This is a genomic window from Capnocytophaga sp. H2931, from assembly GCF_002302535.1.
Lineage (GTDB): Bacteria > Bacteroidota > Bacteroidia > Flavobacteriales > Flavobacteriaceae > Capnocytophaga > Capnocytophaga canis.
The window spans coordinates 1,158,872-1,274,214 of the sequence record NZ_CP022381.1 but is presented as its reverse complement, the minus strand read 5'-3'; the positions used below and the strand labels follow the sequence as shown (position 1 = coordinate 1,274,214).

94 protein-coding genes, 3 tRNA genes and 2 pseudogenes (2 of these 99 running past the window's edge) are annotated in these 115,343 nt (G+C 36.8%); 35 read left to right on the top strand and 64 right to left on the bottom strand.

From position 1 onward, the window contains the following. Positions 1–186 carry the 5' portion of a vancomycin high temperature exclusion protein gene (locus CGC52_RS05405; RefSeq protein WP_255395918.1) on the bottom strand. It extends 351 nt beyond the left edge of the window, so the window shows 186 of its 537 coding nt (coding positions 1–186); the start codon lies at positions 184–186; its stop codon lies beyond the left edge, outside the window. A 289-nt stretch (positions 187–475) separates the two neighbouring features. Continuing rightward, on the bottom strand, positions 476–1,639 hold the full coding sequence (locus CGC52_RS05400) for a sigma-54 dependent transcriptional regulator (RefSeq protein WP_042005387.1): 1,164 nt from the start codon (positions 1,637–1,639) through the stop codon (positions 476–478). 209 nt (positions 1,640–1,848) lie between these two features. Here CGC52_RS05400 and CGC52_RS05395 point away from each other — a divergent pair, with 209 nt between their 5' ends. From CGC52_RS05395 to ddpX, 10 genes are all read left to right on the top strand, one after another. Then, a complete protein-coding gene (locus CGC52_RS05395; RefSeq protein ID WP_042005388.1) occupies positions 1,849–2,310 on the top strand; it encodes a septal ring lytic transglycosylase RlpA family protein in 462 nt (153 codons plus the stop codon). Positions 2,311–2,402: 92 nt separating this feature from the next. Next, positions 2,403–4,256, top strand: coding sequence for a hypothetical protein (locus tag CGC52_RS05390; RefSeq protein WP_095893663.1), 1,854 nt, complete (start codon positions 2,403–2,405; stop codon positions 4,254–4,256). Further along, entirely contained in the window at positions 4,253–4,921 is a 669-nt protein-coding gene (gene rsmI / locus CGC52_RS05385) for a 16S rRNA (cytidine(1402)-2'-O)-methyltransferase (protein WP_095893662.1), read from the top strand. Before CGC52_RS05390 ends, rsmI begins: the two co-directional genes overlap by 4 nt. Before the next feature lie 452 nt (positions 4,922–5,373). Continuing rightward, the gene (gene nrfH / locus CGC52_RS05380; protein ID WP_042005392.1) at positions 5,374–5,997 is read left to right on the top strand and encodes a cytochrome c nitrite reductase small subunit; all 624 of its coding nucleotides are present in this window, start codon (positions 5,374–5,376) and stop codon (positions 5,995–5,997) included. A 20-nt stretch (positions 5,998–6,017) separates the two neighbouring features. Further along, positions 6,018–7,490, top strand: a complete 1,473-nt coding sequence (gene nrfA / locus CGC52_RS05375; protein ID WP_095893661.1) for an ammonia-forming cytochrome c nitrite reductase — start codon at positions 6,018–6,020, stop codon at positions 7,488–7,490. A 93-nt stretch (positions 7,491–7,583) separates the two neighbouring features. Then, positions 7,584–8,543: a YheT family hydrolase gene (locus CGC52_RS05370; protein WP_095893660.1), complete on the top strand. Its 960-nt coding sequence runs from the start codon at positions 7,584–7,586 to the stop codon at positions 8,541–8,543. Positions 8,544–8,981: 438 nt separating this feature from the next. Further along, a tRNA-Asp gene (locus CGC52_RS05365) sits at positions 8,982–9,055 on the top strand. A 452-nt stretch (positions 9,056–9,507) separates the two neighbouring features. Then, the gene (locus CGC52_RS05360) at positions 9,508–10,857 is read left to right on the top strand and encodes a lytic transglycosylase domain-containing protein (RefSeq protein WP_095893659.1); all 1,350 of its coding nucleotides are present in this window, start codon (positions 9,508–9,510) and stop codon (positions 10,855–10,857) included. Between the two features lie 61 nt (positions 10,858–10,918). Then, complete coding sequence (locus CGC52_RS05355; protein ID WP_095893658.1) at positions 10,919–12,031, top strand: TlpA disulfide reductase family protein; 1,113 nt, start codon at positions 10,919–10,921, stop codon at positions 12,029–12,031. A gap of 280 nt (positions 12,032–12,311) precedes the next feature. Then, a complete protein-coding gene (ddpX, locus tag CGC52_RS05350) occupies positions 12,312–12,875 on the top strand; it encodes a D-alanyl-D-alanine dipeptidase (protein ID WP_042005417.1) in 564 nt (187 codons plus the stop codon). A gap of 324 nt (positions 12,876–13,199) precedes the next feature. On the opposite strand, the gene gldC is transcribed toward ddpX, so the two are convergent. The 3 genes from gldC to CGC52_RS05335 form a co-directional block, all read right to left on the bottom strand. Next, positions 13,200–13,526 (bottom strand): gliding motility protein GldC, encoded by a 327-nt coding sequence (gldC, locus tag CGC52_RS05345; protein ID WP_095893657.1) that lies wholly within the window; start codon positions 13,524–13,526, stop codon positions 13,200–13,202. Continuing rightward, positions 13,526–14,479, bottom strand: a complete 954-nt coding sequence (gldB, locus tag CGC52_RS05340; protein WP_095893656.1) for a gliding motility lipoprotein GldB — start codon at positions 14,477–14,479, stop codon at positions 13,526–13,528. Before gldB ends, gldC begins: the two co-directional genes overlap by 1 nt. Positions 14,480–14,612: 133 nt before the next feature. After that, positions 14,613–15,104: a hypothetical protein gene (locus CGC52_RS05335; protein WP_157909109.1), complete on the bottom strand. Its 492-nt coding sequence runs from the start codon at positions 15,102–15,104 to the stop codon at positions 14,613–14,615. 285 nt (positions 15,105–15,389) lie between these two features. Between CGC52_RS05335 and CGC52_RS11325 the strand changes: the two genes are divergently transcribed. Continuing rightward, the gene (locus CGC52_RS11325; RefSeq protein ID WP_232751848.1) at positions 15,390–15,695 is read left to right on the top strand and encodes a hypothetical protein; all 306 of its coding nucleotides are present in this window, start codon (positions 15,390–15,392) and stop codon (positions 15,693–15,695) included. Positions 15,696–15,962: 267 nt separating this feature from the next. Here CGC52_RS11325 and CGC52_RS11320 read toward each other — a convergent pair. From CGC52_RS11320 to CGC52_RS05255, 16 genes and pseudogenes are all read right to left on the bottom strand, one after another. Further along, a pseudogene (locus CGC52_RS11320) lies at positions 15,963–16,155 on the bottom strand (IS256 family transposase); the annotation flags it as partial. Next, positions 16,151–16,372, bottom strand: coding sequence for a transposase (locus CGC52_RS05320; protein ID WP_232745205.1), 222 nt, complete (start codon positions 16,370–16,372; stop codon positions 16,151–16,153). The gene CGC52_RS05320 and the pseudogene CGC52_RS11320, both read right to left, overlap by 5 nt. Positions 16,373–16,441: 69 nt before the next feature. Next, positions 16,442–16,585: a hypothetical protein gene (locus CGC52_RS11215; RefSeq protein WP_157909006.1), complete on the bottom strand. Its 144-nt coding sequence runs from the start codon at positions 16,583–16,585 to the stop codon at positions 16,442–16,444. A gap of 201 nt (positions 16,586–16,786) precedes the next feature. Further along, positions 16,787–20,020, bottom strand: a complete 3,234-nt coding sequence (locus CGC52_RS05315; RefSeq protein ID WP_095893653.1) for a hypothetical protein — start codon at positions 20,018–20,020, stop codon at positions 16,787–16,789. A gap of 44 nt (positions 20,021–20,064) precedes the next feature. Then, positions 20,065–20,985: a hypothetical protein gene (locus tag CGC52_RS05310; RefSeq protein ID WP_232751847.1), complete on the bottom strand. Its 921-nt coding sequence runs from the start codon at positions 20,983–20,985 to the stop codon at positions 20,065–20,067. Between the two features lie 20 nt (positions 20,986–21,005). Beyond that, complete coding sequence (locus CGC52_RS05305; RefSeq protein ID WP_095893652.1) at positions 21,006–22,088, bottom strand: fibronectin type III domain-containing protein; 1,083 nt, start codon at positions 22,086–22,088, stop codon at positions 21,006–21,008. Positions 22,089–22,439: 351 nt separating this feature from the next. Continuing rightward, positions 22,440–22,725, bottom strand: a pseudogene (locus tag CGC52_RS05300) (GIY-YIG nuclease family protein). A 449-nt stretch (positions 22,726–23,174) separates the two neighbouring features. Beyond that, entirely contained in the window at positions 23,175–24,350 is a 1,176-nt protein-coding gene (locus tag CGC52_RS05295) for a DUF4856 domain-containing protein (RefSeq protein ID WP_095894465.1), read from the bottom strand. A 49-nt stretch (positions 24,351–24,399) separates the two neighbouring features. Continuing rightward, a complete protein-coding gene (locus tag CGC52_RS05290) occupies positions 24,400–24,993 on the bottom strand; it encodes a hypothetical protein (RefSeq protein WP_095893651.1) in 594 nt (197 codons plus the stop codon). A gap of 409 nt (positions 24,994–25,402) precedes the next feature. Then, positions 25,403–25,693, bottom strand: coding sequence for a GIY-YIG nuclease family protein (locus CGC52_RS05285; RefSeq protein WP_095893650.1), 291 nt, complete (start codon positions 25,691–25,693; stop codon positions 25,403–25,405). Between the two features lie 915 nt (positions 25,694–26,608). Then, positions 26,609–27,652, bottom strand: a complete 1,044-nt coding sequence (locus CGC52_RS05280) for a DUF4302 domain-containing protein (protein WP_095893649.1) — start codon at positions 27,650–27,652, stop codon at positions 26,609–26,611. A gap of 404 nt (positions 27,653–28,056) precedes the next feature. Beyond that, a complete protein-coding gene (locus tag CGC52_RS05275) occupies positions 28,057–29,160 on the bottom strand; it encodes a putative zinc-binding metallopeptidase (protein WP_157909108.1) in 1,104 nt (367 codons plus the stop codon). A 57-nt stretch (positions 29,161–29,217) separates the two neighbouring features. Then, positions 29,218–30,729, bottom strand: a complete 1,512-nt coding sequence (locus CGC52_RS05270; protein WP_095893647.1) for a RagB/SusD family nutrient uptake outer membrane protein — start codon at positions 30,727–30,729, stop codon at positions 29,218–29,220. Between the two features lie 168 nt (positions 30,730–30,897). Further along, a complete protein-coding gene (locus CGC52_RS05265) occupies positions 30,898–34,260 on the bottom strand; it encodes a SusC/RagA family TonB-linked outer membrane protein (protein WP_095893646.1) in 3,363 nt (1,120 codons plus the stop codon). A gap of 646 nt (positions 34,261–34,906) precedes the next feature. Next, entirely contained in the window at positions 34,907–35,233 is a 327-nt protein-coding gene (locus CGC52_RS05260) for a GIY-YIG nuclease family protein (protein ID WP_095893645.1), read from the bottom strand. Positions 35,234–35,387: 154 nt separating this feature from the next. Next, the gene (locus tag CGC52_RS05255) at positions 35,388–37,619 is read right to left on the bottom strand and encodes a TonB-dependent receptor domain-containing protein (RefSeq protein ID WP_095894464.1); all 2,232 of its coding nucleotides are present in this window, start codon (positions 37,617–37,619) and stop codon (positions 35,388–35,390) included. Between the two features lie 679 nt (positions 37,620–38,298). Here CGC52_RS05255 and CGC52_RS05250 point away from each other — a divergent pair. Continuing rightward, the gene (locus tag CGC52_RS05250; protein WP_232751846.1) at positions 38,299–38,853 is read left to right on the top strand and encodes a hypothetical protein; all 555 of its coding nucleotides are present in this window, start codon (positions 38,299–38,301) and stop codon (positions 38,851–38,853) included. A 291-nt stretch (positions 38,854–39,144) separates the two neighbouring features. Here the strand turns inward: CGC52_RS05250 and CGC52_RS05245 are convergent, their stop codons facing one another. Continuing rightward, complete coding sequence (locus tag CGC52_RS05245) at positions 39,145–41,454, bottom strand: TonB-dependent receptor (protein ID WP_095893644.1); 2,310 nt, start codon at positions 41,452–41,454, stop codon at positions 39,145–39,147. A gap of 197 nt (positions 41,455–41,651) precedes the next feature. Then, positions 41,652–42,350, bottom strand: coding sequence for a DUF4198 domain-containing protein (locus tag CGC52_RS05240; RefSeq protein WP_095893643.1), 699 nt, complete (start codon positions 42,348–42,350; stop codon positions 41,652–41,654). A gap of 408 nt (positions 42,351–42,758) precedes the next feature. Here CGC52_RS05240 and CGC52_RS05235 point away from each other — a divergent pair, with 408 nt between their 5' ends. Then, positions 42,759–44,150, top strand: a complete 1,392-nt coding sequence (locus CGC52_RS05235; protein ID WP_042005404.1) for an exonuclease domain-containing protein — start codon at positions 42,759–42,761, stop codon at positions 44,148–44,150. After that, positions 44,143–44,667: a hydrolase gene (locus CGC52_RS05230; RefSeq protein WP_095893642.1), complete on the top strand. Its 525-nt coding sequence runs from the start codon at positions 44,143–44,145 to the stop codon at positions 44,665–44,667. The genes CGC52_RS05235 and CGC52_RS05230 overlap by 8 nt, the downstream gene beginning before the upstream one ends. A gap of 10 nt (positions 44,668–44,677) precedes the next feature. Here the strand turns inward: CGC52_RS05230 and CGC52_RS05225 are convergent, their stop codons facing one another. From CGC52_RS05225 to CGC52_RS05210, 4 genes are all read right to left on the bottom strand, one after another. After that, positions 44,678–45,709, bottom strand: coding sequence for an RluA family pseudouridine synthase (locus CGC52_RS05225; RefSeq protein WP_095893641.1), 1,032 nt, complete (start codon positions 45,707–45,709; stop codon positions 44,678–44,680). Beyond that, entirely contained in the window at positions 45,709–46,308 is a 600-nt protein-coding gene (locus CGC52_RS05220) for a PASTA domain-containing protein (RefSeq protein WP_095893640.1), read from the bottom strand. Before CGC52_RS05220 ends, CGC52_RS05225 begins: the two co-directional genes overlap by 1 nt. 76 nt (positions 46,309–46,384) lie before the next feature. Next, the gene (locus tag CGC52_RS05215; protein WP_095893639.1) at positions 46,385–46,738 is read right to left on the bottom strand and encodes a phage holin family protein; all 354 of its coding nucleotides are present in this window, start codon (positions 46,736–46,738) and stop codon (positions 46,385–46,387) included. Positions 46,739–46,798: 60 nt separating this feature from the next. After that, the gene (locus CGC52_RS05210) at positions 46,799–48,049 is read right to left on the bottom strand and encodes a hemolysin family protein (RefSeq protein ID WP_095893638.1); all 1,251 of its coding nucleotides are present in this window, start codon (positions 48,047–48,049) and stop codon (positions 46,799–46,801) included. A gap of 670 nt (positions 48,050–48,719) precedes the next feature. Here CGC52_RS05210 and CGC52_RS05205 point away from each other — a divergent pair. Continuing rightward, positions 48,720–49,454, top strand: coding sequence for a TlpA disulfide reductase family protein (locus tag CGC52_RS05205; RefSeq protein ID WP_095893637.1), 735 nt, complete (start codon positions 48,720–48,722; stop codon positions 49,452–49,454). Between the two features lie 213 nt (positions 49,455–49,667). Here the strand turns inward: CGC52_RS05205 and CGC52_RS05200 are convergent, their stop codons facing one another. From CGC52_RS05200 to CGC52_RS05180, 5 genes are all read right to left on the bottom strand, one after another. Beyond that, complete coding sequence (locus CGC52_RS05200) at positions 49,668–53,678, bottom strand: glycoside hydrolase family 2 TIM barrel-domain containing protein (RefSeq protein ID WP_095894463.1); 4,011 nt, start codon at positions 53,676–53,678, stop codon at positions 49,668–49,670. Positions 53,679–53,779: 101 nt separating this feature from the next. Continuing rightward, entirely contained in the window at positions 53,780–55,066 is a 1,287-nt protein-coding gene (locus tag CGC52_RS05195) for a M56 family metallopeptidase (RefSeq protein WP_095893636.1), read from the bottom strand. After that, positions 55,066–55,437, bottom strand: a complete 372-nt coding sequence (locus tag CGC52_RS05190) for a BlaI/MecI/CopY family transcriptional regulator (RefSeq protein WP_018278204.1) — start codon at positions 55,435–55,437, stop codon at positions 55,066–55,068. Before CGC52_RS05190 ends, CGC52_RS05195 begins: the two co-directional genes overlap by 1 nt. A gap of 165 nt (positions 55,438–55,602) precedes the next feature. Further along, positions 55,603–56,466, bottom strand: a complete 864-nt coding sequence (locus CGC52_RS05185; protein WP_095893635.1) for a pirin family protein — start codon at positions 56,464–56,466, stop codon at positions 55,603–55,605. Positions 56,467–56,532: 66 nt separating this feature from the next. After that, positions 56,533–56,928 (bottom strand): hypothetical protein, encoded by a 396-nt coding sequence (locus CGC52_RS05180; protein ID WP_095893634.1) that lies wholly within the window; start codon positions 56,926–56,928, stop codon positions 56,533–56,535. A gap of 193 nt (positions 56,929–57,121) precedes the next feature. Here CGC52_RS05180 and CGC52_RS05175 point away from each other — a divergent pair, with 193 nt between their 5' ends. From CGC52_RS05175 to CGC52_RS05160, 4 genes are all read left to right on the top strand, one after another. After that, on the top strand, positions 57,122–57,478 hold the full coding sequence (locus CGC52_RS05175; protein ID WP_042347632.1) for a helix-turn-helix domain-containing protein: 357 nt from the start codon (positions 57,122–57,124) through the stop codon (positions 57,476–57,478). Positions 57,479–57,818: 340 nt separating this feature from the next. Continuing rightward, positions 57,819–59,513, top strand: a complete 1,695-nt coding sequence (gene recJ, locus CGC52_RS05170; protein ID WP_095893633.1) for a single-stranded-DNA-specific exonuclease RecJ — start codon at positions 57,819–57,821, stop codon at positions 59,511–59,513. Positions 59,514–59,815: 302 nt separating this feature from the next. Next, positions 59,816–64,066, top strand: a complete 4,251-nt coding sequence (gene glgP, locus CGC52_RS05165; RefSeq protein ID WP_095893632.1) for an alpha-glucan family phosphorylase — start codon at positions 59,816–59,818, stop codon at positions 64,064–64,066. A 244-nt stretch (positions 64,067–64,310) separates the two neighbouring features. Continuing rightward, positions 64,311–66,695, top strand: coding sequence for an outer membrane beta-barrel family protein (locus CGC52_RS05160; RefSeq protein ID WP_198540576.1), 2,385 nt, complete (start codon positions 64,311–64,313; stop codon positions 66,693–66,695). Positions 66,696–67,153: 458 nt separating this feature from the next. Here the strand turns inward: CGC52_RS05160 and CGC52_RS05155 are convergent, their stop codons facing one another. The 11 genes from CGC52_RS05155 to CGC52_RS05105 all read right to left on the bottom strand — a co-directional run bounded on the left by CGC52_RS05155 (position 67,154) and on the right by CGC52_RS05105 (position 79,929). Next, positions 67,154–67,510 (bottom strand): arsenate reductase family protein, encoded by a 357-nt coding sequence (locus CGC52_RS05155; RefSeq protein WP_042006898.1) that lies wholly within the window; start codon positions 67,508–67,510, stop codon positions 67,154–67,156. 4 nt (positions 67,511–67,514) lie between these two features. Continuing rightward, positions 67,515–68,525 (bottom strand): 3-oxoacyl-ACP synthase III family protein, encoded by a 1,011-nt coding sequence (locus CGC52_RS05150; RefSeq protein WP_095893630.1) that lies wholly within the window; start codon positions 68,523–68,525, stop codon positions 67,515–67,517. A gap of 120 nt (positions 68,526–68,645) precedes the next feature. Further along, a complete protein-coding gene (locus tag CGC52_RS05145) occupies positions 68,646–69,383 on the bottom strand; it encodes a DUF6048 family protein (RefSeq protein WP_042006872.1) in 738 nt (245 codons plus the stop codon). Continuing rightward, positions 69,349–69,861 (bottom strand): DUF6452 family protein, encoded by a 513-nt coding sequence (locus tag CGC52_RS05140; RefSeq protein ID WP_095893629.1) that lies wholly within the window; start codon positions 69,859–69,861, stop codon positions 69,349–69,351. Before CGC52_RS05140 ends, CGC52_RS05145 begins: the two co-directional genes overlap by 35 nt. A gap of 304 nt (positions 69,862–70,165) precedes the next feature. Further along, a complete protein-coding gene (gene mutS, locus CGC52_RS05135; protein ID WP_095894462.1) occupies positions 70,166–72,730 on the bottom strand; it encodes a DNA mismatch repair protein MutS in 2,565 nt (854 codons plus the stop codon). Between the two features lie 37 nt (positions 72,731–72,767). Next, entirely contained in the window at positions 72,768–73,916 is a 1,149-nt protein-coding gene (locus CGC52_RS05130) for a glycosyltransferase family 4 protein (protein WP_198540575.1), read from the bottom strand. A gap of 299 nt (positions 73,917–74,215) precedes the next feature. Beyond that, positions 74,216–76,213 carry a family 20 glycosylhydrolase gene (locus CGC52_RS05125; RefSeq protein WP_095893628.1) on the bottom strand — a complete coding sequence of 666 codons (1,998 nt, stop codon included), beginning with the start codon at positions 76,211–76,213 and terminating at the stop codon, positions 74,216–74,218. A 37-nt stretch (positions 76,214–76,250) separates the two neighbouring features. Then, positions 76,251–77,444 carry a metallophosphoesterase gene (locus CGC52_RS05120; protein ID WP_095893627.1) on the bottom strand — a complete coding sequence of 398 codons (1,194 nt, stop codon included), beginning with the start codon at positions 77,442–77,444 and terminating at the stop codon, positions 76,251–76,253. 41 nt (positions 77,445–77,485) lie between these two features. Further along, positions 77,486–78,364 carry a M23 family metallopeptidase gene (locus CGC52_RS05115; protein WP_042006867.1) on the bottom strand — a complete coding sequence of 293 codons (879 nt, stop codon included), beginning with the start codon at positions 78,362–78,364 and terminating at the stop codon, positions 77,486–77,488. Positions 78,365–78,451: 87 nt separating this feature from the next. After that, complete coding sequence (locus tag CGC52_RS05110; protein ID WP_042006893.1) at positions 78,452–78,691, bottom strand: NifU family protein; 240 nt, start codon at positions 78,689–78,691, stop codon at positions 78,452–78,454. A gap of 116 nt (positions 78,692–78,807) precedes the next feature. Further along, the gene (locus CGC52_RS05105) at positions 78,808–79,929 is read right to left on the bottom strand and encodes an Mrp/NBP35 family ATP-binding protein (protein ID WP_188111525.1); all 1,122 of its coding nucleotides are present in this window, start codon (positions 79,927–79,929) and stop codon (positions 78,808–78,810) included. A 336-nt stretch (positions 79,930–80,265) separates the two neighbouring features. On the opposite strand from CGC52_RS05105, the gene CGC52_RS05100 reads away from it, so the two are divergent. After that, positions 80,266–81,171: a geranylgeranylglycerol-phosphate geranylgeranyltransferase gene (locus CGC52_RS05100; RefSeq protein ID WP_172914260.1), complete on the top strand. Its 906-nt coding sequence runs from the start codon at positions 80,266–80,268 to the stop codon at positions 81,169–81,171. A 6-nt stretch (positions 81,172–81,177) separates the two neighbouring features. Here CGC52_RS05100 and CGC52_RS05095 read toward each other — a convergent pair whose 3' ends face one another. From CGC52_RS05095 to CGC52_RS05085, 3 genes are all read right to left on the bottom strand, one after another. Then, positions 81,178–81,696, bottom strand: coding sequence for a GNAT family N-acetyltransferase (locus tag CGC52_RS05095; protein WP_042006865.1), 519 nt, complete (start codon positions 81,694–81,696; stop codon positions 81,178–81,180). 11 nt (positions 81,697–81,707) lie between these two features. Continuing rightward, positions 81,708–82,676: a peptide-methionine (R)-S-oxide reductase MsrB gene (gene msrB, locus CGC52_RS05090; RefSeq protein WP_095893626.1), complete on the bottom strand. Its 969-nt coding sequence runs from the start codon at positions 82,674–82,676 to the stop codon at positions 81,708–81,710. A 149-nt stretch (positions 82,677–82,825) separates the two neighbouring features. Beyond that, positions 82,826–84,418, bottom strand: a complete 1,593-nt coding sequence (locus CGC52_RS05085) for a DNA mismatch repair protein (RefSeq protein ID WP_369800749.1) — start codon at positions 84,416–84,418, stop codon at positions 82,826–82,828. 488 nt (positions 84,419–84,906) lie between these two features. Between CGC52_RS05085 and CGC52_RS05080 the strand changes: the two genes are divergently transcribed. The 3 genes from CGC52_RS05080 to CGC52_RS05070 all read left to right on the top strand — a co-directional run bounded on the left by CGC52_RS05080 (position 84,907) and on the right by CGC52_RS05070 (position 88,488). Further along, positions 84,907–85,848, top strand: coding sequence for an NAD-dependent epimerase/dehydratase family protein (locus CGC52_RS05080; RefSeq protein ID WP_042347646.1), 942 nt, complete (start codon positions 84,907–84,909; stop codon positions 85,846–85,848). 197 nt (positions 85,849–86,045) lie between these two features. Further along, positions 86,046–87,125, top strand: coding sequence for a DNA replication/repair protein RecF (locus CGC52_RS05075; protein ID WP_095894458.1), 1,080 nt, complete (start codon positions 86,046–86,048; stop codon positions 87,123–87,125). A gap of 160 nt (positions 87,126–87,285) precedes the next feature. Then, complete coding sequence (locus CGC52_RS05070; protein WP_095893624.1) at positions 87,286–88,488, top strand: IS256 family transposase; 1,203 nt, start codon at positions 87,286–87,288, stop codon at positions 88,486–88,488. Positions 88,489–88,683: 195 nt separating this feature from the next. On the opposite strand, the gene CGC52_RS05065 is transcribed toward CGC52_RS05070, so the two are convergent. From CGC52_RS05065 to CGC52_RS05040, 6 genes are all read right to left on the bottom strand, one after another. Further along, complete coding sequence (locus CGC52_RS05065) at positions 88,684–89,007, bottom strand: HIRAN domain-containing protein (RefSeq protein ID WP_042006857.1); 324 nt, start codon at positions 89,005–89,007, stop codon at positions 88,684–88,686. A 97-nt stretch (positions 89,008–89,104) separates the two neighbouring features. Further along, on the bottom strand, positions 89,105–90,118 hold the full coding sequence (locus CGC52_RS05060; RefSeq protein ID WP_095893623.1) for a YafY family protein: 1,014 nt from the start codon (positions 90,116–90,118) through the stop codon (positions 89,105–89,107). Between the two features lie 4 nt (positions 90,119–90,122). Beyond that, positions 90,123–90,356, bottom strand: a complete 234-nt coding sequence (locus CGC52_RS05055; protein WP_095893622.1) for a hypothetical protein — start codon at positions 90,354–90,356, stop codon at positions 90,123–90,125. Between the two features lie 155 nt (positions 90,357–90,511). Further along, entirely contained in the window at positions 90,512–90,784 is a 273-nt protein-coding gene (locus CGC52_RS05050) for a twin-arginine translocase TatA/TatE family subunit (RefSeq protein WP_042006851.1), read from the bottom strand. A 105-nt stretch (positions 90,785–90,889) separates the two neighbouring features. Beyond that, positions 90,890–91,837, bottom strand: a complete 948-nt coding sequence (locus CGC52_RS05045; RefSeq protein WP_095893621.1) for a nitronate monooxygenase family protein — start codon at positions 91,835–91,837, stop codon at positions 90,890–90,892. A gap of 107 nt (positions 91,838–91,944) precedes the next feature. Beyond that, positions 91,945–92,910: a phosphoribosylaminoimidazolesuccinocarboxamide synthase gene (locus CGC52_RS05040; RefSeq protein WP_042347654.1), complete on the bottom strand. Its 966-nt coding sequence runs from the start codon at positions 92,908–92,910 to the stop codon at positions 91,945–91,947. Between the two features lie 421 nt (positions 92,911–93,331). On the opposite strand from CGC52_RS05040, the gene CGC52_RS05035 reads away from it, so the two are divergent. From CGC52_RS05035 to CGC52_RS05015, 5 genes are all read left to right on the top strand, one after another. Next, the gene (locus tag CGC52_RS05035) at positions 93,332–94,813 is read left to right on the top strand and encodes a right-handed parallel beta-helix repeat-containing protein (RefSeq protein WP_232751845.1); all 1,482 of its coding nucleotides are present in this window, start codon (positions 93,332–93,334) and stop codon (positions 94,811–94,813) included. 109 nt (positions 94,814–94,922) lie between these two features. Then, positions 94,923–95,825: a hypothetical protein gene (locus CGC52_RS05030; RefSeq protein ID WP_095893620.1), complete on the top strand. Its 903-nt coding sequence runs from the start codon at positions 94,923–94,925 to the stop codon at positions 95,823–95,825. A gap of 18 nt (positions 95,826–95,843) precedes the next feature. After that, a complete protein-coding gene (locus tag CGC52_RS05025) occupies positions 95,844–96,524 on the top strand; it encodes a hypothetical protein (protein ID WP_095893619.1) in 681 nt (226 codons plus the stop codon). Between the two features lie 29 nt (positions 96,525–96,553). Continuing rightward, positions 96,554–97,129 (top strand): hypothetical protein, encoded by a 576-nt coding sequence (locus CGC52_RS05020; RefSeq protein WP_042006835.1) that lies wholly within the window; start codon positions 96,554–96,556, stop codon positions 97,127–97,129. Between the two features lie 57 nt (positions 97,130–97,186). Continuing rightward, positions 97,187–98,053 (top strand): right-handed parallel beta-helix repeat-containing protein, encoded by an 867-nt coding sequence (locus CGC52_RS05015; protein ID WP_095893618.1) that lies wholly within the window; start codon positions 97,187–97,189, stop codon positions 98,051–98,053. A 195-nt stretch (positions 98,054–98,248) separates the two neighbouring features. On the opposite strand, the gene CGC52_RS05010 is transcribed toward CGC52_RS05015, so the two are convergent. From CGC52_RS05010 to CGC52_RS11210, 12 genes are all read right to left on the bottom strand, one after another. After that, a complete protein-coding gene (locus tag CGC52_RS05010; RefSeq protein WP_231549982.1) occupies positions 98,249–98,848 on the bottom strand; it encodes an SCO family protein in 600 nt (199 codons plus the stop codon). Positions 98,849–99,174: 326 nt separating this feature from the next. After that, positions 99,175–99,552: a methylglyoxal synthase gene (locus CGC52_RS05005; RefSeq protein WP_042006831.1), complete on the bottom strand. Its 378-nt coding sequence runs from the start codon at positions 99,550–99,552 to the stop codon at positions 99,175–99,177. 118 nt (positions 99,553–99,670) lie between these two features. Further along, the gene (hflX, locus tag CGC52_RS05000; protein ID WP_042347659.1) at positions 99,671–100,891 is read right to left on the bottom strand and encodes a GTPase HflX; all 1,221 of its coding nucleotides are present in this window, start codon (positions 100,889–100,891) and stop codon (positions 99,671–99,673) included. 112 nt (positions 100,892–101,003) lie between these two features. Beyond that, a complete protein-coding gene (locus tag CGC52_RS04995; RefSeq protein WP_255395920.1) occupies positions 101,004–101,882 on the bottom strand; it encodes a TIGR01777 family oxidoreductase in 879 nt (292 codons plus the stop codon). A 285-nt stretch (positions 101,883–102,167) separates the two neighbouring features. Next, positions 102,168–102,240 (bottom strand) — tRNA-Phe (locus tag CGC52_RS04990). A 135-nt stretch (positions 102,241–102,375) separates the two neighbouring features. Further along, positions 102,376–103,005, bottom strand: coding sequence for a TatD family hydrolase (locus CGC52_RS04985; protein ID WP_095894456.1), 630 nt, complete (start codon positions 103,003–103,005; stop codon positions 102,376–102,378). A gap of 36 nt (positions 103,006–103,041) precedes the next feature. Next, complete coding sequence (gene dtd, locus CGC52_RS04980) at positions 103,042–103,494, bottom strand: D-aminoacyl-tRNA deacylase (RefSeq protein WP_042006824.1); 453 nt, start codon at positions 103,492–103,494, stop codon at positions 103,042–103,044. Positions 103,495–103,621: 127 nt separating this feature from the next. Continuing rightward, positions 103,622–104,182 (bottom strand): hypothetical protein, encoded by a 561-nt coding sequence (locus CGC52_RS04975; RefSeq protein ID WP_095893616.1) that lies wholly within the window; start codon positions 104,180–104,182, stop codon positions 103,622–103,624. A 60-nt stretch (positions 104,183–104,242) separates the two neighbouring features. Then, positions 104,243–105,496 carry a TlpA disulfide reductase family protein gene (locus CGC52_RS04970; protein ID WP_198540574.1) on the bottom strand — a complete coding sequence of 418 codons (1,254 nt, stop codon included), beginning with the start codon at positions 105,494–105,496 and terminating at the stop codon, positions 104,243–104,245. A gap of 99 nt (positions 105,497–105,595) precedes the next feature. Then, the gene (aspS, locus tag CGC52_RS04965) at positions 105,596–107,344 is read right to left on the bottom strand and encodes an aspartate--tRNA ligase (protein ID WP_095893614.1); all 1,749 of its coding nucleotides are present in this window, start codon (positions 107,342–107,344) and stop codon (positions 105,596–105,598) included. Positions 107,345–107,507: 163 nt separating this feature from the next. After that, positions 107,508–108,035, bottom strand: coding sequence for a hypothetical protein (locus CGC52_RS04960; protein ID WP_232751843.1), 528 nt, complete (start codon positions 108,033–108,035; stop codon positions 107,508–107,510). A gap of 483 nt (positions 108,036–108,518) precedes the next feature. Next, complete coding sequence (locus CGC52_RS11210) at positions 108,519–108,752, bottom strand: hypothetical protein (RefSeq protein ID WP_157909001.1); 234 nt, start codon at positions 108,750–108,752, stop codon at positions 108,519–108,521. A 908-nt stretch (positions 108,753–109,660) separates the two neighbouring features. Between CGC52_RS11210 and CGC52_RS04950 the strand changes: the two genes are divergently transcribed. The 7 genes from CGC52_RS04950 to CGC52_RS04920 all read left to right on the top strand — a co-directional run. After that, on the top strand, positions 109,661–110,509 hold the full coding sequence (locus CGC52_RS04950; protein ID WP_095893612.1) for a mechanosensitive ion channel family protein: 849 nt from the start codon (positions 109,661–109,663) through the stop codon (positions 110,507–110,509). Between the two features lie 177 nt (positions 110,510–110,686). After that, entirely contained in the window at positions 110,687–111,709 is a 1,023-nt protein-coding gene (gene galE, locus CGC52_RS04945) for a UDP-glucose 4-epimerase GalE (RefSeq protein ID WP_042006809.1), read from the top strand. Positions 111,710–112,000: 291 nt separating this feature from the next. Then, positions 112,001–112,957 (top strand): type IX secretion system membrane protein PorP/SprF, encoded by a 957-nt coding sequence (locus CGC52_RS04940; protein ID WP_042343096.1) that lies wholly within the window; start codon positions 112,001–112,003, stop codon positions 112,955–112,957. Between the two features lie 4 nt (positions 112,958–112,961). Next, positions 112,962–113,324, top strand: a complete 363-nt coding sequence (gene folB / locus CGC52_RS04935; protein ID WP_042343064.1) for a dihydroneopterin aldolase — start codon at positions 112,962–112,964, stop codon at positions 113,322–113,324. Positions 113,325–113,364: 40 nt separating this feature from the next. Next, positions 113,365–113,435, top strand: a tRNA-Cys gene (locus CGC52_RS04930). Between the two features lie 47 nt (positions 113,436–113,482). Next, a complete protein-coding gene (locus CGC52_RS04925) occupies positions 113,483–113,863 on the top strand; it encodes a hypothetical protein (protein WP_042006804.1) in 381 nt (126 codons plus the stop codon). Positions 113,864–114,163: 300 nt separating this feature from the next. Then, a protein-coding gene (locus tag CGC52_RS04920) for a hypothetical protein (RefSeq protein ID WP_095893611.1) crosses the window boundary here: on the top strand, positions 114,164–115,343 show its 5' portion. The gene runs 83 nt beyond the window's last position; the window shows 1,180 of its 1,263 coding nt (coding positions 1–1,180); it begins with the start codon at positions 114,164–114,166; the stop codon falls past the right edge of the window.

Sequence of the window (115,343 nt, the reverse complement as noted above, 5' to 3'; positions counted from 1 at the left end):
ATTACTGTTGTTGTTATCGCCACTCACCAAGATATAATCAATTTTTTTAGCTTCAAATAAGGCTAGTGTAGCGTCAATCCGATATGTAAAATAAGGGTTCTCGGCTCCGTTAGAAAGTTTTGGGATTGTTCCTAAAACTAACCCTACTTTATTGTGTGGAATCTCATCTAAGTTATTGTATGTCATGTTTTTGGTTCTTTTTACAATAGTTGTATTACACATGAGAATACCTAAAAAAAGTAGTAAAGCTGAAAAAACAACCCATTCGAGTACTTTTTTTATTTTGAAAGAAGAAAAGTATGTAGAAAATGTTTTTTTCATGATTGATAGACGTTTTATCATAGGCGTTCCTACACTAATGATTCGAAAAATACAATTCACCTACAGCCAGATATAACTCAACTGTTAACTTCTATGAAGATTAGAGATAATGGATCACATCATCAACTTAGATTCTCTTATATTGGGTTTGTTGCTACTTTCCTGCAAAAATTTTGACATCTGTTTCTGAGATTTCTTTGCCTCCTAAAATAATAAGTCGTTCTACCACATTTCTCAATTCACGTATGTTTCCTGTCCAATCTTGTTCTTTGAGTAAATTGATGGCTTTTGTACTGAATTTTTTAGGTGAAATTCCCTGTTCTTCGGCAATTTTTTGAGAAAAATGCTCTACCAGCAGAGGGATGTCATCACGACGTTCGTTCAATGACGGTACTCTGATCAGGATTACTGCCAATCGATGGTACAAATCCTCGCGGAAGCGACCTTCGGCAATTTCTTTTTTCAAATCTTTGTTTGTGGCAGCAATGATACGAACATCCACATTGATATCCTTGTCGCTCCCCACGCGTGAAATTTTGTTTTCTTGCAATGCACGTAGCACTTTTGCTTGAGCTGAAAGACTCATATCACCAATTTCATCTAAAAAAATAGTTCCATTATGGGCAGCCTCAAATTTTCCAGCACGGTCCTTCACCGCAGATGTGAAAGCTCCCTTTATATGTCCAAAAAGTTCACTTTCAATAAGTTCTGAAGGTATGGCAGCGCAGTTTACTTCCACCATTGGCGCTTCGCTTCTTTCGCTTTTTTCATGTAGAGCATGAGCTACAAGTTCTTTTCCTGTTCCGTTGGATCCAGTGATCAGAACTCGAGCTTCAGTGGGTGCTACCTTGTCGATAATCTGGCGGATTTGTTCTAAGGCATCACTCTTGCCAATCATCTCGTAGTTTTTATTAATTTTTTTCTTAAGGCGTTTGTTTTCAATTACTAACTCCTTTTTGTCTAAAGCATTTCGAACAGTATTAAGTAGGCGATTTAAATCGGGAGGCTTGGAAATATAGTCATAAGCCCCCAACTTCATTGCATTTACGGCGGTTTCCAAATCTCCATGGCCTGAAATCATTACAAAAGGGATTTCAGGTTTTATTTTTTTAGCTTCGGTCAGCACCTCCATACCATCGAATTTTGGCATCTTAATGTCGCATAAGACCAAATCAAAATCGTCTTTTTTTATTTTTTCAAGTCCTTCCAATCCGTCGGGAGCTTCTTCAATTTCATAGTCTTTACTTTCCTCCATGAGTATTTTTCCAAGCACTCGACGGATGGCAGCTTCATCTTCAATGATTAATATTTTAGACATAGGGTCAATATTTTTTGCGAAAGATACGTTTTTATTCGTAAAAAGCAACGGTTTTTAGAATTTTTAATATTCGTAAAAAGGAAAATTGGAAAATAATATAAGTTTGTTTTTCAGTGAAATATGTATAATAAACAGATGTTTTATTGATTTTTATTTATGATAAATTTAGTATTTTCTTATCTTTGCGATAATAATCAAAATAATCAATAATGAAAAATAAACGTATTTTAGTTATTTTAGGCAGTTTACTTCTAGTGGCCTTTTTGTTTCAATCTTGTGGAGGAACCAAGAGAGCTAAGCACTCGTCTCATGCATCACAACGTAAAACAATTTCGCACACTCCAAAGTCAAAAACTTCTGTGGAGACAGGAATTTACAAACGAAATGTGGTGGCTGCATACTATCACGACAAGTTCAATGGTCGAAAAACAGCAAGTGGAGCTATTTTTGACAATAATAAACAAACTACAGCACATCGAAATTTGCCTTTCGGGACGCAATTGAAAGTTACCAATCGAGTGAATGGAAAATGGGTGTATGTAGTAGTTAATGACCGAGGTCCTTTTACAAAAGGAAGAGAACTTGATATGTCAAAAAAGGCGTGGATGAGTATTACACATGACACAAAAATAGGATTATTAGATGTTGATATAGAGATAGTTAAAAATTGATTAACGGACATTTAAGAATATATTATTTGATAATGACACATATTATTTGTACCTTTGAAGCAAGTTTTTTAAATTGATCAAAAATATACGCCATGAAGGAGCAATTAGAAAGAGAGATACGCATACTCGCTCAAAATATCGTTAATTCCGTGGGAAGTTGGGATTTAGTTTTTTTAAAGAAAGAAGCTGAGAAGTTGCATGAAAAGATAACGATATTGAGTTTTGTTGAAAAATATTACGTTACCTTAGGTGTTACAGAAGGTAGAATGGATTATACGATGCGAAAAGTCGCTAATTTCATTGAGGAACACCAAGATGACGAAGATATTTTCGCTGTTCCTCCTCAATATTCTGAGCCTATAGCTACTCCTGCTTCATCGAAAGTGGAGAGAACTCAACCCACCGAAGACCCCGTTCAAGTTCAGTCTGATTCTACTGTCGCAGAACATGCCATACAACCTCAAGAAAATAAATTTGCAGAACCTGTTTGGAGTAAGAATCTTGAGTGGGCGAAACCTGAACCAAATGAACAACCCGCAGAGAATCAATCGTACGCTACCGAAATAGTACAATCATCTGAAAAACAAGAGGTTATTCCAGAGGAATCTGTTAAAGATCATTATGCAGATTGGACAAAACGCTTTCAAGAAGACGAACCTACGAATGTTCAATCACATGAGACTGAGACAGTGCAACCTGTTCAAGCACAAGAGATTCTTCCCGAGGAGCCTGTACGTGATCATTATGCAGATTGGGGAAAACGCTTTCAAGAGGACGAATCTACGGACGCTCACCCTCATGAAACAGAGGTAGTAGAGTCTGTTGAATCACAAGAAGTTCTTCCCGAGGAGCCTGTACGTGATCATTATGCGGATTGGGGAAAACGCTTTCAAGAGGACGAACCTACACATGTTCAATCGCACGTGACAGAGGCACCACAGCCTGTTGAGAAACAAGAATTTACTCCTGAAGAGCCTGTACGTGATCATTATGCAGATTGGGGAAAACGCTTTCAAGAAGATGAATCTACGGATGTTCAGTCATATATGACAGAGGCACCACATCCTGTTGAAAAACAGGAGTTTACTCCTGAAGAACCTGTGCGAGACCATCATATCGAATGGGCACCCCCCCCACAATTGCAACAATCCGTTGAGGAAGAAGAGCAGTATACAGGATTTCAATCGCAGTTTCCTGAAACAGAATCCGTTGCCGAAACAAAAGAAGTTTCTTCGGAAGAGCCCGTACGAGATCACTATTCTGATTGGGCAAAACCCGTAGAAACAGCACAACAATCAGATGTTCAGCCGAATCCTACAACGATGGAGCAATCAACAGAAGTTCCGTTTGAAGAATCTCCACAGGATTACCATATCGAATGGGCAACACCAGCGCAGGAAGAACAACAGGTTGATTTTCAGTCCTATTTTGTGCAACAAGAGCAACAGGAGCGACAAGAGGAAATTCAGCAAATTTTAGAAACTCCTGTGGTGCAAGAGCCTGTATTACCAACAGTAAATGAAACGAACGAGAGTAAAAACGAGTCTGTCATAGATTCCATATTCTCTCAAACTCAACAATTAGAATTTGAGAAAAAGGAAGAAAAACCGCGAGAATTGATATTCGAAACACCACCTACGCAATCATTTGTTGTTGAAAAACGAGAGGATACAGAGGCAAAAACTCCACCATCGTTGAATGACCATCTCGGAAAAAATATGCCAATTGGTTTGAACGACCGCCTAGCATTTATCCGCTATTTGTTTTTAGGCAGTGAAAGTGAGTACAATGCTGTTTTGCAACGATTGAATGAAATGAATAGTATGTCAGAGATCGTACTCTATTTAGAGCAAAATGTCAAACCAATTTACAATCATTGGAAGGGTAAGGATGAGTATGAAGAGCGATTCTTGAAATTGATTCTTAAACGGTTTGAAATCCAATGAGTAAACTATATCTGATTCCTACGCCTATCGGAAATTTGGAGGACATTACTTTACGCGCATTGCGATTACTCAAAGGGGTTGACATGATTTTAGCAGAGGATACTCGTACGAGTTCTAAACTGTTAAAGCACTATGATATAGCAACTCCGATGCAGAGCTATCACATGCATAATGAACACAAAGTGGTAGACTATTGGGTACAGCGGATTAAAAACGGCGAAATAGTAGGCCTCATCACTGACGCTGGAACGCCAGGGATTTCTGATCCGGGTTTTCTCCTGACAAGGGCTTGTTTGGAGCAATGTATTGAAGTTGAATGTTTACCGGGAGCTACAGCTTTTGTCCCTGCTTTGGTTAATAGTGGATTGCCTAACGATCGTTTTATTTTTGAAGGGTTTCTGCCCGATAAAAAAGGAAGACAAACTCGATTACAAGCACTTATAGAAGAGAAAAGAACTATGATCTTCTACGTATCTCCGCATAAGTTATTGAAAACCATTGATGACTTTATTTCTGTTTTTGGAGAAAGTCGAAAGGCAAGTATTTCGAGGGAACTAACTAAATTACATGAGGAGACTCAACGAGGCACTTTGTCAGAATTGAAATCGTACTACGAGAAGAAATCTCCAAAAGGTGAAATCGTGATGATTGTTCAAGGGAAATAGAATTTTATAGACAACGAAAGTTCACAACCACATCTATTTGATAATGGATGTGGTTTTTTGTTTTTCATAGGATTTGGAACATGATTTATTCCCTTTTTTAAAATATATCTTATACCAATGAGTTAAATAAATGTAAAAATATTGTTAAATGGATATTTTTCATGTTTTGAAAATATTAAACAGGATTTTTTTTGTTTTAAAATGATTTTATTAGTGAAATAATCATGCTGTTTTGCTTTAAAGTGTATGAAATTCTATGAAGTAAAAAATCATGGAAAACTATTCTTACTGATAAAAGTCAGTTTTTTGTCATATACGCAAAACTACAACGTTTTCGTTTAACATATGTATATTTAGATTGGGTATAAATTGATTATTTAATACAAAAAGCTCTTTTTTATTACGCGTTAAAGTTGTAATTTAGTCCTCGAAAAACAAGATAATGTACTGATATGGCAACTGGAAGTAAAGAAAAAAAGAAGTTTTCGCTAATCCCACCACCCCAGTGGCGATTGCCAGCATTGATTGTTATAGGAGCGATGTTTGGTTTAGGGTTCTATGCATTGTATCTCAGTAGGGCTACATCCTATATGTCAGATGATCCCAAAGCCTGTATCAACTGCCATGTGATGACACCTCATTATATGACTTGGAATAAAAGTTCTCACCGAGAAGTAGCTAGTTGCAACGATTGTCATGTTCCGCAAGACAATATGTTTAGCAAATACTACTTTAAAGCAAAAGATGGGCTTTGGCACTCTTATGTCTTTACAACGAGAAACGAACCAGAGGTCATTCGAGCTAAAGATGCTTCAGTAGAGGTTATTCATCAGAATTGTGTGCGTTGTCACATTGATCAAGTAACCGATGCTAAGCTGGAAAGCGATGTAGCTAATCATATTCACAGTCGCACTGACCGACTCTGTTGGGAGTGCCATCGTGAAGTGCCTCACGGAGCAGTCAAAAGTCTGTCGTCCATTGGATTTCAGATTGAACCCACTCAGTTTGATAACGGAAGAGATAGTGTTCGCGTGATGGAGTGGATTAAAAAGAGTAACGAAAGTAAAAGCAAATAAACATTTTAAAACTGACAACAATGAAAAATTGGGTATTTTTTATCGTAACAATAATTGTAGTGTTTGGACTGGGATGGTTAATCTCAAACATCACTGACAGAAAGGCAGAGGCAAAGTTTGCCTATAAGCCAAAAGTAGAAATTAGAACGGACAAAATTGAGCCACGAGACTCTATTTGGGGATTGAATTATCCACGCCAGTATCAATCATATATGAAAACAGCAGATACTACCTATAGAAGTCCATTCCGTTCAAGTGGTCATTTAGATGCACTTGAACACGAACCAGATTTGGTGATTCTTTGGGCAGGATATGCGTTTAGTAAAGACTATAATCAACCTCGTGGACATGCTTATGCAATTCAAGATTTAAGAAAAACCTTGCGTACGGCTTCTCCTAAATTTGATGGAGATGGTCCGATGCCTTCAGCTTGTTGGGATTGTAAAGGGCCAGATGTGCCTCGTATGATGCAAGAGCTTGGTCTACCAGAATATTACAGCAAAAAATGGTCTGATTTGGGTAGTGAAATGGTTAACTCTATAGGTTGTGCAGATTGTCACGATCCTAAAACAATGAATTTGACGATTACCCGTCCAGCGTTGGTGGAAGCGTTCAAAGTGCAGGGATTTGACATCAACAAACAATCTCATCAAGAGATGCGTAATTTAGTGTGTGCTCAATGCCACGTAGAGTATTATTTCGATAAGAATAAGGTGGAAGGCTCTATGTTTGTGGTGTTCCCTTGGCACAATGGTATGACAATGGAAGGAGCTGAAGAGTATTATGACAAAATCGGTTTCTATGATTGGGTTCACCCGCTGAGCAAAGCTAAAATGTTAAAAGCTCAACATCCTGATTATGAAATATATAAGACAAGTGTTCACGCAAAACGTGGGGTTTCTTGTGCCGACTGTCATATGCCTTACAAATCAGAAGGAGGACAAAAATTTACAGATCACCATATAGGTTCACCGTTGGCTAATGTTGAAAATTCTTGTTTTGTTTGTCACAGAGAGAATGCCAATGATTTGATAGGAGATGTTTATGAGCGTCAAGCAAAAGTACAAGAAGGAACGTCACAATTAGCTCGTCAAGTGGCAATCGCTCATATTGAAGCTAAAAAAGCATGGGATTTGGGTGCAACAGAGGCACAAATGGCTCCAATTTTAGCCAATATCCGTAAAGCACAATGGCGTTGGGATTATTCAGTAGCTTCGCATGGAGGTTCTTTCCACGCTCCTGTGGAAACACAGCGTATTGTAAATAGTGGTTTAGGATATGCCCGTGATGCCCGTTTAGGACTTTCTAAAGTGCTTTCTAAGCTTGGATTTGAAGGCGAGGTGCCTCTACCTGAATTCAAAAAAGAAGTACTACAGGCTTACATCGGGTTGGATATGGAAAAAGAACGTGCTAATAAAAAAGAATTCTTGAATACTTTAGTTCCTGAGTGGATCAAAAAAGCTAAAGAAAGAGAAGCCAAAATGAGTAATTAATTTTGTTAGGACTCCATAGCTGGACTATCCGTAGGATTGCGTATCTTTGCTCCTTGTCAGCGAAATAGGTAATTTTACGGATAGTTTTTTAGTATGCCACTCATCACATCAGTTTATAATCCTCCTTTGTTATTCCGTCAAGCGGATATTTCAACGATTTATTCGGGCAAAATACGCCAAGTAAAAGGCATTTCTCAGTCGAGAGAGCGTATGGAACTTCCCGATGGAGATTTTTTAGATTTGGATTGGAGCTATGCCATTCAAAAAACCAATCGATGCATTGTTATCCTTCACGGATTGGAGGGTTCAGCAAAGCGTCCTTACGTTTTAGCAACAGCTAAGTTATTCAATCAAAATGGATATGATGCCTGTGCGATGAATTTTCGCGGATGTGGAGGTGAACCCAATCGTCTGTTTTCAACGTATCATTCAGGAAAAACAGATGATTTAGAAGCAGTCATACTAAAAGTACTTCAACTCGGATACTCCCAAGTTTTCATAAAGGGATTCAGTATGGGAGGAAATATTGCATTGAAATATGCAGGAACGCATTCACTCCCCACTGAGGTAAAAGCCATTGTAGGGGTGTCCGTGCCTTGTGACTTGAAAGGGGCTTCGCTTAGGTTGTTAAGTAGTCGTAATTGGCTTTATGCCAAGCGGTTTCTTAGAACACTTATTGTAAAAATTAAAGAAAAACAACAGCGATTCCCTACAAGAATAACCCTTGATGAAATACAATCTATCAGAAATTTACGAGATTTTGACAATGTTTATACTTCTAAGGCCCATGGTTTTAAGGATGCGGATGATTATTACGAACAATGTAGTTCTTTACCTAATTTAGGAAACATTCAAGTACCTACGTTGTTGCTTAACGCTAAAAATGATTCGTTTCTTTCGCTAAGTTGTTTTCCATACGATATTGCTAAAAATCATCAATTTTTGTGTTTAGAGACTCCAAATTACGGAGGGCATGTGGCTTTTTATGACGTTCAGAACATCTATTATAATGAGAAAAAAGCGTTACAATTTTGTGAAAGTCATTGTTCCTAAAACGACAAAACGTGTATTCATTCCAAATTCGACTTGATAACATTTGTTACAAATCGGAGATTCGCTATAGAGATAATTTTTTATGTTTAGTTCTGATCATCATAGTTCAAGTAAGGCGTTTTGCAATATAATACCCATATTTAGGGGGAGTATTGACACTTACAATATCATGTCCTTTGAATGGTTAATACATTCAAAATAGGATGCACTAAACGTGGTGTTTCTCAATTCAGTACCACATCGAAATGACATGACTAATAACAATTGCTGCTAGTTTTTTTATCGAAATATCTTTACAGTAATAGCTATTTAATTTCCTTGATTATCAGTAATTTAACTTTGTATCTAAATAAAATAAATGGTATGTTTACTTGTTTTTTTATAGAAAACTTGCATGATAAAAAAAATATACATACATTTGCAACGCATTCACATCAAGGTTTGGTAGTTCAGTTGGTTAGAATACCTGCCTGTCACGCAGGGGGTCGCGGGTTCGAGTCCCGTCCAGACCGCAATTAAAATTTAGTTGTGTTGTTTTGTGTAAAAACTTTTTACACAGGTTTATGGTAATAAACCAATGGAGGCTTTCCTAGTTTAGGAAGGCTTTTTTTTGTGATATGAAACACCTTTTGCATTAAAAATCAAAGATCTAAAAGTAAATCACATAAAGCTACATAGTTTTTCTACACATCTATCGTGATTTTTTGTTTAACTCTTCACAGATCAGTAATTGCGGATAATGAATGTAAATTCTGATTAAAAACGAAAAATTGACGTTTTTAAGTTTTATGTACTTCTTACTCATAATGGATTTTGATATACATGAATCTTCTCAACATACGACTGTTTAGGAATGCTACGTTTTTTGTTTTTATACTTCTTTTAACATCAGAAATTTGTTTCTTTTCATGTAAATATAGATTTTTGTAACTTGAAATAGTATGCGTATTAAAAATATAAATTTATGAAGAGATATAGCTTAAGTGTTTTATTTGGTCTGTTAGTAGGAAATCTGGTGGCTCAAACACCTCAAAACGTGCCGAATGACACTATCAACAAAATAGAACAAAAATCTGATGAGATTTTTGACAATTCGCAAGAAACCCCCATCTACATACGTGAAGAAACAACAACTCTTAAAGATCATCCGAAGGCCGAAAGTTATGACAAAAAATGGTTGAAAGAGCTATCTAATTCCGATCTCTTTTTTCAGATGAGCGAGGTTATTCACAATGAACCTATTGAAGATGTGATGTTCGAGGAACTTTCTACCGAAGTATTGAAACAACGCTTAGAAAAACTTAATCAGAAAACGCCTTTTAACGTGGAATACAATCCTATTTTGGAACGAGTTATTAAATCATTCCTAAAAAATAGACGCAGTTCGTTGGAGCGATTAATGAGTTTGAGTGACTACTACTTTCCTATGTTTGAACAGGAAATGAGTAACCACAAAATCCCTTTGGAAATGAAATACTTGGCAATTGTAGAGTCGGCGTTAAATCCTAAAGCACGTTCCCGAATGGGAGCGACTGGTTTGTGGCAATTCATGTTTACAACGGGAAAAGTATATGGTTTGGAAGTGAGCAACTATGTGGATGAGCGTAGTGACCCGGTACGTTCCACCAAAGCGGCAGCTCGTTTCTTGAGCGAACTCTACAAGATTTTTGGTGATTGGGATTTGGTGTTGGCGGCATACAATTCGGGGCCAGGCAACGTAACCAAAGCAATGCGACGCTCAGGAGGCAAGAAAAATTATTGGAATTTACGTCCTTATCTGCCACAGGAAACCGCTGGTTATGTACCCGCATTTTTGGCGACACTATATATTTTCGAGTACGCCAAAGAACACGGATTCAGACCACAAAAACGGGCAAACCATCATTTTGTGACAGATACTGTGCGAGTGAAACAGGCTGTTCCGTTCAAAAATATCGCTGAATTGACAGGAATGGACATCCAAGAGATTCAATTTTTCAACCCTTCTTATCAATTAGATGTGGTGCCGTATGTAGAAGGTCGAAATTATGCGTTGCGTTTGCCAATTGAAGAAATAGGTAAATTCGTAGCAAATGAGGATATGATCTATTCCTACATCAGTGAGGAAATTTCCAAACGTGAAAAACCGCTTCCCGCATTGTTGAAAGGGGATTACGTACGTGGAGGTAAAAAAACGACCTATATAGTCAAAAAAGGAGATGTGTTAGGGAAAATTGCATCCCGACACGGTGTTACAGTTTCAAACCTTAAAAATTGGAATAAAATTAAGGGAAATAACATCAGAGTAGGGCAAAAATTAGTGATTTACAAGTAGTTTAGGAAATCGTTTGTTTTGGTAAGCTTTTTGATAAGCTATTTGAATTAAAATATTTTTTATGAAACGATTGTTTTTCACTTGTGCGTTTTTTATATATTTGTTAGGCTCTGCTCAGATGACTTTCTCGGAACGAGTTGAGTATTCTGAATTAGCTACTTCGAAGGACAAACAACTTTTTTTTGTTGATTTTTGGGCGACATGGTGTGTGCCATGCATTCATGTGTCTACCTATTTGAATACTGTACAAGAACAATTTCGCGAAGAGCTTTACATTGTTTCTGTTACTCAGGAAAATTCAGATGTTGTACGTCCGTTTTTGATAAAGCATCCGACAAAATTGGCGGTAAGTATTGATTATGATGGTCAGAATTTTAAAAAACACAATGTTCGTGCGTTGCCTTACGGGGTGTTGTTCAATGCTGAAGGAAAAATCTTATGGAAGGGAAATCCCGCTGATTTCACTCCCAAAATAATCCGTGAACAATTGGCAAAAAACAAGAAAACTACTCCGATTTATGATTTCCTAAAGTACGCTTCTTATCAAAATGAAGTAGAAACAACGCTTGATTTTAACGGAGATTACAAGATCCAACGAGCAAATAACCCGTGGGGGTCGTCGCCCGTAGTGGAACGTAATGGAGATATTACAATAATCAAAGGCTCTATCACTCAAATCATAGGATATTTGCTTAAAGTTAGTAGTCGCCAAGTGACGATGAAAGGTGAAAATGCCCAATATGAGCTATTGATAAAGAAAACAGTAAACAAAGCAAGGCAAGAAAGGCAGATAGCCGAGTCTATCGTCAAAGAATTGGGGTATAAACTTCGAAAGGAAGAGCGGTCGGGACAAATTTTAGAAGTGCGTTTGCCCGAATCTACCGCCAACTATTGGAAGACTGACCAGATTGATTGGGGAACAAAAAATTCTAAATTTTTAGTGGATGATAATCAGTTTTCTGCTGATAATATCTCAGTACATGATTTTCTGTATAAATTGTCGGAAGTGGTGGGTAAACCCATCTCAGTCAAAAATTCACATTACGCAAATGACCAGTTGTTTGACTGGCAAATGCATTATTGGTTTCGAGATTTAATGGTTGACAATCTATCTCAATTGGGAATCCAAGCTCAAGAGACATCTGGAAATTTCACGAGATATTTTTTGGAGTAAATTACGGTTTTATAATTCACCAATTTTAAGGCGTATAATCAATATGAAGCATTCAAAACAAAAAATCACGGTTCTTTTGCAATTGTTTTTTATAGGATTCGGACTTGTTTCATGTAAAAACAATCAACATCCCGAAAAAAATACAATCGTCTTCGAACAGAAAGTGCTTTCTGCTCCTGAGGAGGTTGCAAAAACAGAGGGTATTGAAGACAATAGATTTGATATTGTCGAAGTAAAAACCACTCCAGAGGGTGTTACCGCTGAAAAAGACTCTTTAGAAATAGAAAAACAAGCTATTTACGATGATTTTATAAACATCAAAAGCCTCTCTGGAGATTTTGTTTTAGATATAAAATATGCCACTGAGGATAATTTTTTAGGACAAGCCGTATACGATTGCCCTGAGTGTTTTCTACGTAGAGCAACAGCTCAGGCGTTACACAATGCTAATGAAGAGTTTAAAACTTTGGGCTATCGTATTAAAATCTTCGATTGTTACCGACCTCTTTCTGTTCAAAAAAAAATGTGGAACATACTTCCTGGAACGAACTATGTTGCTAATCCAGCAAAGGGTTCAAAACACAATCGAGGAGCAGCAGTGGATCTGACATTGGTTGACAGTGAGGGCAATGAACTGGATATGGGTACACCTTTTGACTTCTTTGGAAAAGAAGCACATCACACCTATACTAAGCTCCCGAAAGAAGTTTTACAAAATCGTAACTTACTAAAAACCACGCTTAATAAACACAACTTCAAGTCTATTTACTCCGAATGGTGGCACTATGAATATCGTCCTGAAATGGAATCAAAAGTAGAAGATTTCGTGTGGGAATGCAATTAGCCCCATTCGTAAAGCATTCAGTTTTTCCAAAGATTAAATTTTGCTTTCCTAAAACCTAAATGAGCCAATGGGTTTTATCCAATAAAGAGTCCGATGAATACTTTTTAAATAGCTTTAGAAAAATTCCTCTTGAAAATTTCAAATTTTCCTCAGGAAAGGCTAAAAAATAGTTTGTCAGGTCGAGACTTTTGTGTTTATAGCAATTAATACTTTTAATATAAACTCTTTATTTTGATATTTTCACCAAATATTGAGGCTTGTTTATAGTCAGCGTACGAACTACTTATTTGAAATAAAAATAGTTTAGAAGTTTTATTAAAGTACTTATTTGAGTTCCATTTTTTCGGCAAAATACTCACAAAAATCGCGCATCGTATCCCGCATTTTTTCATCTTCCGTAGCACGGTAAAACGTTTCGGCCATCGATGAAAGCGTTTGATAAAAGAAAAGTTTCATTTCATCAACAGGCATTTCTTTCGTCCATAAATCAATGCGTAGTGCTTCTTTATTTTTAGAATCCCAAACCGACAAGAAGATGGCTTTTGCCTCCTCATTGTAAATTCCTCCATCTTGAGCATTCCAAAAAAGTTTTTCGGGAATTTTATTTTCGTCCAACGCTACGGTTAATTCAATTTTTGATGTGTTTACCATTATTTTTTAGGTTTATAAAATGATTGTTTAAAAATTTCATCTGCATCCATTGCTAATAGCTCAATGAGCGATTTACCGTTATTTTTTTGAGCATAACTTTTTACGATTTGCAACCCGATGTATCGTCCGATTTGACCCGGGGATTCATTGTCAAGCTCTAAATAGAATTTGGAGAATGGAGCTGGATAAATGAATCGGTTGAGTAGCTGTTTGTTAGTTTGGTAAAGCAATTCGTTTTCAATGAAGTAACGCCATATTTGACTTTCATTTTCTGTAGCCCATTGTGTTTTTTCCGAATCGTACTTCAACAAATCACCATCCGATTTCTTTGGGAGTAATTGTGATAGTAAGTAGAGCTTCTTACCTTCGTAAATCATATGATCTAAAAAAGAAAGGTGTTGATTCCGAGGGACTAATTTTTCAGCGAAAGTTTCGGCTATATCTGTAACAATATGTTCTTTTTTGAGCTCCGAACGTATGTATTTCTGAATATTTTCGTAAAAATAGTGTTCTTCGCCTAAATAGTTATCCAACTGAATAAATAAAAGAGAATCGGCATAAATGACTCTGGAGTGATAGTCCACCTCCGATGTCACTGTAATTACCTTAGGAGCTACAAACTTCGGGAAATAGTATTTTACGTGTTGGAACAGGTGTTTTATTGCTGTTTTTTCATTGGAAAAATCACCAAAAACCTTGTTGATTTCTCTTACAATCTCCTGATTGAGAGTGTCTTTTTGGTATTCTTCCCATTTTTCGTCCTCTGTATAGGCAGAAAACAAATAAGGGTATTCTTTTTTTAATTCGGATAATTTCCCAACGGGTGATAAAAAGAACAAAGAATCGAAGCGGATGGTTTCAAATTCCATAGGAATCTGAGCGATTTCTCGTTCTTTTTTATCACCACAGGAAATAAAAAATAAAATAACGACAGCGAATAAGATTTTTTTCATGGAGGATACCTTTTGTTCGTGCAAAGATATATTTTTTAGGAAATAAACGCAAAAGAAATGCACTCACTAATAGAATTTAAGGATCTATAACTAAGGTAGCTCAAGAAAAAGTTCCTGTCATGATAATAAAATCCTAAATTGCATCATTTTTTGGGAAAGCTACGATATAATTCCCTTTCTCTCTGAAAGCTAACTCTACGTCATTAAAGTAAATTTCTTTCAGTTTTCCCACAAAACCACAATGATTTTCAATATAACCTTTAATTCTCAAAGTGTCTGTCTTTTCAGCTTGTCTGATTAAAAAACGCACTTCTTTTCCTGTGTATATATATTCCACTACATTTTTTTCCAAAGCAAATACCACTATATTACCTTTATAAAGAGCTACCTCTGCAATATCTTTGATAAGAAGACTGTCTTTTTGAAGAAAAATCGAAATATCCTTCTCAAAATTACGATGGGCAAGGTCATAAAAGCTGGAAGGAAGGTTTTCATTTTCTTGGATGATTAGTCTCAAGTCAGCAGGAGGGGGGGAACATCTTTTCTTTTTCTCTTCGAGAGAAGAATCTTTCTTACAGGCAACAAAGCCAATTAAAGCTAAAAAAATATATAATTTTGATTTCATATGTTTGTATTTAAATGTTAAATAGTTCATTGAGAATCAACGATTATAAAGAAATATTCTTTACCATACGTTTTAATAGAAGTAATTATTACTCTTTTTATTTTTGTTCTTATTGTATCCCTTTGATAATAGCCAGATCAGTATCAAATTTCATACTATACATACTGGAAGGTTCTTTCTCACTGCCTGGCTATTGTATGCGATGGAAGGAAGGGGCTTATTCAATCATTTAACGGAATTCCAGTTCAGATGTGCCAATTTAGCTCATTAGATTTTTATTTTTTTATGGAATTCGCTGATTTAAAAATTCATCAGTCAGCTATTATAAGAAGATATTTGACCAAAAAGCCAAAATTAGAAGCAGCAAAGGAATTAATGAAAATAGTTGATTTGATGGTTATTACTGATAAAGAATCTTTTGAAGGGGCTTTGAGTTTATGGTTTGAAAAGTGGGAAGATTTTCTAAATGAAAGAACTGTTAATATTTTGACAAACAAGAGTTTCTATACACATAAAAAACTTAGAAGTGCTTACAGAAGTTTAAAAACAATCTGCCTTGGTTGTTTACTTGGTATGATAATTATGAATTAGGTATTCCCAATACAACTAATGCTATTGACGGTCATTTTGCTGATTTAAAGAATAAATTACGCAATCATAATGGATTGTCCTTAAAGCGTAAAATGAGGTTTATAGATGAGTTTTTAAAGGCATAGAAGCTCTCTAAAAATATCAATCAGACAAAGAAAATGCTATTTAAATTCAAATCAAAATTTAGTAAAAAATTAGAGCCTAAAAAATGTCCATTAGAAACAATCGTCTAAAAAACAGCCTAATTTTTGTCCATTATACCAGTTTTTATAACTTGAGCCTTTCTGCAAATATAAGCATAAATTGGTTTAAAACAATACCCCAATTTTGGATAGGCATACTCCATTTTTTTGGTAGCTTCCCTCAGTGCTAAGAAAACCGACTTTTGAACGGCTTCATCTGTTGGGAAAGACGGCTTGTTTTTGGTGTATTTTCTAATCTAACCATTCAGATTCTCAATAGCCTTGATGAATGATGATCCTATGTTTTTCCAACTGATGATTGATTTCAGAAAGCAAAGAATCAAAGGCATTCTTTTCGGTAAGCTCGGTGCGAAATTGACTTAAAACACTGTAGCTCGGTACAGAATCTTCCAACTGCATACCGCAGAATTTCATCGCCGATAGGCTATCATTTACATGCTCTTCTACCTTGACATCCGAGAGGTTGTTCCACATCCCGATGAGTAGCATTTTGAACAGCAAGAGTCCATCGTAAGGTTTTTCACCCGAGGCGGAAAGTCCTTTTTAATAGTGTTCGTCGATGATAGCGGAAATAGGTTTCCAATCGATAATGGTATCGACTTGTGCATAAAAAGAGCCTTTTCGGGTGCGTCTTTCTACATCGTAAGCAGCAAAGGACATAGCGGATAGGGTTTTGGTGCGTTTCATGAAGCAAATATATAAAATAATCAACTAATAATCAATTGGTTAAATGATTTCTTCTCATTTTTTACCGTGCAAAGGGCTCGATTTTTTATAGTATCATACTTTTTGCTGAACGATCAAAAACTTTAGGAAAACCACCAAATAAAAAGGGAAGCTGTCCGAAAAGGCAGCTTCCTCTTTTCAGTATTTTTACGATTAAAATTCCTAATCAAAATCTTCTATGATTTTAACGGTCAGAACGTCAGATTTGCCACTATGTTTATCTTTTATGGTAACCTGGGTTTCTCCAAGATCAAGAGCTGTAATATAAAGATATATAACTCCATTTACATCCAATTCTTCAGTTCTTGTAAAATTAATTTTTCCTGGTTCTGAAACAGTAATCTCAAAATCACCACTTCCTTGTATTTCCACGGAAGAGTTTTCGCCTTTAAACATTATTAATCTTGTCAAATCCAAATTGAAATCAGGTAGCTTTTTTACTTCTACGTCAACCTGATGAGAAGTAATACCATCAGAAATGGTAACATTCGTTCTACCAACATTTACAGCTTTTATATATATTGTTTCGGATTCTTCTACTCTGTCGAATACAGCAATATTTGGATCTTCCGAAACACAGTGTTCCTTAATAGGCATCCCCTTAAGGAGAGCCGTAGTTCCGTATTTACCAACAAATACGCTTATTTTTGTACGACCTATTTCTAATACTTCTGCTTTCTTAACTTTTACACTAATTGTCTTATTTTTATTAGATTGCGTGTCAGTTACAGTGATAACTGCATCTCCTTCTGAAACTCCGTTGATGGTTAATGTTGTGCCCGAAACATTTACAGTTGCCACACTTTCTGCATTAGAAGTGACTGTAAATTCTCCAGAGCCTCCGGTGATAGTAACTTGCTGATTTTGATTTTCATTAAGTGTAACATTACTTGTAGACAACTGGAAGTCAGTATATTTCTCTCTTACAGTAACCTGTATCACTCCTGAACTTTTTGTTACATTATCTGTTATTGTAACTTGAGTTGTCCCTGCTTTTTTACCCTCAATGTCAAAAAAGTAAGTATCGCCTCCTCCATAATTATTAGGTTCTGAAACTGTTACAAGATCAGAATTTTGAATACTTACGGAAAAATTACCACTTCCTTGTACTCCTGCACCAATGGAGGATTCTCCCTCTTTTATGTCTATTATATTTTTAAGTAATTTGAATTCAGGTACCTTAGTTACTATCGCCGTAACCTGAAACGAGGTTACACCATCAGAAATCGTTACTTTTGTAGTCCCTTTACCTACTCCTCTTATGTAGGCATAAGTCTCCCCAAACGTATTGGTTTCTACTCGGTCAAACACCGCTATACTCGGATTTTCTGACGTACAATGTTCCTTCACAGGCATTCCACTAATAACCTGCGTATCTCCAAAACCTCCTACAATCAACTCAACTCTTTTTCGAACTATGTCCAATTTTCCAGTTGCTGCCTTAACTTTCACATTGATGGTTTTGGTTTTGTTAGATTGTGTGTCAGTTACGGTAATAACAGCATCTCCTCCTGAAGCTCCATTAATAGTCAATGTCGTTCCCGAAACATTTACAGTTGCCACACTTTCTGCATTAGAAGTGGCTGAAAATTTCCCAGAACCTCCAGTGATTGCAACTTGTTGATTTTGATTTACACTAAGCGTAGCTTCATTTGTAGATAGTTTAAAATCAGCGTACTGTGAAATTACTGAGATTTTTACCGATTTTCCTGTCTGTGGATTGCTAATCGTAATTTCAGATTTTCCTCCTTTTTTAGCCTCAATTCTTATATTTTGATTTTCTAAAGTAGCTGTAATAAAGTCATTATTTACAGATAATTGGAAAGGACCCTCGCCAGAAGTAATTACAACATTTGTAACTTCTCCTATATTCAAAGAAATCGCTTCTTTGCTTACCTCAATATTTTCTAAAGCTGTTACTTCCACCTCAAGATTCGTTGACTTTTTAGAAACCGCATCCGTTACAGTAATTGTTGATTTTCCTGCTTTTACACCTGTGATTTTTATGGTTTTTCCTTCCAACATAACTGTAATATTTTGATTATCAGAAGATATATCAAATTTATTTCCTTCAGAAGTTATATTCACAGAAGTGGTCGCTTTTTCTTTCAAAACTACTTTATTTTGGGATAAATTTACGAATGTAAATACTAATACATTGATAACTGATTTTTCTTGTGTTTTTACATCAGTAACCGTAATTTGAGTTCTACCTGTTTTTTTTGCAGAAATTTTAATCCCTTTTCCATTAGATGTAGCAGTTGCTATTTCAGTATTTTCCGAACTTGCCATAAAAGGTCCTACACCCGAAATAGCAAGAATAGTGTGTTCCGCATTAGGATGTAACTCTATATCCGTTTTTTCCAATTGCAGAGACTCATTAACAACGACCTCAACAGCAAAAGTGCGATTTGTTTTAGTATCTAAAACTGTAATGATGGATTTACCACCTTTCAACGCACTTATTTTTACATTGGTTTCCTTTACAGTAGCGCGTACCACATCGTTGCTTGATGTTACCTCATAAGGACCTTCTCCTTGTGAAATAGCGATGTTTTTTTCTTCTCCCTTTTTCATCTGTACCTTATCTGTTTCCACTTCAATTGACTTGAAAACAGTAATTTCAACAGTTGCTGTCTGATTGGTTTTTGTGTCAATAACGCTAACAACAGACTTGCCAGGTTTCAATGCGGTTATTTTCAGCTCTTTATCTTCTTCAAATGCTTTTACCCCATCATTATCTGTCTCAATATTGAAAGGACCTTCTCCTGTCAAAAGTTTTATAACCTCTTCTTCGTTTACGCGAAGTTCTACTTCATTTTTTTCCAAAGAGACTGTTTTGTAAACGGTTACGTCAACTTTTGTTGAGCGGTTGATCTTGGTATTAGTTACCGAAACAACTGTTTTCCCTGCCTTTTTTCCTGTTATTTTGATGGTTTTTCCCTCCAAAGTGGCGGTTGCTATCTCTTCATTTTCAACATCTACGGAAAAAGTGCCTTCGTCAGCTATGGTTACCATTGTTTCAGAATTCTCTCCTAAACCGACCTCGTTTTCTGACAGGTTTACTGCCTGAGAAACCGTTAGCTCCACAGTCGTTTTTTTATGTTGAGCATCGGTCAAAGTTATCACAGTTTTCCCTGATTTTAAAACATTTATGGTGATTAAATTTTCATTAACAGAAACTTTAGCAACCCCCACATCAGAGGATTGTACTTTATATTTTCCGTTTCCTGTAAGAATTTTTAAGGTTTTATTATCTCCCTCAAATAAGGAAAGCATTTTCTCCTCCAGGGTAAGCTCTACTGGAATATTGGACATTTTATCGTCTTTCTCACAAGACCACAAAAATGCTAATCCAAAGACGATTAGCCCTAAAATAAAAGGTATTTTTTTCATTTCGATATTATTTTAATATTATAAAGTGATTGTTTTATATTTTATTACTCTTTAGGAATCACCAACTTAAACCCTTTCCCGCGAAGTAAGATACTTTCTCCGCGAACTTTCTCAACATATAGTCGGTTTGTTCCGTTGGTTATTCCAAAATAACTGCTCTCCACAGGATATATTTCCATCTGAACATCAATATGTCGCCCTTGTTTCGGATTCAGAATAGATGAAATTTTCAAAGCTCGTTGAGTGGATTGTGGCTGTACCTCTCCGTACGGATTAACTCCTGTTGCCATCCACACCCCTACTCCTTTGCGTTTGACTATCATTTTGGGAGTAATTTGGCGAGAAAGCGTTCGCCTTGTATTGTCATAATACCCATAAACTCGTGAATCTCCACCAGATTCAGCAATTACCTTTAACTGCTTAGTTTCAACCCCTTGTGCGGAAATACGAACAACGGCTTCCCCTTCATAACGGGCAAACAACTCCAAAATTTTGGTATTTCCGTTCCATTTGTAAAGCAAAATTCCGTCGGGGTCATCAACTTCCAACGTAGGTTCATCACCCCCACCGTCTATACTCACAAACTTGCTTTCTTCATTGGGGTAAATTCGAACCACCTCCTGACTAATACTCACCTGAGGGGGAACTACATTGATTTTCAAATGTGCTTTCTTGTCGTGCGAAATTACCGTTGCAAAGGTTTCTCCCTCAAACAACCCTTTGATTTTGAGCGTATCCTGATGTACGGAGGCTTGTGCCACTTTGGAATTTTCGATGTTCACGGCAAACTTCTCATTTCCGCCCGAAAGCAAAATATATCGCGTGGTTTGTTTATTGACCGAAACCTCACGGAGCGACTGCTCGTCCTGCCCTATTTTTATTTCAGGAATTGCATTGTGATTTTCCTTCTCGCACGAAGCAAAAAGACTTAAAATGGCAATACTTATGATAATCGTATATTTCATAACTCTCTTATTTTCATTTATTACTGAACTTCCAAATCATATTCTATTTCCCATTGACGGTCAACGGCTTCAATTATAATGATTTTCAACTTCTGTTTTCCTTTTTGGGGGAAGGTAAGCTGGTCGCCGTTGGGTTGTACTTCTTTTCCGTTTACAAAATAGGTAATTCTGGCAGAAGCATCAGCCAAATCATTGTAAAACAAATCAATCGTTTGCCTACAAATACCATCATCGTTAAGCGTACGCAAGTGCGGAACACGCCTAATGTCATTGATACCGTACTGCATTGATTGTGTTCCTTTGGTAATGTGGTTGGTATATTCGGACGCATTGGCTCCCTTCACAGCTCTTACTTTGAACGTGTAGTTGGTTTCTGGTTCCAAACCTCTTACTAAAAACGAATTGGCAACGACACGTTGCGGAGCTTGTGCATCTACCACAACTTCCCATTGCAATTGGGGGTCGGCTTCCTTATCCCACGACAGAAGAGCTTCCCGCTGGAAGGTCTGAACCTGAAAACGAGTTGGAGCGGATAATTGCGTATTTCCTCCTCCTGTGTCGCCCTTATACACTAATGAAACATCATCTATCATAATATGGCCACTCCCACTGGAACGACTCATTACAAAAGCCACTCCCATTTTGGTAATCCCGATAGGTACAGTAAACTCCACCTCACGTTTTGTCCATTCTGAGGCGTTGGGGGTTACCTTTCCCTTGTAATCTCTTTTTATAGGAGAAGTGCTGGAACTGTTATACCAACTTACCACAAGCTCCATATTTTCGCGATTTATTGTACCTTTGTACCAATACGTTAGCAAATAAGTTGCTCCCTCTTGAACGTCAATCGCTGCCGAACTGTAATTGTCATCAATCACATAAAATTGACCTGCATTGGCATACAATTTAGGGCAATACTGCCCCGAACGAGCCTGTTCATAACCAAATTCATCATTCCTAAAAAATATATTGTTTGAAAAACTCCAATTTTTGGGTTTTTTCCCCGGAGTATATTCCTCAAATCCTCCGTTAGGGATTAAATTTTCCTGTGCTTGGGCAATCCACGAAAGCCCCAAAAGCAATGTTATAAGTATTCGTTTCATATTTATCGTATTTCTGTAATTTCTGTTACACGTCACTTCGAGTGAATTTTATCGCAGTGCCAACGAAGATAAAGTTTGTATCGAGAAGTGATTTTATTCCCTGAAAGTTCTCGATACATTTTTCTTTCGCTAACGCTACAGAAAAACACTCGAACTGACGAGCCTAATTCTATTTTTCATCTTTTATCATTCATAAACCTCGTTACACGTCACTTCGAGTGAATTTTATCGTAGTGCTAACGAAGATAAGATTTGTATCGAGAAGTGATTTTATTCCCTGAAAGTTCTCGATACATTTTTCTTTCGCTAACGCTACAGAAAAACACTCGAACCGATGAACACTCAATTTGGTTAAAATTTTTTCTTTGCTAAATTAGGCAATTTCTCATACTCTCCGTCTATTAACGCTTGTTTTTTCTTTTGTGACCATTTTTTTATTTTCTTTTTCAAATTCAATCGCTTGATTTATATCCGTAAAAGTTGCATAGTAAACCAATTCTACCGGTAATCTACTCGCTGTGTAGGAATTAGGATATTTCCCCGATTGATGTTCTTTTAGCCTTTCCCCTAAATTGGAAGTAACTCCTGTATAAAAAGTTTTGTCAGAACACAGTAAAATGTACATAAATGATTCCATACTTACCTTATCATTCAAATTTTCTTTGGTATGATTTATTTCTTTAATCAATCGACCCTCCTCGTCACTTCGAGTGAATTTTATCGTAGTGCAACGAAGATAAAATTTGTATCGAGAAGTGATTTTATTCCCTGAAAGTTCTCGATACATTTTTCTTTCGCTAACGCTACAGAAAAACACTCGAACTGACGACCCTAATTCTATTTTTCATCTTTTATCATTCATAAACCTCGTTACACGTCACTTCGAGTGAATTTTATCGCAGTGCCAACGAAGATAAAGTTTGTATCGAGAAGTGATTTTATTCCCTGAAAGTTCTCGATACATTTTTCTTTCGCTAACGCTACAGAAAAACACTCGAACTGACGAGTCACGTCCTAACTGATTGTCAATCACTTATAATACCTATACTAATTTACCTTACAAATCATTTGAATTTACACTATCTTTTACCTCTTAATCTGCTCAATTGAAATGCCAAAAGGTTTGCCCACTTCCGTAGCGATGTGCTTTAACGAGCCTTGTGTTTGAGCGTTAGAAAGTAAACGCTGTTTGTCCCACAATCCGTTTCCGAGTAGAAACTGTTGCAAAAGACGTTGTACTTCCTCCCGAGAATAGTAAAGTTCTCCCTGTGGATTTCGGGCAAATTGTAACGCATAAATAAGCCCATAAGCCCTTGAAATAAAAGGGAATGCGTATCCCCCGCTTTCGTCTAAATTGGCAATTGTGTTTTCTCCAATCAAAATGTTCATCGTGCGAATGGCAATGGCTCGTGAGAGTTCCTCCCGAATGATATGAAGATGTTGTTTCATATCCTCATAACGGTATCGCTCCAATTCGATACGTCCTTGCACAAATGCGTTAAAAATACGTACTTCGCTGTTTTTGAGCAAGGGAATCCCTTCGGCTCGCACCAACGGACGCAAAAAGGTGTAATATCCGTACGCCAAATCCCAATGATGCTCCAACTCAGTGTAATTTCGCCCAGGAGGAAGCACAACATCTTCGTGTTTCTTGCGAAGCGTCTCATCGCTGAGAAAACTTTCATTAAGATGATAATTTAGCACCTTATCCAAATAAATTGCCCCAAAAACGGCATAACGAAACGCTTCCGCCACCACAATTCCTTTTTCATCGGCAAAAGCTAAGTTTACATCGCCGATATTGTTGCCAATGTAGCCCGTTCGCCCTTGTCGCAATGCTTGTCGCCGAATATCAGAAGGATTTTCTGTGCCGTAGCCCCCGATTCGGGCAGAAGTTTCGATAAAATCGGTCAAATCTTTTTGAATCGCTTCCCGATTGGCTCGATGCAATTCCGATTTGGCAACTTCCTCTTTGGGTTTTAAATGGCTGTAAATCCCGTCGTTATAGTATCTGAAAACTACTTGATAATCTGCCTGATTCATTATTCTTGCTTCTTTCAAATAACTGTTGTACAACACGTCCAACGGTTCTTTAAGCAAACTGCATTCAAGCAAATCTACACTGCTACTTCCGTTACGGGAAAAGCTGTATTTATATTCAGGCGGAAGCGGTTCCAAATATGCCGATTCCACCGTTTCGCCTTCGCCCTTATTACAAGCGACGAGCATCAAAAGCATTGTAAATAATGTATATTTTCGCATTTCGTTTTGTTTTTCCTCCGTTACACAAATCAAACTAAAAATCAATCAACTACGGCAGAATAATATACTCGCAATAAGGTTGCGGAATTCTGTTAGGTCCTTCGCTATTTTGGTTCTGTTCAACGCTTAACACAGGAACGACCACCAATCCGTCATCAGAAACCGCCGTAATACTGGCGTTTACCCCCGACCCTCTGTCGCCAATCCCATTCACCGAAAGATACATCGGAAAACCAGACTTCACTTTGTAAGTAAATGCAAATTCTTTGTCTTTTTCCATAGTGAAATTCAACGAGTTATCAGAAGCATCACTCCCAACGGTTTGTATGCTTTTATCCGCTGCAACAAACCGCACCACGTAACGCGATTTTGTAGCAGCCCGTTCTTCACGATACCTGCATTTGAGGGTAATTTCATATTCCCGCTGATTTTCAAGCGTTACCCCTGGATAGCGGTAATTTTGCAATGCCTCATCAGGATTGCAAATGCGTATCCTCATATCTTCATAGGCGTTTTCGGGCTTTTCAATGGGTTTGAGGGGAAACAACTTTTCGTAATCCTCCTCCACAGGGTCGCTGTCTTTTACGTTACAGGAAAAAAATCCGAGTAAACCTGCCAACAATACATATTTTATATTCTTCATTTATCTAAAAATTTCTTTTTTTTGGTGTAATATTCATTTTAAGTTGATTCCGTCACTTCGAGTGAATTTTATCGTAATGCAATGGAGATAAAATTTGTATCGAGAAGTGGTTTTACCCTTCTAAAAGTTCTCGATACGATTTGCTCCGCTCCGCAAATCACTCGAACTGACAAACTCAATACTACTTCATTTTTTACATAAATATACTTTTAAATCCGTCATTTATACTTGCTCTCCGTCACTTCAAGTGAATTTTATCGCAATGTAATGGAGATAAAATTTGTATCGAGAAGTGATTTCCTAATATCCTAAAGTTCTCAATACGATTTGCTACGCTACGCTTCGCAAATCACTCGAACTGACAAACTCTATTATCTCTTTGTGCTAAACAGTTTAATTAAAGACTAATTTATCTATTAAATTTTTTCTTAGCTAAATTAGGTAAATCTTCATAATTTCCTTCTATCAATGCTTGTTTTTTCTTTTGCGACCATTTCTTAATTTTCTTTTCAAATTCAATAGCTTGATTTATATCCGTAAAAGTTGCATAGTAAACCAATTCTACGGGTAATCTGCTTGCCGTGTACGAATTAGGATACTTACCCGATTGATGCTCTTTTAACCTTTCACCCAAATTGGAAGTAACTCCCGTATAAAAAGTTTTATCCGAACATAATAAAATGTACACAAACGACTCCATATTTTACCAATTTTAAAAGTTCTTAAACCAACATCATTTATATCTACTCTCCGTCACTTCGAGTGAATTTTATCGCAATGCAATGGAGATAAAATTTGTATCGAGAAACGATTTCCTATATCCTAAAAAGTTCTCGATACGATTTGCTACGCTACGCTTCGCAAATCACTCGAACTGACGAGTTACATTCTGCTTTACTTTTTTTATACATTCTCCATAAATGTATTTCTTTATTTGAATCAACAATGTATTTAACTAATTATTCTATACTCTTACTTCCGTCACTTCGAGTGAATTTTATCGCAATGCAATGGAGATAAAATTTGTGTCGAGAAACGATTTCCTATATCCTAAAAAGTTCTCGATACGATTTGCTACGCTACGCTTCGCAAATCACTCGAACTGACGAGTTACATTCTGCTTTACTTTTTTTATACATTCTCCATAAATGTATTTCTTTATTTGAATCAACAATGTATTTAACTAATTATTCTATACTCTTACTTCCGTCACTTCGAGTGAATTTTATCGCAATGCAATGGAGATAAAATTTGTGTCGAGAAACGATTTCCTATATCCTAAAAAGTTCTCGATACGATTTGCTACGCTACGCTTCGCAAATCACTCGAACTGACGAGTTACATTCTGCTTTACTTTTTTTATACATTCTCCATAAATGTATTTCTTTATTTGAATCAACAATGTATTTAACTAATTATTCTATACTCTTACTTCCGTCACTTCGAGTGAATTTTATCGCAATGCAATGGAGATAAAATTTGTGTCGAGAAACGATTTCCTATATCCTAAAAAGTTCTCGATACGATTTGCTACGTTCCACTCCGCAAATCACTCGAACTGACGAGCAGTATTCTACTTTTCCTTTACAGTACCTCTTTATTTTTCCAAACACCCTTACATTTGCTCATCGGTAATTTCCGCCACAAAATAGGTGGGTTCGCCATCGGGATAAAGATGTTTGCTCACATACATTTCCCGTTTAAGAATCGCGTCATACACTTTCACCAATTCGCATACAAATTTATCACCCCGACGTTCAAAATCGCGAAAAATATACTTCTCCGTATAACGAAGCCCCGTGCGGAAGGTCAGCCCCTGCTCCGTTCCCACGTATCCCGACCCTAATCCGGTACTTTCTTTGGCTATTCGCGGATTTACAAGGTCTGGTTTTTTATTGAAGCGAAACAAATAGTACCGCTTTTCGATGATTTCTCTCAGAAATTGGTTATACTGAGGCGTTCCACGTGTACTACGAACAATCATATCGCTTTGAAAGAAAATACGACTTCCTTTGCGGATTACCACCTGCGGATTTTTCATCTGTTCGAAAATCTTTCGGTTTTTGTAAGATTCCGTAAGTGCATTATCGGTTGTATTGCGAGTATCTTCCCAATCAATTGGCGACTTCAATTTTTCAAAAACGACATACTCCCGAGCTGGTTCAATGTACGAAGCTGTTTTGAAAACCAAATTATTTTCAAAATCTCTTCCTGCGTACATAAAATCAGAGTTTCCTGAAAATCGGTCGTTTACCAAGTGATGAATGTAATTAAAGGTGGTAAAACTAAGCTGTGTAAAGGTGTTTTGCTTGATTTCAAACTCACTTTCTTTGGTTTCCACCATTGATTTACTGTCATAATCGGCACGCATTTGCACGGTTCCTTTATCATCAAATTTCATCAGGAAATAAAATCCGCCATAGCCGTAACGCTCACGAAACAAAGGGTCTTTTTCCAAAATTTCATCTTTGTTAGCAAACAACAGCGAATCGGTTTTCGGAAAATAAAGCACCTTCCAACCATACGGAGCTTCGGTCAGTTCTTTACGTAACGCCTTGATGTTCTGCAAATTTCTGTCAGAAGGCGATACTTCCGAAGGCTCCTCTTTCTTACAGGAAATCATTCCCACCAAAACTATCAAAAATAAATATCTTTTCATTAAAACTTAACTTTAAAATTCAATAAACATTTTCAGGTTGTGTTATAAAAAGTATGATGCTGGTTTTGATTGTCAGGCTGAGCAAAGTCAGCGAAGACTTGGAGCTGAGTATGTGCATTGAAGCCCTGTAATGATAAGGCTTCGTCACATACTCCGTTTTCACGGACTTTGCTCAGCCTGACAAAAACACTTCTTTTTTTAAGGGCATCATACTTTTTACATCACCTTCCATTTTCAAATCCTCAAAAAACGTCATACTATTTATTTTTTATTCCATACGGTCGCCTTTTTACTCCGTACCGACTTCTTTTTGCTTCGTACCGACATCTTTTTGCTTCGTACCGACATCTTTTTACTTCATACGGTCGCTTTTTTACTTCCTTTCTTTCAAAAATATCAAAAAATTATCTGTTTACGAATGATTTGATACGTTGTACACTCAAAAGCTGCATCCGTTTGAGGTTGATTTTTACTTCTTTTTTAAAATATTCCTCTACAAACGCCTGTTTTTTAAGTAATTGTTCCTTGGCTACACGAACCTCTTGCTCTTCGTCTGCCGTACCACTAATGGAAGTACCTCCGAGGGTAATGGCATCGGTAATTTCCTTAGAACTATGTGTGAGATAAGCACTTACAATTTCAGCAAAATCATCTTCGGGGGAAAGCATTGAGTGAATGGTAAAAAATCCGCGGCGATTGGCTATTGCTCCTTCGGTTAGGATAACATCGGAAGTACGTGCCACCTCACAATCAGAGCTATACAACTTTTCGTTGGTTCGGATGGATTTCCCTACGCTGAAAAACCCCAAACGTGCTTGTTGGTAATCCTGCTCGGACGAAATCACGTAAGTGAACCCTGTATTGTCTTTATCACGACTACAATCGGATATTTTTTTGATATATCTTCCGATAGGCTCTTTGCTTGGAAGATCCTTGGAATCAGATACATATCCACTGCTAATCAATGCGAACTTATCCCGCTCATACGGAAGCAATTCCATCAATCGTTTGGCAAACTGATGATGTACGCTACGCATCAGCACATATACTTTTTCGTAATCCTTCGGGTCGAAATCATTGACGTTGTACAGAAACATCTCGGCGGTAGTACCCGTGTGATTCGCAAGTAGTTCCACACCGTGAGCGTCCAAATTTTTTCCGCCGTACATATAAATCTTAATCGGGTTTTTCTCCTTCATAAAATGGCTTCCTCCCACATTGTTGAGCGTGTAGGTTTCGAGCCACAAAAACTTAATGGCTTCCAACATCTTTTGAACATTTTCAGCCTCAGGCGGATAGGTATAACTTCCTTTCTGAGCAGTGTTTCCGTTCCATCGATAATCCACCTCAATGCCATACGGTAGCGTGAGTTCATTGCGTATCCACGTATCCAATTCGGTGTAGTTGCGTTGCACAATATTGGCTTCCACCACACTTTGGTCGGAAAGTTTTTCTTGGGAACACCCCAACAACGCCATTGATATTACGATATATATTTTTTTCATCATATGTTTGTTATTCATTTATGTTTTCAAACGGAAAAGATATATCTTTTCCCTACAATATTATCTTGGATTGGGCTCTAACCCTCGATTGATGGCTTCGGCAGGGATTTGCAACAATTTACGCGGGTCTTCCTTTTCAAGCGGACGATATATTGCGTTTTTACTACTTCGGCTCACGGGAATGTAAAACCTGCGAATATCGAACCAACGCAACCCCTCGTGCAGAAACTCCTTCTGACGGAAATCCACAATGATTTTGATCAGTGCCAATTGTTTTAGCGTCATACCATAAAAAGGCGTGTAAGTCTCGTAATATTTACTATCTACGGTAGTGTAAGCATCTCTGGGACAGGACAAAGACGCTCCCCCGTATTTCCCTCTCCAATAGTCGAGCAGGTCATCTATGGATTTGTCGTACTCGCGTTTCATTGCGTAGGCCTCCATTCGGTTTAGTAACACTTCATCGGTGGAAAACAGCACGTTAGTTACGTACAATCCTTTCGGACGCGTTCCCGTGCTTCCGAACAATGACAATTCATCAAACTTAGCGATGTACAATCCGTTAGTAATGGCATCTTCCGACGATGAAAATAAATACGTAGTTATAAGATTCAGGTTTTTACCCGCCTCACCACAACCGTCAATTCCTTTGGAATAGAAAATATTACGTACCGTAGCTCCTGTTACTCCGTATTTTTCGTTTAATATATTGCGTTGTATTCTTGATTCGGTAGCGGTAAGCAACAGATTGGCAGGGTCTTCCGTGTGCGTGTATTCTTTGTAGAGTGCCTTGCGATTGAATCGTATTTTTCGCTCATAAGCTGCCCAATTACGAAGCACCTGCTTGGAGTCGGCACCCAGCACATAGTTAGCGTATTCGATGACCAAATCCCATTCTCCCTTTATCAGATAAAACCTTGAAGCAAAGGCATATGCTGCTTTTTTATTAAAGTGAAATTTCGGATTTTTGTAATAATCGTCATTGACCAACGATACGCCCAATTTCAAATCTTTCTCGATTTTTTCATATACCTCAGCCACCGTGCCTCGTTTGTAATCCACCAAAGCGTGTTTTTCGGGTTTGGTCAAATACGGAATACCAGCGCTTTGCTGTGCTTTCTGCGTTCCGTAGGGTTCTGCCCAGATATTGACCAACATAAAATGCAAGTACGCCCGAAGCAAAAAAGCCTCACCATACAAAGCCTTTACCCTTTCCGTTTTGGGGTACGAAGCCAACAATTCCAGAGCCTTGTTCGCCTGTGCAATCCCTGCGTAACAAGCATTCCAGTAGTTCAGAGGCGTGTCCAAATCTTCTTGGTCATAATCTTCCCAAAAATACATCGCTTCATTCAGTCGAGAATGTACACCATTGACGCGTTCTGCCACATTGTCGGTTCGGGCTTCGAGGAAAGCAAAATAACTTGCCTCAGGATAAGCCCCCGCCAACAATTCGGCAATTTTCTCCTCCGAATCAATAGCCACATTGAGCGACGAATCGGGGTCTTTGTCCAAAAAACCCTGACACGATGCCAAAAGCATACTTACTAATGTTATTTTTATGATTGATTTCATAGTATTGTTTTTATTTTTATCGAAATAATTATTTCACTTCATTAATATGCCCCGATTGTCAGGCTGAGCGAAGTCGAAGCCCTGTTGGGAGGCTTCGACTTCGCTCAGCCTGACAGAAATGTTCTCCTTTTTAAAGCATCATACTTTCTTCTTTTTATATCAATCCTCCTAAAACCCAACATTCACCGTTAGGGTAAATTGTTTGGGAGTGGGGAGCGACACCCCGCCTGAACGATAATACTCGGGGTCTTGTCCTTTGAGGCGACTATCCGAATATATCAAAAACGGATTGGTTATCTGTCCGCGAACGTTCAGCGACTTCATTTTGTAACGCTTGACAGCACTTTCAGGCACGTTATACCCCAGCGAAATGTTTTTCATACGTACAAAACTTCCGTCGGCTACTCGGTTTTGCGAATAATTATACGTATTATACGCCTTTTCGATATTTTCCTGACCAATAAGTCGGATTAAATCCTGCGAAGGCAAAGCAGGAACTTCGGTTCGCCATTCGTCGCCAGGGGCTATCCATCGGTCGTAATATTCGGTTGAAAATACGTTCAAATCCGCAAAAGCAGGGTCGAAAGACGGATTCAAACGGATTTTATTCCCCGCCTGTGCCGTTACGAAAAACGAAAACTCCCAATTCTTGTAACTGAATGTATTGGACAATCCTCCATTGACATTCGGCTCAATCGACCCGTGATAAATCAGATACGATTTGGAATATTGAGCGTCTAAAAAGTCTGCCCCTGCAATGTTTCCGTAAGCTCTGTCATTGAGCGGATACAAACCGAAATCAAACGTTGGCAATCCGTAATTGTTCAAGCCTTGATAGTTGAACGAAAAGAGCGACCCTTTGGGAAAACCCACAATGTTTCCGCGTCCTGCTCCTGCCACCATATCGAACGTATTGGGCGTGTTCAAAAGCCTTGTAATCTTCTGATTCATATAACTTATGGTGAAGTTGGTCGTCCATTTGAAATCATCGGTCAAGATGTTTTTAGAGTTGAGAGCCAATTCCACGCCTCGCGTACGCATATCGCCAAAGTTGGCATATTTGTAATACTGCCCACCCACGCCCGAAGTTCGGATAAGGTCTATCAAATCAAACGAATTTCGTTGATAAATATCAATGGTAGCATTGAGACGATTATTGAAAAATCCGGCATCAATACCCAAATTCAGTTCGTACATTTTCTCCCAAGTAAGGTCGCGGTTCTCCAAGTGCAAAATACGCAACGCATTCTCGCGGTCTTTGAAATGAAAACGATTCAGAATCACGTTTTTATATACCGCATTGGAGTTAATTGCCTGTTCGTTCATCTTGGCGGTAAGCCCGTAACTAAGTCGGAAAGCAAGGGTTGAAAAGTACTTTTGGTCTTTCATAAAATCCTCTTGGTCAATGTTCCATTTTCCGCCGACATTCCACGTAGGTAGCCAACGCGAACGGCTGTTTTTTCCTGCCGTATTCGACCCCTCGTAGTTAAGCACCGTATTGAAAATATACTTGCCCTTATATCCGTAAGTACCACTGAGTGAAAACGTAAGCCCTCGGTCGTAACGCTCCAACCACGCAAAATAATCATTGCCTTCATCAATCAATTTTTGAAAAATCAACGGATTGGTAAATATCTGATTTCCTTTGTCGTACTGAATCCCATATCCTTGAAAAGGATTCACGGTGCGGTCGGCGTAACGCATTTCGGCAAATCCGAAGGCTTTAATGTCGTGTTCGCCCAACGATTTGTTATAATCCAACGCCATACGAGCCTGATAGCTTTTCAGCGTGGTTTCGGTTTTGTTGAAAATCCCTCCGTGCGTAAGTCCTATTTTAGGTTGCGACAGCGGATTGTCTTTATCTTTTATCAAATAGATGTTTTGCTGAGCCACCCAAGGAGTTTCGTTGGCACGGAATGCCTGTACCACGTTGGAAGGTTCTTTGATGAAATGTGCCGAACTTGTCGAAGCCTGACGCGTGGAAAGCAACGCCGTAGCTTCCAAATCTTTGTTGATTTTGTAAGAAGCCTCTGCCTGTATTTTGAAGTCCAACAGATTGATGTCAAGATAATTGTTTTCGTATTCGTTTAAAATATTAAACGCAGCCCAGTTATTGCGATAATATTCCAACTTGCCATCGTTTGTGCGTGGTCGTAAGGTTCTCGAAGTTCCCAAAGCGTACGAAAACGGATTGATGTCGAAATCTCGCTCGAACGAACCTATGGTCGTGTTTTTGCGTTGGGTAAAAGTCCCAGGAGCTTTTTGGTTTCGCATATTTCCTTGTACGGAAAGCGTAGTTTTGAAATCGTCCGTGATGAAAAACGTACTTTTGAGATTGGCGGTGATACGCTGTACGCGGTCGGTAATCGTCCAACCTTTGTCGTTAAACAATCCTAATGAAGCGTAAGTAGTCGTATTTTTTCCTCCGCCTGAAAAAGTCAAAGTGTGTTGCTGAATGGGGTTAATTGTGAATAGATGATTGAACCAATTCGTATTGACGTATTCGCGTTCTTTGAAGAAAGCCCGTTTGGCGTCTTCGGTATTTTCATAATAATAGGTTCCTGTATTAGGGTTAATTGTGCTGATGCCTTTGTACCATTGATAATAAATGCCACTGCGTCTGCCATAAAGGGCATCTCGCAAACTGAAATAGCCTTTGTTTGCCAATTCCTGATATACCGACATTGTTTCCTGTGAGTTGAGCAAATCGTAATCCTTGTAAGAAGGTATCTGACGGAAACTCTGTTCGTACGAATAGGTTATTCGGTTGGGCGTATCGCGTTTGGCGGTTTTGGTGGTAACGACAATCACGCCGTTCAAGGCTCTTGCCCCATACACCGAAGTCGCCGAAGCATCTTTCAGCACCTGAATATCTTCAATATCAGCCGCATTAAGCCCTGCAATGGCGGAACTGATAAGCGTAACGGCATCACCCGACACCAATTGGTCGAGCGTTAATGAAACCAAATCTTCATATACCGCTCCGTCAATGACCCACAGCGGTTGCACATTTCCGATGATGGAAGCCCCCCCACGAATGTTAATACGCGGAGCGGAACCAAAGGTTCCCGTTACGTTCTGAATGGAAAGTCCTGCTACACGACCTTCGAGCATACGCGACACGTCCGCCACGCCGTCCATTTTCACTTGTTCCATCTTTACCGATGCCGATGCCCCTGTAAAGACACGGCTTTTTATCTTCTGATAGCCCGTAACCACTACGGCATCAAGCTCCTGCACATCCTCTTTTAGTACGATATGCATTGTGGAAGCGGTAATTTTTACGCGTTGGGTCTGAAACCCGATGTAACTTACCACTAAGGTTTGTCCGTTTTCGGCTTTTGTGGTGAATTTCCCGTCGATATCGGTGGTTACCCCTACGTTTCTTTCCTTTACGATGACGGTCGCCCCCAATAGTGGCATTCCCTGATTGTCCACCACAGTTCCTTTTATTTCTTGTTGTGCCATCGCCCATTGCGAGCAAAGTAAAAATATAGTGTATAATAGTTTCTTTATCATTGATTGATTCATAAATGATAATTTTTGTTGTTTATTATTTGATATTATCGAATTTATATTTAAGTCGTGTTATAAAAAGTATGATGGTAGTTCCGATGGTCAACCTGACAGAACCAACCTTGTCTATCTTAAAATCTCTCGCCTGTCATTTCGAGCGAAGTCGAGAAATTATCGTTACAAAACTTAATACGTTATATAGGCTTCGACTTCGCTCAGCCTGACACTACTTCGCCCAGTCTGACAGAACCAACCTTGTCTATCTTAAAATCTCCCGCCTGTCATTTCGAGCGGAGTCGAGAAATTATCGTTACAAAACTTATACGTTATATAGGCTTCGACTACGCTCAGCCTGACACTCAATCCTTTATTCATCTTGAAAACACTCTGTCTTATTCCTATCTGTCATTTCGAGCGAAGTTGAGAAACCTTTGTTGTAAGCAGGGTTCCGTTACATACTTAACTCTAAGGCTTCGACTTCGCTCAGCCTGACACTCAATACTTTTTCATCTTGAAAACACTCTGTCTTATTCCTATCTGTCATTTCGAGCGAAGTCGAGAAACCTTTGTTGTAAGTAGGGTTTCGTTACATACTTAACTCTAAGGCTTCGACTTCGCTCAGCCTGACAAAAATCTCTCCTTTTTTAAGACGTTATACTTTTTAAATCATTTCCCTATTTTCTTTATTACTAAAATGAGTTTCATTTCTGCATATAGCTAACTCCTTTAATCGCTCCCAATTGTTACTAATGAGAGCTTCTTTCTTCTTTCTGCTCCAACCTTTAGTTTGCTTTTCAAATGAAATCGCTTGTTTTACATCATTAAAGGAGGTGTAATACACTAACTCCACAGGACGACGAGAAAATGTATAAGCATTTATATCGTACCCATTTTGATGTTGAACAAAACGTTCCTCCACATTGCTAGTTATTCCCGTGTAATAGGAATTGTCAGCACATTTTAATATGTAAACAAAATATAAATTCATTTGTGTTACTTCATATTTGATAGCTTCTCTATCATTTCGAGCGGAGTCGAGAAACTATCGTTACAAAACTTATACGTTATATAGGCTTCGACTTCGCTCAGCCTGACACTATTTCGCCCAGCCTGACAGACTCAACATCAATCAGCCTTACAAACTAAAATTTCACATTCACTCCCGAATACACTCCAAAGGGATGACCAGGACGCAAGCCTGCGGGATGTCGCGATACCAAATAGGTTTTATTGGTGATATTCACAGCATTTACCGTCAATGTCAAATACTTATTGATACGAGCCTTTGCCGAAGCATCGATAATGGTATGTGCAGGGACTGTGTTTCGCTCTGCAAGTACCCCCTGACCTGGTGTGGTTCTCATATCGCCGTTGTAACGCACCCCTACGTGCAATTCGAAGCCCTTGTATTCAGCCCCCAAGCCGGCGTTAAAGCTGTGTTTGTTGATGTATGGGATTTCATCGCCCACAAATACACGTCCCCAAGTGTTTTCCTCAAACGAGTTCAACATTTCCGTATCCGTATAAGTGTATGAAAGCTGCAACGGAAGCCTCAATTTGTATTCTTTTGGAATGGGTTGGAAGTGCAACATTGCTTCCGCACCTTTCACAAGTGCTTCTCCCACATCAAATTGCTCCAACGTACCACTACCACCCGCCGCCGCAAGGTCGCTTCCCAACATATTGCTATATTTATTGCGGAAAAAGATGGCTTCGGCAGTTAATTGACCTACGGAAAGGCGTGTTCCCACCTCCACATTGATACTATTTTCAGGTTTTTGGTTCATTCCTGCACTTGGAGGCGAAAAACCTTTGTGAATTCCCGAGAAAACTGACCAAGCGGGGACAATTCGGTAATGTAATCCCAAACTCGGAATAAAAACACGAGCCGGATTACTCACTTCACGACGAATTTTACCCGAACGGCGTACGTCGTTTTTGGTAAAGTCTTTCTTATGCAAATGTATATCCTCGTAACGCAAACCCGCCGACAGGGTCAGTCCGCGATACGTCAATTTGGACAAAAAATAGGTAGCCAAAGCCGTTGCCGAAGTGATTCGGTTTGCTTGCGAGCCGTGAATGGCAGGCAGGAAGAGTTTCATTTTTCCGTTTTCGATGGCATAGCTATCGTCCCACTGAAATCGGTCTTCGGCATCGCCGTGATAACGCAATCCCGCCTCTACGTCCATAAAAATATCGTTAATATAGAAATGATAATCGAATTTGGTTTGCAAACCACGCGAGTAATAGCCTCGGTTGTTGGCCCTTACAATCAGTCCTTCGCCGTTGTAGTCGGTTTTTCCTGTCAGAATATCGAAATACAGATGATTTGTTTCGGGGTCATCCAAAACGGCATTGATAGAACGCTTTTCGGCAGACGTTATCCCTGCTTTTATGTCATTGAGCTTGTACCAATTACGATGGAAAGTGTTGTAATAAGCGTTCGTGGTGATTTTCATTCGCGGAGAAATACTAATCAAGTAGGTAGCAACCCATTGGGTATGCTTGGTGGTGATATTGTCCATTTGAGAGCCAGCGTATCGGAGGAAAGGCGTCTTTTTGAAATCGGCTTCGGATAATCCGACGTACGTTTCATCAGAATCTTCATCGGCATAACCGAATTTTACTTCAAAGGAATGGTTTACGCCTTCTTCTTTATCGGTTTTTGCTATTATTTTGGCAATAAAATCATTACGTTTGATAGCTGCTTTTTGATTGTCGGGCAATTTTTTAAATCCATCGGACTGAAAACGCAGATACTCTACCAAATATCCGAAATTTTTATGACTATTCCCGAAGTTGAAATGCGTTTTAAAGGTTTGATTTGTTCCGTAAGAGGCGTTTAATTTTCCTGCCAACTTTGAAGGAATGGGCGTGGACACCATATTAATAGCCCCACCTGTGGTAAAAGGTCCGTACTGCACCTGGCTACTTCCTTTGAGGACTTCCACGGCACTCATTCGGGCTGCGTTTGGGAAATAATATGCCGCAGGAGCCGAATAGGGGGCGGGAGCTGCTAAAATTCCGTCTTCCATCAGGGTAATTTTTTCGCTGCGTTCGGCTTTTGTCCCGCGAAGACTGATGTTGGGGCGGAGCCCGTAACCGTCTTCCTCATAGACGTTTACCCCAGGTACGGCTTTGAGCATTCGGTTAATGTCAGTATATCCCATTTTTTGGATTTCCGCCGGTGCGATGTAATAAGCTGACCCAGTGCGGTTTCGAGCTTGGAATTTGCTTCCTAAGATTTGATTAGCAGTAACTATGACTTCTTGTAATTCCTGAATGGAATCTTTCTTTTGCTGCTGAGCCTCTTGTGCAAAAATGCTACCAAACACAGACAAAAACAGAAAGAAACTTATCTTATAACGGTACATATAGTGCATACGTTTAACTTAGATTAAATTTTCAGGCGCAAAAGTAAAATTAATTTAGGATAAATCCAAATAAAAAGTTAAAAAGATTAACACCTCAAAATAAGTACCCTTAGGGATATGTTGTCGTACAAGTTTGTTGGTATTTTCATTGAATCCTCGCTCTCAAGAACAATACGGATTGGCAAAATAAAAAACAGGCTTAATGGACATTTTTTAGGCTGCAAACTCTGGAATCCCTTATTGTTACTACCTTTGTAGGCTATCAAAGGTTATGAATAAAAAAAGTGCTTTTACTGTGGTAAGAATTTTACCAAGAAAAATGGACTAGTTAAAGGAGTCCAATTGTATAAATGCCAACATTGTGGCAAATAATTTTTAGGCGGAAATAGAATAAATAATAAGCTATTATGGGAAGAATATACCGTTGGAAAACAAACCTATTCTCAACTCGCCAAGAAATATAATTGTTCAATAAAAACCATTCAGAGACGAATTGATAAGGTCAAAATCAGTGTAGAAAAACCTATTGCAAGAAAGGTTATCGTTTTGATGGATACTACCTATTGGGGGCAGAAACTTTGGTGTAACTCTTTTCAAAGATGCTATTACCAAAGAGAACTTACTGAAATACTATGTTCGAAATGAAACCAATGCTATTTATACACAAGGAATTGAAAAATTGAAGGCGTTAGGTTTTCAAATCCAAGCTATTGTATGCGATGGAAGGAAGGGGCTTATTCAATCATTTAACGGAATTCCAGTTCAGATGTGCCAATTTAGCTCATTAGATTTTTATTTTTTTATGGAATTCGCTGATTTAAAAATTCATCAGTCAGCTATTATAAGAAGATATTTGACCAAAAAGCCAAAATTAGAAGCAGCAAAGGAATTAATGAAAATAGTTGATTTGATGGTTATTACTGATAAAGAATCTTTTGAAGGGGCTTTGAGTTTATGGTTTGAAAAGTGGGAAGATTTTCTAAATGAAAGAACTGTTAATATTTTGACAAACAAGAGTTTCTATACACATAAAAAACTTAGAAGTGCTTACAGAAGTTTAAAAAACAATCTGCCTTGGTTGTTTACTTGGTATGATAATTATGAATTAGGCATTCCCAATACAACTAATGCTATTGACGGTCATTTTGCTGATTTAAAGAATAAATTACGCAGTCATAATGGATTGTCCTTAAAGCGTAAAATGAGGTTTATAGATGAGTTTTTAAAGGCATAGAAGCTCTCTAAAAATATCAATCAGACAAAGAAAATGCTATTTAAATTCAAATCAAAATTTAGTAAAAAATTAGAGCCTAAAAAATGTCCATTAGAAACAATCGTCTAAAAAACAGCCTAATTTTTGTCCATTATACCAAAAAACAAGAAACCGAAAAATTTTAACATATATCCTTACTTCACTGTAAAGGGTTAGTATATAGGTTACTACACGGTTTATGGCTGATTTTCGTAATAAAAAAGAGGCTGCCCTAAATTTTTAAGACAGCCTGATTATGGTATGTTATTTTTACTACATTTTGATTTTTACACCCGCAAAAATAGTTCTTGGCAATGCTGGGCCATAAATGTACGTTGGGTCACGTTCCACGCCTTTGTCGAAATCTTTTTGATATTCATTAAAGATGTTTTTTACTCCTGCACTTAGCTCCATATCAAAAAAGTCATTGAAAGAAAGATTGTAAACGGTGTTAAGACCAAAATCGAACATTCCTTTAGAAGTTTTTAATGCGTTTTCACCTTCGTGGAATAGTTCCATAGCTCCTGTGTAAACGCTTGTTAAATTCAGAGTCCATTTTTCTGTAGGTCTGTACGAAGCGGTTAAGTTTCCATAGATGGATGGCGAACGCAATATTTTATCGGTTTCCGCTATAACGGTTCCATCTTCTTCTTCAGCAACAACTTGAGATTTGCTAAATCTTGAACTTTGGAAAGTACTTCCCAATTGGAAAGCAAATTTGGAGTTAGGAGCATATTTGAATTCCACATTAATTCCTTTTACAGTAGCTCTATTACCATTTTGTTTCTGTTTTACTAAAAGTTCATCCTCATCCTCTCCTTCTATCGCAACATAATGGAATGGATTATCCAAATTGGTGTAGAAAGCTTCAAGCATCGCTACTATTTGGTGTCCATCATGCGAATGGTTATATTCTAACGAAGCCGAGAAGCTATCAGAAGTTTCTTTTTTCAGATCCGAAGCAAGTTCCACACGGCGTACATCTCCTGTAATCAATTCAGAGTGAACGTCTTCCGAATAGAATAACGGAGCTCTAAACCCTCGTGAGTATGTTCCTCGTGCAATTACCTCTTTGGTGATATTGTAAAGTAAACTTGCTCTTGGATTCAAAGCCGATACTGATTTTGCTAATAAATTAGAATTGATATTATCCAAACGCAATCCTGCTAAAACCTTAAATTTCGGTGTGATTTTCCAATCCACTTGTGAATACACGCCTAAAATATGCTGATCTTGATTTACCCCTAAGATTTCAGGATTACGACGATTTTCTGCGATTTCATCATATTTATACTCTGCACCTGAAGTCCATTGTAAACTATTTTCATTTACATAGAATTGAGCGGTATGTTGTCCACCTAACACCCAAATGTTTTCACGGGTAATTCCGTAGTTAAGCCCTTCTAAATCATACTCATCATTTTCAACGTCGTATGCTCCGTAGTAATTGTTTGCTCTTGTGCGTTGTCCACTAATGAATGCCGACCATTTGTTGTTGTACGTTGGTGAATAATAGTCATAAGTAGCATTTCCTCCGATGTTGTTAGTTCTGATGGATTCAGCGATGTCCGCCATATGTTCGGGCATGTCGAATTTATTTCCTCCACGACGATCTTCATTCCCGATGTTTAACTCTCCAACTAATTTTTTTCTTTCAGAAATATTATTAAAAAATTTGGCTCCTACGTTCAGATTTCTCAAGCGTGTTAATTCCGAAAAACCATCGTCATTAGCATCGTAAGGTTGTCTCCAACGATTTACCCCATAGAAAGAAATTCCTCTTTGCAAATCATCGCTCACTAAGGAAGCATTGAATGATGCTACTAAATCTTCTGACTTTCCTGCAATCAATGAAGAGGTAATTCCTGCTTGCATCGAATTTTCAGTTGGATTTTTAGTAATAATATTGATTGTTCCTGCAACTGCACTTGCCCCGAACAAAGCCGACCCTCCTCCACGAATTACTTCAATGCGTTCAATCATACTTGTTGGAATTTGCTCCAAACCATAAACCCCGTTCAACGAACCAAAAATTGGGCGACTGTCAATCAAAATTTGTGAATAAGCCCCTTCCATTCCGTTGATTCTTACCTGTGAAAATCCACAATTTTGACAATTAACCTCAGTTCGCAATCCAGGCTGAAATACCAAACCTTCCATCAGTGTGGTAGCACGTACTTTTACTAAATCCTTTTGGCTGGTAACACTCACTAAAACAGGAGCTTCTTTACGGTTAAGGTGAGTTCTTGTTGCTGAAACAACTACCTCTTCAATCCCTAAAACATCTTCCTGTAATTGGATGTTTTTTTCAACAACTTTGTTTGAGGCAATATGAATTTTTTCAGAAAAAGGCACAAATCCTAATGAGTTGATTTTGAGTGTGTAATCGCCATTAGGAACTGAGAGTTTAAAAGCACCATTTTTGTCAGAAATCGCCCATTTTTTGTGATTTGCACTTTCCAATACCACCGTTACGGATTCTAACCGAGCTTTGTTGGAGGAAACGACTCCTTTTAAAACACCTTCTTGGGCATATATTATTAAGGAAAAAAGAAATAAAATAAGCGTAGAAAATACTTTCATAAATCTATTTTTTATTTGTTAAACTAAAATTTTCGGCAAAGCTAAAAAATATATTTGATATGCACAAAATAAAATTAGAATTATTTTAGATAAGATTTTTTATGTGCGATTTTTACTTTTGAAACAACCAAGAAAGGCTGTTCGAAAAAGTTTCCAACAGCCTTCTAATCATGGTATTTCTAAAATCATAATGGATACTACTTAGCGTAGATTACATACGTAATTGTTTGATAATCCGATTTGTAATCAGCTCCGTTATGCGTTCCTGTCTCCTTTTTAGAGTATGAATATTCTACAATGTACTTTCCTTTCCAAGGTAATGTGAATGAAATTTCACCTTTGTGATTGGAACGAAATGATTGTCCCCAACCATTTTCATACGAAATGTTCACACGCTCTTTTTCTGCCACATTTCCTTCTTTCAAGATTTTGATTTTATTTTTTTGCCCAACTTTAAAATCCGTATTTTCAGCCGATAGCTGTACAGGCAGATTTCCAAATTGTAACTCCTTTTTTTCCTTAGAATTTACATTCACAAAAGCTACCGATTGATAAGTGATTTTCATCTCGCGAAATACATCTTTCACCAAATGAGCCACACTCACAGTATATGTCCCTTTTTCAGTAGGAGTAAAAAACGCAACATAATGACTTTCACGTTTCGTTTTTTGTAAACTTTCAACTTTGCCTGACGGATAAGTAACTTTCACATCAATATCTCTGATATCAGAGAACCACTTTTCACTAAATGTTGGACTCTCTAATTCTCCAAAAAAGATTTTTACTTCGTGTTGTTTGTTGAGTTTTCCTGAAGTGTTGGTTTCTAACCAAACGGTATGTGCTTTAGCAGTGATTGCCAAGCAGAATAAAACGATAAAACTGATTGTTTTCTTCATCATAATATGTATTAAAGTTAATAAGTTACTTATATAAAAAACGTTTGCTTTTCTGAGGAATCTATCACTACAGCATCTTTCAGAGATATAAAGATTTAGATAACATGTAGCCAGCCAATCCTCTCGAGTTAAACTGAGAAAATAATACCTAAGATAGATGTTTTTTCTATGTGTATCTTCTCAATGAACTGATTTTAAACAAATGAAATTCATAAATAGGAGGCAAATATAACAAATTATTTTTATTTAGAACAAATGTAGATAAAATTAATGTTATTTTCAGGCATTCTTTTTACTCATCTGAAATCGGTTAAGATTAGTTGTATGCCATATTTTTTGGAAAAATTCATATATTTGCACTCAGATATAAACTTAATTTATCTATTCTAACATAAATAAAACATTCTCTTGTACGCAATTCTTGACATTGAGACCACGGGCGGGAAATTTAATGAAGAAGGCATCACTGAAATTGCCATCTATCGTTTTGATGGACACGAAGTTGTTGATCAATTCATAACCCTTATTAATCCTGAACGCGAAATACAAGATTTTGTAGTGAAGCTCACAGGTATTAACAACAAAATGTTGCGAAATGCGCCAAAATTTTATGAAGTGGCTAAACGAATTATCGAAATCACGCAGGATTGTGTGATTGTTGCCCATAATGCAAGTTTTGATTATCGCATTTTGCAGACGGAATACCGACGCTTGGGGTACGATTTTTCTCGTACCACACTCTGTACAGTTGAATTAGCACAACGATTAATTCCGGGTAAAGAATCTTATAGTTTAGGTAAGTTAGCACGTTCTTTGGGAATTCCAGTTAGTGAGCGACATAGAGCTTGTGGTGATGCACTTGCCACAGTCAAACTCTTTAAATATCTCTTAGAAAAAGACAGTAAAAAAGAGATTATCACTACGTATTTGAAAAGCAATGCTCCTACAATAAATGTCCGCCATATTCGTATGCTGGATGAGTTACCCGAACGTTTGGGAGTGTACTATATGTACAATGAAGCGGGAGAAATCATCTACATCGGAAAGAATAAGAATATCAAAAAACGAGTGACGCAACATTTTTCCTCACCCTTGAAGCGAGATGTTTTATTGCAAAAACAAACATATAAAATTACATACGAAGAAACAGGAAATGAACTCATTACACGATTGAAGGAGCTACACGAGTTGGAGCATAACAACCCCAAATACAACAAAAATAATAAGTCAAATACAACAAAAATCAACTATGTTTTGACTTCGCACTTTAATCGCAGTGGATATCTTTGTTTTTCAACCGAGATGTTTCAAACACAAAAAACATCGTTCATAACTACTTTTGAAACAATTCACCAGGCTCAAAATTTTCTGTATCAGATTACAGAAGAATTTGGATTATGCCCCAAACTGCAGCGGCTGTCGGAGGCTAAAAAAAATTGTCATAACTACACTATCAAAAAATGTAATGGAGCGTGTATTGATGAAGAAGCTGTGGAAATTTACAACCAACGTGCCGAGCAGGTAATAAAAAAGTATGGCTTTGTAAATCAAACCATTGCTATCATTGACAAAGGACGTACATTTGATGAGAAGAGTGTGATTTTGGTCGTGAACGGAATCGTCAAAGGTTACGGATTTTTTAATTTGAATTATCAACTATCACAGGTAGAAATCTTGGAGAATTTGATCACGCCTTTGCCTAATTCATTAAAAAACAGACATATCATACAATCGTACGTTCGAAATCATAAAGTAAAAATAATACCAATAAACACACAAAATTCAATATCTTATGAATAAGCAAACCTTACTTGTAATTTTACTACTTATCTCATTGGGGATAAATGTTTTCTTTCTATTCCGTGCGGAAAGAAACGAAATCGAATTTGCTGAGGTTCCCAAAGTGGACTCTGAACAGGTTGCTACAGCCGATGGTGACCGACAATCATTGTTGGACTCAATCCGTTCATTAGTTATTAAAAATAGTGATTTGCAATATTTTGATTTACAATACAATAACACTGCAAAGGATTATTTTATTGAACAAAGAATTGATAATCCTGAGGAGTTAGTGATGAATCAAATTTTGAAAACCAATACTGTGAAAGGAAAACACCCTTTGATTCGTTTTGCACCTAAAAATGAGAGTTTCCAAACTAATAAAATCAAAATCTTAAACCACAAATGGGCAATTTGTGATTTTTCTGATGGCAGACTTTGGGGGGAATTGCTTATAAAATATTACATCAACGAAGACAAAACAGTAGAATTGACTGTGATGGATGATTTGCTTTATCCCGAAGAAGGCAGAGATTAGCGTCTGATAATCATTCTCCCACAAACTGACGATATGTTCTCCACTTTTCGATACAATCAACCATATCCTGAGGCAGTTCCGAATCAAAACGTAAAATATCGCCTGTCACGGGATGCTCAAAGCCTAAGGTCTTTGCGTGTAATGCCTGACGGGGCAACACTTGGAAGCAATTCTCAACAAATTGTTTGTATTTAGCAAAAGTAGTACCTTTCAAAATTTTATCACCTCCATAGCGTTCGTCATTGAAAAGAGTGTGACCTAAATGCTTGAGGTGTACGCGAATTTGGTGTGTACGTCCAGTTTCTAACCTGCAAGAAATCAGGGTTACATATCCAAAGCGTTCCAAAACTTTGTAATGTGTGATAGCCTCTTTACCGTGGCTTCCATCTGGGAAAACAGCCATTTGCAATCGGTCTTTTAGGTGTCGTCCGATGTGTCCTTCTATCGTTCCTTCATCGTCTTTAACGTCACCCCATACCAAAGCAACATACTCACGTTCAGTTGTTTTGTGGAAAAATTGTTGAGCCAGATGTACCATCGCTGTTTCTGTTTTAGCGATGACTAAAAGTCCGCTGGTGTCTTTGTCAATACGATGCACCAGCCCTGGTCTATTGCTGCTGTTATTTGGCAGATTATCAAAATGATATACGAGAGCATTGATGAGTGTTCCACTATAATTTCCATGCCCTGGATGCACGACCATTCCCGCGGGTTTGTTAACGACTAATAGCTGATCGTCTTCAAACAGAATGTCGATTGGGATATTTTCTGGGGTAAGTAGCTCCTCATGTGGAGGGTGTGCAAACATGACTTTAACCTCGTCGTTAGCTTTAACCCGATAATTCGATTTGACAGCGATTCCATTAACGAATATATTTCCTTGTTTTGCAGCCTGTTGTACCTTGTTTCGGGTAGCATTTTCTACAAAATTCATCAAGAACTTATCCACTCGTAAAGGTTCCTGCCCTTTACCAGCCTTGAAACTGTAATGTTCGTAAAGCTCATCGCCTTTTTCAATATCTTCTTCCTCAAATGTAACCATTATTCCAATTCTTCCAAAGGTATAACAATCTCTTCAACCGCTGTAGAGTCAATAGGTTGTCCTGTAAATCCATTGCCACATGTCAAATCTATCTTTGAAGTTTTAATGAGTTGTTCCCCAGGCTCTACTTTTTGTCCGTTATGCGAAAGTTCTAACACCATGTCCTTACCGATGTCATCGACATAGGTGACTTTTCCAATTTCTAACCCAACCGATTTTAGTATGGCTTCAGCACTTCGTCTCGTAATTTGAATTACTTTTGGTATGGTTACTTTACGGTAGCCAGATGGATTAATCGTCAGGTAGATTTTACGCCCCTCTTTCACATGCTCCGTAGCTTCAGGATTTTGGCTGATTACCGAATATTTTGGAAATTTAGGATCATATGTAGCCGAGTCAAGTACCTCGTAACGTAGATCAATTTCTTTAAGCATAAAATCAACTTCGGTCAGTGTTTTCTTAGATAGGTCAGGTACAACTACATACTCACCATGGTTTGTCCATACTTTCAGTATTGATAGGGATATAAATCCTAAAAGGATTAACAAAATACAGGCTAAAACAACGTGTATGGCTAATTTTTTGACGTGCTTGTTCATTTGATTATTTTTTTTATTCTTAAATTTTTAAGGATTCGGAATTTGTTGTTACACTCTCCTAAGTTCTACATTTGGCTTATCTCCTTTGCTCTTGCTTGTCTAACAAATTTTGAGCTACGGATTGCACTAATGAAAGACATAAACTGAATAACAAAGCTCCTAAAAATCCGTTTACTTTGAATCCTTCAACCAATTGAGCTGCTAATAGGATAATGACCGCATTAATTACGAACATAAATAGACCTAAAGTAAGAATGGTTATAGGAATGGAAATAATTGCCAACACTGGTTTTACTAAAACATTCAGAATTGACAAGACAAAAGCTACTAAAATAGCTGAAAAATAATCAGTTATATGCGCTCCTGGCAATACATTTCCCAAAAGAAATATGATAACTGATGTGATTAATAAACTTACGATATATTTCATTTTAGCTATGAATTTACAATTACAGATAATAGAAAAGCCCTTTCTCGAGATTTTTATTTCCTATCGCTCTTGAATTAAAACACGCACACGCTCAATTTTGTTTGCTGAGCATTCTTCAATAACAAAATCAAATGGAGCAAGTTCCACAATTTCGCCTTGTGAGGGAATGCCTTCGTTAGAGGAAACTATCAACCCGCCAAGAGTTTCATATTCCTCACTTTCAGGCAGATTAAGTTTATAAGTTTCGTTGATATACTCCACCTCCAGACGTGCAGAGAACACAAATTCATTGTCGGATATTCTTTCCTCCACAAAGTCATCTTTATCGTGTTCATCTTCAATCTCCCCAAAAAGTTCCTCGACTATATCCTCCAGAGTGAGCATCCCTGAAGTACCCCCATATTCATCTAAAACCACGACCATACTTTTCCGTTTTCGTGTGAGCATATTGAGGATTTCGTTAATGAGCATAGTTTCAGGAATGTACGGAATTGGAATCAAAATACTTTTAATATCTTTAGGTTTTTTGAACATATCAAACGTATGTACATATCCCACAATATCATCAATATTTTCGTTGTAAACCAATATCTTAGAAAATCCTGAAGACACGAATGTATCAATGAGAACCTCTGGTTTTTCATTGATTTCGACTGCCACAATCTCAGTACGAGGAACCATAATTTCACGTGCTTTTACCCCCGAAAACTCCAATGCATTTTGAAAAATCTGTACCTCAGCATCAACTTCTTGTTTCTCTGGAACGTTTTCCATCTGTTCGGAAATATAGTCCACAAGTTCTAATTTTGTGAACGATAACGGCACATAATCGCCCTTAGTTTTAAAGAATGTTTTCAGTATAAAATCTGAAATCCAAATGACAAAATTCGATATTGGAGAAAACAACCAATAGAAAAAATATGCGGGAATAGCCAATATTTTTAATAATTGATTAGCGTAAATTTGAAAAAAAACTTTCGGCATGAACTCTGCCGTGATAAGAATAATCAAGGTCGAGATTACGGTATGCCACAACACATTTTGAAAAAAAGGAGGTAACGTAGCTGTCATCACCCGCCCCATCTCAAATCCGTATAGTACCAATGTAATGTTATTGCCCACCAACATAGTTGTAATCAACTTCGAAGGTTTACGCGTTATTTTGGTCAACACATCGGCCAGTAATCCTCCTTGCTTCTTTTGGATTTCGATATGCACTTTATTGGAAGATACGTATGCAATCTCGAAACCTGAAAAAAAGGCAGATAAGATTAAGCATATGATTATTATGATGATAGAAACTGGTTCCATTGTTTCAAAATGATAGTGTTACCCAAATTAGTTGCAAAACTAAAAAAAACTTTGCTAAAATCTTAGTTTTTAGTAAAGTTTTTAGGCAAAACGCATAATATTTTTATTTCTGTAAGCTGTATAAGGGTTGCATAATCAGCTTTTTAGTTATTAAAATAAACTCTCAAATGAAGCATTTAAAAAAATCATTGTGAGGTGACTTAAAAAATGAACTTTTAGCACTATCAAAAAAAAGTATCTTTCGTAGCACAAGGGGTAAGCGAAAAGAAAATAAACACTACTCAACAGACGAGTTTAATTTTTTTGATATGTAAAATCAACTCTTTCAGGCACTTTGATAATTTGTTATTAAGAAAGTGTACATTTTTTGTAACTTTTTCTTCTTTCATTCGTCTCAAGAGTAGAAATCAATATTATATGAAAACCATATTACCGTTTTTATACCTAATTTTTGATACGACTCTTTACTCTCAAGATGCCCCTTCTTTCAGGAGAAGTAAAAAATCAGTAACGAAAACTCGATGAATTTGTAAATGTTACCTAAAGAAACATGATAAACCAGTGCTATGTACACTTACCAATTCCTGAATTACCTATATTTGACTGCTAATGCTGAAAATACGCATATTTCACATATTTATAAACACTAATAAAATTATCACAAAAAACCATGAAAAAATTAACATTGCTATTAATTCTTCTTTTTGTTTCAGTAGTTTCCTATTCTCAAACTAAATACTATAGTACGGACGGAAAAAATAGGCTGACCGAAACCGAATTAAAAGAAGTTATTTCCATTTTGGAAGATAAGATGACAAAAGCATTTAGCAGAAAAATGAACGCTAGCTTAGTAGTAAAGGAAACACTGATAAAAGAAGATTCAACCATCGTCATGGTCTCATTTGATATGTGTGGTAAAGAACAGAACGAACTTTTTAAATCAGGACCTCTTTCCGAACATAAAAATAAAGAACTTCCTAAATTCAGTTTGAACACCTTGAATGGCGTAAAATTCAATTCGGAGCAACTAAAAGGAAAGCCTACAATGATAAATTTTTGGTTTACCAAATGTGCTCCTTGTATCGACGAAATGCCTGTTTTAAATAAAATCAAGGAGAAATACAAAAATGATTTTAACTTTATAGCAGTTACCTATGAGAAGAAAGAAACCGTCGAAAATTTCCTAAAATCACACTCTTTTGATTTTGAACATTTAATTGATGCTAAAGATTTAATAAACCAATTAGGAATAAAGTCGTTTCCTCTAAATTTATTTTTGGACAAAAATGGTGTTTTACAATATGTAGAAGGAGGAATTCCATATAATTTTATTGACGAAAAAGAAAAGAAAATTGGAGAAGGAGATGAATTTATAAAAATTATCGAAAAACTAAAATCACTTTGATTAACAAAGCTTTACTTAACAAGTTAATTTATATTAATATGTTAGGGTAATTTTAATACTCCCGACAACTTTTTAGTAAGTAAAATATGAAAACACCTCTATCCCTTTGCTTATAGTTGTTTTTATTCCTCTTCAAACTGAAAAATTGATATAAAAAAGCCAAAAACCTCAGAAATTTTCTGAGGTTTTTTATTTAGTATTTTTGAAAAATTTTTACTCTTCTAAGACTGAAAATTCTGCTCCTGAAGCAAAATCTTGATTGTAAAGCTGTGTTAGTGCCGTAAATCGGATATAACGAGCTTTAACAGGTTTTTCCAAAAGTACTCGTTTGAGTTCCGCACTGGAATCAAATGTTCCCTTCTGAATTTCAGTCCAATTTTTGCCATCTGTGCTTACCGAAAAGCTGTATTCTTTCACTTTGCTGCTCCAACTATCGTAAGGCAAATACGTAAATCCTTTAATGGTACGTATTTCGCTCATATCAAAGTCCACCCAATGCGGATATTTTGCTACTGTAACTGAGTACATCGTGTGCCATATTGTATTGGGATTACCATCAACTAAGTTCTGAGCATCACCTTCGCCCGATTCCTCACTACTTGCAGAAATTACTCGGATAGGAATATTTTCTATACGATTGAAATTCATTTCTACTTTTGAGTCTGGTTTTCCTTCAAACCAAGCGGTTACTTTTCCTCCTTTTCGTAGTGGAATGGGTAGATTATATTTTGAAGGTTTTCCTTTTCCGTCAATGGTATAAACTATTTTAGCAAAACTGTCTGCTGAATTAATACTCACATTTCCAAAATAATCACGTGAAATAGAAATAGGAATTTCCCCTGACGCCTTTACGCCTACCATTGCTTCGATATTTCCACTAAGAACAGGACGAATCATAAAACTTGTAATATGCGAACCTCCGGATAAAACACGATCTTTTGAAAGAGGTGCTCCTTGTCCGCAACTGTTTCCGCCTAAGCCTGTTACAGCAATATCTAAATTAAGATATGTGTCCTTAGCCTTAGGCAATTCGTGTGGATGTCCTGCTAAAATCATATCTTTTGCTGTGTATTGCAATGCAGAAGCCGACATTGGCTCATTCGGAATGAAAATCGCTCCATTCCCCTGATTATCAGTAAGTGAAATCCACCTGACTTCTTCGTGATTGCCCATATCCTGCGGTTTGGGGAAGTGTACAAATTCATCTTTTACCTTACCCGAAAATTTTTCAATAAAAGCCCCCGTTTTGCGGTCGTTGTAATTGTCGTGTTTTCCGCGTCCGTAATAGGTCAGGTTTTCATATTGCTGCGGAATGGTCATCACGTATCCCAATCGCGGAAGTGTCAGCCACAAATCGTTGGAAGTGATGGCGGCTTGTAGTTCTACGCTTCCGTCTGGATAAACGGTATATATCTGATTAGTAATGAATTTAAAATCGTTTTTACCAAATTTTTGGTCGGTAAGCTCTTCGATTTTGTTTTTGCCCGAACTGGTGCCTCCGTGAATTTTAGCCGCATTCGGAGCTTGTGAGACGACCGTGAAATACACTGAAACCGAACCATTTTTGTTATGTATCATCTGGTAAGAAATAACCTCGTCCTTTAAGTTATGAAGTCCTTTCTCAAACCATTTTTGGTAAAACCAATTATCGTTATTTACGAAAGCCCGTAACGCATTGATTTTAGGTCCGTTCCCGTTTTCGATAATTACTTCGTTCCCATATTGCAGACTGAAAATAGTTCCTGTTTTTGTGTCAAATTTTGCCGTAAAATCGTTGTTTTTCAATACTTTTAGGTTTCCTTCCTCAGAAAGTTGAATTTTCCCGCCTTTGGCTATTTCCAAAACGGAAGGTTTTTGCGAAGGCGATTTCAACAAAAATTGTTCTTCTGCCTGAACATAACCTCTTGAAGCCCAAGGTTTATCTTCTTTCAGTTTGAACTGAATTTTCAAAAAATATTCCGAAGTAGGTTTTAAAAGCGATTGATTATAAGGCACTTTCACCGTTTTTTTGCTTCGTGCCGGAATGTTGCCAATAGTTAAATTTCCTTTTTCAATTGATTTTCCGTCTTCAAATAAGAACCATTCTACATCATAATCCGATAAGTCCTTGAAATAGTTCTTGTTAAAGATTTCAATCTCATTGCCTAAGTTTTTCATTCCAACGTACTGATACACTTTTTTCACCTCGTAATATTGCGGTTTGGGGGTCATATCGGCAAAGATAATCCCGTTCATAACAAACTGACCGTCATTAGGAAAGTCGCCAAAATCACCTCCGTAAGCAAAGTAGCGTTTACCTTCTTTGGTGTAATTGTACATCGCTTGGTCAATCCAATCCCAAATCGCACCTCCACAAATAAAGTTGCTCGACTCGATGGCTTCCCAATAATCTATCAAATTCCCCACCGCATTTCCCATAGAATGAGCATATTCCGAAATGTGGAACGGATATTTGATATTGTGCGTTCCTGCCGCAGCCCCTTTCATCCAAGCGATGGACGGATATTGGTTTGAACCCATATCCACAATGTCGTTATTTCGCTCATACTGAACAGGGCGCGATGGGTCGAACTTTTTAAGAGCGTTGTAAGCCGTTACGAAGTTTTCGCCCGGTCCTGCCTCATTTCCGAGCGACCAAATCACAATCGAAGGGCTATTTACCGTAGCGTGAGCCATTTCCATTACCCGTGCCACGTGGGCTTTTTCCCATTCTTTGGGGTGCGAAAGCGATTCTTTTCCGTAGTAATACTGATGCGATTCGATGTTGGCTTCATCTTCCAAATAAATACCGTATTTATCGCACAAATAGTACCAATACGGGTCGTCAGGGTAATGTGAATTTCGCACGTGGTTGATGTTGGCTCGTTGCATCAATTTTATTTCGTCTTCCATCTGTTGGCGAGTGATGGCGTGTCCGCGTTCGGGATTGGTTTCGTGCCGATTTACTCCTTTGAATTTGACGGTTTTGCCGTTTACGTAAAAATATCGTCCCGCTTTGCCAAATTCGTCGTCTTCGGCTTTGGTGTCTTTAATTTCCACTTTACGGAAGCCCGTGTAGGTGGAAACAGTTTCTATCACGTTGTTTTTCTTGTCTTTAAGCTGAGCCACCAATACATAACGGTGCGGAAATTCGCTCGACCATTTTTTAGGATTTTCCAACGGAAATTGGGTTTTAATGATTGATGATTTTTGTGAAGAAACATCAAAGGAAGTCGAAAAAATAGGCTTTCCAACTTCTTTATTTTCATCGGAATAGAGTTTCGTTTCGTAAAGTGAATATTCTATTTTGTAGCCTTTGACTTGTTTTTTATCCAGATTTCGGATTTCTGCCGAAATAGTGAGTTCTCCGTTTTGGTAATTTTTGTCCAAATCAGGAATTACCTGCAAATCACGTATTTGCACTTTCGGTGTAGCAGTTAATGCCACCGAACGGAAAATTCCCGCCAAGCGAAACATATCCTGAGCTTCCAAAAACGAGCCGTCCGAGTTTCGGTACACTTCCACCGCCACCGTATTTTTTCCTTTTTGCAGATATTTGGTGATGTTGAACGCCGCCAAATTGCGGGAATTTTTTGAAAAACCGACATATTTTCCGTTTATCCACAGATAGAAAAAGGAATCCACACCATCGAAATTGATAAACACTTCACGATTTTTCCAATCCTGCGGAATGGTGAAATCTCTGCGGTACGACCCGACTTCGTTTCTGTAAACATAAGTTGTCCAAGTAGTTGGTGGCGTACGCATTACACCTTTTCGCCAATCGTCCACCTTGCGTTCGTGGTAAAAAATCACAGGCTGATTGACGTAAATCGGCACACCGTATTTGAGCGTTCCGTCTTTCTGTACGCCGTAAATGTTCCAATTCGATGGTACGGGAATTTCCTCCCACGAAGCCACGTCGTAGCTTGGTTTGTAAAACTCTTTCGGACGCTCCTCAGGGGTTTTTACCCAATGGAATTTCCAATTTCCGTCAAGCGATTGCCTATATTTGGAATTTTCGGGCAACACCTTGCGTGCCGACTGCTTATCGGCAAACGAGAAAAAATAGGCTTTGGGCTGCTCTTTGTTCAGGGCGAGTTCCTCCACCGATTCCCATTCCTTGCCTGTGGGAGCTTGTTGGTCGCCATAAGCATAGCCAAGGAGAGGCTGCTGTTGAGCGAAAATAAAATTGGAAAATACCAATCCTACAATCAAACTTACTTTGTTAATGTGTTGTATCATAATTTTAGTTGAAAAAACAATTTGCACAAAGGTAATGAAAAAATTGACGGTTTCCAATGAAAAAAAGACAAAGCCCAAAAAAAATGGGCTTTGTCAAAATCCTATTTACCTAATTTAAAACTTATTGGATAAACGAAATTTACTGCAATATTTTTACCTTTGTGTTTTGCTGGAATAAATTCAGGTAGCATTTCTATGAGACGTTTTGCTTCTTCTTGAAGTAGCTTATCGCCTCCTTTTAACGATTTTACAACAACCTTTCCTTCAGCGCCTATGACAAAAACCACGGTTACCTTACCTTGTAGATTATTTTTTAAAGCAGCCTCTGGATATTTGAAATTACGTGCTATGTGTGCATCCATTTTTTTTCTGAAGCAATCTAAATTTTCACTTTCAGAAACATTCTCACACTCCTTAAAGCGAGGTGTTTTATCTACTTTCGTAAAGGGAAGTGTGTCATTCACAACTTGATTGTTTGTAAGTTGAGCTTCAGCTACTGAATTTTTTGGAAGGTTTTCCGATAGATTGTTTTGCGGAGCATTACCTGCCGAAAGCATCAGCACTGAAACTGCCAATGCGGGGATTGCCAATAAGTATTTTGACATCCCTTTTGTCGATTTTTGTTTTTGTTGTAACATACTTAGTCTTCGTTTGATAAGTTTGGGAGCAGACCAATAACTGGTAAGTAAATCAATCTTCGTTCCCAAAGCTTGGTTAATAAGTGTTTGATAATAATAGTTTTGAAACTTAGGGTAGGTTTGCCTATCGGCTTCAAATTCGTGTGCTTCTACCAATCGTTTCTGATAGAAATACAACAACGGATTAAACCAAAAAACAATCTTCATCAGTTCCAAAAACAACAAATCAAGCGAGTGCCACTGGTTTTGATGTACTTTTTCGTGTTCAATAACACAGGTTTCTTCCGCTTGTTCTTTGCCTACATAAATGTTATTCATAAATGTAAAGGCTTGGGTCAAATCCTCTAATAGGAAAATACGAGTTCCGTTCAGAACCACCCGTTGTGAACGGTTCAATAGGCGGTTCAACCGTATTATTTTTATGATGAAAAGCAATCCGAAGCATACTGCCCCGATACCATAAATCATTTCATACCAATTGATAGCATTCGTGTTGGAGGCTATAACCATATTTTCTGAAGTTGTATTGGCATAGGCGACAAATTCTTCCAAACGGATAGCCGCTGTAATATTATCGTTTGCCAAAGAAATCGGGAAAAAAGGCAATGTTAATGAAAGTGCAATTCCCGATAGCAGGAAAAAGCGATTTATCCTAAAATAAGGCTCGTTTTTGAAAAACGCTTCGTAAAGCAATAAAAACAAAAGCTGTACGAACATCGTTTTAACTGAATATATTAAAAAGTTTTCCATCACTTTTCCTTTTTAAGTTTTTGCAATAGGTCTTCTACATCTTTTAAGTCGATGTCTTTTTTTTCAACAAAGAAGGAAAGCATCGATTTAAAAGAACCTTTAAAATAATTTTCAGCCAAGTCTTTGAGTGATTTGTGACTGTAAATTTCCTTCGATACTATTGGAAAATAGATAAATCCTCTACCTTGTGGCTCGTGACTGACAAATCCTTTATTTTCCAATATCCGAACCACTGTTGATACCGTGTTATACGCAGGTTTGGGGTCATTCAGTTGTGCAATGATATCATTGACTGTGCCTTTACCCAATTGCCACAATACTTGCATAATTTCTTCTTCGGCTTTAGTAAGCGTTTTTATAGATTGAGACATTAACTTATTATTTTTATACGGCAAATATACAAACTATTTTTTTAGTTACAACTATTTTTTTAGTTTTATTTTATAAAAAACTTGAATTAAGCACAAAAAAAACACATAATAAAAAGAAAATCAATTTATTAAGTGTTTATTATTTTGTTAGGTTTCACATTTTCGTTACTTCAACTCTCCAAACTTGCCTTGTTCAAAATCTTGGAAGGCTTGTATGAGTTCTTGGCGGGTATTCATCACAAACGGACCATAAGCGGCAATGGGTTCGGCAATAGGTTCTCCACTAAGCACCAATATCAAGGCATCAGAAGTGGCTTCCACAGTGAAATTTTCACCATCGTTTTTGAACAAAACAAAGTGGTCAGCAGCAACTTCCTCCTGTTCGTTTACGCGGATACTTCCCTCCACCGTTACCAAAGTCGTGGTGTAATGTTTTGGGAAAGAAAGCGTAGTTTTTGCTCCTTTTTGCAAACGTACATTATACATATGGATAGGGCTAAAAGTAGAAGCCGCACCTTTCACGCCGGTGTATTCCCCTGCAATAACTGCCACTTCGCCATCGGCTATCGGAACTTTAGGGATATCCACATTTTTTATTGCCTGATACTTAGGCCGAGTGGTTTTGTACTTTGCCGGAAGATTCACCCACAGCTGCATCATATGAAAAAGTCCGCCTGATTTACTCCACTCGGTTTCGTGAAATTCTTTGTGTAAAATACCATTTCCAGCGGTCATCCATTGTACATCGCCCTCTCCGATTACTCCGCCTCCACCTGCACTATCTGCGTGTTCTACCTTGCCTTTGTAAGCGATGGTTACGGTTTCAAAACCTTTGTGCGGATGCACATCTACACCTTTCGGAATTTCACTCGGTGGGAAAACATACGGGGCATTGTAATCCATCATTATAAAGGGGTCCATACGTTCCATAGAAGAAGTTCCAGGAATGAAATTATGTACGCGAAATCCGTCTCCCACAAAATGCGGTGTGCCAGGACGAACGATTTTTTCTATATGTTTGGTGTTCATAGTCTCTTTTTTAAATTTGTTATTTATTGGTTTACTGCATATTAACTGCAAGAAAAATTATTCTAACTAATCGTTTTTCTTAAAAATATTGGTTTTATCCAAGTTCAGAAAAGGATTATTCAAATTGGGATTATCTTCAAAAGTATAATTCGACATTCTTCTTCTAAATAATTCATTACGAAGATTGACGACTACTTTTTCCAAATCTGCCATATTTTTGAAATCTGCTTTTTCAAATATAATCTCCGAATCTAAAATTCCTGCAATTTTCTTTATTTTGAGGATTTCCTGTTCTTCAATGGTTGCATCTGCCAATATTGCTCCCACAGCAAAGAGATTGAATTTTTCAATGCCTTGTTCGGCATTATCCGCAAATTCAAACACAACTGAAGTATATACTTTTGCCAATTTTCTGATAAAAATTTCCTCTTTGGAAACTATTAAAACAACATTTTTTTTCATTGTTTAATCTCCTTTTATTTTTCTGATACAAAGATACGACTATATGCAATACATTTTTCAGTAATAGAACATTATCAAGCTAATATACTTTTATATAGTAATTGATTTTTAGATGTTTATTTTGAAAAATGTAGATATTCAATGTTTTTCTATTTGCCAATATTGTCTATTTTTGCAATCTAAAAAACTTTTGATGAAAGAAAACAACGAAAATAAATACACGGAAATACAATCGGTTTTAGATGCGATTGAAGTCATTGGCGGAAAGTGGAAATTTCCTATTATTTACAGCCTCTGCGACCATACCAAGCGGTTTAAAGAATTGGAAAACGAACTAAAAGGTATTTCACCCAAAGCCCTTTCCAACGCTTTGAAAGATTTGGAAATGAATGGACTAATACATCGCGAAGTGTTTCCCACCGTTCCCGTTACGGTAGAATACAGCCTTACGCCCTACGGCAAAGACCTCAAACCTGTACTTTCTGCCCTGCAAGAATGGGGTAAAAAGCACCGCGAGAAAATCGTGGAATCTTGTAAGAAGGAGGAGTAAGAATTATTTTGTATTTCTAAATCACTCATTGACGGAATGTTAGCAAAAAACTATCTATCAGGTAAATGTTCCCCGAAATGAGAGCGATTATATCTGTAACAAATCGATCAAAATAGGGTCACAGATAGAAGTGTTTTAAAATCTGTTTTTTTATATTTGCCTAAAGTTACTGAAATATAATGCTTTATATTTGTGTAAAGTACTGTTTTTCACGCAAAACATTATTTTGAAATAATTTGAACAGGACATTATTTAAAGAGTAGCTCCTACAAATAATTGTTTTAGGAAAATATCAAAAACTAAAAAAGGAAAGCAATAATCCATTAGCAAGAACTTAAACATGAATTACAATTGGGTTTTCAAACAATCACCTCAAAAAGAAATAGTAGCTTCACTCCAAAAAGAACTCAATGTCAGTGAAACAATAGCTACGTTATTGGCTCAGCGAGGAATCACTGATTTTGATAAATCAAAACGCTTTTTCCGTCCGTCATTGGATGATTTACATTCTCCTTATCTGATGAAAGATATGGAAAAGGCAGTATCGCGCATTCATAAAGCTATTGAAAATCAAGAAAATATACTCATATATGGTGATTACGACGTAGATGGAACTACTGCCGTGGCACTAATGTATTTATTTCTACAACAATTCACCCATAATATTGATTTTTATATCCCCGACCGATATAGCGAAGGCTACGGCATTTCTTTTCAAGGAATTGACTACGCTTCCGATAATGACTTTTCGTTAATTATTGCTTTGGATTGTGGTATTAAGGCAGTTGATAAAGTAGCATATGCCAATGAAAAAGGAATTGACTTCATTATTTGCGATCACCACCGTCCGTCTGATATTGTACCCGATGCATTGGCCATTCTGAACCCCAAACAAGTCGATTGTTTGTATCCTTACAAAGAGTTATGTGGCTGTGGGGTAGGGTTTAAACTCATTCAAGCACTCAACAAACATTGGGGATATCCTTTTGAGGAAATCCTACCATTTTTGGATTTAGTAGCTACTGCCATTGCTGCTGACATTGTTCCTATTACGGACGAAAATCGGGTGTTAATGTATTTTGGTCTGCAAGTGTTGAACCAAAATCCGAGAGTAGGACTGAAGGCTTTGTTGGAAGTGGACAAACCTGTGAAGACTTCCAATGTAGTGTTCCGATTAGCGCCCCGTATCAATGCCGCGGGGCGTATTGAACACGGCAAATTTGCAGTAAAATTGCTTACGGAAAACGATGAAAATAGAGCCATTGAAAAGGCTAAAATCATTGAAGAATTCAATACGGAACGCAGAGATTTAGACCAAAATATTGCCAATGAAGCCTTAGCACAAATTCAAGAGAATAAGGAACAACATCGTTTTTCGACTGTGGTTTACGCACCATCATGGCACAAAGGCGTGATAGGGATTGTAGCTTCTCGTCTTATTGAGACGTACCACCGTCCTACGCTTGTATTTACTAAAAGTGGAGAAAAGTATGCAGCTTCCGCACGTTCCGTTTCTGGTTTTGATGTATACGAAGCCTTGGAACAATGTTCCGAGTATATTGAGCAATTCGGAGGACATAAATATGCTGCAGGACTCACTCTTTTGCCTGAGAAATACAGCCTTTTCAAAGAAAAATTTGAAGAAATTGTTTCTAAAACCATCACAAAGGAATTGTTACAGCCCAAAATAACGATAGACACCATGCTTCCATTGGAACAGATTACGGATAATATGTTTCGCATTATAAGTCAGTTTGAACCCTTTGGGCCACACAATATGACACCTATTTTTTACGCTGAAAATGTGATAGATACAGGCGTAGCAAAAGCTATCGGCAAGAATGGAGAGCATTTACGATTAACTTTGAAGGAATGCGGAGGAAATCGATTTTTTACCGCCACAGCTTTCAATATGGCTCATATGTTACCAACTATCAAACAAGGTAATGTTTTCAAAATTGCCTATTCACTTGAGGAAAATTTTTGGAACGGGAAAAGATACCTACAATTGATGATTAGAGATATAAAGTTTTGATTTTTATTAAATTAGCATCTTTTTTTGAATTAGTATCTACTTTTTTCTTAATTAAATTTATCATCTAATAAAATATTGAAAATCAATCAATTGTATAGCAGAATTAATAACTTACCGAACGAAAAAAACTATGGATAATGAAAACTATTGTTCCAAAATAAAAAAAAGCAGTTAGCACGAGTTGAGTGTGGCTCAAAACAAAACATCTTTCTCTCTTGCAAAAAATAATATTTATTTGTACCTTTACCTCTTGAAAATTTAACTTAAAAATAACAACATACGATAAATATTTAGATTACATCATTATGCCAACAAAGAAAATGACATTAAATCCTGACTACATCTTCGAGACAAGTTGGGAAGTGTGCAACAAGGTAGGTGGTATTCACACCGTTATCTCAACCAAAGGGTTGAGCATTACTAAAAAATTCAAAAATAAATACATCCTCATTGGGCCAGACATCTGGCAACACGCTGAAAACAAGGAATTTATTGAAAATAAAGAACTTTTCAAATCGTGGAAAACCAAAGCAGGAAGCGAAGGGCTTCGAGTGCGTGTAGGAAATTGGAATGTGGCAGGAAATCCGATTGTGATTTTAGTTGATTTTTCGAGCTACATCAGCAACAAAAATGAGATTCTACGCTACTATTGGGATACATACAAACTTGACTCATTAAACAGCTCATGGGATTACATCGAATCAGTACTTTTTGGATACGCTGCAGCCAAGGTTATTGAGAGCTTTGTGAAATTCAACACTGCTTCACGCGAAAATGTACTGTGTCATTTCCACGAATGGATGACAGGTAGTGGTTTGCTCTACATCGAAGACAAAATGCCAAAAGTAGGTTCTGTTTTCACTACACACGCCACCGTTGTAGGTCGTTCAATTGCAGGAAATGGTTATCCGCTCTATGACAATATGAAAGGTTACAATCCTGAGGAAATGGCATATCGATTTGGAGTGCAACACAAGCATTTCTTGGAAAAAACCGCAGCGAAAGTGACAGATTGTTTTACTACTGTGAGTGAGCTAACAGCACAGGAATCGCTTCATTTCTTAGGTCGTAAAACTGATATGATTACTCCAAACGGATTTGAAGACAGCATTGTTCCTCCATCCAAAACCTTTGATAAAAAACGTAAGGAAGCTAAAAAACAACTCCATAAAGTAGCTCAAGCTCTAGTTGGGCATACGCTTAGTGAGGATACTAAGATGTTGGCTATCAGCGGAAGATATGAATTCAGAAATAAGGGTATTGACGCTTTCATTGATGCTTTAGGCACGTTGAACCGCAATCCGAAAAATAAAAAAGAGGTAATTGCTTTCTTGCTAGTTCCTACGGCTCATGAGGGCGTAAACCATGGGTTACAACATAATTTGGACTATCCGCAACAAGCGGGAAATAATGACCAAAAACATTTAACGCACTATTTATCAGACCCTAATAATGACCAAATTCTACGCAGAATCTATGAACAACAACTTTTCAACCGCAAGGAAGATAAAGTGAAAGTAGTGTTTTGCCCTAGCTATCTGAACGGCAATGACGGTATATTCAATTTGTCGTACTACGATATACTTATTGGAATTGACGGCACTGTATTCCCTTCATATTATGAGCCTTGGGGGTATACGCCATTGGAAAGTTTAGCTTTCAATGTGCCGACAATCACGACTTCTTTGGCTGGATTTGGAAAATGGGTAGAAAATTATTATCCTGAAAAACAGAAATCTATTGAGGTTATCAAGCGTACTGACAGCAATTATGGTGATGTAGTTAGTGAAATCACTAAAAACATATCATCACTACTTCTGATGAAAGATTCTGACTTTGAATTAATTAGAGAAGAAGCAGGTAAAGTGGCCGAAATTGCCCTATGGAAGAACTTAAGTAAAAATTACTTTAAAGCCTACGAACTGACTTTAGAAAATATTGAAGAACGAATAATTAGTCTGCCTAACATTGACACAGACGCAGCTTCTGTATTAGAAAAAAGTAAAATAGTGAATACTCCTATTTGGCGTAATATTATCATTCACAGAGCGATACCAGAAGCACTACAACCTTTGGAAGAATTGGCAAAAAACCTTTGGTGGTGTTGGAATGACGATGCTTCGGATTTATTTCACAGCATTGACCCTCAAAAATGGCTTGATTCTCGCAAAAATCCAATAGAATTGTTGGATATGATTTCGCTTTCAAGGTATAAAGAGCTTGAGAAAGATAGTGCTTTTATGAAACAACTGTCAAACGTATATAACAAATTCCAAAATTACATGGCTAAAAAAGTAGACATGGTAAGCCCATCGGTTGCTTATTTTAGCATGGAATATGGGTTACATTCTTCTCTAAAAATATATTCGGGAGGATTGGGAATTTTGGCAGGAGACTACTTGAAAGAAGCTAGTGATAAGGCTACAAAAATTACTGGTGTAGGACTACTTTATCGTTATGGATATTTTACTCAAAAATTATCTTCCGCAGGAAATCAAGAGGCTGATTATGAAGCTCAAGATTTCTCAAAAATTCCAGTCACCCCAGTGATTGACACCAATGGAAAATGGATGGTCGTGGCAGTGGATTTACCTGGAAGAACATTGTACGCGCGTGTTTGGCGAGTGGATGTAGGACGCATTGAGTTATATCTATTAGATACTGATTTTGAAGATAATAGAGAGGATGACCGCTTTGTAACCCACCATCTTTATGGGGGAGATTGGGAAAACCGTCTGAAACAAGAAATGCTTTTAGGATTAGGAGGCATCAAAATGTTGCGTAAGTTAGGAATTGATGCTGAGGTATATCACTGCAATGAAGGACACGCGGCATTTATTGGACTGGAACGACTTAGTGAATACATCCAAAATGACAATTTGTCTTTCTCCGAGGCTATGGAGGTAGTACGAGCTTCATCTTTGTTTACTACGCACACACCAGTACCAGCAGGACACGATTTCTTTGAAGAAGGTATGCTAAGAGCTCATATTGAGAATTATACCGATAAACTACACGTAAGTTGGGAACAAATTCTATCCTTAGGAAAAATTAACTTGAACAATCCAAGAGAGAAATTCTCAATGAGTAATTTGGCGGCTAATCTATCACAGGAAGTAAATGGAGTGAGTTGGCTACATGGAGAAGTTAGTAAGGATATCTTCAAAAATCTATGGCCAGGTTATATGCCAGAAGAGTCACACATCAGCTACGTTACCAATGGGGTACATAAACCAACATGGACAGCTACCTTATGGAAAGAAATTGAAGATGAGGTGTTTGGTGAAGATTTCAAAAAGAATCAATTTGACCCTAAAGGTTTTGAAGGGATTTATAAAGTGTCCGACAAACGTATTTGGGAAGTCAAAACAGAATTACGAGCAAAATTATTACGTCGTGTGGAGCAAAAGTTACGTTTGGAAAAAAATACACCGTATTTCTCACCTAAACAGTTAATTGAAATCAAAGAGAATTTAAGAAAAGATATTCTTACTATTGGTTTTGCACGTCGTTTTGCGACTTACAAACGAGCCCACTTATTATTCACTAATATTGAGCGTTTGGATAAAATAGTAAACAATCCAGAGCGACCAGTACAGTTCATTTTTGCAGGAAAAGCACACCCTGCCGATAAAGCAGGTCAGGATTTGATTAAACACATCGTTGAAATCTCGAAAATGCCACAGTTTTTAGGTAAAATTCTTTTCATTCCTAACTACGACATGGAGTTAGCTCGTCATATGGTACAAGGAGTGGATGTTTGGATGAACACTCCAACGCGTCCGCAAGAGGCTTCTGGAACCAGTGGAGAAAAGGCTGCAATGAACGGAGTGATGCACTTTAGCGTACTCGATGGTTGGTGGGTAGAGGGCTATCGCGAAGATGCTGGTTGGGCTTTACCAATGGAACGAGCTTACGAAAATCAAGAGTATCAAAATGAAATGGATGCCGAGATGATTTACAACATCATTGAGGATGAAATTGCTCCTACATTCTACGAAAAAGATAAAGACGGCATTTCACAATCTTGGTGTGCGTTAATCAAAAATACGATTGCTAAAGTGGCGGTAAACTTTACCACAACGCGTATGCTTACGGATTACGAAAATCAATATTACTTCCCTATGAGCGAACGTGCAGCGAGTTTGAAACAGGATAATTTTGCCACAGCAATTCAAATTTCGGATTGGAAACGCAAGGTAAATCAAGAGTGGGACAATGTCAAAATAGTAAGTACTGAAATTCCGAACAAGAACAAACAATTGATTTCCATAGGAAATAACTACCAAGCAAAAATAACTTTGGACATTGGAGGGCTGAACATGAATGACATTGGTTTGGAATTGGTCATCGCGCGTGAGGACAAGGAAGGAAAAACAAAAGTAATGGACAAAAAAGAATTTACACCAGCTTCACAAGAAGGTAGTAAAGCTCTTTATACCTTAGAGGTGGTTACCGAGTATCCAGGTTCATTACAACTTGGACTTCGAGTGTTCCCGAAAAATGATTTGTTACCACACCGCCAAGATTTTGCATTAGTGAAGTGGTTCTAATAGGTAGGTACTGATAAGTATTTGGAATTTTACCATAATAAGTTCAACACCTAATAGTTTTCTCATTCAAAACTTTGTCAGAGTTTAAACTTTGGCAAAGTTTTTTTATAATGTATTAAATTCATTGGGCAATCATCGTAACGATTAATCGAAAAAGATACTCTTTTCAAGGAAAAGAGTATCTTTTTTGTAACTTTTTCTGTTTTTATGCATCTTTAAGATGGAAATCAAAAACAGAGTTGCCATGAAAACCATATTTTCTTTTTTGTTTTTACTATGGGCAATAAGTCTTTCCGCCCAAGAAGTCACTCTTTCAGGAGACGTGAAAAATCAACAACAAAAACCCGCTGAATTTGTAAATGTTATCTTAAAAAAGGACGAAAAACCCGTACATGGAACAATTACCGATGCTTTGGGGAAATTTTCTGTAAAAATCCCGAAAGGCGATTACATTCTCATTTTGGAACAATTCGGCACCGAATTTCTTTCCAAAAACATTTCCGTTTCCCAAAATACCGATTTGGGCGTTATGCAAATCAATCAAGCCATTGAAATAGAAGCCGTAACCGTTGAAGGCAGGAAAAAACTCGTGGAACAAAAAGTGGACAGACTTGTATTCAACGTGGAAAACTCCGTGCAGGCAAGCGGTGGCGATGCCCTCGATGTGCTAAAATCCACACCAGGAGTGCAGGTTCATAATGAGGATATTTCCATCGTTGGGAAAAATGGCGTACGTGTGATGGTCAATGATAAAATAATGCAACTTTCAGGGGAAGAACTTACCAACTTCCTGAAATCCATAGCGTCCGACAATATCCAAAAGATTGAAGTCATCACCACGCCTCCTTCTAAATACGACGCCGAAGGCAATGCGGGGCTAATCAACATCGTACTTAAAAAAGCCAAGGAAGACCATTGGAGCACTACACTTCGAACTTCCTACCAACAAGGAATTGAAGGGAATTTACGCAATGGTGCGAATTTTTCCTACCGAAAAAATAAGTTTTCCGCTTTGGCTGATTTGGGATATACGAACGGCAAACAGCACTACGAAAATGATATTCATTTTTGGTATCCGAAAGAATATTGGGTGAATCGTTTAGAGTCTAAGAGTAAGGTGAAAATTTGGTCGCCTCTTTTAAATTTAAACTACGACCTAACCGATAAAAGTACTCTTGGGGTGCAATTTATGGGAAACTTTTTTAACAAGGAAATCAATGGTTCTACTGCGAATCGTGCGTATCTGTACAATAGCCCGAAACTGATAAAAGAATACATCACACATCAAAACAAACCTGAAAACACTCAAAATCTGTCTGTTAATGTGAATTTCTTGCAGAAAATCGGAGATAAAGGAGCCAAACTTACCATCGATACCGATTATTTCCATTATAAGAAAGACAGAAAGGATGATTTAAACACTATTTTCTATAATTATCAACTAAATACGCAACCAAAATTATTTGGAAATTCTCTCTCAATGCAACAGATAGATAATTATTCTTTTAAGGCAGATATGGAAACACCTGTTTCGTGGGGAAATCTTTCTTTCGGAGCGAAAATTGCCCGAACACAGACGGATAATATAGCCGAATCCGATTTTCGTGATGAAAATCAAATAGAAACTCTTGCTCACAAAGATCACTTTCTTTATACAGAAGATACCCAAGCCTTGTACGCCGATTGGGCAAAATCTTTCGGAAAGAAATGGAGCGTAAAAGCCGGCGTTCGAGGCGAAAATACACAAACCAAAGGAGTTTCCGTTTTAGTAAATAATGAAACACACAAACGAAATCTCTTTAAACTTTTCCCGACATTATATATTCAATATCAAATTAATGAGAATCACAACATTTCGGCAAATGTAAATCGTCGTATTTTTCGTCCGCAATTCTTTTCACTTAATCCGGGGAGAAACTATCAGAATCCGAAATCATATGTGGTAGGAAATCCGTTCTTGCAACCTTCCTATTCATTAGGAGCAACGCTGAACTATTCCTATAAACATTGGCTAACATTCGGGTTATCATATTCTAATATAGAAGATAACCGAACTCAAATTACGTATCACAATCCTGATTTGGAAGAAACTCAAATCCGATGGGAGAATTTTGCCCACTCTAATCGATGGAGTGTTTCGATGAATATCAATAAAAGTTTGTTTTGGTGGTGGGAAATTTCTGCGTATATGGGAGCTACTTATGAAGATACAAGACCTTATGTTGCTTTATTCCCCGATAAAATGATAAGCCGAGGAGGTTATCAAAACTTGCAGAATACTTTTATACTGAATGAAAACAAAACTTTACAGGTAAATGTATCTTATTTCTATCAATCTCCGTGGGATAGTGGCACGAGAAGAGTTTCAGAGGCTTCAAGTTTGGATTTAGGTATCAAATATTTAGCTTTCGACAAAAGATTAACTCTTGCCCTTTATGTGAATGATATTTTCAAAACCAACATAACAACTTATACCGTTAATATTGAAAAACAAGGTATTAAGGAAAGCTATCGTCAGTATTATGACAATCGTTACGTACGTCTTTCTCTTACCTATAAGTTTGGAAATAGCAAAATTTCGGTACGAAAAAGAGAGGGAGGAAATGCAGAAGAACGTAATAGAAGTTAATACCATTCATTTACTCAATTTTCCATATCTTACAGATTTCTAATTCCTTATAATATCTTTATCTTTACCCTTTGGGAGTGTTTATAAAACACTCCTTTTTTGTTTTATTAATTCGAGTATTTAGGCGAAGACTGAAAACAAACAATTAACGCTTCAACTAATTAGGCGAAAGTAGAAAACGAGCGGTTTGACACTTCAACTAATTAGGCGAAAGCAGAAAACGAGCGGTTGACACTTCAACTAATTAGGCGAAAGCAGAAAACGAGCGGTTGACACTTCAACTAATTAGGCGAAAGCAGAAAACAAGTGGTTGACACTTCGGGCAAATACCCAAATATAAAAAACGAGTGTTTTCTATATATCTACGTAGGATTTTTTGTTAGTTGCTAAATTAGTAATTACAGATAATCAATAATATTTTGAAAGTCTTACAGTTTTTAATGTCTTACCATTAGGAATTATACATTCCCTAAGTACTGCTTTACTGCTTGAATCGTTTTTGTTGCATTTCCGACAAAAACTTGTTCATCAACCACGATTACGGGACGAGCCAAAAAGGTGTAATGTTCTAAAATAAGTTGTTTGTACTCATTTTCTGTCAGATTTTGAGCTTTAAGGTTACGACTTTTGTAAAGTTGTGAACGTTTGTTACATAAAACTTCGTAATTCCCAACCTTACTTTTCAAAAAGTCCAAATCAGTTTCCGAAATCGGTATTTTTTTGATGTCTTGCAACTCGAAATCTGTTGGGAGTTGCAAATCATTTAAAATGCGTTTACAGGTGTCACAAGAACTTAAATAATATACTTTTCTCATTGCTTTACCATCGAATAATTGCACTTGCCCATGTGAATCCACTACCAAAGGCAGCCAAAACCACCAAATCACCATCTTTAATTCTTCCTTGCTCAAAAGCCTCCGTTAGAGCAATTGGTATGGAAGCCGCTGTGGTATTTCCGTATTTCATGATGTTATTAAATACTTGATCATCACTTAGTTTAAATTTTTGTTGTATAAACTGAGAAATACGCAAATTGGCTTGATGTGGAATCAGCATGTTAATATCTTCCTTTGACAGTCCGTTATGTTGCAAACCTTCCTGAATAACTTCTGCAAAACGGATTACAGCATTTTTGAAAACATGTTGTCCGTTCATGTATGGAAAATAACTTACGTCCGTTGAATCATTTTCAGCAATAATATCTGTAACCCAACGATTTGCAATTCCAGGTGCGATGAGAGCTAACTCCTCGGCATGAATTCCCTCGCTATGCAAATGAGTTGACAATATACCCTTTTGTGGGTCCTCTTCTCTTGAAATGATAGCCGCTCCCGCTCCATCGCCAAAAATAACGGACACGTTGCGTCCTCGTGTGGTAAAATCTAATCCAGGTGATTGTGTTTCAGCCCCAATAATCAAAATATTTTTGTACATACCTGTCTTTATGTACTGATCAGCAATCGAAAGTGCATAAATAAAACCAGAACATTGATTCCGTACGTCCAAAGCTCCTACGGTTTTTAGTCCTAATTCCTTTTGAACTAACACACCTGATCCAGGGAAATAGTAATCAGGGCTTAGAGTTGCGAAAATAATGAAATCAATATCGTTTTTGTCGATTCCTGCATTTTCAATGGCTTTTAAACTTGCCTTAACCCCCATTGAAGTGGTAGTATCTTCGCCTTTTATTACGTGCCTACGCTCTTCGATTCCAGTGCGTTCACGAATCCAAGCGTCATTAGTATCCATCCGTTTGGACAGATCATCATTGGTTACTATATTCGCAGGAACATAGAAACCTAAACCTTTTATTTTTGAACGATATAACATATGAATTATTGTTATCTCAATTTGATTTTCTCAGAATTTTTAGGATAATTATGAAATTATGAATCTTTTTACTTTTCTAAAAGCTTTATCTAAAACTTTCTGACGATATTTTGAAAATCATTATTGAGTGGTTGATTTATCTGTTTTTTTCTTTTCTTTTTCTTTTTTATACAGAGGAATCAAGTAGGTGATAGTATAATTGAAATTCGCTCCGAATCGGCTTCCTTCACGGACTCTGTTGAATCCAGGAATCCAATAATTAGGAAAGCTATCCGTAGGATTTGCTATCATAACCCCTAATCGCAAACTTGCTCCGGCAAATAAATTGGTGAATAATTCTACTTTCATCCCTAAGATTACTTCCAGCCAATGAGCAGTTCGACCCTCATAGCTTCGTAACCAATTGGGATTGTTTCCTGTTGTATTTTCCTCCCAGTACGGATTGGTGGTATAAATCATGTAGGAAGTCAATTCCTGGGCAAATCGCGAAAATGCATATCTTCCTCCCATATAAATCATATTTTCCATTCCATACCAATTATTGTAGGCATTATAATCTATTCCCAATCGGATAAATTGTCCAGTAGTTTTGTATGAAAAAAAATCTTCGTTTTTGGATCTATTTTCAAAACCTACTTCGGCAGCCAAATAATAGTTATAGTTCCACCGATAGTCCCCCACAAATTCCAAACCACTGTACCCCTTTTGGAAAAAGGAACGTATAGGTTTGCTAACGTCCATTCCTACGCGCAATCCATAGCGTTGTTTGTAGGTTGTTTCTTTTGTATCTTCTTGAGCTATAGTAGTTTGATAGAATAAAAAACTAATGATAAAGCTGTATGTGAGCGTTTTTTTCATTTTCTACTTCCGTTTTTGTAACGTTAATTGATTGTATCCAAGTATCATCAGGATTTTCGATGGTAGCACTCACAGTATTGTATGTAGCTTTAAAACCACATGCTCGGCTAACAAACTCTTCCTGTACCTGATATGTAAATGTGATGGTCGTCATATCTCCACCAGTAATTTCTCCCGTTGTGTTATTATAGTTTGCATTGCTTACCATAACATATGAAGTTTTGGGCTCGGTAACTTTCAATGGCAGAGCTATCGAATCGGTTGAAGCGTTGATTAACAAGGTGTTCTTTCCTTCTCCATAGACAATTAAATTTGAGACTTTCTTTTCCTTTTGGGTAGACATATCTCGGAAGCGAATCACTAATTGGGGTGTATTTACCTTTTGATCACATAAATCATCTGACTCACAAGATGTTATCCATAAAAAAGACAGTGCTAATAAAGGGATAACTATATAAAGTTTAGAATATGATTTCATTTAAACGGATTTTAGGTTGTAAAGATAGGAATTTATCATTTAACAAAACAATTCTTACCTGCTTTTTAGAAAATTATCAACCTTTGAGCTGTTTATCACCCTTAAAATTTTAGGCATTGCTAATTTAATGATGTATTGCTCGGGTCGCCCCTACAAGAACTAAATTATAACCCATAGTTCATTTACTTCACAAAATTTTAGGAGAGCCAAATTTTATAAGAAAGATTTCCGTAAATTAAAATTCAAACCACACAGAGATATAGATTTCATTACGTGTGGTTTGATTATGATAACTCTCAAGATATTATTTTCCAATCATCCTCTTCAACTCATTGAGTTTCATCAATGCTTCTACAGGAGTAATTGTATTGATGTCGATTTGCGTAATTTCGTTTTTGAGTTCTTCCAACAGCGGGTCGTCAATGTTAAAAAAGCTGAGTTGCATCTCTTTTTGAGCCGACTTCAAAGTTTCGGAAGTTGTTGAGGAAGTATGAGAATCTTCCAATTTTTTAAGTATTTTATTTGCTTTTTGGATAACAAATTGAGGCATTCCCGCCATTTTCGCTACGTGAATCCCAAAACTATGTGCCGAACCACCCGAAACTAATTTACGTAAGAAAAGAACGCTGTCCTTGGTTTCTTTAACCGACACATTAAAATTTTTGATACGCTCGAAACTTTCGGTCATCTCGTTGAGTTCGTGGTAGTGCGTTGCGAATAGTGTTTTGGCTTTCGAAGGGTGTTCATGCAGATATTCGGCAATTGCCCATGCAATAGAAATCCCGTCGTACGTACTTGTACCACGACCGATTTCGTCCAAAAGCACCAAACTTCGCTCGGATATGTTATTCAAAATCAAGGCAGCTTCATTCATTTCTACCATAAAGGTCGATTCACCCATCGAAATATTATCACTCGCTCCCACGCGTGTAAAAATCTTATCTACAATCCCGATTTGAGCAGATTCCGCAGGAACGAAACATCCAATTTGAGCCAACAGAACAATTAACGCACTTTGTCGCAAAATGGCAGATTTACCTGACATGTTAGGCCCTGTAATCATTATAATTTGCTGAGAATCACGGTCAAGGTATACGTCATTAGCTATGTAGGGAACCCCCACAGGCAACTGTTTTTCAATCACAGGATGACGTCCATTCTTGATATTTAGAACAAATGATGCATCCATTTCAGGGCGACTATAATTATTTTCAATAGCAAGCTGAGCAAATCCACAAAGGCAATCGAGCTGACCTATAAGCGATGCATTTGTTTGAATTTGAGCAATATATTCATTTGTGAAAGATACCAATTCCGAAAAAATACGCTGTTCCAATTGGGATATTTTTTCTTCAGCTCCTAATATTTTAGCTTCGTATTCTTTTAGCTCATCTGTGATATATCGCTCAGCATTGACCAAGGTTTGTTTGCGAATCCACTCAGCAGGAACTTTGTCTCTATGCGTATTTCGAACTTCAATATAATACCCAAAAACGTTATTGCTATCAATTTTCAGTGAAGGAATTCCTGTACGTTCTGTTTCACGTTTGAGCATGTCGTCTAAATAGGATTTCCCTGATTGTGAGAGATTTCTTAGCTCATCCAAATCTGCAGAAAATCCTTTGGCAACAACATTTCCTTTAAGGATGTTCACAGGAGCATCATCAAAGAGCGTATTTTTTATTCGTAAACAAAGTTGTTCGCAAGCGTGCATTCTATCTCCCAATGCTTTCAGATGTTCATTGTCTGAAAGTACGCAAAGTTGCTTAATGGGAGGTATCGCCTCCAAAGACATACGTAGTTGTACGACCTCACGAGGGGATATCTTTTCTGTAGCTACTTTTGAAATAAGTCGCTCAATATCACTAATTTTAGCAACTTGCTCTTTAACTTTATGTAGGGTATCAATGTGCTGCATGAAATGTGCTACTACTTCATGTCGTTGCTCTATCTGATTGATTTTTTTCAGTGGGAGCGCCAACCAACGTTTGAGAGTTCTGCTTCCCATTGCCGACGTGGTTTTGTCAATGATATCCAACAGTGTTACGGATTGGCTCGAAGTCCCTGTGTAGAGTTCCAAGTTTCGGATAGTGAATTTATCAAGCCAAACATAGGCATCTTCAACTATACGCTGAATAGAAGTGATGTGCTGTAATTTATTATGCTGTGTTTCAGAAAGATAAAAAAGAATTGATCCAGCTGCTAAAATTGCTTCAGAAAGTTCGTCTACACCAAAACCTTTAAGAGAATTAGTTTGAAAATGCTGTGTAAGTACCTGATTGGCATAATCTTGCTTATATACCCAATCTTCCAAAAAGAAAAGGTGGAAATCCTCTCCAAAGCTGTCAATAAAATCTTTTTTTTGTTTTTTAGCAATAAGAATTTCACTAGGTTTAAAATTTTGTAATAGTTTGTCGATATAAAATCTATCACCTTGTGCTACTAAAAATTCACCTGTGGAAATATCCAGAAAAGCGACCCCATTGGTTGTTTTTCCAAACCAGAGTGATGCTAAGAAATTATTGGACTTAGAGTGAAGTATATCATCATTCAGCGCTACTCCTGGAGTAACCAGTTCGGTAACGCCTCGTTTAACAATTCCTTTGACCGTTTTTGGGTCTTCCAATTGGTCACAAATAGCAACTCGATAACCTGCTTTGACCAATTTGGGTAAGTACGTATTTATAGAATGATGCGGAAAACCAGCTAATTCGGTACGTTCGCTACCGTTATTTCTGTTTGTAAGCACAATATCAAGCACTTGAGCAGTTTTGACAGCATCTTCTCCAAAAGTTTCGTAAAAATCTCCCACTCTAAAAAGCAATAGAGCATCAGGATATTTTGACTTTATCTGATTGTATTGCTTCATTAAAGGAGTTTCTTTCGTAGCTTTTTTTGACACGGGGTTATTTTTTGTGTTTGCTTAATCCAGTTTTATTTAGTATTCTTCGTATTTTTTGTTTACTTTTTCGTGTGTTGTAACTTCTATTGAAATAAAACAGAAGTAATGCTAACCCAACGAAAATAGCTGAAAGAAACAAAAACACGTAGGTGGAAGAAAAAATCGTATTTAAATATAGAATTACCACAAGAACAACTAAGTTAATGAAAGCCAAAAACAAACTTGCCTTTCCGTGAGTAAGTCCTGTGTAGTCAATCAGTACATGGTGGATGTGGCTTCTATCGGCTAAGAAAGGTTTCCCATGTCGTACAATACGCGTAACAAAAACACGTGTAGTATCAAAAAAAGGAATAAATATAATAGCCAACACAACCCAAATTTTATTGATTGGTTTTATATGAGCTTTTACTAACTCCTCGGGTGATAACGAAAAGAATTTCAATACCAAAAATCCGATAATGAAACCAACAATCATTGAGCCTGTGTCACCCATAAATATTTTTTTCTTTTCCGATAGGTTATAGCGTAAAAAAGCTAACAAAAAACCGATACAAAGAGCTGATAGCAAACAATAGTAATAATTTCCAGACAAATAAAATATATATCCGAAACCTCCAAAAATCACAATGCCAACCATTGCCGCCGAGCCATTGATACCATCAATCAAATTGAATGAATTTACAATAGCCATCATGACCATGCAAGAAAGCAACACTGAAATCCAAAAGTCAATTTCATTGATAAAAAAGAATCCGTCTAATGAACGTACCCAAAGTTGTGTTCCATAAAACAAAATAAGGGTGGAGAGTACCTGACCAATGATTTTAGTTTTAGGCTGTACGCCTACTAAATCATCCTTTAATCCAATGAAAAAAAGTATACTTACGCTCGAGATGATGTTAGTTCCTATGTGATCAACGTCATAATCACGAATGAAAAATATGGTGAAAATGATGCTGATAAAAAAAGCAATCCCTCCCATTGTAGGCGTTCTCTGCGTATGTGAGCTCCTTTCGTTCGGATTGTCCATCAAGTTTTTATTTACAACAATGTAAATAATTTTTGGCAAAACAAGATAACTCACCACGAAGGAGAGCGTGAAAACCCATATTATCGTTGCCATTAATCCTTGTGAAAGTAGAAGTTCTTTCATAAAAAAATCTCTATTCCGCAAATGTACGCAAATTAAAACGAATATTCAAATTTTTTGCGTGTACTTATAAATTCTTATAAAATAGAGTCGTTATGTCTTTTTATAAATAATTGACATATAGATTTTTATGTGTTTAAAACGTATTTTTACACGAAAATTATTTATTTCAAAATATTCATAATCTTGAATTTTTCGTTTACTAAACGTTTTTATAAATATCGCTTGGAGCATAAAAATCTTTCGTAATATTTCGAAAATTTTGCTCCAAGCGGTTATTTTCAAAAATTGAATAATCCTATTTATATCTTCTGTTCAGGACTGAAAATCAATCCTTCAACGTCTTTTTTGCCATCTAACGTAACAAAAGCAAAATTAAAATGCCATTTCACAAGGCGAACTTCGGGAGTGGAAAATTTTCCAATGGGTAACTTTAACAATATTTTGTTCCAACCTTTTTGTAAAGTTACCGCAATGGGATTTCGTACTTCAAAATTTTCGTTCGTTAGCGGAATTTCATTCGATTTTTCTTTATGAGAAGAAGCCCACACAGGCGGTAAAATTTCCGTTCCGTTAATCCAAATTTTACTTTCTTTGTAATCCCATTTTCCTTGTGGAGGCGGTAAATCTTTTTCAGAACGGCTGTAATTCTGTGTGGTAGCCCACAACCCAACAGATTGTTTTTTAAGCGAATAGACATACGTATAAGCATACGCCGTGTGGTTGGGCTGTGGATTTTCGTAAAAACTTTTCACAATTTTTCCCCAAACGTGTCGCAAATAAACGCCCGCCCCGATGGCTGTTTTCGTACCATATTTTTTCCCATTGTAAAAATAACTTTCTGCAAAATTTTCTTGCTCGGGAGGGAAAGTTTTTGTTAGATTTCCTTCATTAGGAAAAGCATCGGTAATTTGCCATTTCATATGTGTTTGTTTTACATAAGCAAAAGGTAAATTACTGAAATATAGTTTTTTATGCCATAACATTCGGCGTTCAAAATCGTGAAAAGCAATGAAGTTTTCATCTTTTTCCGAAAATAAATTTGTTCCTTTTACGTCAAAATATTCTGTCCCTCCACCAAGCCAAGTACGCTCTGCCAAAGCCAACATCGACGGATAAAAATTATTCTGAATGATGATTTCTTTTTCATCAGGAATGAATCGGTCGTGCCAAACCGCAACAATGGCTCCTGCGTGGTTGTCATCTCCTTTTTTTACATTCAGAATACGACTATTGTACAAAGCAATTAAATCGGCAAATGCATCAAAATGATTGATATAATGCAAACGACAATCAATGGCAGGAATGCCTTTTTGTACCTTCCCTCGATAGCTCCACAGTTGCGTCATATCAATTTCGCCAACTTTGTAATTCCAACCGGGATTCCACGAAATTACTTTTTTGCCTCTTTCTCGGATAAAACGCACCATTTCAGGAACAAAATCAGGGTTTGTAAATTCCACTTCATCAGTTCCTATGTGAAAATAAGGAACATCAAAGTAAGGCAACATTTCGTCGATTAATTCTTTCAGAATTTGCATTCCTTTTTCGGTTTGCATATCACATTTAAAAGCCTTCTGAAAAGCCAAACTATGCCCCGGCATATCAATTTCAGGTATCAAAAGAACATTGTGTTGCTTGCAGAAATCAACGAGTTCTTTTACCTCTTCCAAAGTGTAGAATTTGGAGTGCATTCGTTCATAACTTGAACTGTCATTCAGAATTGGGTAGCGTTTGCTTTCTAATCTCCAACCTTGATTTTCAGTTAGATGCCAATGAAAAACATTGATTTTATATTGCGAAAGAATTTTGATTTCTTGCTTTAATTCTTCCAATGAAATAAACGTACGCCCCACATCTTGCATAAATCCGCGAATGCGAAACGCAGGATAATCCACTATGGAACAGCCTTCAAAATAGGTTTTCCCTTTGGGTGATTTTAGTTGCCGAAGCGTTTGCATTGCCCAATAAACGCCTTTTTCGGTTATGGCTTCGATTTGTATTTTTCGTTTGGAAACGATTAATCGGTATGCCTCTTCTTTGTTTAGTTCGGCTTGCGGAATACTACTAACTAACTTTATTTCAACAGATTGCTTAGCCGAAGATGAAATTTCTCCGCCCATTTCCGAAATAAATTGTCGCCACTGTTCTTGCAAAACCGAAGTTTCCAAACGCACTTTTTTGAAGCAAAAAGTCTCTCCATTAGGCTGAATGTGCTGTGGCTTGGGCAATAAATGGTCAATCCCAGCATAAGATAACGATGTGAAAATCAGTAAAAAGTAGAATAACACGTGTTTCATATGTTTTTAGTTTTTATTGGCATTAAAATGTTTATCCTTATAGTGGTTGTTTATGTCCTGTGGCGTCTACTTTGTATACAAAGCCATTTTCTATCAATAACCCTTGTGTTTTTGGGCTGTATTTTTCGTGTCCGTGCTTTACGTCTATGCGGATAACCTTACCATTATAATCGGTAGAAACAGCATCCACAATCGAATGCCCAACGACTATCTTCTGGACTTGATAGAGGTTTAGCAGTTGTTCCAAATCCTCGGGAGTTGCTTTGTTATAATGTTTGTAATCAGTTACTAAACCTCTATACCAAAAAGGACCTTTTCGTCCGAGTAAAAAATTGGCTGTTGAATCGTTTTCAGGGTTATTATAAAGGTCTTTGTCCCAATTTTTTCGAGTGATTTCGTTCATATCTTGCAAGGTAAGATTTAAGGAAATGATTTCGGGGCTAAGTCCAGCATGGACGAAAAGATAATCTCCTATTTTCACAGAAATGTTTTTGGAACGCAACCATTTACCAATTTCAGATTTTTTGGAATACAAAATTTTATAGCTTTCTTTGGTTGACTTATTAGGAGCTATCAGTTGTGCCAATTTGATGTACTTGTGGTCGGCATATTTATGTTTTCCTTGAAAATTCATAATCTCGTGATTTCCCAAAACGAAATGAACTTTCCCTCCCTGTTTTTTAGCCTCTTGTTCAAGTTTGTAAATAAGCCATAGGGTAGGAGTCACATGTTCGCCTCTATCGACAAAATCTCCGTTTAACACTAAGTGACCTTTACCGAAAACCCAACTAAAATTTTGGTTGATAATTCCGTTTTTTTCAAGAAATCCCCAAAAAGCATCAAAATTTCCTTCAATATCCGAAATTGCAATCAGTTTTTCAGGCATTGGATAGGCTACAGAATCTTTTTCGAGCTGTTTATTTAGTGAAAAATAAAAAGTACTTTTATCTTTGTTAGGCACTTGCACTCGTAAGCTATCTTTTATTTCGATAGATTTTACAAGGATGTTATTTTCATCTACATAGTACAAGGTGTCATTGATGATATAAGGCCCGTCGATGCCATTTAACTCAAACGGTTTCTTTTCATTGATTTGAAACCGCATATTCTCGCGATCCCATCCGAAAATAATTTCTTCATCGTTTATGTACTTCATATCGAAAAAGAATATTTGAATCAGAAAATAGATAGGAGATAAAATCAATAATGCAAGGATAATTTTTTTATTCATGGGATTCGGTGTTTAAAATGACTCAAACTGTTGATATTGTTCTATTTGAACTCGATATAGTTTCTCGGATTTGCTGGGTAACCATTGCTCCAAAGTTCAAAATGCAGATGCGTACCTGTCGAAAATTCACCAGTGTTGCCAATGGTTGCAATCACTTCACCTGTTCGCACTTGGTCGCCTTGTTGCTTCACTAAGGTAGCGTTATGTTTATAAACCGAAACCAAATTCTGTTTATGCTCAATGATGATGACATTACCCGTAGCAACAGTCCATTCAGCAAAGATAACTGTCCCGTCAGCGACTGATTTGACTGCTGTACCCTCAGGGGCTGCGATATCAATACCAAAATGACGCTCTTGTGGTTTAAATTCGTTCGATATCACTCCTTTAGAAATTGGAGGAAAAAGTAAAATTTCTTTGTTTTGATATAAGGCCTTTTCGAAAACATTGTAACGATCTTCTTCAGCCACTTCTTGTCGCAATAACGAATCTTGTCGGCTTGGGCTCAAATCAATCGTTTTAGGGTCAATTTTATTGGATTCATAAATAGAATCTTTATTGATTTGGGTATATAGAATATCGCCTGTAAGTACTTTTTTTATAGAGTTTAGGTACAAATCGTTCTTTCGCATTTGGTTTTCCAACGAATCAATTTTAAACGCTAAATTAATGGTTTCTTGTTTGTTATTAACTTCTGAAAAACCTAAAATATATTGACGTAAGGGAGTATAGATGATAAATAGAGTCGTTGCAATGATTAAAAACAGTGAGAAAAGCGTCCCTACCACAAAGATATTCATACGACTTAGCCGTAGCGAAGCCTTTTCTTCATAGGTTTCCTCATCCATAAATACCAACCGGTATTTACTTAGCAACTTACGTCTGATGTATTCTTTTTTATTTTTCTTTTGGGAGCTCATCGTTCTACGTTTTATTCATTGGCATAAACAACCATATCGGACAGTATTCTGCTGCCCGAAATCCTTTACTATCTGATGTTCTTTTGTTTAAAGAATATTTACAACGCTCTCTATTTGAGGAACATATTTCTTTACGGTCATCTCAACACCGCTTTTTAGCGTCATTTGATTTACGCTACACCCCAAACAGTTACCTTCCAGTCTTACTTTAACGATTCTGTCATCTTCAATGTCTACTAAAGTGATGTCACCACCATCGCTTTGCAAAAACGGACGAATTTCGTCCAATGCCCTTAAAACGTTTTCTCTTACTTGTTCTGTTGTCATTTTTTTTGATATTTCTGAGTGAATCATATTGCCTTACTGTTATGTTTTTATTTTCAATTTTATATAGTTTGCCAGAATTTAAGATCAAATTATAAATTCCCGCTTTTCGTCCCTAATTATTTACTGCATCCTGCCATAGTCGTGATTTTAATGGCTTCGGAAGGAGGTAAACTTCTATTGCGTTCTACAACACTTTGCACTACATTTTGTGATAATTGCTTGAATGACAATGCTAAAGGAGTATTTTCTTGTAATGCTGCTGGTCGTCCTACATCGCCTGCCTCACGGATGCTTTGCACCAAAGGTATTTCACCTAAGAATGGAACATTTAAATCTTCGGCCAGGTTTTTAGCTCCTTCTCTTCCGAAGATGTAATATTTGTTATTAGGTAATTCTTCAGGAGTGAAATACGCCATATTTTCTACAATTCCTAATACAGGAACGTTTATTGTGTCTTGTTGGAACATTGCTACACCTTTACGAGCGTCGGCAAGAGCAATTTTTTGTGGAGTACTTACTACTACCGCTCCGGTTACTGGCATAGCCTGCATGATGCTCAAATGAATATCACCCGTTCCAGGAGGTAAATCTAATAGTAAGAAGTCTAATTCGCCCCAATCTGCATCAAAAATCATCTGATTGAGAGCTTTGGCCGCCATTGGACCTCGCCAAATCACAGCTTGATTTGGATTGGTAAAAAAACCAATAGAAAGCATCTTAACTCCGTAATTTTCAATAGGTTTCATTTTTGATTGTCCTTCTACGGTTACTGATTTTGGCTTTTCATCGACCACATCGAACATAATCGGCATTGAAGGTCCATAGATATCAGCGTCCAACAGTCCTACGCTAAATCCCATTTTTGCTAAAGAAACCGCTAAATTGGCTGTTATAGTTGACTTTCCAACACCGCCTTTGCCTGATGCCACGGCAATAATATTTTTTATTCCAGGAATAGGTTTTCCTTTAATTTCTGGTTTCTCAGGAGCAATGACTTTTACATTTACGAACACTTTAGCTTTTTCGTACACCTCACTGTGAATAGCTTTCATGATTTCGACTTCCGTGCGTTTTTTTGCTTGTAAACTCGGATTGTTTATCACCACGTCTACTACAACCTCGTCACCGAAAATTACAATATTTTGAACCGCACCACTATCGACCATATTTTTACCTTCACCTGGGGTGGTAATTTTCGTCAGTGCTGATATTACATCTTTTTTTTCTATTTTTATCATATCTCTATGCTATATTTACGATTGTGTTTTAATAATTTGAAATACTTTTTTGAGCTTGTATCTTATGTATTGAAAGATACTTGAATATTTTTTTTGAAAAACATTCATTCAATCTGCAAATATACAATTTTTAGGATTTAAATACTAATTTTATTTTTGCTACATTCAACCCCCAAACGCAATTTTTATGCCATGAATTTATGCAATAAAAGTCTTCACCTATGTACTGATATACTGTTGACTGTCAAGAGAATTAAATCTAAAGGACTATAAATTGAATTAAATTTACAGATATATCCAAAAAAATAATACCTTTGTAAATCAGAAAAGAAACTGATGTCACGCCAAAAATTCAGACATACCATTTTAAAGATGCTCGGATTATTCTCTTCCGTAAGGGGCTACAACATCTTGATGGTTTGTATAGCTCAGTACTTGGCAGCGATTTTTATTTTGTCGCAACGTGATTCTGTTCGTGAGGTGGTATTTGATATAAATCTGCTTATACTCGTTGCTGCGGGAGCGTTGGCTATTGCTGGTGGATACATTATTAATGGATTCTATGATAAAGAGAAAGACTTGATTAACAGCCCTTTAAAATCGATGGTTGATCGGTTAGTTGGACAAAATACAAAATTGACGCTTTACTTTTTGTTGAATTTTATTTCTGTAATCGTCGCGAGTTACGTGTCATTTCGAGCAGTAATGTTTTTTTCTGGGTATATCTTTTTAATGTGGTTTTATTCTCATCGGATTAAGAAAATCGTATTTTGGGGAAACCTCACTTCAGCAATATTAGCTATTATTCCTTTTTTCGCTGTTTTTGTATACTATAAAAACGTACATACAGTTATTTTTATTCACGCTCTGTTACTTTTTCTTCTGATACTTATCAAAGAACTTATTAAGGATTTAGAGAATTTGAAAGGCGATTTGGTGCATAATTACCAAACGATTCCTGTCAAATATGGTGAAAATAAGAGTAAAATTGTAATTTCATTGGTAGTTTGCGTGTGTTTTTCACCCATTTACGTACTACTACACCACTTTGATATTGGATGCATGTACATTTATATTATTTTTGTGGCCATCTCTTTGCTTTTTTTCATTATAGCACTATGGAAAAGTAATAAAAATCGTACTTATGTATTGCTTCACAATTTACTCCGTGTGATTTTAACAATTGGTATTTTCAGTATTATGCTCGTGGATATGGATAAATTGACACGTATTCTGTTTTAATGTACTTCAGCGTAGCACCTTTTCAAATGCTTTTCGGGCAGAACCTCGGAAATAGACTTCTCCACAGTATACATACCCCAACGTTTGAATAGTACGAAGCATCGGAATATTGTCGAAATTAGTGTCAATACGAAGGCTAAACGTGTTATTATCAACGCTTAATTCAGCTGCTTTTTGTAACATCCTTTTGCTCAAACCTTTACCTTTTCCTTTAGCGCTCACTGCCATGCGATGTACCACAGCATATGGCTGTTCACTGACCCATTTGCCATCAATAGATTCATATGCAGGTTCAGCACCCAATATAAAAGCAAAATACCCTACTATTTCTGACTGAAATTCAACTACGTATCCATATTTATTTTGAATATCAGCAAATATGGTAGCTTCGTTTGGGTAACCGTCTTGCCATTGAGAGCTACCTTCTTGTTTCCGAATTTCTTTAGCAAAAAGAATAATTTCCCATATGGCTGAAAAATCATCAGTCGTAGCTATACGGAAATGATAATCCGAGAAAGTATTCATAACATAAAGGATTACTCCATAAATAGAAATAAATAAATACCATAACCTTCTTTTTCCATATCCTCTTTTGCAATAAAACGTAAGGACGCACTGTTAATGGAGTAACGCAATCCTCCTTTATGCAGAGGACCATCATTAAAAAGGTGTCCTAAATGGCTATTACTTGTTTTACTCCGCACCTCAACACGGGTTTTTCCTCCTGATTTATGAGGTTTTTCTATGATGAGGCTATCGTCAATGGGACGCGTAAAACTCGGCCAACCAGAACCTGAATCATATTTGTCTGAAGATAGAAATAAGGGTTCTCCTGTGGTAATATCCACATAAATTCCCTTACGATTTTCATTCCAATAAAGGTTATCAAAGGGTTGCTCGGTAGCTTTCTTTTGGGTTACCGCATACTGCAAAGGTGTTAATTTTTTCTTTAAAAAGGATTGGCTTTCTCTTTTATATCTGGGTTTTTTCGGATTCGCCTTGCTGGCGTAAGCAAATAAATGAGGCTCAATATGACAATAGCCATTAGGATTTCTTATCAGATAGTCTCGATGCCAGTCTTCAGCAGGATAAAATACTTCAAGAGGTTTTCTTTCTACAACGATTGGACGAAAATACATTCGTTCGATTTTATTGAAAAAAGCGTCTGTAACAGCCTTATCTTTAGAGTTAGTGTAGTAGACTCCTGTACGATAACGAGTGCCTACGTCGTTACCTTGTTTGTTGAGACTGGTTGGATCAATCGTTTCAAAAAACAATTTAATTAGCAATTCCAGACGAACTTCTTTTGGATCATAGATAACCTTTACAGCTTCAGCATACCCTGTAGTGTCTGTGTTAACCTCTTCATAAATAGGCTTATTCGTATGCCCATTCACATAGCCCGGTTCGGTGGTGATGACCCCCCGAACTTGCTTAAAGAAGTGATCTGTTCCCCAAAAGCATCCTCCTGCAAAATAAATTTCTTTCATTGTTTCTGATTTCATAAAGACCCTTTTTTACTTATTTTCGTTCAAAGAGTTGATTAACCATCAGTTTTTGAACTTTTTACCAAGAATCGCACAAATATAAAAAAACATATTATCTCCGCAAAAAAAACTTTTGCTAAGCCAATGTATCTCTATCCTACTTATTTTTAAATAATTCCCATTTTTTTCATCAAAAAGGTAGCATTTTTGTTTTGGCAAACACCTTCTTTGAGTTTGTAATCAAAATGTAATTCATTGTTAATTATTTCTACTTCAAAGCATTGATTTTTAAGATGATGTGGGTACTCTGATTCTAATTTACACACTTCCAAATCATGTGTAGCGATGATGCCTATAGCATTCAATTCAACCATTTTCTCAATAATTTTCACTGTACCTGATTGTTTATCCTCGGAATTTGTTCCACGCAAAAGTTCGTCTAAAAGTACAAAACATGGTTCTTGTTGAAGAGTTTGCATAATCTGCTTCAATCGATCTATTTCTGCAAAAAAGTAAGATTTCCCATCGTTAAGCGAATCTGACAAACGCATGGAGATGAGTATTTTCATCGGATGTACATTTGCTTTTTTAGCACAAACGGGCAGTCCCATAGAGGTTAAAAGTACATTCACTCCCAGCGTTCGCAGAAAGGTACTCTTTCCGGACATGTTTGAGCCTGTTAGTATCACAAATCGGTTTTCTTTGAATGAAATAGAATTAGTTACGCGTTGATTTTCAGCAATTAAAGGATGTCCTATGTCCACAAAACTTACTTCAAAATGGGCGTTCAGTTCAGGGAAAACAAACTCTGGATGGTTGTATTTAAAGTTTGCTAAACTGCACAAAGCCTCCATTTCGCTAATCACATCCAACCAAGTAGCAACGTGTTCCGCGTTAATTTTCTTCCACAAAATCAGCTTGTTATATTGATGTAGATGATAAAGAGTAAATCCATTTAGTACCCAAGAAAAGATATTCAGCACATTATCCATATTGTCTAGCAAACGAGCTAACGAACGAGTCAACTCACTTGCCCTTTGGTTGTTTTGGATTAACTGTTGTTGTAACTCACAAATTTGTTTTGATTTAAAACTTTCTTTTTCAATAAGTTCTATATTCTTCCTTACGGAATACAAGGTGTCGTAGATCCCTTCAAATCCCTGCTTATTTTTAAGTATATGCCGTAACTCCCATCCAAAAACCATCAAATTGATAACAAATAAGGTATTTGCCCACATCTTCATATCGGCATAATCGAAAATATACCCTAAAATGATAAAACTTAATAATAATAAAGGAGATAGATAGATAAAAACTCGCAAAGGGAATGAAAAAAGAACTTCTTTTCGTTCTTTCCAAGTGCTAATTTTCTCAGCTGTATGTTGGTTATCGGGTGCTTGAGAAGCAACAGCCATAAAATCTTGTCTCCATTCCAATTTTTCGGATAACTCTGCAATGGTGGCTTGTTTTTCAGGAATGTACTTATTATCGGTACGCAAGAAATGTGCTGCCAGTTGTTTTTTTCCCGAAAAAGTTACCGCTCTGTTGATATAATGAAACAATGATTTCTCACCAAAAATGTCTAAATCATATGCATATGGATGTTCTTTATCCTGAAAATCAAAGCCATTATCGTAAAAATAGACTCCTTTTTCGAGAAAATCGATTTCCTTTTGATTGATGTCTATTTTTGATTTCTCTATTTTGCGGAGATACGATATTTTTTTATGTTTTACGACTAAAAATAGAAAAAATATCACGAAAAAAAATATTCCAAGAAGGTATAAAAGCGAAAAATTTGTAAAAGATAAATATCCTAAAAACAGAATACTAATTGCTACACATAGCCGTACAGCTCCAATAATATTATAGATTTTTGTATACTTTTGATGTAGATCTTTAGCCTTTTCTAATTGTTTTTTGTATGCAGGAATCATTTCTTTTGATTATAATTTGTGTGAATTTCTATAATAAATTGAAGCCAAACATTTGGACTCCACAAATCTTAGGCAAAGATACAACAAAATAAGAATTATTTCTTATTTTCAATATCATAAAAGGGTATCAATACGGGTCATAATTCCCTAAAAAGAAGCAAAAGAGTAATTCTTGGCAAGTACGTATAAGTTTAAATTTTACTTTATAAAAAGTGAATTTTAGGATTCGATTTACCATCTAAAAAATCCTCTGAAAACATTTCTTGATTCCAGAAATAATTCGTACTTTTGTTCGACAAAATTTTTAAAAAATGGCAAAAACAAGAATATTACTAACGGGTGCCGGCGGACAATTGGGTAGTGAACTGACGGAAGCTTTGGCAGAAAAATTCGGAGCTGAGAACATTGTAGCTACCGATATTAATGAAAAAGTTGCTGAAAGATTCTCGTACTGCACTTTTGAAGTATTAGACATCCAAGATGCACAACGGTTAGAACAATTAGTAGATACCTACAAAATCACACAAGTGTATCATTTAGCTGCGCTTCTTTCGGCAGTAGGAGAACGAAATCCCTTATTCACATGGAATTTGAATATGAATGGGTTGTTGAACGTTCTAGAAGTTGCTCGAAAGAAGAATTTAGACAAAGTATATTGGCCTTCATCAATCGCCGCTTTTGGAGTGAATACCCCTAAAGAAAACACTCCACAAGAAACAGTTACGGAACCTAACACAGTTTATGGAATCACCAAAGTAGCAGGTGAGTTGTGGTGTCAGTACTACTTTGAAAAGTTCGGTGTGGACGTTCGAAGTCTTCGCTACCCGGGACTTATCGGCTATAAATCACTTCCTGGAGGAGGAACTACTGATTATGCCGTGGATATCTACCACAAAGCCATTGCAGGTGAAACTTTTTCGTGCTTCTTAAACGAAAACACCTATCTACCAATGATGTATATGCCCGATGCCATCAAAGCAACCATAAACTTGATGGAAGCTCCAAAAGAACAAGTGAAAGTACGAACTTCGTACAACGTATCATCATTATCCTTCTCTCCTAAAGAAATTTATGACAGTATCGTAAAAATAATCCCTGATTTTAAGATTAAGTATGAGCCTGATTTCCGTCAGAATATTGCCGACAGTTGGCCAGATAGTATTGACGACTCAGCAGCTCGAAATGATTGGGGATGGAATCATGATTTTGATTTGGACAAAATGTCGGAAGATATTATCAAAAATTTGAAATAGTTGTAGGATAAAACAGCAACGTAAAGGGCTGTCCACAGAGGTTTTAGTGATTCTTTTGCCAAGTTTGAATGACAAAAATCGACTCCTCGGACAGTCTTTTTTGTGCTTCTAAAAAAAGAGTATCTTTGCAAAAAATCCATAAACAGTAGTAGCATTTCAGCGGAATAATTCCTAAGAATAGTCTGATGAACACAAATATGTATCTAAAAAAAATAGCAGTTGTAAATTACAGAAATATCTCCACAAAAAATCTTCTGTTTGAATCGGGAATCAATTGTTTTGTTGGGAATAATGGTGTGGGCAAAACCAATCTGTTGGACGCTATCTACCATTTGGGAGTCGGAAAGAGTTACTTCAATCCATCGGCATCGCAAAATATTCGTCATGGCGAAGAGTTTTATATGATTGAAGGACTTTTTGAACGAGAAAATCGGGAGGAACAGATTGTATGTAGCATTAAAAAAGGGCAAAAGAAAATTATCAAGTGCAATGGGAAAAATTACGATCGGATTACGGAACATATAGGGAAATACCCTATGGTGATCATATCTCCTGCTGACACAGACCTCATCGTAGATGGAAGCGAGGTGCGACGAAGATTTTTAGACAATGTTATTTCCCAATCCGATACCGCTTATCTGGATACGCTCATTCGTTATAACCGAGTGTTACTGCAACGAAATACGATACTTAAACAATTTGCAGTAAATCAGTATGTTGATTTACTGACTCTTGGGATTTATGACCAGCAATTGGCTGAACTGGGACAGCATATCTACCAAAAAAGAACTCAGTTTATGGAAGCCTTTTTACCTGTTTTTCAGTATCAATATGAATATCTATCCGAAGGCAAAGAGCAAGTAAGCCTAAGTTATGAAAGTGCTTTGCATACAACCTCTTTATCCGAGTTATTGAAACAGAATTTGGAGAAAGATCGCATATTGCAATACACCTCGCAAGGCATTCATAAGGATGACTTGCTCTTTGAAATTGATGGATTTTCGATGAAAAAATACGGAAGCCAAGGACAGCAAAAATCCTTTCTGATTGCATTAAAACTATCTCAATTTGAAGTTATTAAACAACAGTTGAGAGTAACCCCAATATTCTTGTTGGACGATATTTTTGATAAATTAGACGATAAGCGAGTAGAAAAATTGGTCTCGTTGGTGACACAGCAACATTTTGGACAGTTATTCATCACCGACACTCATTATGACCGTACAGAATCGGTGGTAAAAAAAAGAGGAGTGCCGTATCAAATTTTTAAAATATAGTTATAAAAAAGGAAAAGCCATCCGAAAAGTTTTATTTTGGGAGTATCCCATAATCTGTGTAAGTTGAAAAGTTATTCTGAAATTTTTTGAGCCCTTAAAAGCTCAAAAAAAATTTCGGAAATAACTTTTTAACTATTTTTGACCCATAATTTAAACAGATATGATTAACAAGGAAGAATTGCTCAACAGCAAAGAATTTTACAAGTCATTTAAGACTGCTGAGGACTTGACAGGTTTCTTTAAAGAACTCCACAAAAAAGCGGTGGAACATATGCTCAATGCCGAACTCGACGTTCACTTGGACAACGAAAAACACGACAAAACTAAAGATGGAAATTATCGTAACGGACACACTTCCAAGAAGATAAAAACTTCCTTTGGCGAAGAACAAATCCAAGTTCCTAGGGATAGAGACGGTAGTTTTAACCCAATGTTAGTCCCTAAACGCAAGAACGTTATCGATGGTTTGGAAAACATCATCGTATCGTTCTATGCCAAAGGAATGAGCGTAAGCGACATCGAAGAACAAATCCAAGAAATGTACGGCTTTGAAGTATCAACTTCCACAATATCAAGGATTACCAATGCGGTTACCAATGAAATGGTCGCTTGGCAGAACCGCCCGTTGGACGAGCTGTATCTGATTGTTTGGATGGACGGCATCGTTTTTAAAGTTCGTGAGAACTCAAAAGTTGTCAACAAAACCATTTACCTTGCTGTGGGCTTGAATCGAGAGGGAAAAAAGGAAGTTTTAGGAATGTGGCTCGGAAAGAATGAAAGTTCCGCCTTTTGGATGAGCGTTCTCACTGATTTAAAGGCTCGTGGGGTGGAAGATGTTCTCATTACTGCCACTGATAATTTAAACGGATTTACGCAAACCATTCGTGCGGTTTTTCCCCAATCACAAACGCAAATATGTGTGGTACATCAGATTAGGAATGCTTGTAAGTATGTGGTTTACAAAGATAGAAAAGAATTTACAGCCGATATGAAACACATCTATACTGCCCCTAACAAGGAAGCTGCCAAGGTTGCTTTGGAAGATTTTGCCCAAAAATGGGAGTCAAAATACGGCTATGCTATCAAATCTTGGTATGACAATTGGGACGAATTGACCGTATTTTTCGATTTTCCGTTAGAGATAAGAAAAATTATTTACACAACCAATCTTATTGAGAATCTGAATGGTAAGATTCGGAAATACACCAAAAACAAGCTGTCTTTCCCAACAGACGAAGCTGTGCAAAAGTCCGTTTTCTTGGCTTTGAGAGAAGCTACCAAAAAGTGGAGTATGCCTATCCAAAATTGGGGGATTGTCTTAAACCAATTTATGCTTATATTTGCACAAAGACTCAAACTATAAAAACTTAACCCCAACTTTTTAACTTACACACTTAGAGGGATAGTGTCTTTATTTTTAAGCTAACGCGCTTCTTGTTGTTCTGAGATTTACCATATGGTGCTTATTAACACACGTTATGGATTTAAAACAAAACTTTTCGGACAGCCTCCCCACAAGAGAGATGATAAAAATGTTTGAATTGTTCCTGAATGATATTTACTTTTTGGGGTTAATACGAACTGTTACTTGTATCTGATTTTCAGGATTATAATTCATGTCAATCCGGCTTATTTTCGCAGAAAACAAATCGGTGTGTCCCAATTGCAAAAACTTAGTAATATCCTTATTATCAGTACGAGGAATGTACCCCAACATTGTATTTCCATAAAGAATTTTCACCGCATTAGCATCATACCCATTAGTAGGTTCTGCCTCAAGCTGAAGTACTGTACCTACTTTTAATTCATCAATCACATCAACTCCATCCCAATAGGTGAACCCCGCGATGTTAAATGTAGTATAAAATTTACTGACTGCCATAACTTATATTTTTTGGTTTCTGATGCAAAAGTATAACGAATGTATGCAGTACATCTGCATATATTCATTTTGTAAAGAGTAAGTAGCTGTAAAAAAGTTATGAATTTCGGTCAATAGCTTCTTTTATTCGAGATAACATTTTTTCTTTCAGATGATTAGGAGCTATTATTTTAATTTTATCAATATATCCCAACAATAAATTTTCTAATTCATAATTGATGATAAGTTGTAATTCTATTCGAGTTGTTCTCTCATTCTTCTGTTTAATCTTTTGTGAACCGTGCAATGGTTTGGTTATAACATAGGGCATCAGTACGTTGTCAACTTCCAAGATGACAGTTTCCACCTCTTTGTCCAACACAGATACTCCGATAATATCCTCAAAGTGTTCATCAAAATCTATAAATGTATTTTCTACATAAGGCACAGAAACCATTGATATGTGTTCAATTCGGTCAATGGCAAAATTAGTAATCATTCCCTTATCTTTCAGGTGATTACAAAGTCCAAATAAAAACCATCGGTTATTATATTGTTTTAAAAAATAGGGATGGAAAACATATTTTTTTGTTTCATCATTGAATTTTCGATAGTGAAGTTCTACGGTTTGTTTATTAATGATAGCATTAAAAACGTGAGAAAACCAATGAAGTCCTTTGAGGTAAGGGTTATGCTCAAATCCAACTACGCTAACCACGCTTCCTTTTAGCTTAAAGGAATCTTCAAAGCGAGTGAGTATTTCCTCCATCCACCCGAATTGAGGCATTCCTTTGAAGCGGTTTAACATGCAAATAGTCTCTTTCAACTGACGAATTTCAGTTTCATTAAGTAATTGATTGTTAATGGAGTATTGAGTATCCTCATAACGATAAAAAATGCGTCTTCCTTCTCTAATTCTCTCTAAAGCAATACTCCAACCTGCTTCGCTTTCCATAAAAGAAATATCTTCCTGTACTTGACGCTTTTTAACTCCTTCAGCTATTCCCGAATATTCATAAATAGCTTGATTACAAGCATCTACTAAGTCTTCAATAAAATATTTTCTGCCAGTGTTTCGGAAGCAACGATCTAAGGCCTGATAACGGATTTGAGCATGTTTGTTGGTTGCCATTTTCTTACAACTGCTTAATCCCTTTGATAAAAATCCATTTCATAAAAAGTTTTTCGCCGGAATCCGCTTGGATGGCTGCAAATCGAGGCGAGAGGAAAAGCGTTACTACCCCCGAAATGATGGATGCAGTTAATCGTTCTAACTCGGGAAAGAAATAATTAATTCCCAATCGGATAGTGATAAAAATCAACCCAAAACAAAGAAAATTGAATAAAAATGCTTTACTTTTTGCTGTCATTTTTTTTATTTATATGTTTATAGCTGTACCAACCGAGAGGTTTAACAGATATTCTTCATCAGGAATATCCCTCGGATAGTTTTATGCAGTTTTTTTTCAGGCAAACAGCCTATTTTTTCTACAAGAAAATAAATTTCTGTACGGAGAGAAAGGAACTACCGTTGTCGTTTTACAGAACCCGTAAGGCTACTGGTAGCTTCTTGGATTTCTTCTTTTACTTTGTCAATTTCGTTCTTAGTGTCTTCAAAAACAGAGGTATCGATATTATTCTGCTCGGCACTTCTTTTTATTTCAGACTTAATCTCGTTGGTAGCGTCACGCAATTGTCGCATACCTTTCCCTAATCCACGAGCAATCTCAGGGATTTTGTCTGCTCCAAAAACGATCAGCACAATGAACAAAATAAAAAATATTTCAGAAAAACTCATTTGTTTAGTTATTAATTATTAGCCATTTAAAAATTAAATGATTGTATTCGAAAAAACTTCGATTTTATTTATTTCCTTAGGGCAAAAAATCCGAGTGGAATCCTATCAAATAATTTGCGAAAGAGATTTCAATGCCTTGTTATACTCATCAATAATTTCTTCAAAAATAGCTTTTACGGGTTTAATTTCGTGAATCAATGAAGCTACTTGTCCAATTTCTAATTCTCCTTCGTCCAAATCACCTTCGAACATGCCTCTTTTAGTACGTCCTTTTCCTAATAAAACTTTTAAATTTTCTGGAGTGGCTTCTTGCCTGTCGTATAAAGCTTTCACTTGCTCGTAAAACTTATTTTTTAACAATCTTACAGGAGCCAACTCTTTCATTGTCAAGATAGTACTTCCTTCATCGGCTGTCAATACCATTTTTTTGAAATTCATATGAGATGAAGCTTCATCAGTGGCGATGAATCGGCTTCCTATCTGAACTCCCTCCGCTCCTAATGCCATAGCGGCCAACATACCTCGACCCGTGGCGATACCCCCAGCTGCAATAATCGGAATATGAATATGTTGCTTGACCGAAGGAATCAGTGTCATCGTTGTAGTTTCTTCGCGTCCGTTGTGTCCACCTGCCTCAAAGCCTTCGGCAACAATAGCATCGACCCCTGCCTCTTGTGCTTTGATAGCAAATTTAGAACTACTGACTACATGAGCTACTTTAACACCCTCTTTTTTAAGTATTTGTGTCCATAAGGTTGGGTTTCCTGCTGAGGTAAATACGATTTCTACTTTTTCCTCCAAAATGATTTCCATCAATTTGTCTATATCGGGATACATGATTGGAATATTCACTCCGAAAGGTTTATTAGTGGCTTTTCTACACTTTTGGATATGTTCACGCAATACTTCTGGGTACATTGACCCTGCTCCGAGTAAGCCTAATCCTCCAGCGTTGCTCACTGCTGACACCAGTCGCCATCCGCTTGCCCAGACCATTCCTCCTTGAATAATAGGGTGTTGAATGCCAAAAAGTTCCGTTATTCGATTGGTCATTTGTATAAGTTATTTTTTTCGTGTTATCCCTCTAAGAACATACCTTGTCTATCGTTTTTCAAAAGTACCAATGATTAGAAATTTAACGTTTGCGATGAAAAAAAATCTTATTTACTCAAAGGATTTGTTGATAAATAGTTCATCACATTGTTAAAAATCCGTTCTTGGATGTTTGACACGTCTGCTTTTACAAATTTCTCACCGATAATATTTTCATACAGTTCAATATAACGCTCAGAAACCGAAAGCACGTACGCATCTGTCATTTCAGGGACTTGTTGCCCTTCTTTTCCTTGAAATCCGTTAGAAATCAACCATTGACGTACAAATTCTTTTGACAATTGCTTTTGTGGTTCTCCCTTTTCTTGTCGCTCATCATAGCCTTCCTTGTAGAAATAACGAGAGGAATCCGGAGTATGTATTTCATCAATAAGCACGATTTGCCCATCTTTAGTTTTTCCAAACTCATATTTTGTATCTACCAAAATAAGTCCGCGTTTTGCTGCAATTTCGCTTCCTCTAGCGAACAAAGCATAGGTATATTTCTCCAATAAAGCGTAATCTTCTTCACTTACAATACCTCTTCGGATGATTTCTTCTTTTGAAATATCCTCATCGTGCTCACCATTTTCAGCCTTGGTAGCTGGTGTTATGATAGGATGTGGAAAAATATCATTCTCTTTCATTCCCTCAGGAAGAGCTACTCCACAAAGAGTTCGTTTCCCAGCTTTATATTCGCGAGATGCATGTCCTGCTAAATAACCACGAATCACCATTTCTACCTTAAAAGGCTCACACAAATGTCCTATAGCAACGTTTGGATCGGGGGTAGCAATCAACCAATTAGGTACAATATCTTCGGTTTGCTGCATAAATTTCGTAGCTATTTGATTCAGAATCTGACCTTTATAAGGAATTCCTTTAGGCATTACCACATCAAAAGCCGAAAGTCGATCAGTGGCTATCATCACCAAAAGGTCGTTTTCAAGATGATAGACTTCCCTTACTTTTCCTCTGTAAACAGATTTTTGACCTGGAAAATTAAATTGAGTTGTTGTAATAGTGTGATTCATAAAAGTACATTTTTATAGTATAGAAACTGTTTTTAAAAGAAAAGACAAAGGTAATGAATTGATTTGAATTGATAAAAAATATGTTTTGGAATTTAAGTCGTATAAAAGTTGTTCAGGAATATTGCATAGTTGATTTTTAAGTGCTACCTTTGCATAGAAGATTTATGGAATCTTCTATTAAAAAAGAAAATATAAAGAGAATTTTACTAAAAAGAGTCATTGACTCCATAATAGCTAACCCTACTGTTACTGGGTTACTATTAAGGCTTTGATATCTCTAACAGTTTTTCTACAAGAACAACACATGCAACGGGTGTTGCTTATTAAAACTGTAAAACAAGATTACAAGAAATAGCAACAGTTTTGTCTTCAATTGCTGTTTTTTTGGACTTGAAAAAAAGAAAACTTTTAAATATAAATAATGATGAAAAATTGCATTTATTCTTTGACAATGGTGCTTCTACTGGGAATATTAGTACCTGCACAAGCACAGGTTTTGGATCGTCTGGCTAAAAAAGTTAACAGCAAGATAGACAATCAGGCGAGTAAAACAACTGACAGAAATAGAACTAGTACTACTCCTGGAAAAACCTATTACGTGAGTGCTACTAAGGGTAGCGTACGTGCCGATGGACTTAGTAAAGACAAACCGCTGAAAGACTTACAAAAAGCCATTGATTTGGCTGAGGAAGGCGATGTTATTTTAGTAGCCGAAGGTAATTACTTAGGCAATATGGACAGAGGTTACATCGAATGTGGAAAATTCGGTAACGGTGCCGATAACGGAAAATTCTTGAAGTTCTACGGCGGGTATTCCTCTGATTTTTCTGAGCGTAATCCAGTAAAATATATTACCAAAATTCAGCCCAATGCCTCCATACCCAAAGGAATCGGTTCGGCTTTGTTTCACATTACGGCACGTCGTGCTTATGGCGACAAACGTCCGGCAGGTGAGGTAGTGGTTGACGGATTTACTTTTGACGGAGGTGAGTACATTCTCTACTACAAACCCGATGTAAAAGACCCACGCACCGGAACGCCCAACACCGAAGTAGAAACCGGAATGCTCGTTCACCCTGACGCTTTGGCAGGAAATGCTATGGGCGTAAATAAACACGATTGGCGTGCGCTACATCTTACCGTTGAGGGCAATGTAAAGGTGCAAAACTGTGTGTTTGTCAATTGTCGGAATTTCGGATTGCAAGGCGGAATGGGAGCAGGGCATATTGAAGTGAGTAATAACGTTTTTGTTGCCAATCGTTATGCGGCTTGTGAAATATGGGGAACATTGGCAGCAGGTAGAGAGGGCGAAATTTCGTTTGATTTTCATCATAATACGGTACTTTTCAGTTGGCCTATTACCAAAGAGTTTGAAACGATGGGGCAAGGCTTCCGTTTTATGAATGGTATCCGTACTATCAATGTGTATAACAATATTTTTGCTTTCAATTCGCGTTGTGGCGTGGAACGTTGCCGATATGAAAATAAAAAAGAACTCGAAAAACTCAAACAGAGTAATCTTTATGATAATTATTTCTTAGGTAATATGTACGATCTTGAAATATGCGACAGCTCTCGACCGATCAATGTACCTGCATCACGTATTGAAGAGGCGGAAGAAATCGGGCCAAAATACGAAGGTAATAAAGAAATGCCTTTCAATGAGGCTTTTATTGCTGCCATTGATGCACCATACTTAAAAGGTTTTACAGGACTAAAAATATCAACTACAGAAAGTTATGATGCTAATTCTTCGGCAAATCAACTAAATCGCTTTTTAGGATTAAATCAGCAAGGAACGAGCACTACCCGCGTAACGATGTTTGCTAACAGATATCCGTGGCAAAAAGCCCGAAATTTATTTGGTGTAGTCAAAGGATACGGAGCGCAAGAAATTAAGTAGTAGGTATTAGCAGTTAGCAAATCGCAATTAGCATTTGTAACTTGGTTCTTGTTTCTTTATCCTTTTGAACTTTATTATTTATTCTTCACATTTTAAAATTTAAGAAAAAATGAAAACGATTAGCTATTTTTTGGTAGCAGTGCTCTTGCTAGGAGCTTGTAAAAATACCAAAAGTAATAACGAAACAGAAAGTGTATCAACAGATGAACAAACACTCATACAAACATTGAAAGAACAGCTCATCGCCTCGGACAATCCTTTGGAGCGTATTAAAATAAATGTGCAGATTGCCGATTTGCAATTTAAAAACGCAAGTGAGGAAGACAAACAAAAGTTGTATTATGATATGACTACGTTTAATTGGGTGGAGTTGGACAGAATCAATGAAAAAGAATCCGAATATTTGGAAAGCTATTACAGTTATCGGTTCGATGATGAAGGCGAAGCCCGAGAGCCTCACGATTCCATCAAACAAAAAGAGAAACCTTATTTAGATGCAGGTTTGGTGTTTAAAGAGCTTGGTGAGGGGTTGGTAGAGATTGATTTTCCCGAAGATTTTTACAGTAAATATGAGAAACAATTATCGGAGGATTATCAGGAATATTTGCGTTTGGAGCGAGATGCTACAAACATTGCTCCTGATGCGGTTTTGATACTTGCTTGGGAGGATATCGCCGATTTGATTGTGCGTTACGAGGCTTATGCTGAAAAATATCCTCAAAATATTGGTCTTTTCAAAATGTTAGCAGGAAACTATGAGTTTTTGCAACAAGCGTTTGTTACTGGTACCGACAATACCCTGATTGTTGACGAAAACGGACAGCTTCTGTCGGAACTCAAAACCGAATGGTTACGTTTTAGCAAGGCTTACCCCAAAAGTCCTACCACTAAACTCATACAAATTGCTTTGGCAGAAAAGCAATATGCAGAACCGCACATATATACATTGATAGAAAAAATTAATAAAGCTCAATCGGCTTCCGATGACCCGTATATGAGCAATAAGCAGTAATTTTTAAACCTCTTAAAAATGAAACAAATAATATTAAAAATCAGCATAATTCTTTTTTCGGTGTTGCTTATTGCTTGTAAAAATCAGAGTGCAAAATCGAAAGATACTTTATCGGCATCAGAGGAGCAAAAAGTATCGCTTCCTGAGTTGAAAGCCGGTGAGGAAAACGTATTTGAAAACAATCTTTTCCGATTGGTCGATGGCGGAACTGTAGAAACTTCGGACGGAATTTATAATACATTGAAAGTACAACCCAAAAATAGTAGTATCGCCACCTTTGAAATAGAAGGAACCGTTTTAACTTTTGAAGGTGTAGTTGGCAGTACTTTATTGGTAAGTGAAGGTACTGGAACCGTGGGATTACTTACACTTTTCGACCTTACTTCGGGAAAGGAAATCCTTCAAATAGAAAATTTTACAAGTGATGAGCTTTCGGTAGAAAATGACAACGCGTTTTATTACTACGCCTATGATCAAGATTTACCGACAGTGGCGTGGAGTGAAGCCAAAAAGGTTTGGGAGCCTGTAAATAAGGTGCCTAAAACACTTTTAGAAAGTCAAGAGCTTAAAGACGTTGCAGAAAATAACGAAAATCTTTTTGAAGGAATGCCAATGATGGCAAAACAAAAGATACGTGTTGATATTCAGCAGAAAAAAATAATTCCACTGAATGAATATAAATGGCTCTATATTGAATAACAATAATTTTTACTTCTAAATTGAAAGATATGAAACGATTATTGTCAATTTGGATTATGGTGCTGTTCGCTGTGCAACCTATATTCGGACAAGCTACGGCACAAAAGTTCAAGAAAACATATAAAAATCAGAATGAAAGCAATGTAGCTTGGTTTGCCACTTATGTAGATGACCCTGACACTAATGGTACGAATTTACGAGAAACACCCGGCGGAAAGGTAGGTAAAGTGATTCATCCGAGTTTGGAGGAATCAAGAGTTTTCACAGTTTCCTTATTGGAATCGTGGGAAGGGTGGTTTCGCATTGGTCAAGAAATAGAAATTTTGGACGAAGATACCCTTGTGTTGGGTAAATCTCTGTGGATTCACGGTTCATTACTGAAAGCAAGTACCACCAATTACGATGGAGAAGTACTTTCATTTTACCAAAAACCCGACCGTAAAAGTAAGGTGGTTTTTACAGTCAATACCGAAGTTAGTGTGTCCTTTGTTGCAATTGAACAAGGTTGGGCGAAAGTAAAATACGTTTCACCAACCCAAAAGGTGTACGTTGGGTGGATTCCCATAGAACAATTATGTGGCAACTTTGTAACGAATTGCTCGTAATGTGAAAAAGATTACTTATTTAACTTGCGAAATTAACCATTTAAAAAATAGATAACGATGAAAACCTTATTTTATATTTTTATTTCCATTTTAATGATTTCATTTTCAGGGTGTGGACAAAAAAAGACTCAAAAACAAGATACCGAAGAGATGAGTGCTGATGAAAATGCAACTATTGAAATGAAAGTTGTTCGGGTGAGCAACGCCAAAGAGTTTGTTAATGCATTGGCGTCCCACACTGAAATTATCATCGCCGAAGGTAGCCATATCGACCTTACTCAATATATTGAAGCAGTTGTTGACGGCTCCGAGCAGCTGAATTATCGTGAACAAGAAAGTAGCTATTTCGAAATTGAAGAAATTGGTGATGGGCATCAGTTGGTAATTTATGATATGGAAAACTTAATCATCAGAGGAGAAGGGAAAACGCCTATTCCTGTACAAGTTGCGCCAATGTATAGCTTTGTGTTTTCTTTTAAGGGAGGAACTAATATTCACATTGAAAACCTTGATGCCGGACATACCGAAGGCGGATACTGCGATGGTGGTGTTTTTCAATTTGTGAATTGTAGTAATGTCACCATTCATAAAACGATTATGTACGGAAGCGGAACCGAAGGTATTCAAGCGATAGACTCGTACGATTTGAAATGCACCGAATCTGTTATTAAAGAATGCACTTACAGTATTATGACTTTGGATAATATTTTCAATGCTGTTTTTGAAGATTGTAAGTTTCATAATAACAAAGAATTCACCTTGGTAAATGTTCGAAATTCTAATAACGTACAGTTTAATCGTTGCCATTTCTATGATAATGAAGGTACTTTGTTCGATTTGGGCAACCAAATAACACTGAAAGATTGCCAAATTGACCATCCAAAATCAAAATTAGGTGATATGGGAAGCTGTATTGTAGAGTGATAAGATATATTGCTTAGTAGCAACATTCCATAAAGAGGCAAATGAACTATAATTAACAAAAGGCTTCAACAAAATTTTAGTAAATTGTTGAAGCCTCTATTGGCTAAAAATCGAAAAGTAATTCATAATCACGAGAAATACGATTTTTAGTTTAGTTCTAAAAGTAGTATGTAAGAAGAAATTAATTTCGTTAAGCTATTCAATAAGGGATTTGATATCCTCAATAAGCATTTTAACTTGACTATCATTCAACCCGTTGTAGTAAATAATAGGCTTTCCATCCTTTCCTTTTCTTGAAACAATATTCCCATGCTGATCAATCAAAGCAAATAATCCTGAATGCTCAAAACGGTGGATATCCCCTGCCACTTCTTCAACATGCAAGTTGAAACCTTTGTTTGACAAGTCATAAATAGCATCTACTTCACCTGTAAGAAAATGCCAATTTGCACTGGTAGCACCTTTCTTTTGGGCGTATGCTTTTAACACCTCTGGCGTGTCCTCTTCTGGATTAATTGAAAAGGAAGCAAATCCAACGTTTTTATCTTTTAACTCATTTTGAATTTTAACCATATTGTTTGTCATTACAGGACATATGGTTGGGCAATCGGTAAAGAAAAAATCGACGACATAAACCATTCCTGCGTAGGTTTCGTTGTTAATAGTTTGGTTGTTTTGATTAGTAAATGTAAAACTAGGAGCCTTTCCAATAGTTACAATTTCTGGTTTTTCTTTTGTTTGGCAAGCAATCATCCCTAACAGAAGAAATAAAGCATAGATTCCTCTCATTTTCATAAATACGTCTATAATTGTTTTATTCTATTTCTCTTACAGATGGAAAAAGTGTAAATTCGCGCAAAGGTACGAAAAATATTTGGTTTTGATTATAAAATTTGCGGTAATTTTTGCCCATCATATTCAATTGGTAAGTGTGATTTTATTGTTGTATTTTTTGGATGAGCTTTACCGCAGTACTATTCTCCTTATTTTCATATAGTTCTGCGGTAGCTATCCGTGGACAGGAATCTTTTTCAGAAGTTTGAAAGAAGTTTTAATTATGGTTCCATTCCTACTGTTCATTCACTTTGTATTCTTCTGGGAAGCGGTATATTACCTTTTGCCTATTCGCTCTTTTCGGCCAATCCTTTAAGAACCAGTTCAGCAGTGGCAGGATTCGTTGCAATTGGAATATTGTGAACATCGCAAATACGCATTAGCATCAAAATGTCGGGTTCGTGTGGATGTTTATCCAAAGGGTCGCGGAAGAAGAATACTCCCTGTACCTTACCTTCCACAATTTGAGCAGCGATTTGAGCATCTCCTCCCTTGGGGCCAGAGAGTACTTTTTCTACCTGTAATCCTGCATTTTGAGCATGTTGCCCTGTAGTTCCTGTAGCAATGATTTGAATGTTTGCTGAGTGCAAGGTTGTTAAATTTTTCATCAAAAAGGACACCATTTCGGCCTTTTTCCCATCGTGTGCAATGACTGCTAATTTCATATAGTTATGTTTTAAACGTTAAACATCGTATTTAATGGAGAACTTTTCAATAATCAAGATTTCCAACGTTCACTACTGCAAATAATGGCGAAAATACATATCCATTTTTTTTCGTAGTTTATTCATCTTCAGAAATTTCTACAAATTCAGGATATAAAAAGTTGTTGTAAGGAAAACGCGTAATGTGGATTTCTCGCACTTTAGCATATACTTTTTCCCTAAATTCAGCCAAATTATCCTTGTTTAGAGCAGAAATGAACAGCACATCGTCACCTACTTTGTTCATCCATGTCTGTTTCCAGTCCTCCAAGGTGAAATGTTTTTTGGTGAATTCCGTGGTTAGGTCATCATCAGCAATACTTTCATGCGTGTAAGCATCTATTTTATTAAAGACCATGATAGTAGGTTTATCAGCACTTTCAATTTCTGTCAAAATTTGATTTACAGACTGTATGTGTTCCTCAAAATTAGGATGTGAAATATCCACAATATGTAGCAACAAATCTGCTTCACGTACTTCATCTAAGGTACTTTTGAACGATTCAATGAGTTGCGTTGGCAATTTGCGAATAAATCCAACAGTATCGCTCAATAAGAAAGGTAAGTTACCAATCACCACCTTACGGACAGTGGTATCCAAGGTTGCAAACAATTTATTTTCTGCAAAAACTTCACTTTTGCTAATCACATTCATCAAAGTTGATTTTCCAACATTGGTATATCCAATCAACGCCACACGAACCAATGCTCCACGATTGCTACGTTGCACAGCCATTTGACGATCTATAGATGACAGCTTTTTCTTCAAAAGAGCAATCCTGTCTCGTACTATACGGCGGTCTGTTTCAATTTCCGTTTCTCCTGGTCCACGCATCCCGATACCTCCTCTCTGACGTTCCAAGTGCGTCCAAAGACCTGTTAGTCGTGGTAAAAGATATTGATATTGAGCAAGTTCTACTTGAGTTCGTGAATAACTTGTTTGAGCCCGTTGTGCGAAAATATCCAAAATAAGCCCAGTACGGTCTAATATCTTTGCTTTCAGAATACGCTCAATATTTTTCTGTTGTGCAGGAGAAAGTTCGTCGTCAAAAATAACGGTTCCTACTCCGTTTTCTTCAACAAATAACTGCACTTCTTCCATTTTTCCTGTTCCGATAAACGTCTTAGGATTTGGTACATCCAAGCGTTGAGTGAATCGTTTTAGCACCTCGCCTCCAGCTGTATAGGTCAAAAACTCCAACTCATCCAAATATTCTTTTGATTTCTCTTCGTCCTGCGTTTGATTAATAATACCCACCAACACTACCTTTTCGTAGTTTAGGTTCATTTGTTCCAACATATCGTTTTAGTATCGAATTTTCTGCAAAAATAGGAAGAATATTTTTTAAAAAAACCGATTTTATTGAAAAATCGGAGAAATAAGCGTAGGGAAACATTTATAAGCTAGATTTCTAGCTCAAATTATGTTTTAAAGAAGCTAGTAATGTTTTAAACTGAAAATCATAGCCTAATTTTTCAAGCCTTTCGGCACGAATCCGACTTCCTTGAAGTAACAAGACGGAGGCTTCTCCAAACAAACACTGAATCAAGTATTTAGGTAAAGGAGGAAATATAATTTTACGACCAACGACTGTTGCTAATGAGTGCGTAAAATTCTTATTACTAATATGTTCGGGAGCAACAATATTAAAAACTCCAGAAGCGTTTTTTTCTTCCAATAGAAATTGAGTAACATCCACTAAATCAGCAATATCAATCCAAGGAATGTATTGTTTACCATTGCCCAATACAGCCCCTAAACCTATTTTGGTTATGGGTAACATTTTCGATAAAATTCCACCATTTTTGCTGATAATTACACCTAACCTCAACTTTAAAACTCTGTCAGACAATATGTTAAATCTATCAGCCACTGCTTCCCATTGCTGACAGACATCACTGAGGAAATCATTTCCTTTTGGGCTGTTTTCTGTGTATATATTTTCTGTGGTTTTTGTACCGTAATAGCCTACTGCAGAGGCAGAAATGAACGTTTTCAGTCGTATGCGATGTTTCTTAAGAGCGTTTAAAAGAATTTCAGCTGATTGAACTCGGCTGTCCAATATCTCTTGCTTACGGCTTTTTGTCCATCGTTTTTCTCCAATAGAAGCACCTGCCAAATGGACGATATGTTGCACCCCGTCAAACGCCCTTTCATCGATAAAACCTGAAGAAATATCCCAACGATAATGGTTCGGTTTATTTGCTTTCCGACTGAGAAAACGAACTTCATAACTCATTTTCAAAACCTTACAAAGTTCTTTGGCAAACATTCCGTTACCTCCCGTGATTAAAATAAGGAAAGTGTTGTAAAAAGTATGATACCTTTAATAAAGTGGATATTTCTGTCAGGCTGAGCGTAGTCGAAGCCTCGTAATTACAGGGCTTCGACTACGCTCAGCCTGACAATCAAAACTACCATCATACTTTTTATAACACAACCAAAATAAGTTCTTTGGACATAAAAGAGACGTTTTTGCGGTTTGTGTAAAAACAAAAACCACAGTTTAAACTGTGGTTTTTGCAATTCCTAATCCTTAAAAATATGAAAAATTTCCTCTATGAAGAAGATCTCGTGGTACCTCCAGGAATCGAACCAGGGACACAAGGATTTTCAGTCCTTTGCTCTACCAACTGAGCTAAGGTACCAGTTGTTTTTCTTTTGCGTTGCAAATATAGAACCTTTTTTCAAACTGACAAAATATTTATTAAAAATATTTTGTTTTTTTTTATGCTTTCTTATATAATAGTATGAAAAACAAGTGTTTGTAAAAAAAATATTTTTTACATCATAATTCCTATCTTCGGATAATCAAACTGAATTTGAACCAAACCTCGCAGTTGTTTTGCCTTTTGATATATTTCAGCGATATCCAACCCTGAGTCGTCGGTTTCAAGAAAATAACTACCTTCGGGAATAGATTTGAATACTTCCTGAACAGTAATATTAGTCAATAAGGATTTTCCAAATGAAAGTTTGATATTTTCGTTAATTAAAGTTGTAGCAACAGCTTGATTTTTGTTGAAACCGTGCAAAATCCATGGTTGCTGTGGTTGATATTTCTTTTTTAAGGAAATCAACTCACTATACGCTTTCACGCAGTGAATGATGAGAGGTTTTTTAACCTCTTCCGAAAGGAGTATATGTCGTTCAAAAATAGTTTGTTGCAGAGACAAAGGATATTTGACATTTCGGTCTAATCCACATTCTCCAATTGCTGCACAATGTTCATACTTCACTTTTTTGGTTACCGTTTCCCATTGCGATTGCCAGTCATCTTCCGAAAAATACCACGGATGTATGCCTACGGAGAAAAAACCTTCTTTGTTTATTGAAAACGGTAATTCGTTACGAATCACGATATTCCCAGAAGAGGATTCGTTATGAGTGTGTATGTCAAATAAAAGATTCAAAGTTTTAGAATTTAAAAGTTGCACTAATTGCCTTTTTTACTCTTTATTCTTCGTATCAACAATAATTGTGACAGGTCCATCATTGCATAGACTCACTTGCATATCGGCTCCAAAAACACCTGTGCCTATAGTTTTCCCTAAATCCGATGTAAGTTGTTCAACAAATTGTTCATAAAGAGGCACAGAGATTATAGGTTTTGCAGCTTTGATATAGCTTGGTCGGTTGCCTTTTTTAGTAGAAGCATGTAGCGTGAATTGTGAAACTGTAATAATTTCACCATCAATATCTTTTACCGACAGGTTCATCACCCCATTTTGGTCATCGAAAATACGCATATTGACAATTTTTGCCGAAAGCCATTGCACATCCTCCAAGGTGTCGCTATCTTCAATACCTACTAAAATCAATAACCCTTGTCCAATAGATGAAACGGATTGATTACTAACGCTTACGGATGCGTTAGATACACGTTGAATAACTGCTCTCATAACTGCCTTTTAGAAGATTTTAATTTTTTGGAACATAAGTTCTCAAGACGATAAGGAACATAACTCACACACCAATAATTAGTTAACATTTTTCCGCCTATTTTTATCAGTAAAAAATAAAGTTTCACTACAAATTATAATTTACTCCAAAGGATAAGCTCATCAAATCGGGGTAACCAGGCACAAAGGACATCGTCAAATCGAATCGCTCATTTAAAGCGTATTTGTATTCAAATTCTCCACCATACCACAAAAACAAATATTGCCAACGACTTTCCTTGCTCCCTTTAAATACGTTCGGATTATGATAGCCCTCTAATTTTTGCCAATTCTTACGAAATACTAAAGTAGGACCTAAACCTCCTGATAATTTGTGTCTTTGAATTTCAAAAATCCTAAAGCGAATTCCAATATGCGAAAACCCACCGAACTGAACCGCACAATCAGCATAAACCCCTTGTGCAAATTTGATACTTATACCCTCATAAACAAATTTTTCAGCAGAAATAATCGCCCCCAAATTCAGAACAAAATAGGCATTCTTATCTAATTTATTAGGCATTAAATGGGCATTTTGCCTTTCTCCCAACGGATGAAAACTCAAACCAAAGAATTTTATTCCAATATTATCCTGTCCTAAACATCGAGATGAAATTAATATTACTAAAACTAGAAGGTATTTTTTCATTTCAACCTGATATGCAACTCCTCGAGTTATGCGGAGTCAATCTTTACTCCGACAGTTGCTTTAATTTTTATCTAATCGCTTTTCTAATTCTTTTCTAACTTCTTCGGCTGTAGGGTCAATTGCAATGATTATTCCTTTTTCGTCAATGAGAAAAACACCACCCGCTTTATTTTGCATTCCGTACTTCTGCCAAATTTTATTTTGTTTGTCTAACTCAACCAATTGTAACCAATCCCATTTTTCTTTCTCTAAAAATTGAGTTAACCTATCCGTATTTTTAAACTCTCCGGCAACTCCCACCATTGTGAAACCCTTGTCTTTGTATGCTTCATAAATGGGAATCATCATACGAGTAGTAGCAATACAAGGTCCGCACCAAGTAGCCCAAAAATCTAATAGTGTTATTTTTCCTTGAATAACTTTTGATAGTTGTACTTGCTTTCCATTTAGGTCAGGAGCTGTAAAATCAACGAATTTTTGCCCAACTTTAATATTTTCAAGAGAGGCAACCAATTCGGCAACCAATTTATTATATGGATGGTTCGGATTGGCTTTTGCTAGTTTTTTTGCAACTCTTTTGCTATAAGAAATATCCATTTGCTCCCTTTTATACATTAAGTCTTTCAAAAGAAATGAGTAAGCAATCAAGTTCGGGTTTTTCTCAATATACTCCTGACGATATGCTTTAGCTTTCTCATTTAGAGGCTTTAACCTATCATTAAGCTTTTTAGCCTCAGGGCTAAGATGTTTATCAGCTTTTGTTAAGGCTTCAATTTTTTCGTAGATAAGTTTTTTCTCAACACCTGTTTTATCGTCTAATTGCTTGTACAACTCTTCCACCTCTTTACTATGATACAAATCATTTTCATATAAAACATCCAAACTATCTATAATCGGTTGGAAGAGATGTTCAAACTTACGATTGAAATCATCCGTATACTTTTTATGCTCAGCATTCAACTTGCCTCCTCTTACAATGTTTTTGTTGAATTTTTCTTCATCATAAAGCGTGAGATGTATCTCTTCATTTTCCAAAAACAATTCCATAATACTTCCACTTCCTTTTTTACGAATCTCACTGAAATAAAGTTCTACAGCTTCTGGAAATTCTAATTGAGATTCATAATAAAACTTCCCATTCTTTACAGGAATTTCTATAACAGCATCTGTAAATACAGATTGTGTGGGTTTTGCCAACAAAATAGATTCAGTTTCTGCCCCAACAACTTCTCCCGAAAGCTTTAACTTTTTCTGTGCATACATTTCTTTGAAAGAAAATAAAGTTGTCAGCACAATGAATAGTAATGTTCTCATTTTTATCATAGTTTTAAGATGTTAGCAAATCTAATGATTTTCAATGAAAAAGAAAAACATTGCTAAAAATTCTTCTATCTTTCAGCAATGTTTTTTATGTTAATTATTCAACCTGATATGCAGTTCATCAAGCTGTGTGGAGTCAATCGGTGAAGGTGCGTCAATCATTACATCGCGTCCCGAATTGTTTTTCGGGAAGGCTATAAAATCGCGGATAGTTTCTTGTCCGCCCAAAATGGCAACCAATCTATCAAACCCAAAAGCCAAGCCTCCGTGTGGCGGTGCTCCGTATTTAAAGGCGTTCATCAAGAAGCCAAATTGAGCCTCTGCTTGTTCAGGTGTAAAGCCTAACAACTCAAACATCTTCGCCTGTAATTCTTTATTGAAAATTCGGATAGAACCACCGCCTATTTCGTTTCCGTTCAGCACCAAATCATATGCGTTGGCACGTACCGCAGCCGGATTGGTATTAAGCAAGGGAATATCTTCCGGTTTTGGAGATGTAAACGGGTGATGCATTGCAAAAAATCGATTCTCTTCTTCGTTGAACTCCAACAATGGGAAATCTACTACCCATAGCGGAGCAAATTCGTCCGCTTTGCGTAAGCCCAAACGCTCGGCAAGTTCCATACGCAAGGCTGAAAGTTGCCCACGCACCTTGTCGGCTTTTCCTGAGAGAATACAGATAAGGTCTCCTGCCTTTGCCTCAGTGCGTTCCGCCCATTTTTGGAGGTCTTCTTCGCTGTAGAATTTATCCACCGACGATTTGAAGCTACCATCATCATTGCATTTAACATACACCATACCTGAAGCTCCCACCTGTGGGCGTTTTACCCATTCGATTAAAGCATCAATTTCCTTACGTGTGTAGCTGTTAGCCCCTGGAACGGCAATCCCTACCACCAATTCCGCTTCGTTAAATACTTTAAAATCTTTATGTTGTGCAATATCGTTAAGCTCACCGAACTTCATTCCAAAACGGATATCGGGTTTGTCGTTTCCGTAGGTTTTCATCGCTTCGGCATAGGTCATTCGTGGGAATTTCTCAATAGAAATACCTTTTACTTCCTTCAACAGATGTTTGGTAAGTCCCTCAAAGGTATTGATAATATCTTCTTGCTCCACGAACGACATTTCGCAGTCGATTTGGGTAAATTCTGGCTGTCTGTCAGCACGTAAATCCTCATCGCGGAAGCATTTTACTATCTGAAAATATTTGTCTAATCCGCCGACCATCAAAAGTTGCTTGAACGTTTGTGGCGACTGCGGAAGGGCGTAAAATTCTCCCTCGTTCATACGACTTGGCACCACAAAATCCCTCGCTCCCTCAGGGGTTGATTTTATCAGCACAGGTGTTTCCACCTCAATAAATCCTTCTTTAGAAAGATAATTCCTCACTTGCATCGCTACCTCGTGACGGAAAATCAAATTGTTGCGAACTGGCGTACGACGAATATCCAAATATCTGTATTTCATACGAATATCCTCCCCGCCATCAGTATTATCTTCAATGGTAAAAGGAGGAAGTTCGGATTTGTTCAACACAACTAATCCCGAAACTAAAATTTCGATTTCTCCAGTAGGGATGTTCGCATTTTTCGATTCACGCTCAATGACTTTTCCCTTAATTTGAATAACATCTTCACGTGAAAGTGACTGAGCTTTTTCAAAAACACTTTTTTCAGTACGTTCCTCATCAAAAATTAATTGCGTGATTCCGTAGCGATCGCGGATATCCACCCAAACCATAAAACCTTTATTGCGGATTTTTTGTACCCAACCACTGAGAGTGATTTCTTTATTTACGTCCGTCAGGCGAAGCTCGCCACAAGTATGTGTTCTGTACATAGCTTACTTTTTTTTGCAAAAATAAATATTTATAGGGAATATAAGCTATGAATTTTACAAATTTCTTTTACCTTATATTTATGATACTCTTCAAATATAGGAAAAACTTGTCTGTCATTTTCATACGTAAAAATTTGTCCTTCACTACTTCTTGTTTTGTTTTTTAGCCATAACACCGAATTTTTCGGAGCTTCAATGCGTTTTTAACTTGATTTTTTATTGGAATTGCCACACGGTTTTTGCCAAAGTATTCAGTTGCAAAATCTACGAAATAATAAAAACCTTCGGTTTTCATATAATCAGAAAGGATATTGCAGGCTTCAACAACGTCTGTTCCTTTGTAAAGAGAATCTAAAATAGGATTGTATTTTTCGTAATAGGCTTTACAGCAATTTGTTAAAGGCTCTTCCGCAATACAATAAGGTAAAATTAACTCGCAAAAATCGTCAAATGAAAGGTGTTTGTTCCAAGGTTTTTCTTGCCAAACTTTGAAGGCATAATCAATGTTTTCGATAAGCATTTCTGCTTTGATTTCTTTAATATCTTGCTTGATGATAGGTTGTGAAGTTTGTAGAAACCGAATACCTTTCTGACGTTCTTTTTCTGTTAGATTTCTTTTTTGAAAGATGTTTGAAAGTAAAATTTTGACACTATTGATTTCAGCACTCACTTGATAGTGATAATACGGCATATTTTCAATCAAAAACACCACAGATTTATATTTTAAACTGTCATTTTCATAGTGACTCAGCACTTTTTCAAGTTCTACGCGGTTGTTTTTGGCTTGTTGTAAAGCAAGGTCTAATTTTGTGGGATAGTATCTAAAATCATTATTTTAACGAAAAGAAGAGGCTGTCCGAAAAGTCAAATTTTAAGATTTTCACAAAGATTAAGTTACTGAAAATCAGGGTTTTATTTTTGGTGTTTTGCCCAAACTGAATCTTTTCGGACAGTCTCCTCTTGCTTTTTGAGCTATTTTTTTACCTTGTAATTTTCATAAATCACAACCCCAACCACACAAAGAAATCCAAAGATGGTTACGGGAATAGAGAAAGCTAAGGTCTCCTTATCAAAAAAAGGTAATTTCTGTTGGACAGAAAAAAACAAATTCATCAAAGGAAAAAAAATAGCACGTATCCAATCGAATATAGTAGAATTTTCTTTTTCATAACAACTAACAATTACTGCTTCTATAATATGCCCAAGCGGAGGCAGCTCCTGATTCAATAGCGACACCTATCAAAGCAGGTATAGCCAGTGTTCCTCCTGAACCAACAGCTACTCCTGCACTTATAATAAAACCAACTGATGCAGACATTCCATCCGCTTCGAGTACATCAGATAGACATCTTCTCCATTTGTCATCATCTCCTGCCGATTCTGAATTTGAGTTTTCTGAATTTGACATATAAACTATTCTTTTTAAAGTGTTTTTATAATACGCATACTGTCCCTGTCCGCCCAATTTTTTAAAACTATTATCTTGTTGCAAACCAAGACAAATAGTATTTTTTCTTTTCACTGATTTTGCCGTATAAGGAAACAACCTAACAGTTCGACTGTCTATTTTCATTCATCCCAAATGAAAATATAAATCCTTCCTTATGTTATGTGTCTTTGATTAGTTCGTTTTGAAATCCACTACAAAGTTCTTTCGAAAATTTTAAAAAGTCAACATTGTTTTTTCGAAAAGTTTTCATTAATTTTGTATTTCATCGATTTAATATCGTTTTCATTTCTTCTTGCATTTCAAACACTGCCATAGAGGGTATTTTTATAGGTTTTTGCAATAAAATATTAGCGGAGGTGATGTAAAAAGTATGATGCCTTAAAAAAGAAAGTGTCTTTGTCAGGCTGAGCGTAGTCGAAAGCCCTATAATTACAAGGCTTCGACTACGCTCAGCCTGACAATCAGGACTTTCATCATACTTTTTATAACACGACCATATTAGCTTGTTGTTTTGCTTTTTCTAAATCGCCTTTCTCTTCATACATTTTCGCTAACAAATCCAATAGCAATTAACCTTGAAAAAGGAGTAGGATTGAAAAAACTTCCAGTAATGGAAAAATCAGAGTGAAAGGATTTGAAAATTCCAAAATATTGACCAAAACCATAATACCAAAATAAAAATTCCTGTGAAGAAATGTTTTTGTGTGTTTTCCATCGAAATACGTATTAGAAACTTCATACAAAAATACAAAATAAAATTATCTGTTCAAAAGTAAAAAACACAAAAAAATCCCCATTCTTATTACAGAAATCCTCAATTTTTACTACTTTTGTAAACTGAAAAATACACACTAAACTAACAAACAATGGAACACTTCACAGCACAAGATTTTGAAAAATTACTAAAAGAATGGATTACCAGTTTAATTGATTTCATCCCTACGTTGATAGGAGCAATTGTCTTTTTTATTGTTGGAAAATACGCTATAAGACTAATAATGAAGCTACTAAAACGGGTGATGGAACGTAGAGAATTGGACTCCTCCCTTCAAATTTTCCTTACCCAGTTAGTGCGTTGGGTGTCGTATATTGCTTTGTTTCTCATTATAATACAAATAATAGGAATCCCAGCCACACAGTTTTTTGCTATTCTGGCGAGTGCGGGGGTTGCTATTGGTTTAGCACTACAAGGTTCTTTGTCAAATTTCGCGGGGGGAATCATGATTCTGATTTTGAAACCTTTTCGCATAGGGGATAACATTGAAGCCAAAAATGAACGAGGCACTGTAAAAAGTATAGGACTTTTCTATACAACGCTTAATAAATTTAATAATGAAGAAGTTATTATTCCCAATGGACCTTTGTTTGGCGATAGCATTATCAATTTCAGTCGAGAGGACAAACGACGTGTAAAGGTAATGGTAGGTATTGGATATGATTCTGATTTACAAAAAGCTAAGGAAATTTTGCTAAACATAGTCTCCCAAGACAAACGTGCATTTGACACCCCAGCTCCCGTAGTTTTTGTGGAGGAACTGGCTGATAGCTCTGTGAATATCTCTCTACGATACTGGTGTAACAACGATGATTATTGGAACTGTTACTTTGAAACAATCGAACAAATTAAGCTCCGCTTTGATGAAGAAGGTATCGAAATTCCGTTCCCACAACGAGTCTTAAATATCAGAAACGAAGGGAATGGTCAAAATCTATAATTTTTCGGCGTAAAATTTCTAAAAAAACTGTACCTTTGTTGAACGTTTGTAAAGTGATTCGAAATCAGGGAACAATCTGAGGAAGCGGACATATTAGCTACTACGTGTAACACGGTAGAAATAATTAGGAATTCTATAAGAACAGAAGAATATAAACATAAAAAATGTAAAAAATATATGAAAATCGTAGTAACAGGCGGACTTGGATTCATCGGTTCGCATACAGTTGTAGAGTTGCAAAATTCGGGTTTTGAAGTGGTTATTATTGATAATTTATCAAATTCATCGGAAGACGTACTTCCACGAATCGTAAATATCACAGGTAAAAAGCCTATTTTTGAAAAATTTGACCTACGAGATAAAAACGCTGTGATTGACTTCTTTAAGCGTCATCAAGATGTGTCTGGGATGATTCACTTTGCAGCATCCAAGGCGGTGGGCGAAAGTGTTGAAAATCCGTTGTTGTACTATGAAAACAATTTGAGTACGCTTGTGTATTTACTACAAGAGTTAACCAAACTCAAAAAAGCACATTTCATATTCAGTTCATCTTGTACCGTTTACGGTCAAGCTGATGAGCTTCCGATTACTGAAAATGCCCCTGTAAAAAAAGCAGAATCACCTTACGGGAACACCAAACAAATTGGAGAAGAAATCATTTCCGACACATGCAAAGTTACCCCAAATCTACACGCTATTTCGTTGCGTTATTTCAACCCCATAGGAGCTCACCCATCAGCTGAAATAGGAGAACTACCTATTGGTGTGCCACAAAACTTAGTTCCTTTTATTACACAAACAGGTATTGGCCTTCGTGAAAAACTATCTGTTTTTGGTGACGATTATCCAACTCCAGATGGTACTTGCATACGCGATTACATCCACGTGGTAGACTTGGCAAAAGCTCACGTGGTGGCTCTACAACGCTTGTTGGAAGGCAAAAACACTGAAAATTACGAAGTTTTCAACGTTGGAACAGGAACAGGAAGCAGCGTTTTGGAAGTAATCAATAGTTTTGAGCGAGTTTCAGGCGAGAAACTGAATTATCAAATCGTGGGCAGACGTGCAGGTGATATCACCGCTGCTTACGCCAATACCGATAAGGCAAACAATATATTAGGCTGGAAATCAAAATCTACATTAGACGAAGCTATGGCTTCTGCTTGGAAATGGGAAAAGAAAGTTAGAGGAAAAGAATAAAATCCTTTTAAATAAAAAATAGAAAAAAATAGGAAAAGGAGCCTCTTTTCCTATTTTTTAGTTTAAATAATTGATAGTCAATATTTTAATACATAAATTTATTCTAACATAAAACCTTTTTAAAATGTTAAAATAGAGATGATATGTTAAATATATGCATTAAAATGAAAAAAAAATAGGATAAGAAAAAAAAAGTAAAGATATTTGTCCAAAATTCTAATTTCTCTAATTAGAAACACATCCCTATCTTAAGTTATATGGATGCAATTGTATTTTAAATTTTTATCAGCAATGAAAAAAATCCTATTATTTGTTTTTATGGTTATTGCTACGGGAGGGAAAATCCTTTCACAGGAGTTGCACCTGCCTCAAATGAACCAATATTTAGCAGACAGTGAGTTTTTAGTTACATCAACCTATGCAGGGATTGGCGACTTTATTAAGTTGCGTTTCAGTGGTGTTTCTCAATGGGTAGGAGTAAAAAATGCACCTGATTATCAATCGCTTTCTGGAGATCTTCGTATTGGAGAGCGAAGCGGAGCAGGTTTAATTCTCTATAACGACAAAAACGGGAATACACGCCAAATGGGAGCAAAAGGTAGTTTTGCTCATCACCTAACATTGGATCGCTACGAGAATCATTTCATTTCATTTGGTATATCCTATGCCTTGAACTCTTTCCGCATTGATATTGACAAGTTTGATACAACAAGTGGTATCGACCCGTCGGTAACAAATAATCGTTCACGAATCAATCACAACTTTGACGTTGGGGTCTTATATCGTTACAAAGGGTGGTTTGCAAGTTTGAATGCATTGAATATCTTAAACAAAGATGTTGATATTTTTGCTACCAATGAACCAAAAGGATTGCGTAACTACACAGTTTACGCAGGATATTTGTATAAAATGGAAAGAAATGGCTCTTTTGAAATCGAGCCGTCAACGTTCATTCAATACTATGAAAGTGACGGACGTTCATCAACCGATTTGAATCTCAAACTTCGTTGGAGAAATATGGAAGACTACTATTGGGTGGGTGCGAACTATCGTTTCTTGAATGATCAGATTCTGGCTCCTCTCAACGTAGGACCTATGGCAGGTTTAAAAAGAGGATATTTCTATTTCGCTTATTCTTACCAAGTGACTTTAAATGAGTTAATTAAATATAATTCTGGGACGCATGTATTGACCATTGGTCTTGACTTATTCCAAGGAATTAGTAACTGTAAGTGTACGCATCGATAAACCAATGGGACAAATCATATTAAAAAACATTCGTGTTTTTGCTAATCATGGTTGTTTAACCGAAGAAGGCTTAATAGGAAGTGATTACCGGGTGGATTTGAAAGTATCCTTAAACTTACAAAAGTCAATAGAAAGTGATGAACTTGCAGACACGATAAACTATGTTAGGTTGAACAGCATAGTTATGGAAGAAATGGCAATTCGTTCGAAGCTTTTGGAACATGTAGCTGGGCGAATTTCAGATAGAATTTTTTTAGAACTTGCTGATTCAAAAAAAATTACATTAAAAATATCAAAACTAAACCCTCCTATTGGAGGCGATGTTGAATCGGTTAGCATAAAAATAAAACGCAAAAGAGTTTGCTAATATTAATAAAAAGTTTTATCTTTGCAACCTAAAATTTAATGGCATCGTGGCCGAGTGGCTAGGCAGAGGTCTGCAAAACCTTGTACAGCGGTTCGAATCCGCTCGATGCCTCTTAGTTTAAACAATAAATATTTAATCAATAATAAAATTTATAAAAGATGACAAACGTATTAGACAAATTCATTCAGGATATGAAAAACAACGTTCCTGGATTTATAGCTGTATCTGTTACAGAGGTAAGATCTGGAGTTTCTTACGGAGCTGAAACTGTTAATCCTAATTTTGATCCAACGTTGGCTTCTGCTTATAACCTTGAGGTAGTAAAAGCAAAACAAAACGCTCTTCAAGTTTTAGGTTTAACTCCAAAAGAAAGAATTGAGGACATTTTGATTACTTTAACCGATCAGATTCATATCATTGACATCTCAGCAAGTGGAGCTTACTTTATTTACTTAGCTGTTGATTCAACAAGAGCGAATCTTGGTCTAACGAGAGCTTTATTATCTAAATACAAAAAAGATTTAGCTGCGATTTTCTAAGAAAAAATCATACCATAAAAAAGAGGTTATTCCAACGAGTAACCTCTTTTTTTTGTTTTAAAAGTTAATCGAAAATTTGGGTCTGATATGTTTTGAAATAATTTTAAACCTTGAAAGAATCATGAAAATCAACATCTTCGTGAGATAATAGGTTTGATACAGATACCAAAAATAATAACTATCCGAAACTTTAATAAACCTAAATTCTCACCTTAAATTTTGCACAGAAAGATTGGTTAGATTTAAAAAAAAACGTACCTTTACGTGCAGATTTCAGAGAGATAACATAAAATCATAGTGATGAAGACAAAGGATATTTTTATTGCTCTAGTAGCTTTATTTTCAGTGAATTCTTATGCTCAATTACTGAAACATACTTTTGACGAAAAAGGAGAAACTTACATTCAAGCGGGTATTAGAGGTCAATTTTGGGGAAGGTATGTGGCTACCAATCCTGGTACAACTATCAATAAAGAACCAGTCAGCGAAACTTTTGATTTTTCAGTACGACGCTATCGTATTTCTTTCCAAGCACAAATCAAGAAGAATCTGTTTTTTTACATGCAATTAGGCAATAACAACATCAATCAGAAGACCATTCGTTCAAGCGATGTAAGGCTTTTGGATATGTTGGGAGAGTACACTTTTAGTAATAAATTCAAACTCGGAGTAGGAAAACTATCTTTCACTGGAGCTGGACGCTTTGTCGATATCGCAAATGGATCAATGCTGAACTTAGACCCCTCGGTACATCAGTTATTTACGCTGAATCAATTGGACGACACGGGGCGCAATATTGGGATGTATGCAAAAGGGCAATTAGGTAAGTTTGATTACAATGTGTCAATTCATTCAATGGCAATTCCTACCGATGCCCAAGTTACAGATTTTAATTATTCACGGAAATATACAAGTTTAGGTTATTCTACCTACGTGAAATATGAATTTCTTGAAGACGAAAGTAACAGAACTCCTTACAGTGGAGGTGTGGGGACATATATCGGAAAGAAAAAAATACTAAACATTGGGGTTGGATATGGTTATAAATCCAAAATGTTTGAAAGAACTGTAGGAGCCAATAAAACATATGATGATCATCGGAATTTAGGTATCGACTTCTTTATGGATATGCCGATTTCAGCAAAAAATAATGCTATTACTGCCTATTTGGGTTATAATAATCTCTTTTTTGGAGAGGATTATGTTCGAAATATAGGTGTGAACAGTATTTTTGACTCTTCTGGAACCTCATTTAATGGCGGAGGCAATGCTTTTCCTGTGATTGGAACAGGAAATACTCTATTACTTCAATTAGGATATTTACTGTCAAAGTCTGAGAAAAATAACACTCGTTATCAACCTTATTTTGGATGGAAATTAGCTGATTTTGAAGGTCTTAATCAAAGTGTGAATTCTTATGCTTTAGGTCTTAATGTTTATTTTAACGGACATAGAAGTAAATTAACATTTGGTTACCACA

Bases quoted from the DNA above. Each gene is read 5' to 3' on its own strand.
- CGC52_RS05400 (WP_042005387.1), bottom strand. From the start codon at position 1,639: ATGTCTAAAATATTAATCATTGAAGATGAAGCTGCCATCCGTCGAGTG.
- CGC52_RS05395 (WP_042005388.1), top strand. From the start codon at position 1,849: ATGAAAAATAAACGTATTTTAGTTATTTTAGGCAGTTTACTTCTAGTG.
- CGC52_RS05390 (WP_095893663.1), top strand. From the start codon at position 2,403: ATGAAGGAGCAATTAGAAAGAGAGATACGCATACTCGCTCAAAATATC.
- rsmI (WP_095893662.1), top strand. From the start codon at position 4,253: ATGAGTAAACTATATCTGATTCCTACGCCTATCGGAAATTTGGAGGAC.
- nrfH (WP_042005392.1), top strand. From the start codon at position 5,374: ATGGCAACTGGAAGTAAAGAAAAAAAGAAGTTTTCGCTAATCCCACCA.
- nrfA (WP_095893661.1), top strand. From the start codon at position 6,018: ATGAAAAATTGGGTATTTTTTATCGTAACAATAATTGTAGTGTTTGGA.
- CGC52_RS05370 (WP_095893660.1), top strand. From the start codon at position 7,584: ATGCCACTCATCACATCAGTTTATAATCCTCCTTTGTTATTCCGTCAA.
- CGC52_RS05360 (WP_095893659.1), top strand. From the start codon at position 9,508: ATGAAGAGATATAGCTTAAGTGTTTTATTTGGTCTGTTAGTAGGAAAT.
- CGC52_RS05355 (WP_095893658.1), top strand. From the start codon at position 10,919: ATGAAACGATTGTTTTTCACTTGTGCGTTTTTTATATATTTGTTAGGC.
- gldC (WP_095893657.1), bottom strand. From the start codon at position 13,526: ATGGTAAACACATCAAAAATTGAATTAACCGTAGCGTTGGACGAAAAT.
- gldB (WP_095893656.1), bottom strand. From the start codon at position 14,479: ATGAAAAAAATCTTATTCGCTGTCGTTATTTTATTTTTTATTTCCTGT.
- CGC52_RS05335 (WP_157909109.1), bottom strand. From the start codon at position 15,104: ATGAAATCAAAATTATATATTTTTTTAGCTTTAATTGGCTTTGTTGCC.
- CGC52_RS11325 (WP_232751848.1), top strand. From the start codon at position 15,390: ATGGAATTCGCTGATTTAAAAATTCATCAGTCAGCTATTATAAGAAGA.
- CGC52_RS05320 (WP_232745205.1), bottom strand. From the start codon at position 16,372: ATGTGGAACAACCTCTCGGATGTCAAGGTAGAAGAGCATGTAAATGAT.
- CGC52_RS11215 (WP_157909006.1), bottom strand. From the start codon at position 16,585: ATGAAACGCACCAAAACCCTATCCGCTATGTCCTTTGCTGCTTACGAT.
- CGC52_RS05315 (WP_095893653.1), bottom strand. From the start codon at position 20,020: ATGAAAAAAATACCTTTTATTTTAGGGCTAATCGTCTTTGGATTAGCA.
- CGC52_RS05310 (WP_232751847.1), bottom strand. From the start codon at position 20,985: ATGAAATATACGATTATCATAAGTATTGCCATTTTAAGTCTTTTTGCT.
- CGC52_RS05305 (WP_095893652.1), bottom strand. From the start codon at position 22,088: ATGAAACGAATACTTATAACATTGCTTTTGGGGCTTTCGTGGATTGCC.
- CGC52_RS05295 (WP_095894465.1), bottom strand. From the start codon at position 24,350: ATGCGAAAATATACATTATTTACAATGCTTTTGATGCTCGTCGCTTGT.
- CGC52_RS05290 (WP_095893651.1), bottom strand. From the start codon at position 24,993: ATGAAGAATATAAAATATGTATTGTTGGCAGGTTTACTCGGATTTTTT.
- CGC52_RS05285 (WP_095893650.1), bottom strand. From the start codon at position 25,693: ATGGAGTCGTTTGTGTACATTTTATTATGTTCGGATAAAACTTTTTAT.
- CGC52_RS05280 (WP_095893649.1), bottom strand. From the start codon at position 27,652: ATGAAAAGATATTTATTTTTGATAGTTTTGGTGGGAATGATTTCCTGT.
- CGC52_RS05275 (WP_157909108.1), bottom strand. From the start codon at position 29,160: ATGATGAAAAAAATATATATCGTAATATCAATGGCGTTGTTGGGGTGT.
- CGC52_RS05270 (WP_095893647.1), bottom strand. From the start codon at position 30,729: ATGAAATCAATCATAAAAATAACATTAGTAAGTATGCTTTTGGCATCG.
- CGC52_RS05265 (WP_095893646.1), bottom strand. From the start codon at position 34,260: ATGAATCAATCAATGATAAAGAAACTATTATACACTATATTTTTACTT.
- CGC52_RS05260 (WP_095893645.1), bottom strand. From the start codon at position 35,233: ATGAATTTATATTTTGTTTACATATTAAAATGTGCTGACAATTCCTAT.
- CGC52_RS05255 (WP_095894464.1), bottom strand. From the start codon at position 37,619: ATGTACCGTTATAAGATAAGTTTCTTTCTGTTTTTGTCTGTGTTTGGT.
- CGC52_RS05245 (WP_095893644.1), bottom strand. From the start codon at position 41,454: ATGAAAGTATTTTCTACGCTTATTTTATTTCTTTTTTCCTTAATAATA.
- CGC52_RS05240 (WP_095893643.1), bottom strand. From the start codon at position 42,350: ATGAAGAAAACAATCAGTTTTATCGTTTTATTCTGCTTGGCAATCACT.
- CGC52_RS05230 (WP_095893642.1), top strand. From the start codon at position 44,143: ATGAATAAGCAAACCTTACTTGTAATTTTACTACTTATCTCATTGGGG.
- CGC52_RS05225 (WP_095893641.1), bottom strand. From the start codon at position 45,709: ATGGTTACATTTGAGGAAGAAGATATTGAAAAAGGCGATGAGCTTTAC.
- CGC52_RS05220 (WP_095893640.1), bottom strand. From the start codon at position 46,308: ATGAACAAGCACGTCAAAAAATTAGCCATACACGTTGTTTTAGCCTGT.
- CGC52_RS05215 (WP_095893639.1), bottom strand. From the start codon at position 46,738: ATGAAATATATCGTAAGTTTATTAATCACATCAGTTATCATATTTCTT.
- CGC52_RS05210 (WP_095893638.1), bottom strand. From the start codon at position 48,049: ATGGAACCAGTTTCTATCATCATAATAATCATATGCTTAATCTTATCT.
- CGC52_RS05205 (WP_095893637.1), top strand. From the start codon at position 48,720: ATGAAAAAATTAACATTGCTATTAATTCTTCTTTTTGTTTCAGTAGTT.
- CGC52_RS05200 (WP_095894463.1), bottom strand. From the start codon at position 53,678: ATGATACAACACATTAACAAAGTAAGTTTGATTGTAGGATTGGTATTT.
- CGC52_RS05195 (WP_095893636.1), bottom strand. From the start codon at position 55,066: ATGGAAAACTTTTTAATATATTCAGTTAAAACGATGTTCGTACAGCTT.
- CGC52_RS05190 (WP_018278204.1), bottom strand. From the start codon at position 55,437: ATGTCTCAATCTATAAAAACGCTTACTAAAGCCGAAGAAGAAATTATG.
- CGC52_RS05185 (WP_095893635.1), bottom strand. From the start codon at position 56,466: ATGAACACCAAACATATAGAAAAAATCGTTCGTCCTGGCACACCGCAT.
- CGC52_RS05180 (WP_095893634.1), bottom strand. From the start codon at position 56,928: ATGAAAAAAAATGTTGTTTTAATAGTTTCCAAAGAGGAAATTTTTATC.
- CGC52_RS05175 (WP_042347632.1), top strand. From the start codon at position 57,122: ATGAAAGAAAACAACGAAAATAAATACACGGAAATACAATCGGTTTTA.
- recJ (WP_095893633.1), top strand. From the start codon at position 57,819: ATGAATTACAATTGGGTTTTCAAACAATCACCTCAAAAAGAAATAGTA.
- CGC52_RS05160 (WP_198540576.1), top strand. From the start codon at position 64,311: ATGAAAACCATATTTTCTTTTTTGTTTTTACTATGGGCAATAAGTCTT.
- CGC52_RS05155 (WP_042006898.1), bottom strand. From the start codon at position 67,510: ATGAGAAAAGTATATTATTTAAGTTCTTGTGACACCTGTAAACGCATT.
- CGC52_RS05150 (WP_095893630.1), bottom strand. From the start codon at position 68,525: ATGTTATATCGTTCAAAAATAAAAGGTTTAGGTTTCTATGTTCCTGCG.
- CGC52_RS05145 (WP_042006872.1), bottom strand. From the start codon at position 69,383: ATGAAAAAAACGCTCACATACAGCTTTATCATTAGTTTTTTATTCTAT.
- CGC52_RS05140 (WP_095893629.1), bottom strand. From the start codon at position 69,861: ATGAAATCATATTCTAAACTTTATATAGTTATCCCTTTATTAGCACTG.
- mutS (WP_095894462.1), bottom strand. From the start codon at position 72,730: ATGAAGCAATACAATCAGATAAAGTCAAAATATCCTGATGCTCTATTG.
- CGC52_RS05130 (WP_198540575.1), bottom strand. From the start codon at position 73,916: ATGAAAGAACTTCTACTTTCACAAGGATTAATGGCAACGATAATATGG.
- CGC52_RS05125 (WP_095893628.1), bottom strand. From the start codon at position 76,213: ATGAAACACGTGTTATTCTACTTTTTACTGATTTTCACATCGTTATCT.
- CGC52_RS05120 (WP_095893627.1), bottom strand. From the start codon at position 77,444: ATGAATAAAAAAATTATCCTTGCATTATTGATTTTATCTCCTATCTAT.
- CGC52_RS05115 (WP_042006867.1), bottom strand. From the start codon at position 78,364: ATGAGCTCCCAAAAGAAAAATAAAAAAGAATACATCAGACGTAAGTTG.
- CGC52_RS05110 (WP_042006893.1), bottom strand. From the start codon at position 78,691: ATGACAACAGAACAAGTAAGAGAAAACGTTTTAAGGGCATTGGACGAA.
- CGC52_RS05105 (WP_188111525.1), bottom strand. From the start codon at position 79,929: ATGATAAAAATAGAAAAAAAAGATGTAATATCAGCACTGACGAAAATT.
- CGC52_RS05100 (WP_172914260.1), top strand. From the start codon at position 80,266: ATGTCACGCCAAAAATTCAGACATACCATTTTAAAGATGCTCGGATTA.
- CGC52_RS05095 (WP_042006865.1), bottom strand. From the start codon at position 81,696: ATGAATACTTTCTCGGATTATCATTTCCGTATAGCTACGACTGATGAT.
- msrB (WP_095893626.1), bottom strand. From the start codon at position 82,676: ATGAAATCAGAAACAATGAAAGAAATTTATTTTGCAGGAGGATGCTTT.
- CGC52_RS05080 (WP_042347646.1), top strand. From the start codon at position 84,907: ATGGCAAAAACAAGAATATTACTAACGGGTGCCGGCGGACAATTGGGT.
- CGC52_RS05075 (WP_095894458.1), top strand. From the start codon at position 86,046: ATGTATCTAAAAAAAATAGCAGTTGTAAATTACAGAAATATCTCCACA.
- CGC52_RS05070 (WP_095893624.1), top strand. From the start codon at position 87,286: ATGATTAACAAGGAAGAATTGCTCAACAGCAAAGAATTTTACAAGTCA.
- CGC52_RS05065 (WP_042006857.1), bottom strand. From the start codon at position 89,007: ATGGCAGTCAGTAAATTTTATACTACATTTAACATCGCGGGGTTCACC.
- CGC52_RS05060 (WP_095893623.1), bottom strand. From the start codon at position 90,118: ATGGCAACCAACAAACATGCTCAAATCCGTTATCAGGCCTTAGATCGT.
- CGC52_RS05055 (WP_095893622.1), bottom strand. From the start codon at position 90,356: ATGACAGCAAAAAGTAAAGCATTTTTATTCAATTTTCTTTGTTTTGGG.
- CGC52_RS05050 (WP_042006851.1), bottom strand. From the start codon at position 90,784: ATGAGTTTTTCTGAAATATTTTTTATTTTGTTCATTGTGCTGATCGTT.
- CGC52_RS05045 (WP_095893621.1), bottom strand. From the start codon at position 91,837: ATGACCAATCGAATAACGGAACTTTTTGGCATTCAACACCCTATTATT.
- CGC52_RS05040 (WP_042347654.1), bottom strand. From the start codon at position 92,910: ATGAATCACACTATTACAACAACTCAATTTAATTTTCCAGGTCAAAAA.
- CGC52_RS05035 (WP_232751845.1), top strand. From the start codon at position 93,332: ATGATGAAAAATTGCATTTATTCTTTGACAATGGTGCTTCTACTGGGA.
- CGC52_RS05030 (WP_095893620.1), top strand. From the start codon at position 94,923: ATGAAAACGATTAGCTATTTTTTGGTAGCAGTGCTCTTGCTAGGAGCT.
- CGC52_RS05025 (WP_095893619.1), top strand. From the start codon at position 95,844: ATGAAACAAATAATATTAAAAATCAGCATAATTCTTTTTTCGGTGTTG.
- CGC52_RS05020 (WP_042006835.1), top strand. From the start codon at position 96,554: ATGAAACGATTATTGTCAATTTGGATTATGGTGCTGTTCGCTGTGCAA.
- CGC52_RS05015 (WP_095893618.1), top strand. From the start codon at position 97,187: ATGAAAACCTTATTTTATATTTTTATTTCCATTTTAATGATTTCATTT.
- CGC52_RS05010 (WP_231549982.1), bottom strand. From the start codon at position 98,848: ATGAAAATGAGAGGAATCTATGCTTTATTTCTTCTGTTAGGGATGATT.
- CGC52_RS05005 (WP_042006831.1), bottom strand. From the start codon at position 99,552: ATGAAATTAGCAGTCATTGCACACGATGGGAAAAAGGCCGAAATGGTG.
- hflX (WP_042347659.1), bottom strand. From the start codon at position 100,891: ATGTTGGAACAAATGAACCTAAACTACGAAAAGGTAGTGTTGGTGGGT.
- dtd (WP_042006824.1), bottom strand. From the start codon at position 103,494: ATGAGAGCAGTTATTCAACGTGTATCTAACGCATCCGTAAGCGTTAGT.
- CGC52_RS04975 (WP_095893616.1), bottom strand. From the start codon at position 104,182: ATGAAAAAATACCTTCTAGTTTTAGTAATATTAATTTCATCTCGATGT.
- CGC52_RS04970 (WP_198540574.1), bottom strand. From the start codon at position 105,496: ATGAGAACATTACTATTCATTGTGCTGACAACTTTATTTTCTTTCAAA.
- aspS (WP_095893614.1), bottom strand. From the start codon at position 107,344: ATGTACAGAACACATACTTGTGGCGAGCTTCGCCTGACGGACGTAAAT.
- CGC52_RS04960 (WP_232751843.1), bottom strand. From the start codon at position 108,035: ATGCCGTATTATCACTATCAAGTGAGTGCTGAAATCAATAGTGTCAAA.
- CGC52_RS11210 (WP_157909001.1), bottom strand. From the start codon at position 108,752: ATGTCAAATTCAGAAAACTCAAATTCAGAATCGGCAGGAGATGATGAC.
- CGC52_RS04950 (WP_095893612.1), top strand. From the start codon at position 109,661: ATGGAACACTTCACAGCACAAGATTTTGAAAAATTACTAAAAGAATGG.
- galE (WP_042006809.1), top strand. From the start codon at position 110,687: ATGAAAATCGTAGTAACAGGCGGACTTGGATTCATCGGTTCGCATACA.
- CGC52_RS04940 (WP_042343096.1), top strand. From the start codon at position 112,001: ATGAAAAAAATCCTATTATTTGTTTTTATGGTTATTGCTACGGGAGGG.
- folB (WP_042343064.1), top strand. From the start codon at position 112,962: ATGGGACAAATCATATTAAAAAACATTCGTGTTTTTGCTAATCATGGT.
- CGC52_RS04925 (WP_042006804.1), top strand. From the start codon at position 113,483: ATGACAAACGTATTAGACAAATTCATTCAGGATATGAAAAACAACGTT.